The sequence below is a fragment of the Shouchella oshimensis genome (assembly GCF_004375095.1).
In the GTDB taxonomy this organism is placed as follows: Bacteria; Bacillota; Bacilli; order Bacillales; family Bacillaceae_D; genus Shouchella; species Shouchella oshimensis.
Genome location: NZ_SNUX01000002.1, coordinates 76,464 through 191,806 on the forward strand (window position 1 = coordinate 76,464; position 115,343 = coordinate 191,806).

117 protein-coding genes, 8 tRNA genes, 2 rRNA genes, 2 pseudogenes and 2 other annotated features (1 of these 131 only partly in view) are annotated in these 115,343 nt (G+C 38.4%); of the genes and pseudogenes, 90 read left to right on the forward strand and 39 right to left on the reverse strand.

Going from position 1 to position 115,343, the window contains the following annotated elements:
* The first annotated feature begins 334 nt into the window (after positions 1 to 334).
* The 3 genes from rrf (E2L03_RS06485) (at position 335) to E2L03_RS06495 (ending at position 623) form a co-directional block, all read left to right on the forward strand.
* Positions 335 to 450 (forward strand): 5S ribosomal RNA (gene rrf / locus E2L03_RS06485).
* Between the two features lie 18 nt (positions 451 to 468).
* Positions 469 to 543: transfer RNA gene (locus E2L03_RS06490), tRNA-Asn, on the forward strand.
* A 7-nt stretch (positions 544 to 550) separates the two neighbouring features.
* Positions 551 to 623, forward strand: a tRNA-Thr gene (locus E2L03_RS06495).
* Positions 624 to 762: 139 nt separating this feature from the next.
* Here the strand turns inward: E2L03_RS06495 and E2L03_RS06500 are convergent.
* The 6 genes from E2L03_RS06500 to E2L03_RS06525 form a co-directional block, all read right to left on the reverse strand.
* Entirely contained in the window at positions 763 to 2,289 is a 1,527-nt protein-coding gene (locus E2L03_RS06500; protein WP_134258744.1) for a TerB N-terminal domain-containing protein, read from the reverse strand.
* 133 nt (positions 2,290 to 2,422) lie between these two features.
* Entirely contained in the window at positions 2,423 to 3,529 is a 1,107-nt protein-coding gene (locus E2L03_RS06505) for a tyrosine-type recombinase/integrase (RefSeq protein ID WP_134258745.1), read from the reverse strand.
* Positions 3,530 to 3,553: 24 nt separating this feature from the next.
* Positions 3,554 to 3,898 carry a hypothetical protein gene (locus tag E2L03_RS06510; protein ID WP_134258746.1) on the reverse strand — a complete coding sequence of 115 codons (345 nt, stop codon included), beginning with the start codon at positions 3,896 to 3,898 and terminating at the stop codon, positions 3,554 to 3,556.
* The gene (locus E2L03_RS06515) at positions 3,895 to 4,518 is read right to left on the reverse strand and encodes an ImmA/IrrE family metallo-endopeptidase (RefSeq protein ID WP_166740203.1); all 624 of its coding nucleotides are present in this window, start codon (positions 4,516 to 4,518) and stop codon (positions 3,895 to 3,897) included. Before E2L03_RS06515 ends, E2L03_RS06510 begins: the two co-directional genes overlap by 4 nt.
* Before the next feature lie 110 nt (positions 4,519 to 4,628).
* Positions 4,629 to 6,038, reverse strand: a complete 1,410-nt coding sequence (locus E2L03_RS06520) for a DUF8370 family protein (protein WP_134258748.1) — start codon at positions 6,036 to 6,038, stop codon at positions 4,629 to 4,631.
* A gap of 161 nt (positions 6,039 to 6,199) precedes the next feature.
* Positions 6,200 to 6,565 (reverse strand): helix-turn-helix domain-containing protein, encoded by a 366-nt coding sequence (locus E2L03_RS06525; RefSeq protein ID WP_134258749.1) that lies wholly within the window; start codon positions 6,563 to 6,565, stop codon positions 6,200 to 6,202.
* A gap of 156 nt (positions 6,566 to 6,721) precedes the next feature.
* Between E2L03_RS06525 and E2L03_RS06530 the strand changes: the two genes are divergently transcribed.
* The 21 genes and pseudogenes from E2L03_RS06530 (at position 6,722) to E2L03_RS06620 (ending at position 23,152) form a co-directional block, all read left to right on the forward strand.
* Positions 6,722 to 6,949 (forward strand): helix-turn-helix transcriptional regulator, encoded by a 228-nt coding sequence (locus E2L03_RS06530; RefSeq protein WP_134258750.1) that lies wholly within the window; start codon positions 6,722 to 6,724, stop codon positions 6,947 to 6,949.
* Positions 6,950 to 6,964: 15 nt separating this feature from the next.
* Positions 6,965 to 7,249 carry a helix-turn-helix domain-containing protein gene (locus tag E2L03_RS06535; RefSeq protein ID WP_134258751.1) on the forward strand — a complete coding sequence of 95 codons (285 nt, stop codon included), beginning with the start codon at positions 6,965 to 6,967 and terminating at the stop codon, positions 7,247 to 7,249.
* A 13-nt stretch (positions 7,250 to 7,262) separates the two neighbouring features.
* Entirely contained in the window at positions 7,263 to 7,505 is a 243-nt protein-coding gene (locus E2L03_RS06540) for a hypothetical protein (RefSeq protein ID WP_134258752.1), read from the forward strand.
* A 419-nt stretch (positions 7,506 to 7,924) separates the two neighbouring features.
* Entirely contained in the window at positions 7,925 to 8,329 is a 405-nt protein-coding gene (locus tag E2L03_RS06545; protein ID WP_134258753.1) for a DUF961 family protein, read from the forward strand.
* Between the two features lie 600 nt (positions 8,330 to 8,929).
* Positions 8,930 to 9,064, forward strand: coding sequence for a hypothetical protein (locus E2L03_RS20825; RefSeq protein WP_276338635.1), 135 nt, complete (start codon positions 8,930 to 8,932; stop codon positions 9,062 to 9,064).
* A 44-nt stretch (positions 9,065 to 9,108) separates the two neighbouring features.
* Positions 9,109 to 10,548, forward strand: coding sequence for an FtsK/SpoIIIE domain-containing protein (locus E2L03_RS06550; protein WP_302466773.1), 1,440 nt, complete (start codon positions 9,109 to 9,111; stop codon positions 10,546 to 10,548).
* A 9-nt stretch (positions 10,549 to 10,557) separates the two neighbouring features.
* A complete protein-coding gene (gene nicK / locus E2L03_RS06555) occupies positions 10,558 to 11,619 on the forward strand; it encodes a DNA relaxase NicK (protein WP_134258754.1) in 1,062 nt (353 codons plus the stop codon).
* A gap of 278 nt (positions 11,620 to 11,897) precedes the next feature.
* The gene (locus E2L03_RS06560; RefSeq protein ID WP_134258755.1) at positions 11,898 to 12,152 is read left to right on the forward strand and encodes a hypothetical protein; all 255 of its coding nucleotides are present in this window, start codon (positions 11,898 to 11,900) and stop codon (positions 12,150 to 12,152) included.
* Positions 12,152 to 12,445: a hypothetical protein gene (locus tag E2L03_RS06565; protein WP_134258756.1), complete on the forward strand. Its 294-nt coding sequence runs from the start codon at positions 12,152 to 12,154 to the stop codon at positions 12,443 to 12,445. The genes E2L03_RS06560 and E2L03_RS06565 overlap by 1 nt, the downstream gene beginning before the upstream one ends.
* Before the next feature lie 9 nt (positions 12,446 to 12,454).
* On the forward strand, positions 12,455 to 12,757 hold the full coding sequence (locus E2L03_RS06570) for a hypothetical protein (protein ID WP_134258757.1): 303 nt from the start codon (positions 12,455 to 12,457) through the stop codon (positions 12,755 to 12,757).
* The gene (locus E2L03_RS06575) at positions 12,750 to 13,796 is read left to right on the forward strand and encodes a conjugal transfer protein (protein WP_134258758.1); all 1,047 of its coding nucleotides are present in this window, start codon (positions 12,750 to 12,752) and stop codon (positions 13,794 to 13,796) included. The genes E2L03_RS06570 and E2L03_RS06575 overlap by 8 nt, the downstream gene beginning before the upstream one ends.
* Before the next feature lie 15 nt (positions 13,797 to 13,811).
* The gene (locus E2L03_RS06580; protein WP_134258759.1) at positions 13,812 to 14,069 is read left to right on the forward strand and encodes a hypothetical protein; all 258 of its coding nucleotides are present in this window, start codon (positions 13,812 to 13,814) and stop codon (positions 14,067 to 14,069) included.
* A gap of 13 nt (positions 14,070 to 14,082) precedes the next feature.
* Positions 14,083 to 14,607 carry a conjugal transfer protein gene (locus E2L03_RS06585; RefSeq protein ID WP_134258760.1) on the forward strand — a complete coding sequence of 175 codons (525 nt, stop codon included), beginning with the start codon at positions 14,083 to 14,085 and terminating at the stop codon, positions 14,605 to 14,607.
* Positions 14,522 to 16,990, forward strand: coding sequence for an ATP-binding protein (locus tag E2L03_RS06590; protein ID WP_496196926.1), 2,469 nt, complete (start codon positions 14,522 to 14,524; stop codon positions 16,988 to 16,990). The genes E2L03_RS06585 and E2L03_RS06590 overlap by 86 nt, the downstream gene beginning before the upstream one ends.
* Positions 16,991 to 17,004: 14 nt before the next feature.
* Entirely contained in the window at positions 17,005 to 17,331 is a 327-nt protein-coding gene (locus E2L03_RS06595) for an STIV orfB116 family protein (RefSeq protein WP_134258761.1), read from the forward strand.
* A 14-nt stretch (positions 17,332 to 17,345) separates the two neighbouring features.
* Positions 17,346 to 19,502, forward strand: a complete 2,157-nt coding sequence (locus E2L03_RS06600) for a CD3337/EF1877 family mobilome membrane protein (protein WP_134258762.1) — start codon at positions 17,346 to 17,348, stop codon at positions 19,500 to 19,502.
* A 31-nt stretch (positions 19,503 to 19,533) separates the two neighbouring features.
* The gene (locus tag E2L03_RS06605) at positions 19,534 to 20,568 is read left to right on the forward strand and encodes a lysozyme family protein (RefSeq protein WP_134258763.1); all 1,035 of its coding nucleotides are present in this window, start codon (positions 19,534 to 19,536) and stop codon (positions 20,566 to 20,568) included.
* 18 nt (positions 20,569 to 20,586) lie between these two features.
* Positions 20,587 to 21,102 carry a YddI family membrane protein gene (locus E2L03_RS06610; RefSeq protein WP_134258764.1) on the forward strand — a complete coding sequence of 172 codons (516 nt, stop codon included), beginning with the start codon at positions 20,587 to 20,589 and terminating at the stop codon, positions 21,100 to 21,102.
* A gap of 86 nt (positions 21,103 to 21,188) precedes the next feature.
* Positions 21,189 to 21,554 (forward strand): cystatin-like fold lipoprotein, encoded by a 366-nt coding sequence (locus E2L03_RS06615; RefSeq protein WP_166740204.1) that lies wholly within the window; start codon positions 21,189 to 21,191, stop codon positions 21,552 to 21,554.
* Positions 21,555 to 21,847: 293 nt separating this feature from the next.
* Positions 21,848 to 22,048, forward strand: a pseudogene (locus tag E2L03_RS20900) (helix-turn-helix domain-containing protein); the annotation flags it as partial.
* 21 nt (positions 22,049 to 22,069) lie between these two features.
* Positions 22,070 to 23,152 (forward strand): DNA cytosine methyltransferase, encoded by a 1,083-nt coding sequence (locus E2L03_RS06620; RefSeq protein ID WP_243839507.1) that lies wholly within the window; start codon positions 22,070 to 22,072, stop codon positions 23,150 to 23,152.
* Positions 23,153 to 23,180: 28 nt separating this feature from the next.
* Here E2L03_RS06620 and E2L03_RS06625 read toward each other — a convergent pair whose 3' ends face one another.
* The 3 genes from E2L03_RS06625 to E2L03_RS06635 form a co-directional block, all read right to left on the reverse strand.
* The gene (locus tag E2L03_RS06625; protein ID WP_134258767.1) at positions 23,181 to 24,404 is read right to left on the reverse strand and encodes a 5-methylcytosine restriction system specificity protein McrC; all 1,224 of its coding nucleotides are present in this window, start codon (positions 24,402 to 24,404) and stop codon (positions 23,181 to 23,183) included.
* Entirely contained in the window at positions 24,404 to 26,011 is a 1,608-nt protein-coding gene (locus tag E2L03_RS06630) for an McrB family protein (protein ID WP_134258768.1), read from the reverse strand. Before E2L03_RS06630 ends, E2L03_RS06625 begins: the two co-directional genes overlap by 1 nt.
* A gap of 949 nt (positions 26,012 to 26,960) precedes the next feature.
* Positions 26,961 to 27,950 (reverse strand): NADPH:quinone oxidoreductase family protein, encoded by a 990-nt coding sequence (locus tag E2L03_RS06635; protein WP_134258769.1) that lies wholly within the window; start codon positions 27,948 to 27,950, stop codon positions 26,961 to 26,963.
* A 107-nt stretch (positions 27,951 to 28,057) separates the two neighbouring features.
* On the opposite strand from E2L03_RS06635, the gene E2L03_RS06640 reads away from it, so the two are divergent.
* From E2L03_RS06640 to E2L03_RS06650, 3 genes are all read left to right on the forward strand, one after another.
* Complete coding sequence (locus tag E2L03_RS06640; RefSeq protein WP_134258770.1) at positions 28,058 to 28,648, forward strand: TetR/AcrR family transcriptional regulator; 591 nt, start codon at positions 28,058 to 28,060, stop codon at positions 28,646 to 28,648.
* 171 nt (positions 28,649 to 28,819) lie between these two features.
* Positions 28,820 to 29,353, forward strand: a complete 534-nt coding sequence (locus E2L03_RS06645) for a GNAT family N-acetyltransferase (RefSeq protein WP_134258771.1) — start codon at positions 28,820 to 28,822, stop codon at positions 29,351 to 29,353.
* Positions 29,354 to 30,164: 811 nt separating this feature from the next.
* Positions 30,165 to 30,983, forward strand: a complete 819-nt coding sequence (locus tag E2L03_RS06650) for an aminopeptidase (protein ID WP_241741837.1) — start codon at positions 30,165 to 30,167, stop codon at positions 30,981 to 30,983.
* A gap of 498 nt (positions 30,984 to 31,481) precedes the next feature.
* Here E2L03_RS06650 and E2L03_RS06655 read toward each other — a convergent pair whose 3' ends face one another.
* Positions 31,482 to 31,958, reverse strand: a complete 477-nt coding sequence (locus E2L03_RS06655) for a DinB family protein (protein WP_134258772.1) — start codon at positions 31,956 to 31,958, stop codon at positions 31,482 to 31,484.
* Positions 31,959 to 32,056: 98 nt separating this feature from the next.
* On the opposite strand from E2L03_RS06655, the gene E2L03_RS06660 reads away from it, so the two are divergent.
* Positions 32,057 to 32,731 (forward strand): ArsR/SmtB family transcription factor, encoded by a 675-nt coding sequence (locus tag E2L03_RS06660; protein WP_166740205.1) that lies wholly within the window; start codon positions 32,057 to 32,059, stop codon positions 32,729 to 32,731.
* Between the two features lie 434 nt (positions 32,732 to 33,165).
* On the opposite strand, the gene E2L03_RS06665 is transcribed toward E2L03_RS06660, so the two are convergent.
* From E2L03_RS06665 to E2L03_RS06690, 7 genes and pseudogenes are all read right to left on the reverse strand, one after another.
* A complete protein-coding gene (locus E2L03_RS06665; RefSeq protein ID WP_134258774.1) occupies positions 33,166 to 33,522 on the reverse strand; it encodes a hypothetical protein in 357 nt (118 codons plus the stop codon).
* Between the two features lie 13 nt (positions 33,523 to 33,535).
* Positions 33,536 to 35,152 (reverse strand): DUF6792 domain-containing protein, encoded by a 1,617-nt coding sequence (locus tag E2L03_RS06670; RefSeq protein ID WP_134258775.1) that lies wholly within the window; start codon positions 35,150 to 35,152, stop codon positions 33,536 to 33,538.
* Between the two features lie 12 nt (positions 35,153 to 35,164).
* Positions 35,165 to 35,764: a YvcA-related protein gene (locus tag E2L03_RS06675; protein ID WP_134258776.1), complete on the reverse strand. Its 600-nt coding sequence runs from the start codon at positions 35,762 to 35,764 to the stop codon at positions 35,165 to 35,167.
* A gap of 109 nt (positions 35,765 to 35,873) precedes the next feature.
* Positions 35,874 to 36,302: a YvcA-related protein gene (locus E2L03_RS06680; RefSeq protein ID WP_496196928.1), complete on the reverse strand. Its 429-nt coding sequence runs from the start codon at positions 36,300 to 36,302 to the stop codon at positions 35,874 to 35,876.
* A complete protein-coding gene (locus E2L03_RS20975; RefSeq protein ID WP_496196927.1) occupies positions 36,298 to 36,540 on the reverse strand; it encodes a YvcA-related protein in 243 nt (80 codons plus the stop codon). The genes E2L03_RS06680 and E2L03_RS20975 overlap by 5 nt, the downstream gene beginning before the upstream one ends.
* 901 nt (positions 36,541 to 37,441) lie before the next feature.
* Positions 37,442 to 37,969 (reverse strand): annotated as a pseudogene (locus tag E2L03_RS06685) (YvcA-related protein); the annotation flags it as partial.
* Between the two features lie 233 nt (positions 37,970 to 38,202).
* Positions 38,203 to 38,778 (reverse strand): PhzF family protein, encoded by a 576-nt coding sequence (locus E2L03_RS06690; protein ID WP_166740207.1) that lies wholly within the window; start codon positions 38,776 to 38,778, stop codon positions 38,203 to 38,205.
* Positions 38,779 to 39,068: 290 nt separating this feature from the next.
* On the opposite strand from E2L03_RS06690, the gene E2L03_RS06695 reads away from it, so the two are divergent.
* On the forward strand, positions 39,069 to 39,410 hold the full coding sequence (locus E2L03_RS06695) for a cupin domain-containing protein (RefSeq protein WP_124741095.1): 342 nt from the start codon (positions 39,069 to 39,071) through the stop codon (positions 39,408 to 39,410).
* A 182-nt stretch (positions 39,411 to 39,592) separates the two neighbouring features.
* On the opposite strand, the gene E2L03_RS06700 is transcribed toward E2L03_RS06695, so the two are convergent.
* Positions 39,593 to 39,949: a GNAT family N-acetyltransferase gene (locus E2L03_RS06700; protein ID WP_208394335.1), complete on the reverse strand. Its 357-nt coding sequence runs from the start codon at positions 39,947 to 39,949 to the stop codon at positions 39,593 to 39,595.
* Positions 39,950 to 40,313: 364 nt separating this feature from the next.
* On the opposite strand from E2L03_RS06700, the gene E2L03_RS06705 reads away from it, so the two are divergent.
* Both E2L03_RS06705 and E2L03_RS06710 read left to right on the forward strand, forming a co-directional pair.
* Positions 40,314 to 40,895 (forward strand): LysE family translocator, encoded by a 582-nt coding sequence (locus E2L03_RS06705; RefSeq protein ID WP_124741097.1) that lies wholly within the window; start codon positions 40,314 to 40,316, stop codon positions 40,893 to 40,895.
* A gap of 36 nt (positions 40,896 to 40,931) precedes the next feature.
* Positions 40,932 to 41,699 carry an AraC family transcriptional regulator gene (locus E2L03_RS06710; protein WP_124741098.1) on the forward strand — a complete coding sequence of 256 codons (768 nt, stop codon included), beginning with the start codon at positions 40,932 to 40,934 and terminating at the stop codon, positions 41,697 to 41,699.
* Positions 41,700 to 42,077: 378 nt separating this feature from the next.
* Here E2L03_RS06710 and E2L03_RS06715 read toward each other — a convergent pair whose 3' ends face one another.
* The 3 genes from E2L03_RS06715 to E2L03_RS06725 form a co-directional block, all read right to left on the reverse strand.
* The gene (locus tag E2L03_RS06715) at positions 42,078 to 42,509 is read right to left on the reverse strand and encodes a hypothetical protein (RefSeq protein WP_134258780.1); all 432 of its coding nucleotides are present in this window, start codon (positions 42,507 to 42,509) and stop codon (positions 42,078 to 42,080) included.
* Between the two features lie 3 nt (positions 42,510 to 42,512).
* Positions 42,513 to 43,304: a MerR family transcriptional regulator gene (locus E2L03_RS06720; RefSeq protein ID WP_124741100.1), complete on the reverse strand. Its 792-nt coding sequence runs from the start codon at positions 43,302 to 43,304 to the stop codon at positions 42,513 to 42,515.
* Between the two features lie 75 nt (positions 43,305 to 43,379).
* Positions 43,380 to 43,679, reverse strand: a complete 300-nt coding sequence (locus tag E2L03_RS06725) for a hypothetical protein (protein WP_038475917.1) — start codon at positions 43,677 to 43,679, stop codon at positions 43,380 to 43,382.
* A gap of 156 nt (positions 43,680 to 43,835) precedes the next feature.
* Between E2L03_RS06725 and E2L03_RS06730 the strand changes: the two genes are divergently transcribed.
* Complete coding sequence (locus E2L03_RS06730; protein ID WP_166740209.1) at positions 43,836 to 44,627, forward strand: MerR family transcriptional regulator; 792 nt, start codon at positions 43,836 to 43,838, stop codon at positions 44,625 to 44,627.
* Between the two features lie 523 nt (positions 44,628 to 45,150).
* Positions 45,151 to 46,629: an Lsa family ABC-F type ribosomal protection protein gene (locus tag E2L03_RS06740; protein ID WP_134258783.1), complete on the forward strand. Its 1,479-nt coding sequence runs from the start codon at positions 45,151 to 45,153 to the stop codon at positions 46,627 to 46,629.
* A 280-nt stretch (positions 46,630 to 46,909) separates the two neighbouring features.
* Here the strand turns inward: E2L03_RS06740 and E2L03_RS06750 are convergent, their stop codons facing one another.
* Positions 46,910 to 47,686, reverse strand: coding sequence for a nucleotidyltransferase domain-containing protein (locus E2L03_RS06750; RefSeq protein WP_134258784.1), 777 nt, complete (start codon positions 47,684 to 47,686; stop codon positions 46,910 to 46,912).
* 229 nt (positions 47,687 to 47,915) lie between these two features.
* On the opposite strand from E2L03_RS06750, the gene E2L03_RS06755 reads away from it, so the two are divergent.
* From E2L03_RS06755 to E2L03_RS06775, 5 genes are all read left to right on the forward strand, one after another.
* The gene (locus tag E2L03_RS06755; protein WP_134258785.1) at positions 47,916 to 48,572 is read left to right on the forward strand and encodes a DUF4352 domain-containing protein; all 657 of its coding nucleotides are present in this window, start codon (positions 47,916 to 47,918) and stop codon (positions 48,570 to 48,572) included.
* 613 nt (positions 48,573 to 49,185) lie between these two features.
* Positions 49,186 to 56,688 (forward strand): SpaA isopeptide-forming pilin-related protein, encoded by a 7,503-nt coding sequence (locus E2L03_RS06760; RefSeq protein ID WP_134258786.1) that lies wholly within the window; start codon positions 49,186 to 49,188, stop codon positions 56,686 to 56,688.
* Between the two features lie 19 nt (positions 56,689 to 56,707).
* The gene (locus E2L03_RS06765; RefSeq protein ID WP_134258787.1) at positions 56,708 to 57,271 is read left to right on the forward strand and encodes a class D sortase; all 564 of its coding nucleotides are present in this window, start codon (positions 56,708 to 56,710) and stop codon (positions 57,269 to 57,271) included.
* Positions 57,272 to 57,720: 449 nt separating this feature from the next.
* A complete protein-coding gene (locus E2L03_RS06770; RefSeq protein WP_038475941.1) occupies positions 57,721 to 58,035 on the forward strand; it encodes a YxeA family protein in 315 nt (104 codons plus the stop codon).
* A 152-nt stretch (positions 58,036 to 58,187) separates the two neighbouring features.
* Entirely contained in the window at positions 58,188 to 58,457 is a 270-nt protein-coding gene (locus E2L03_RS06775; protein WP_134258788.1) for a cytoplasmic protein, read from the forward strand.
* Positions 58,458 to 58,496: 39 nt separating this feature from the next.
* Here the strand turns inward: E2L03_RS06775 and E2L03_RS06780 are convergent, their stop codons facing one another.
* A complete protein-coding gene (locus E2L03_RS06780) occupies positions 58,497 to 58,763 on the reverse strand; it encodes a hypothetical protein (protein WP_134258789.1) in 267 nt (88 codons plus the stop codon).
* Between the two features lie 70 nt (positions 58,764 to 58,833).
* On the reverse strand, positions 58,834 to 59,361 hold the full coding sequence (locus tag E2L03_RS06785; RefSeq protein ID WP_134258790.1) for an AAA family ATPase: 528 nt from the start codon (positions 59,359 to 59,361) through the stop codon (positions 58,834 to 58,836).
* A 161-nt stretch (positions 59,362 to 59,522) separates the two neighbouring features.
* Here E2L03_RS06785 and E2L03_RS06790 point away from each other — a divergent pair, with 161 nt between their 5' ends.
* Both E2L03_RS06790 and E2L03_RS06795 read left to right on the forward strand, forming a co-directional pair.
* Positions 59,523 to 60,023 carry a MepB family protein gene (locus E2L03_RS06790; protein WP_134258791.1) on the forward strand — a complete coding sequence of 167 codons (501 nt, stop codon included), beginning with the start codon at positions 59,523 to 59,525 and terminating at the stop codon, positions 60,021 to 60,023.
* 319 nt (positions 60,024 to 60,342) lie between these two features.
* Positions 60,343 to 60,738, forward strand: coding sequence for a RidA family protein (locus E2L03_RS06795; protein ID WP_134258792.1), 396 nt, complete (start codon positions 60,343 to 60,345; stop codon positions 60,736 to 60,738).
* A 43-nt stretch (positions 60,739 to 60,781) separates the two neighbouring features.
* On the opposite strand, the gene E2L03_RS06800 is transcribed toward E2L03_RS06795, so the two are convergent.
* The 3 genes from E2L03_RS06800 to E2L03_RS06810 all read right to left on the reverse strand — a co-directional run bounded on the left by E2L03_RS06800 (position 60,782) and on the right by E2L03_RS06810 (position 62,257).
* Positions 60,782 to 61,504, reverse strand: a complete 723-nt coding sequence (locus E2L03_RS06800) for a DUF2812 domain-containing protein (protein WP_134258793.1) — start codon at positions 61,502 to 61,504, stop codon at positions 60,782 to 60,784.
* A complete protein-coding gene (locus E2L03_RS06805) occupies positions 61,501 to 61,818 on the reverse strand; it encodes a PadR family transcriptional regulator (protein ID WP_134258794.1) in 318 nt (105 codons plus the stop codon). The genes E2L03_RS06800 and E2L03_RS06805 overlap by 4 nt, the downstream gene beginning before the upstream one ends.
* A 94-nt stretch (positions 61,819 to 61,912) precedes the next feature.
* The gene (locus E2L03_RS06810) at positions 61,913 to 62,257 is read right to left on the reverse strand and encodes a hypothetical protein (protein WP_134258795.1); all 345 of its coding nucleotides are present in this window, start codon (positions 62,255 to 62,257) and stop codon (positions 61,913 to 61,915) included.
* A gap of 324 nt (positions 62,258 to 62,581) precedes the next feature.
* Between E2L03_RS06810 and E2L03_RS06815 the strand changes: the two genes are divergently transcribed.
* Entirely contained in the window at positions 62,582 to 63,322 is a 741-nt protein-coding gene (locus E2L03_RS06815) for a polysaccharide deacetylase family protein (RefSeq protein ID WP_241741833.1), read from the forward strand.
* A 148-nt stretch (positions 63,323 to 63,470) separates the two neighbouring features.
* Here the strand turns inward: E2L03_RS06815 and E2L03_RS06820 are convergent, their stop codons facing one another.
* Positions 63,471 to 63,629: a YjcZ family sporulation protein gene (locus E2L03_RS06820; protein WP_078440272.1), complete on the reverse strand. Its 159-nt coding sequence runs from the start codon at positions 63,627 to 63,629 to the stop codon at positions 63,471 to 63,473.
* 198 nt (positions 63,630 to 63,827) lie between these two features.
* On the opposite strand from E2L03_RS06820, the gene E2L03_RS06825 reads away from it, so the two are divergent.
* From E2L03_RS06825 to E2L03_RS06855, 7 genes are all read left to right on the forward strand, one after another.
* Positions 63,828 to 63,899: transfer RNA gene (locus E2L03_RS06825), tRNA-Glu, on the forward strand.
* Positions 63,900 to 63,949: 50 nt separating this feature from the next.
* Positions 63,950 to 64,065 (forward strand): 5S ribosomal RNA (gene rrf, locus E2L03_RS06830).
* 61 nt (positions 64,066 to 64,126) lie between these two features.
* A tRNA-Val gene (locus tag E2L03_RS06835) sits at positions 64,127 to 64,202 on the forward strand.
* Positions 64,203 to 64,216: 14 nt separating this feature from the next.
* Positions 64,217 to 64,301: transfer RNA gene (locus tag E2L03_RS06840), tRNA-Tyr, on the forward strand.
* Positions 64,302 to 64,312: 11 nt separating this feature from the next.
* Positions 64,313 to 64,387: transfer RNA gene (locus tag E2L03_RS06845), tRNA-Gln, on the forward strand.
* 2 nt (positions 64,388 to 64,389) lie between these two features.
* Positions 64,390 to 64,462 (forward strand) — tRNA-Lys (locus tag E2L03_RS06850).
* Positions 64,463 to 64,497: 35 nt separating this feature from the next.
* A tRNA-Ala gene (locus E2L03_RS06855) sits at positions 64,498 to 64,570 on the forward strand.
* A gap of 62 nt (positions 64,571 to 64,632) precedes the next feature.
* On the opposite strand, the gene E2L03_RS06860 is transcribed toward E2L03_RS06855, so the two are convergent.
* Positions 64,633 to 64,809, reverse strand: coding sequence for an aspartyl-phosphate phosphatase Spo0E family protein (locus E2L03_RS06860; protein WP_134258796.1), 177 nt, complete (start codon positions 64,807 to 64,809; stop codon positions 64,633 to 64,635).
* 153 nt (positions 64,810 to 64,962) lie between these two features.
* On the opposite strand from E2L03_RS06860, the gene sigW reads away from it, so the two are divergent.
* The 18 genes from sigW (at position 64,963) to E2L03_RS06950 (ending at position 82,834) form a co-directional block, all read left to right on the forward strand.
* A complete protein-coding gene (gene sigW, locus E2L03_RS06865; protein WP_134258797.1) occupies positions 64,963 to 65,526 on the forward strand; it encodes an RNA polymerase sigma factor SigW in 564 nt (187 codons plus the stop codon).
* 10 nt (positions 65,527 to 65,536) lie between these two features.
* Positions 65,537 to 66,202 (forward strand): zf-HC2 domain-containing protein, encoded by a 666-nt coding sequence (locus E2L03_RS06870; protein WP_243839508.1) that lies wholly within the window; start codon positions 65,537 to 65,539, stop codon positions 66,200 to 66,202.
* A 159-nt stretch (positions 66,203 to 66,361) separates the two neighbouring features.
* Entirely contained in the window at positions 66,362 to 67,189 is an 828-nt protein-coding gene (cdaA, locus tag E2L03_RS06875; protein ID WP_035394450.1) for a diadenylate cyclase CdaA, read from the forward strand.
* A complete protein-coding gene (locus E2L03_RS06880) occupies positions 67,182 to 68,408 on the forward strand; it encodes a CdaR family protein (RefSeq protein ID WP_134258798.1) in 1,227 nt (408 codons plus the stop codon). Before cdaA ends, E2L03_RS06880 begins: the two co-directional genes overlap by 8 nt.
* Before the next feature lie 33 nt (positions 68,409 to 68,441).
* Positions 68,442 to 69,782, forward strand: coding sequence for a phosphoglucosamine mutase (gene glmM, locus E2L03_RS06885; protein ID WP_055736613.1), 1,341 nt, complete (start codon positions 68,442 to 68,444; stop codon positions 69,780 to 69,782).
* Between the two features lie 567 nt (positions 69,783 to 70,349).
* Positions 70,350 to 72,152, forward strand: a complete 1,803-nt coding sequence (gene glmS, locus E2L03_RS06890) for a glutamine--fructose-6-phosphate transaminase (isomerizing) (RefSeq protein ID WP_038475982.1) — start codon at positions 70,350 to 70,352, stop codon at positions 72,150 to 72,152.
* Positions 72,153 to 72,458: 306 nt separating this feature from the next.
* Positions 72,459 to 73,301, forward strand: coding sequence for a GAF domain-containing protein (locus tag E2L03_RS06895; RefSeq protein WP_367613687.1), 843 nt, complete (start codon positions 72,459 to 72,461; stop codon positions 73,299 to 73,301).
* A 365-nt stretch (positions 73,302 to 73,666) separates the two neighbouring features.
* Entirely contained in the window at positions 73,667 to 74,683 is a 1,017-nt protein-coding gene (locus E2L03_RS06900) for an LCP family glycopolymer transferase (RefSeq protein ID WP_038475991.1), read from the forward strand.
* A gap of 55 nt (positions 74,684 to 74,738) precedes the next feature.
* Positions 74,739 to 75,251, forward strand: a complete 513-nt coding sequence (locus tag E2L03_RS06905; RefSeq protein WP_134258799.1) for a GrpB family protein — start codon at positions 74,739 to 74,741, stop codon at positions 75,249 to 75,251.
* A gap of 65 nt (positions 75,252 to 75,316) precedes the next feature.
* On the forward strand, positions 75,317 to 76,273 hold the full coding sequence (locus E2L03_RS06910) for a TraB/GumN family protein (RefSeq protein WP_134258800.1): 957 nt from the start codon (positions 75,317 to 75,319) through the stop codon (positions 76,271 to 76,273).
* A gap of 137 nt (positions 76,274 to 76,410) precedes the next feature.
* Positions 76,411 to 76,647: a DUF6366 family protein gene (locus E2L03_RS06915; protein WP_243839509.1), complete on the forward strand. Its 237-nt coding sequence runs from the start codon at positions 76,411 to 76,413 to the stop codon at positions 76,645 to 76,647.
* Positions 76,648 to 76,674: 27 nt separating this feature from the next.
* On the forward strand, positions 76,675 to 76,941 hold the full coding sequence (locus E2L03_RS06920) for a DUF4190 domain-containing protein (protein WP_134258801.1): 267 nt from the start codon (positions 76,675 to 76,677) through the stop codon (positions 76,939 to 76,941).
* Positions 76,942 to 77,169 (forward strand) — a binding site (T-box leader). It begins immediately after the preceding gene.
* Between the two features lie 40 nt (positions 77,170 to 77,209).
* Positions 77,210 to 77,752 (forward strand): GNAT family N-acetyltransferase, encoded by a 543-nt coding sequence (locus E2L03_RS06925; protein WP_134258802.1) that lies wholly within the window; start codon positions 77,210 to 77,212, stop codon positions 77,750 to 77,752.
* 208 nt (positions 77,753 to 77,960) lie between these two features.
* Positions 77,961 to 79,010, forward strand: a complete 1,050-nt coding sequence (locus tag E2L03_RS06930) for an ArsR/SmtB family transcription factor (RefSeq protein ID WP_134258803.1) — start codon at positions 77,961 to 77,963, stop codon at positions 79,008 to 79,010.
* 9 nt (positions 79,011 to 79,019) lie between these two features.
* Positions 79,020 to 80,231, forward strand: coding sequence for an MFS transporter (locus E2L03_RS06935; RefSeq protein ID WP_134258804.1), 1,212 nt, complete (start codon positions 79,020 to 79,022; stop codon positions 80,229 to 80,231).
* A gap of 178 nt (positions 80,232 to 80,409) precedes the next feature.
* A complete protein-coding gene (locus tag E2L03_RS06940) occupies positions 80,410 to 81,426 on the forward strand; it encodes a S66 family peptidase (RefSeq protein ID WP_134258805.1) in 1,017 nt (338 codons plus the stop codon).
* A 70-nt stretch (positions 81,427 to 81,496) separates the two neighbouring features.
* Entirely contained in the window at positions 81,497 to 82,273 is a 777-nt protein-coding gene (locus tag E2L03_RS06945; RefSeq protein ID WP_038476009.1) for a DeoR/GlpR family DNA-binding transcription regulator, read from the forward strand.
* A gap of 12 nt (positions 82,274 to 82,285) precedes the next feature.
* A complete protein-coding gene (locus E2L03_RS06950) occupies positions 82,286 to 82,834 on the forward strand; it encodes a maltose acetyltransferase domain-containing protein (protein ID WP_124741129.1) in 549 nt (182 codons plus the stop codon).
* A gap of 63 nt (positions 82,835 to 82,897) precedes the next feature.
* On the opposite strand, the gene E2L03_RS06955 is transcribed toward E2L03_RS06950, so the two are convergent.
* Positions 82,898 to 83,734 carry an HAD family hydrolase gene (locus tag E2L03_RS06955; RefSeq protein ID WP_124741130.1) on the reverse strand — a complete coding sequence of 279 codons (837 nt, stop codon included), beginning with the start codon at positions 83,732 to 83,734 and terminating at the stop codon, positions 82,898 to 82,900.
* A 147-nt stretch (positions 83,735 to 83,881) separates the two neighbouring features.
* On the opposite strand from E2L03_RS06955, the gene E2L03_RS06960 reads away from it, so the two are divergent.
* Both E2L03_RS06960 and E2L03_RS06965 read left to right on the forward strand, forming a co-directional pair.
* Complete coding sequence (locus E2L03_RS06960) at positions 83,882 to 84,439, forward strand: isochorismatase family protein (RefSeq protein ID WP_134258806.1); 558 nt, start codon at positions 83,882 to 83,884, stop codon at positions 84,437 to 84,439.
* Between the two features lie 15 nt (positions 84,440 to 84,454).
* Positions 84,455 to 85,399, forward strand: a complete 945-nt coding sequence (locus E2L03_RS06965; protein ID WP_124741132.1) for an HD domain-containing protein — start codon at positions 84,455 to 84,457, stop codon at positions 85,397 to 85,399.
* Positions 85,400 to 85,575: 176 nt separating this feature from the next.
* Here the strand turns inward: E2L03_RS06965 and E2L03_RS06975 are convergent, their stop codons facing one another.
* Positions 85,576 to 87,042: a UDP-N-acetylmuramoyl-L-alanyl-D-glutamate--2,6-diaminopimelate ligase gene (locus E2L03_RS06975; protein WP_124741133.1), complete on the reverse strand. Its 1,467-nt coding sequence runs from the start codon at positions 87,040 to 87,042 to the stop codon at positions 85,576 to 85,578.
* 126 nt (positions 87,043 to 87,168) lie between these two features.
* Here E2L03_RS06975 and E2L03_RS06980 point away from each other — a divergent pair, with 126 nt between their 5' ends.
* Entirely contained in the window at positions 87,169 to 87,786 is a 618-nt protein-coding gene (locus E2L03_RS06980) for an HAD family hydrolase (protein ID WP_124741134.1), read from the forward strand.
* Positions 87,787 to 87,814: 28 nt separating this feature from the next.
* On the opposite strand, the gene aldA is transcribed toward E2L03_RS06980, so the two are convergent.
* A complete protein-coding gene (gene aldA / locus E2L03_RS06985; protein ID WP_134258807.1) occupies positions 87,815 to 89,260 on the reverse strand; it encodes an aldehyde dehydrogenase in 1,446 nt (481 codons plus the stop codon).
* Between the two features lie 200 nt (positions 89,261 to 89,460).
* Between aldA and E2L03_RS06990 the strand changes: the two genes are divergently transcribed.
* Together E2L03_RS06990 and E2L03_RS06995 are read left to right on the forward strand one after the other, a co-directional pair.
* The gene (locus tag E2L03_RS06990; protein WP_124741136.1) at positions 89,461 to 89,850 is read left to right on the forward strand and encodes a MerR family transcriptional regulator; all 390 of its coding nucleotides are present in this window, start codon (positions 89,461 to 89,463) and stop codon (positions 89,848 to 89,850) included.
* Positions 89,851 to 89,967: 117 nt separating this feature from the next.
* Positions 89,968 to 90,222, forward strand: a complete 255-nt coding sequence (locus E2L03_RS06995) for a hypothetical protein (RefSeq protein WP_148305124.1) — start codon at positions 89,968 to 89,970, stop codon at positions 90,220 to 90,222.
* 80 nt (positions 90,223 to 90,302) lie between these two features.
* On the opposite strand, the gene E2L03_RS07000 is transcribed toward E2L03_RS06995, so the two are convergent.
* On the reverse strand, positions 90,303 to 90,911 hold the full coding sequence (locus E2L03_RS07000; protein WP_035394409.1) for an NAD(P)H-dependent oxidoreductase: 609 nt from the start codon (positions 90,909 to 90,911) through the stop codon (positions 90,303 to 90,305).
* Positions 90,912 to 91,028: 117 nt separating this feature from the next.
* Complete coding sequence (locus E2L03_RS07005) at positions 91,029 to 91,877, reverse strand: hypothetical protein (protein WP_035394407.1); 849 nt, start codon at positions 91,875 to 91,877, stop codon at positions 91,029 to 91,031.
* A 90-nt stretch (positions 91,878 to 91,967) separates the two neighbouring features.
* Positions 91,968 to 92,213 (forward strand) — a binding site (T-box leader).
* A gap of 44 nt (positions 92,214 to 92,257) precedes the next feature.
* Here E2L03_RS07005 and E2L03_RS07010 point away from each other — a divergent pair.
* Both E2L03_RS07010 and E2L03_RS07015 read left to right on the forward strand, forming a co-directional pair.
* Positions 92,258 to 93,244, forward strand: a complete 987-nt coding sequence (locus E2L03_RS07010) for a tryptophan--tRNA ligase (protein WP_038476035.1) — start codon at positions 92,258 to 92,260, stop codon at positions 93,242 to 93,244.
* Positions 93,245 to 93,264: 20 nt separating this feature from the next.
* Complete coding sequence (locus tag E2L03_RS07015; RefSeq protein WP_084167276.1) at positions 93,265 to 93,621, forward strand: SLAP domain-containing protein; 357 nt, start codon at positions 93,265 to 93,267, stop codon at positions 93,619 to 93,621.
* A 193-nt stretch (positions 93,622 to 93,814) separates the two neighbouring features.
* Here E2L03_RS07015 and E2L03_RS07020 read toward each other — a convergent pair whose 3' ends face one another.
* A complete protein-coding gene (locus E2L03_RS07020; protein WP_134258808.1) occupies positions 93,815 to 94,258 on the reverse strand; it encodes a YndM family protein in 444 nt (147 codons plus the stop codon).
* A 140-nt stretch (positions 94,259 to 94,398) separates the two neighbouring features.
* On the opposite strand from E2L03_RS07020, the gene E2L03_RS07025 reads away from it, so the two are divergent.
* The gene (locus E2L03_RS07025) at positions 94,399 to 94,821 is read left to right on the forward strand and encodes a GNAT family N-acetyltransferase (RefSeq protein ID WP_208394339.1); all 423 of its coding nucleotides are present in this window, start codon (positions 94,399 to 94,401) and stop codon (positions 94,819 to 94,821) included.
* Positions 94,822 to 95,142: 321 nt separating this feature from the next.
* Here E2L03_RS07025 and E2L03_RS07030 read toward each other — a convergent pair whose 3' ends face one another.
* On the reverse strand, positions 95,143 to 97,041 hold the full coding sequence (locus E2L03_RS07030; RefSeq protein WP_134258809.1) for a BCCT family transporter: 1,899 nt from the start codon (positions 97,039 to 97,041) through the stop codon (positions 95,143 to 95,145).
* A gap of 325 nt (positions 97,042 to 97,366) precedes the next feature.
* Between E2L03_RS07030 and E2L03_RS07035 the strand changes: the two genes are divergently transcribed.
* The 4 genes from E2L03_RS07035 (at position 97,367) to E2L03_RS07050 (ending at position 100,875) form a co-directional block, all read left to right on the forward strand.
* Positions 97,367 to 98,230: an alpha/beta fold hydrolase gene (locus tag E2L03_RS07035; RefSeq protein WP_038476047.1), complete on the forward strand. Its 864-nt coding sequence runs from the start codon at positions 97,367 to 97,369 to the stop codon at positions 98,228 to 98,230.
* 353 nt (positions 98,231 to 98,583) lie between these two features.
* On the forward strand, positions 98,584 to 99,807 hold the full coding sequence (locus E2L03_RS07040; protein ID WP_038476050.1) for a NupC/NupG family nucleoside CNT transporter: 1,224 nt from the start codon (positions 98,584 to 98,586) through the stop codon (positions 99,805 to 99,807).
* A 56-nt stretch (positions 99,808 to 99,863) separates the two neighbouring features.
* Positions 99,864 to 100,325 carry a GNAT family N-acetyltransferase gene (locus E2L03_RS07045; protein WP_038476053.1) on the forward strand — a complete coding sequence of 154 codons (462 nt, stop codon included), beginning with the start codon at positions 99,864 to 99,866 and terminating at the stop codon, positions 100,323 to 100,325.
* Positions 100,326 to 100,389: 64 nt separating this feature from the next.
* On the forward strand, positions 100,390 to 100,875 hold the full coding sequence (locus E2L03_RS07050) for a ribonuclease H-like YkuK family protein (RefSeq protein WP_038476056.1): 486 nt from the start codon (positions 100,390 to 100,392) through the stop codon (positions 100,873 to 100,875).
* Positions 100,876 to 100,885: 10 nt separating this feature from the next.
* On the opposite strand, the gene E2L03_RS07055 is transcribed toward E2L03_RS07050, so the two are convergent.
* Together E2L03_RS07055 and E2L03_RS07060 are read right to left on the reverse strand one after the other, a co-directional pair.
* Positions 100,886 to 101,089 (reverse strand): CotD family spore coat protein, encoded by a 204-nt coding sequence (locus E2L03_RS07055; protein ID WP_035394394.1) that lies wholly within the window; start codon positions 101,087 to 101,089, stop codon positions 100,886 to 100,888.
* Positions 101,090 to 101,366: 277 nt separating this feature from the next.
* Positions 101,367 to 102,458: an AI-2E family transporter gene (locus E2L03_RS07060; protein WP_367613688.1), complete on the reverse strand. Its 1,092-nt coding sequence runs from the start codon at positions 102,456 to 102,458 to the stop codon at positions 101,367 to 101,369.
* A gap of 170 nt (positions 102,459 to 102,628) precedes the next feature.
* Between E2L03_RS07060 and E2L03_RS07065 the strand changes: the two genes are divergently transcribed.
* The 6 genes from E2L03_RS07065 to E2L03_RS07090 all read left to right on the forward strand — a co-directional run bounded on the left by E2L03_RS07065 (position 102,629) and on the right by E2L03_RS07090 (position 108,690).
* Entirely contained in the window at positions 102,629 to 104,170 is a 1,542-nt protein-coding gene (locus E2L03_RS07065; RefSeq protein WP_124741138.1) for an NAD(P)H-hydrate dehydratase, read from the forward strand.
* A gap of 52 nt (positions 104,171 to 104,222) precedes the next feature.
* Positions 104,223 to 104,810, forward strand: a complete 588-nt coding sequence (locus E2L03_RS07070; protein ID WP_124741139.1) for a PepSY domain-containing protein — start codon at positions 104,223 to 104,225, stop codon at positions 104,808 to 104,810.
* Positions 104,811 to 104,909: 99 nt separating this feature from the next.
* A complete protein-coding gene (locus tag E2L03_RS07075) occupies positions 104,910 to 105,563 on the forward strand; it encodes a Type 1 glutamine amidotransferase-like domain-containing protein (protein WP_134258811.1) in 654 nt (217 codons plus the stop codon).
* Between the two features lie 3 nt (positions 105,564 to 105,566).
* Entirely contained in the window at positions 105,567 to 106,073 is a 507-nt protein-coding gene (locus tag E2L03_RS07080) for a GNAT family N-acetyltransferase (protein WP_124741141.1), read from the forward strand.
* 116 nt (positions 106,074 to 106,189) lie between these two features.
* Positions 106,190 to 106,942 (forward strand): MerR family transcriptional regulator, encoded by a 753-nt coding sequence (locus E2L03_RS07085; RefSeq protein WP_095149425.1) that lies wholly within the window; start codon positions 106,190 to 106,192, stop codon positions 106,940 to 106,942.
* Between the two features lie 5 nt (positions 106,943 to 106,947).
* On the forward strand, positions 106,948 to 108,690 hold the full coding sequence (locus tag E2L03_RS07090; protein WP_095149426.1) for an ABC transporter ATP-binding protein: 1,743 nt from the start codon (positions 106,948 to 106,950) through the stop codon (positions 108,688 to 108,690).
* 44 nt (positions 108,691 to 108,734) lie between these two features.
* Here the strand turns inward: E2L03_RS07090 and E2L03_RS07095 are convergent, their stop codons facing one another.
* Positions 108,735 to 109,235 carry a DinB family protein gene (locus E2L03_RS07095; protein ID WP_051667226.1) on the reverse strand — a complete coding sequence of 167 codons (501 nt, stop codon included), beginning with the start codon at positions 109,233 to 109,235 and terminating at the stop codon, positions 108,735 to 108,737.
* 222 nt (positions 109,236 to 109,457) lie between these two features.
* On the opposite strand from E2L03_RS07095, the gene catA reads away from it, so the two are divergent.
* From catA to E2L03_RS07125, 6 genes are all read left to right on the forward strand, one after another.
* A complete protein-coding gene (gene catA, locus E2L03_RS07100; protein WP_134258812.1) occupies positions 109,458 to 110,108 on the forward strand; it encodes a type A chloramphenicol O-acetyltransferase in 651 nt (216 codons plus the stop codon).
* Positions 110,109 to 110,449: 341 nt separating this feature from the next.
* Positions 110,450 to 111,385 (forward strand): NADP-dependent oxidoreductase, encoded by a 936-nt coding sequence (locus E2L03_RS07105; protein WP_134258813.1) that lies wholly within the window; start codon positions 110,450 to 110,452, stop codon positions 111,383 to 111,385.
* A gap of 229 nt (positions 111,386 to 111,614) precedes the next feature.
* Positions 111,615 to 112,505 carry an N-acetylmuramic acid 6-phosphate etherase gene (murQ, locus tag E2L03_RS07110; protein WP_134259168.1) on the forward strand — a complete coding sequence of 297 codons (891 nt, stop codon included), beginning with the start codon at positions 111,615 to 111,617 and terminating at the stop codon, positions 112,503 to 112,505.
* 16 nt (positions 112,506 to 112,521) lie between these two features.
* On the forward strand, positions 112,522 to 113,877 hold the full coding sequence (locus tag E2L03_RS07115) for a PTS transporter subunit EIIC (RefSeq protein ID WP_095149428.1): 1,356 nt from the start codon (positions 112,522 to 112,524) through the stop codon (positions 113,875 to 113,877).
* Positions 113,878 to 113,891: 14 nt separating this feature from the next.
* A complete protein-coding gene (locus tag E2L03_RS07120) occupies positions 113,892 to 114,947 on the forward strand; it encodes a DUF871 domain-containing protein (RefSeq protein ID WP_134258814.1) in 1,056 nt (351 codons plus the stop codon).
* Positions 114,948 to 115,062: 115 nt separating this feature from the next.
* On the forward strand, positions 115,063 to 115,343 hold the 5' portion of the coding sequence (locus tag E2L03_RS07125) for a coiled-coil domain-containing protein (RefSeq protein ID WP_134258815.1). The gene runs 2,131 nt beyond the window's last position; only the first 281 of its 2,412 coding nucleotides appear in the window; it begins with the start codon at positions 115,063 to 115,065; its stop codon lies beyond the right edge, outside the window.

Here is a 115,343-nt window from a genome sequence, read left to right on the forward strand (position 1 = left end):
CCATGGCGTAAGCCAGTAAGACCCCTTAGAGATGATGAGGTTGATAGGTCAGAAGTGGAAGTGTGGCGACACATGGAGCGGACTGATACTAATCGGTCGAGGGCTTATCCTAAATTTCTTGAGTTTGAGTATGATGATTGGATTTAGTTTTGAAAGAATCACCGATTCTTTTTAACAAGAAGGGACTATTCCCTTTTAGAATGAGTTTTACAAAGAGCAACAAGAAGATCGAGGACTAGAAGTGCTTGAAGGAAGGAGCGTACTTGCGTACGTGACTGACAGAAAGACACAAATAGGACGAAGAGATTCACCGTTGATCTGACGTCAAAATAAGTCTGGTGGCAATAGCAAAGAGGTCACACCCGTTCCCATGCCGAACACGGTCGTTAAGCTCTTTTGCGCCGATGGTAGTTGGGGGCTTCCCCCTGTGAGAGTAGGACGTTGCCAGGCTTACATATTTTTTTGCGTTCCACAGTAGCTCAGTGGTAGAGCTATCGGCTGTTAACCGATCGGTCGCAGGTTCGAATCCTGCCTGTGGAGCCATTTTTTTGCTTCCATAGCTCAGCCGGTAGAGCACCACCATGGTAAGGTGGGGGTCAGCGGTTCAAGTCCGCTTGGAAGCTTTCGTATAAGTACTGGTACATTAAGGTTTCTCCGATGATGGAGGGGCTTGTTTTTTTGCGTAAAAAGAGGTTTGCAAACAAATTGCAAACCTTTATTAATTTAGAGCGCTAAAACTACGCTGTTTAATGATTTTCCGAATTAAACTTTCAACTTCTTGTTTAGCCTTTCAATACGTTTTTCAAAATCACTAGTATCTATATTACGAGCTTTATAATAATTAATTGCTTTTTTTGATATATCTATAGCATATGGAAATTGTTTTTTCTTTTCGTAAATAATTGCTAGCCTATTGAATGCTGGTATTCTGCCCTGAAACTTTTCTGCTTTAATTCTTTCTAAGTCATTATCAATATCTTTTTTAGTCCTGAAAGAACTTAAATGTTTAGTTCTCTTCATTTCCTCATTGACAAACGCCGTATTTAAATCTTCAAGTATTTCTAGGTCTTCGTAACAATATTTAATACATTCATGGAGGTATTTCTCATCTAGAATTCTATATTTATAATAAAAATCTTGAAGGTAGATATACGTAAAATGTTTACTTACTGGATCTGAATAATTTCCCTTCAACTCTTTAATTAAACGTTGCTCCTCATTAAAATCAAACTTCAATTCTTTAATTGGCTTTTTCTTTTCATGCTTCTTTGGCATCATATTAGTCTTTCTCATATTAGCTAATTGTTTCTTTACAGATTCATGAGCGTCACTAAGAAAATTATAAATTTCTTTGTTAAGAGATGGTGAAGATATTAAATTTGCTATGCTAAGTTTTTCTTCAGATAATGATATATTCGCAAAAAGGGATAAATCTGTTTGATCTAATTCGCCTATATGGGGAACTAACTCTTTGAGAATTAAATGATTTTTTGAATGTTTTTTAACAATCAGCTCTTCAAGTGTCCTTTTAAATATATCTGGGTAACTTTTTATGTAATTATCGTTTCTAAAACCAAATACTTTTGAAAGTCTCATAATGTCTTCCGATAACAATGGTCTGTCAAAGCTATGTAAAGCTAACAAATATAGGTGCTCAGAGAAATTTCTTTTGTAATCTGTGTTTAAAGATTCAATAAAGATATTCATCATATCTGCTTTCTGGTGAAGTAAACAGGATAACGCTATTGCGTTTCCAGAATAAGTTAGAAAAGATTTATTTTGATGAATCTCTCTAAGTTTAATAATCACTTTAAATGCCATCTCAAAATTATTGTTTAAAAAGAGGTGTCTCTCTAAACCATAATAAAGAATAAATATATAACTAATGTCAATTGATGCTTGGTAAGGATTTGAAAGACTCTGCCAATATTTATATCTTTGTTCAGAACTCAAGGTTCTATAACTCGGATAGTAACCTGGAATAGGAACTTCTTTTTCAATAGATTCTTTAATGTCGAGGTTCATGTTAATAAGGCTAGGCTCTTCTTTATTAACTTGTATAAATAGTTTTACACCATCAATTTCATATATTTTTTCTGCTGAACTAATTGAAATGAAATTTTTTTGAGGACCGTTTTCAATCCATAATAACCCCTTGATATCTGAATGCACAAAGAAGTTTTTAATTGGATCAATAGCTTGGGCATCGTTTACAGATAATAAATTTCTTGAATCTGATTTCTTTTGCTTGTATTTTCTTTTCTTTTTAAATATATCGAAAATACCCATCCCTTTAGCCTCCTCTAGAACTAATTAATATTAGTCTCAATTTGATCTAGTAATTGTTTATTAAGCCGTAATTATAACAATTAATTAGTTGAAAAAGTCTTAGAAGCATGAAATTATCCATGCTTCTGCATAATCAATTATATAAATTCTTACTAAACATCGCAATTGCTTCCCTCTGAATGGAAGGCAGTAAGTGGTTGTAAGTATCTAATGTCGTCGTAATACTTGAATGTCCTAATCTTTCAGCTACTACTTTAACCGGAATACCTTGCAAGAGCATCAATGTAGCGTGCGTATGCCTAAGATCATGAAAACGTATAGAGGGGACGTTTGCATCTTCTTTAAGCTGATACCACTTTCGGTTAAGGTTGCGAGGGGTTACATGTGTACCTAAGCTAGTACAAACAACTAAATCATTATCCTTATATGCTCTCCCAGCTCGTTCTTTTTCATAATCTACTCGTTCTTTCCGCTTTTTTAATTCAGTAATAGTTACTTCGTCTAAATCAATTGTACGATTAAAACTAGCTTTAGTTTTACCATCTGAAGCCCCGTATGGTGTGTGGGTGACAACCGTGCGTAGTAAACTATTTTTAAAGTCAACGTCCTTCCAACGAAGACCAAGCACCTCACTACGGCGCATGCCTGTCATAGCTGCTAAATGAAAAGCAATATAAAGAGGATCGTTTTTGCTAGAATTGAGAAACTGTAAAAGCTGTTTTTCATCCCACACGTGAATTTCTTTTCGTTCGATACGTGCAGTTTTTAAACCAGCTGCGACATTCTTCCCAACGATTCCATCTTCTACAGCCTCTGACAAAGCGGAACTAATAACTGTATGGACTTTTTTAATAGTAGCGGGAGCTAATCCAAGATCATTCTCTAAATAAGAAAAAAATGTCTTTAGATGGAGTCTATTAAGCTTTTCTAACTTGTAATTCCCCAGCTTAGGTATGATATGGATACGAAGATGGGTTTTATAAACTTGGAAGGTAGAGGCTTTTAATCTACTTCGTTTGTTTAAGATCCACTTTTCTAAATAAGCAGCAAAAGACTCTTTAGAGGGTTCAATAAAATTTCCTGTGTTGATCTCATTAAGTATGCGGGGCATGTCTTTTTGTGCTGCTTTCTTCGTATCGTAGCCTGAAAACCATTTTTGACGTCTCTCGTTATTATGATCTCTTTCCAAATCTACAACGATTACATATTTATTTCCTCGTTTACGTATATGTCCTTTCATCTTAAGACCTCCGTTATCTGGTATTTACAGAGTTATGTGCAGTACATCTTCTAAATCTGCAACTTGAATGACGAAATTATCAACCTCTGTTGGATCAACGCCGTGTAAATTCAAGCGATGTTCTACGTGAGTTAAGTTAATTCCAAATACATTCTCAGAGGTCGTTAAAAGTAAATCATCTATTAAAATGGTCACATTCATAGCATCTGGATCAAACTCTTCTGCTGGATGCATGTTAAAAGGAGCTTGTACAGTTATTATAAGAGTTTGCTTTTCCCAATCGATAAATTGATCACGCACATTTAGAACGAGCCATATAGGGGCTTTCTTCCCTTCATGATAGTCATAGTATACTTTGTATGAAATCATTGTCTAGTCATCTCCTTCTTCTGTTTTTGGAAAAGTGCTTTTTCTACTAATGACTTTGCATGATGAGGAACGACTTTTTTAGCAACGGTTTTATAAGAATTGGGAACAGGTTGTTCTTGTATAACGTCATTAAATCTTTGTACAGACTCGGCACCTTGGATTCTTGCTTCAATTTGTTTTAAACGAGTTTCGGCCAACTCAATAGAAACATGAAATTCATTGGCTAAAATGGCGGCAAGATGATCAATTTGGTGACAGTATTCCGAGACCATAAAGAATGGCATTGATGCATAAAGCTGAAACTGCTCTGCTTGTACTTCTTGCATCATTAAGAACTCCTCACTATACATATTTTCTTGAGATCCACAGTGTCGGAGAGGGTGACAAAGTTCATGAAAGAAAATTTCTCTTTTTTGAATATGTGAATGATCGTTATGTAAAAAAATAATGGCAATTTTATGTTCATCATCCCATATGGAACGGTCAGGTCCTGAACTTTTTTCAATAACGATATTAAGACTTTCCGCTATTTTATAAATATCCAGATCGTTTGGAGAAAGAATGTGATGTTCTTTATAAAATTCTTCTAACCATTGTTCTATAGGAGTTTTTGAATACAAACTTAGCATAAAATCACCTCTATAGGAATGTATGTTCTTATTAATCTTAAAAGAAAAACGTCCAGCTATGGTATTAGTGAACGTTTACTATTTTGTATTGGTAGCTACTTTTATTTTTTGGGTTTAAACTTACTTGCACTCTCTTTTGGGGTCGCATCAACAATTATAAGTTCGGGGCAACCTTCCTTACCTTTATTATTGGAATAAAAGGTATTTAGCTGTTCGAGCTTTTTTTCATTATTTCCTAGATTGACAACTAAATAAATTGAGTTTAAGGTTTTTTCTGCTTTTTTATATTCTTCTAGTTGAACTTGCATTCCATGGACTAAGTTTTGACTTGAAGCTAATTTAATTTCAACCAGTGTTCTATCAGTATAACTAGTTTCAAATTTGAAATCAACAGGACCTCTGCCGCTGTCTGTCTCTGGACTAATTCCAATGTTAAATGCGTTGCAATAACTGTCAGCTACACAGAGGAAAGCTTTTTGAACTGCTTTTTCATTTCTTGGTTTTTTTTCGTAATACAATAAATCACTTACGTTGTTGTTCTCAATCAAATCTTTAAATTTTTCACAAATAGTTTTTGTTATATTATAAGTACTTTTTTTTGTTGATTCTCCCAAGGTTATAGGATAAGTAGAGGGTAAATTATCCGCAACTTTTGCAATGATAAAATCTCCAGTTTTATCTTTAATAAAATCATATTGATCGATACTGATTCCTCTATATACATTTAATGTACTTGTAAGTATACCTGGGTTTTCTATAAAAAGAGTACTTAGCACATCTTTTTTATTTCCCACAGACATGTCTTTCCATTTGTCACCGATTATATCATTAATCTCCGCTTTTAAGATGTTTACTTGATTACAGACTCTATCAATGTCATCCCAATCCTTAGCGATAGGTAGTTCATGAAGGATATCTATAGGCAGAAGCAATAATGGAGTTTTCTTATATGGATTAATTAATAGTCCATCCTCAAAAGAAAATTCAGGATAATTTTCAGCATTGATTTCTAGAATAGTATTTATCCTCTTTGTATAAGCGATTATATCTTCCTTAATTATATGAGCAATCATATCACTAATTCGGTCTGGTCCGATATTCCTTTCAAAAAGACCTACTAAATGAAAAATCTCTGGCGAATCTTCACCTGCAGCAATTATTTGTTTTGCATCACTAATAACTTTTTGACGAAGTTTTTTTCCTAAACCAGAACCATGCTTACCATCAGCGTATCCCAAACCTAAACCATTTACTTCTGGAAAATAGAATAAATCCAAAGCTGCTTTATAAAATCTATCTTTATCATTTTTGGATTTCTTTAATAATAAAGCTATCTTTTCAAATATTTTGTTAATTTTATGATAGGAATCTTTAAACTCTGCAATTGTTGTGGTTTCTAATCTCTTTATATTAATAAAATAGTATGAGTCTATATCTAAAAGAGAATCAAATACACCTAATTCTTCCAATCTATTATTGAGATTAAAGGTACTTGATACAAAGTTCAACATACTCTCTCATCACTCCTGCTCTGTATAGTATTAACCAGACTAAATTTCGACATAAGTTACAGTTTATCCTTTTTAGTGTATCTTACTGATAGTAAATTTTATGTAATACAACGAGAGCAATTTTTGGCGAAAGAAAAACGCCCATTTATAGTAAGTGGACGTTATTTTTTGTTTTCCCTATTTTCCCTATCAATTTTATTTTGCCTTATTCTCCTAAATACTTCAAGTTGTTCATCTAAGAATTCAATCTCTTCATCATCAAGATCTTTGTATTTATAAAAAGCAGAATTTACATCTGAATCAGGAGATGTGTAGTTTCTCTTCTCGTCTGTTTCTCCAGTAAGGTAACTTACGGATACGTTATATTTTTTCGCGAGCATTTTAATTCTCTGAACGGAAGGCTCATTTCTACCTTGCTCATAAAAACCATATGCGCTTTCTGTGATATCGAGAAATTTGGCAACTTCTTGTTGGGTGAAATTATTTTCTTTCCTTAGTTCGCGCAACCGATCTTTAAGTTCTGCCATATCAATATCCTTTCATAGCTCTATAGTATGTAATTATACAACTTTTAGTTGGGTGAATAAAGATTTTTTCAAAAAACCCATCAAAAAATCTGGTTAAAGTATTGAAACCCAAGTTATTGTTGGGTAAACTAACACTACAAAACGTTGGGGGTGATGATGATTCAAAAAAGAGATGATCTAATAATATTACGTAATAAGAAAAACTGGTCACAAAAGGATGTAACTGACTTATTGAATATTAGATTTAGTGTCAGTATCACTGAAAGTTATTACGGAATGATTGAACAAGGTTCGAGAATTCCGAGTTTGAATGTGGCAATGGCAATAGCTAAATTGTTTAAAGTTAGTCCAGATTCTCTATTTAATAAGAAATCTAAAAGTTAAAGGGAGTGAATAGGAATGTCCTTTGAAGACACTATAAGGCAAATTGTTCGAGAAGAAAATGAAGAATTCCTGCAAAAGATCAAAGACGAACTAAATTATTCTGCTCATGATTCAATGCCGAACGTTCTAACTGTACAAGAAGCAGCTGAGTACTTACGAATGGGCAAATCTAAAATGTACGAATTATCGCAGCATCATGATTTTCCATCTTGGCGAGAAGGGCGTAGAGTTCTTATATCTAAAAAAGGTTTAGATCAATACCAGCGTGCGAAGCTTAACGAAAAAGAAGTGATCATGTAATGGGGAATCAATCATGACTTTTCAAGTAATGAGCGATTTGATGAAAGAAGCTGTGCCCCTAGCGAAGAAGATGGAAGGCGATTGGCAAGCAAGAATGAAACTGGCAATAAGGTCTGCAAAGATCAATTACTTCATGAACCAACCAATTTCAAAAGCGATCATTGAAGAGTTGCTAAAACATGGTGTATCGTACCGTCGCATTTCTCGAAATTACAAGGTTGGACGAAGCGATATTACTGCAATAGAGAAGCAATAGATAGTGTGAGTATAGACCACTATTAAAGTTTCTATAAGCGAATGGAAAGAGTGAGTACATTGATAATTACATATAGAAAGAAAGCGCACCTGACAGAAGCCAGATACGCCAGTAAAACCTAGGAAATTTTATTGTAGCGTACTTTCTTCGTCATGTCACTAGCGTGAGTATTAAGTGGACACAGCCAACACTTGTTTAAATGCTGTAGCAGGTAAGAAGATACGTGCGCCATAGCTGTATACAGCTTGATGGTTATACAATAACCTACTAACGTTGCCATGATAGACAAAAAGTTCTGGAGCGACTGATAAGCGCCATGATGGATACAGAACCTGAGCGAATTTTACTAAATTGGTGTAATGAAAATGGATGAGAAGTCTTTGGAAAATAAAACTATTAAACGAAAAGAGGAAACTATAATGAACTTAAAAAATGGAATTAAGCCAGAACCACAAGAGACATTTGGAAATATGATTTTTATGGGATTAAACCGAGAGAAAATGTACTTTGATCGTGAAAAGGGAGAACGAACGGATAAATTGGAAGCACGCATTTATAATGTAGCCTCAAGTGTTCAGCAAGGACAAATAGAAGTAACACTGCCTGACTATGTTGACTTAAAAGAAATTGATTTTAATAAGCCAGTTGAGCTAGTAAATCCGCGAATTACAGCAAGAGCTCAAGCGAATGGCAATTTTGCTAATATCGTTTATACGTTAATGGCAGAAGATATCGTGGAAGCTGGTCATAAATCTAACTCTAACTTTGAACCGAAAGCAAAAGAACAAAAAGAACCTGTAACAGCTGGTTCAGATAAGAAATAGTTGAAAAACGCGCCTGAATAATATAAGGCGCGTTTAGTTATTCTGATTTATTTATAATGGCAAGTACACCTAGAAAAAGAAATAATAACAAGAAAAAAGAAGCAAAAATCATGAAGAAATTATTAAAAGAAAATGGAAGCAAATAATTTTTTACTATAACTTGGTATTGGGGATTTAATAGTAATGTTAAGGAAATGACTAGTGAAAAAATTAAAGTGAATTCCAAGAAAAATCCATGGATACTATCCATATATAAACGAGGGTTTTTAACCGTGAACTCTTCAGCACGCCAATGCTTAAAAAACCAATGGTAGAAGAAATGCCAAAAGGTAGTAACCCCGGTTATCGTAGCTAAAACAGCATAGAAGGTTATTAGATCTGAAAATCCGATATGGTTTTTGTGTATATAATTTATAACACTGGATGGTATCAGTTTATAAATTAAAGAGAAAAAATCGAGTAATAAGTTAGCGTTAATGAAGGTAATAAAGTTCAATATAATCAAAAGGAGTAAAAAATAAGGTGTCTTTTTGGGGAGAAATCTAAGCCATTGAGTATACAAAAGTCATCGCACCTCTTTCTATATAGGAGATGGTTAAATTGGAAGAACGTTGGTTAGCTTTTGAAATTTTTATTTCAGTGTTTCTTTTTCTTTGTATTTTTGGTCTATTTGGTGGTGATGATCTTATTAATTATCTAGTAAAGAAAGTTAAAAAATGGCGAAAAGATAATTAACAATTATTTTATCATGGGCTTTCATAGATTCAAAGGAGGTCAAAATGAATGTAGAAGCAATTAAACGTCGCCTTTGGAAATACCGCGGTCATCGAATCACCCCTCATATGAGACATGCAGTTTGGACAGCCGGATTGGGCGTATTTGTACCTGTTTTCCTAGCTGTCCTTTTTTATTGCTTTAAAGATGGTTTTCCAATCTCTCAATGGAATGATTGGGAGCAGTATAAAGTATTTATTGCGTTTGATAGCTGGAATTGGTCATTCTTGTTATCAAGACTGGCTGTAGCACTTTTAATTGCAGCAGCCGTTGTAGGCATCGTCTACCTTATTGCATTTGATCAGTTTAAACAGTTGCTGCACAAACAGAAAATTGCACGAATGTTTTTTTCAAATCGTTTTTACGAACAAGAAAACATCCAAACAGAGTCGGGGTGGACAAATAAGACTGTTACAAAAAGAAAGATTACCTATTTTCCTCGTGCTTATTATCAAGTGAAGAATGGTCATATCTATGTCCGTGTTGCTCTTGATTTAAGTCGATTTCAAGCGCGATATTTAGAACTAGGTACAGACTTAGAGAATGGCTTATTTTGTGATTTAGTTGATCGTGAAGTCGAAGAAGGATTTGTAGTTTTTAAGCTTCTGTACGATGTGAAAAAGAATCGTATTCCGATTCAAGAAGTACAAGTGAAAAACGGTTCGATGAGCTTAATGAAAAACGTGTATTGGGAATTTGATAAGCTGCCACATATGTTGATTGCTGGTGGTACAGGTGGAGGGAAAACGTACTTCATCTTAACAATCATCCAAGCTGTGCTTAAATCGAATGCTGAGATTCGTATACTTGATCCAAAAAATGCGGACTTGGCAGATTTAGAAGCGGTTCTTCCAAAAGGAGTGGTGTATTCAAAGAAAAACGGCATTATGATGTGTTTGCGTAAATCGGTTGAGGGCATGATGAATCGATCAGAAGAAATGAAACAGATGCCGAATTATAAAACAGGTGAGAACTATGCCTACCTTGGATTGCCTCCCATGTTTATCTTCTTTGATGAGTATGTAGCGTTTATGGATTTATTGGAACCACAAGAACGAATGGAAGCGTTAGGCTATATGAAACAGCTCGTCATGCTCGGAAGGCAGATGGGCTATTTTTTGGTTCTTGGAGCGCAACGACCAGATGCCAAGTACTTAGCTGATGGTATCCGTGACCAATTTAATTTTCGCGTGGCGTTAGGGAAGATGTCTGAATCTGGTTACGGCATGATGTTTGGTGATGTCGATAAAACCTTTTTAAATAAAAGTATAAAGGGTCGTGGCTATGCCGACACAGGAACATCAACCATATCAGAATTTTATAGCCCACTTGTCACAAAAGACTATGACTTCATGGAAGAAATCAAGCGAGCACAAGTGGGAGTGTATGGAGCGTCGGCGACGGCAGTCGCCAGCGGCAGAAATGGGAACGAGTGGGAGGAGTGAGCGAAGCGAATGACGACCTCAAAACACCAACCCCCCCTAGCTAACAGGGGGGTAGTAATCGTAGAAAAAGAACCGAAAGAAGTCCAAAACCCTTTAACAGCAATGGTTGACTACTTGCGAGTATCTTTTAAAACACATGATGTTGATTTCATCCTAGAACATATCGTTCATTTGAAGAAAGCATACATGCAAGAAAAGGAGTCAGGCTTTTATGGTTACATCGGTACCTATCAGCTTGATCATATTAAAGTCTTTTATTCAAAAGAAGGTGACAATCGAGGCGTATTGGTTGAGATGTCTGGTCAAGGATGCCGACAGTTCGAAAGCTTCTTAGATGCGCGCAAGAAAACGTGGTTTGATTTCTTTAAAGACTGCATTAACCATGGTGGCAAGTTCAGTCGCTTTGACTTAGCGATAGATGATCGAGAAACGTATTTTGAAATCCCCATGCTGCTAGAAAAAGTGAAGAAGGGCGAAGCTATTTCACGTTTTCGTAAGTCGGATTTTAACGGCTCGCTCGATATTGCAGACGGATCGAATGGAGGAACGACACTATACTTTGGGTCGAAAAAATCAGAAGCTTATCTTTGCTTCTATGAGAAGAACCACGAACAAGCTGACAAATATAATATTTCTCTTGAAGATATTGGCGACTGGAACCGCTACGAATTAAGGCTTAAAAATGATCGAGCGCAAGGAGCTGTTCAATCATTGATTCAGTCACAAGATTTACTTGATATCGCTATGCAGATTATTAACAACTACATTCGATTTGTTGATGCCGATGAAGATGCTTCAAGAGAAAAATGGAAAACAAGCAGGTTTTGGAAAGTGTTCATAGGTGATGTTGGCAAGCTAAGCTTGTTTATGCAGCCTGAAGATGATTTTTACGAGAAATCTAGGAGGTGGTTGCAAAATTCATGTGCACCAACAATGAAAATGGTACTTGAAGCAGATCAGGTCTTAGGCAGACAAGATTTATCAGATATGGTTGTCAACGCTGAGCTGTCAGATAAACAGGAAAAGATGCTTGATGTACTACTAGCAAGTCCACAAGACATGGTTTGTTAAACATGGGATTGCTCTTATTGGAGAAAAAGTGCTAAAAATGGCATCTGTCAACGGTAAATGGCTGACTGGAATGGAATGAAAGGAATTTAAGGAGTTGATAGATTCTCAGAACCAAGACCCTCTTGGCATTGAAGAAAAACCCATTTTTCTTCGTGCCTACCGGCGAGGGAGCCCCCGAATGAAACCGGGGGTTGGGGGATTAAGTAATCACGGTCAAGCTAGTTTAGCTTGCAGGTTTGGACAGCGTCCAAGGTTTAATAAAACAAGGAGGTGATTACTTGGAGGTTGTGCCTGAGGGCGTTCGGTCTTGTTTGCACACTGGTATAGGAAACAATATTGATTTCTTAATTGCACGAGCAACAGAGATCATTGAGTCAAAGCAACGCTTTATGAAAAGTTACGACTTAAAAATGTATGAAGAAGTAAAGGAGGCTTTAGACTGGTACTCAAAACATTGTCTTGAATCAGACTTAGAGAAGGACTTACAGGAGTTTGAACGGCTACATCAAAAAATAAAGGAGGAAGAATCATAATGAAACATGTTGAATTACTAAACAGAGGTCAACTAGAAACAGGGCTAGAGAATCAAGGTATTTTAGATCTTGCTGATCAATTAATTGAACGCATGAAAGAACATGTTCGTTATATGAGCAAACATGTATTTGAACAAGTGGTTATCGATGCAAAGATGGTTGTAAATAATGCTGTGAAAACGATTATTGCTCGATTTGCTGTATACGACTATGAAGACGCATCAGAAGATGGTGGGACTGATCAAATTAAATATGTTGAATTTGAATCACTAAGCCCAATAAAAGAGGTTTAGTGATTTTTTATGTTAGCTCAATACAAGACGTTGGATGAACGGTTTAAGTTGTTAGGGTTTACGGTTGGCATTGGTTCGCAAGTATATGTAATGGATTTAAGTAAACGTTCTATGCTTGTGGTTGAAGGCGTGAGAAAAACGGGCTATTCCACCTATCGATATACGTTCTATAAAATGACGTGCTTGCCCGGAGGTGGTCAAAGGCGTTTAAAAGTATACGAGAAAGATGTTTCAGCAAAAAAGGTGTTACGACGAGTAGCATCTTTTTTAGCTTATATAGAACAAGATCAAGGAGGGTCAAAGGATGGCTAAATCCGATGGACGTTCGATCATCGAACGACTTAAACACCGTTTCAAACGAATCAAGAAACCAGCCAAGCAAAGAAGTATGATCCGTAAAGATCATTCAAAGAGAACAGCAATGGCTGTGTGGTCATTATTAGGGAGCATTGTTGTCCTCTCACTATTAACTATTTTGCTTTCAGTTAATACAAGGTCTGCTTTAAATGAAACCAACGCGCATCTTTCAAATGAAGCAAATGAGGAAGAATCACCATCTATTTCATTACCTGCTGCTGAACAATATCTTTCAGGGTTTATTGATGTGTTCATTAATGTTGAGAACACTCAAGAAGCATTAGAAGAAAGAAAACAAACGCTGAAAAATTATATGGTTCAATCAGCTACTTTCCAAGATGACAAACATTCGCTTTATCAACTTTCAGATTTAAAAGGTAATAGGATTTTAGAAAGCCATTCTTTGTTTAACATGATAGAGAATGAAGAAGAAACCTTATTCCAATATAAAGTCACGTTCATGAACCAAGTTCCAAAAGAAAAAGAGGTAGAGATCGAGCCGGAAGATGATGACGATGAACCAGAGACTGAAACTGTTATTGAAAATGAAGAGACGAAGCAAACGTTACTGTTGAACATTCCAGTGATTGCAGAAGAAAGTACTTTTGCCATTGCAGGTACGCCATATTTTTCAGAAGTGTATTCCTTAAATGGAACGATAGAAATAGAGGAAGAGCAATCACACATTGATCCTTATGTCGGGGACGAACAATCAGCAGTTCAGGAGTTTTTACATTCTTTCTTTGAACGATATGCTGCTGAGCCAAAAGAAGAATTGGCTTACATGATGAAGGAGCCGAAAAGTTTAAACGGTGCTTTTTCCTTTGAAGAGATTCAAGATGTAAAACTGATTGAAGTGGAAAATGGATTTAAAGCAGAGGTAGCTGTGATGTTCAGAGGAAAAGGAACGAACATTCCACAGCCCGCTTTTATGGAATTAGAAATTAATCGACATGAAGGAAATTATTACATTGAATCAATGGATTATCAGTAGAAGGAGGAAAAGAATATGAATCTATTAAATAAATTAATAGTAGGGTCAGTCCCTAGTGGATTACCGACACTAGATGGCGTAGAGAACTGGGGGCTTGTTGTTGTAGCTCAAGTGATAGGGTTGTTTGTTTTCTTCTTGATTGCAAAACACTTAGCTCGATTTAAGATAGGTGGAATTATCATGACATGCATTGTCGGTGGAATCGCCACATTTGTTGTTCAAAATTGGTCTCAAGTGAGCGGATGGATTGAAGCATTCATTGATACGTTCTAAGGAGGTGTAGAAGTTGCGAACGGTTTTTAACTACCGGAAAGCATTAAGAGAACCTAAAAAAGTACAGCAACTAACGGCATCATATAGTTTACCAATCCCATTTGAGTTGATCCCAGTAATCAACTTTTTTATTTTTATGGCGATGACATTTCTTGTAGGACAGATCATTCGTATGGGGTTTCCTCATGCGTTTGAACGAACCTTCGTGATGTGGTTAATCGGTTTACCCTTAGCGTTAACCATACTCGTAACGAAAATTAAGCCTGAAGGTAAGAACATTTATTTATATTTCTTGGATGTAGCCAAATACTATGTTCAAATAAAACTTCCAAAAAAGCGTTTTTGTAATGATCGAGAAGTCGAATGGATGAGTGATTCAACAATCCAGTTTAAACGCTGTGTAAAGGTGGTGGCGAAAAAACGTGAGTACATTGAAAACACCAATGAAAACGATGAGAAACAATCTATTGTTAACAAGAACGGGAGACGTGTGGGCGTATTACCGTATCAAGAGTCAGTCCATTCCCATGCAAAATAAGAAAGTAGTGAACAGCTATAAGCGGAACTGGAAAGCCTTTTTTGAAGAACTTACCACGCATAAAGATTTTCATTTAATGATGTACCCACAAGAATATCGATTAGAAGAACGATTTGCTGACTTGGAACAAGACCTTGCAGAAGACGCAAAGCAAATGGCAGAGTACTATACAGAAGAAACGGTACGATTGCTTAACCAACGCCTAGGAAAAGTCACAAAGAATGATTTTATATTAGGGGTGAAATTAAAGCAGAACTTAGTCAATAGTGATGCTGAACTTAAGGAAAACATGATGTCGATGTTTTCAACGGCTACAGATACAATTGTAAATCTATTAGGGTGGGAACAAAGTGTTTCCACCTCTTTCTTTCAACAATACGAAGAAGCAGAAGAAACAACCGCCAGTTTATGTGCAATGGTGAATGGAATTCGTTTAAGAGAAGACGAATTAATCTATGTAAATCGCTATAACTTCTTACGAGGCTTAGACCACCAAGTAGGGGAAGAGATTGAAAATGCCTCTGTAGATGCGATAACTAACACGTTAATTGATTCAACCTCTTCTGGAGTGTTGAAGTTAACAAGCGATGAATCGGAAGGCTACATGTCATTTGTGGTAATCGACGAGTTTCGACACAATATGGCGGAGAGTGAACTGTTCTATGAGGCACAAACGCTCCCTTTTCCAGTAGAGATTGAGATGAAAGTGCAAGTCGAAGGCAAGTCTAAAACGAAGATGGATTTGAATTTAAAGAAGCAGCAGCTAAAAGAATCAACGCTAGAACAAAACCGTGTTGGCGATCAAGAAGATTCTTCAGTAAGTGCAAGTGCTTATCTAGTGAGACACTTACAAAACGAGATTAAAAAAGATGATGTAGATATGTTGAACTGGTTAGCTGTCATTGTCGTACAAGGTGAAACAAAGAAGGAATGTAAAAATCGGGCAAAGCTTGTGACAAGACATATGAAGTCAGCAGGCATAACGTGTCGTATCCCAGTCGCGGATCAATTGCCTTTGTTCTATAAGTTTCTTCCCGGTGAACGATTAGATGTAACAAACCGAAATTGGCTGCAAAAGACTACTCAAGATGGTTTAGCAGAAGGACTATTTGGCGTATCAGCTGATGTTGGTTCAAAGATTGGCTTTTTTATTGGTTGGATTGATCCTTTTGTTAAACATGCTGATTTACAAGGAGCCATTTCAGCGAGTCGATTTCCTGTTTTGTACCATATGTTCTTGGCCAACCAACAGCTCAAAGGGTCAAAGACACGATCTCCCCATGTTCTAATTACGGGTGATACAGGCACAGGTAAATCCTTTTTAGCAAAGCTATTGTTTATCTATGTCAGCATGCTAAACGTGAAATCTTTGTACATTGATCCCAAGAAAGAATTACGGAAATGGATTGATAAGGTAAAGCAAAACCCAAGAGTGCAGCAAGAGTATCCGCTATTCACACAGCATCTTGAGAAGTTCCATTTTACAACGCTGGATGCAGCGGATGAAGACAATTGGGGAGCGCTTGATCCAGTTGTATTTCTTCCACCAATGCAAGCAAAGGAAATGGTGCAAGTCATCTTTGCTCAAGTGTACGACTTTAAGGGCAAAGACGACGTGCATACGGCTTTTCTACGTGCCATTACCAACGTATTGGAGCAAAAGCAAAACGGGGAGCAAGTTGGCTCACTGACAATTATTGAACGGATGAGAAATCATGAAGATTCCGCAGTCCAAAAGGCTGGGGATTTTTTATATGAAGTCGTAGCCGATTCGATTATGAAACTATGTGTTCATGATGGCTCCAATCAAGCACTTTCGTTAGACAAGCGTATTAGTATCGTTGAAATCGAAAACCTTGATCTCCCAGAAGCGACCGATCAAATCGAAAGCTATACAAACTCACAACTGAAATCAAGTGCCGTTATGTTTGCGCTTGGAAAGTTTTGCGAGCTATTTGGTATGAACAAGGAAGAACGGACAATGGAATTCATGGACGAAGCATGGGTTATCACATCTAGCCAACAAGGAAGGAAAGTAGAGAAGCAAATGCGTCGTGTAGGGCGTAGTTACAACAACGCTCTTGTCTTTATTTCACAAAGCACGAAAGACGCATTGCGTGAAGAAGAATCAGGGAACTTTGGTGTAGCATTTGCGTTTGATGAACCGACAGAACGAAAAGAAGTGCTTAAGTGGATGAACATGGAGCCTAGCGAAGAGAACGAAGACATGATGGAAAACATGTTTCAAGGGCAATGCCTTTTTAAAGATTATTATGGGCGAACAGCAAAAATGAGTATTGAGTGCTTATTTGACGAATGGTATGGAGCGCTAGAAACCGTTGAAACGTCTTCAGTGGCAACGGCAGAAGAAAAGTATTTATAGAAGGGAGGTAGAGGATGAAGTTAGCGATATTAAATTCACTTGTGATTACGAACCAAGGTGTGTACAAAGCAGAAAAGATTACCTTAATGGAAGCTCGGAAAATGATGTTTGCCCATGAAACCAACTATGAAAGCTATGTCGGGCATGAGTCCTCATCACTCGTCTTAGAAGAACTACTAGGTTTTCCTGTCCCAGTTAACCGTATCCGATTTAGACAAGAGAAATACCAGAAAGCCCTTTGTTTCAAGTTGTATGATCGCTACATGGAATACAAGAAGCTGACAGAAAAAGAACTACAAAGCGTCAATTATGATTTCTTTCTTCTAACAAGAATGGACTAGAAAGGAGGGAGAGGATGAACTTGAAACAAAAAGCGATCTGGATAAGTATTGGAGCAGCGCTCATTGCCCTGCTCTTTTTTGGTTCTCATACAATCGTTTTTGCGGATGACCAAGAGAATATGACAGAACCAAAGATAGAAGAAAAAGGAGGTGTTGAGCTTTCCATTAAACGCTTTCCCATATCAAGATACGTAGCCAACAATGAAGATGCTGACGGTCGAATTAAAGGGGCGTTCGTAGGCTTTACGAATGTCATGTTTTCTTTAGCTGGGAACGTTGTTCTAGTCGTTGATACCGCAATGGATAAGTTGTATTCATTAGAGCCAATTGATGAATTTGCAGATACATTAACAATAATTTCAACTACCGTATATGATACGTTGAAAGAACACTTCGGCGAGTTACTGTTTATATTTGCTGTCGGGTACATCGTCTACCTATTTATTGCAAAGGGAAGTGTTCAAGAAGCTTTGAGAAGATCCGTTTTATTCTTCTTGGTGCTTGTTGTAGGTGGCTACTGGATGCTTAATGCTGGCTACTTTATGAAGTCATTGAATGCATTGTCTGTTGAAGCACAAGGCTACATGCTTGAAGCAGGGAATGGATTAATTAATGTGGCTGAAGGTGAAGGGGTTTATGCCGATACGAGTCAAATTGATCCTGAAAACAAAATGGATGGTACCATCTCAATCATGAGAAATGTCTACTTTGATTTGACAATGAAAAAGCCTTATCTCATTGTAAATTATGGCACGACAAGTGAGAACACAATTAATGAGAATGACCATGCTGATCCAGAAGATTTTCCGGGCGGAAGCAATTTCAACAGAGTAGATCGCATGTTGGCGTTTCAGTTAACGAGTGATGGCGAAAAAGACAGGCAAAGCTATGTAGATGGTGAAATAGACGAGTACAACAACGAAAACATGGGTGGAGGAAATGTTTTTCAACAAATGGGGCAGTCCCTGATCGCTTTATTTGGTTCAATTCTGCTCGGCATACCCTTCTTGCTACTAGCATTACTAAACTTCCTTTTGCAGCTTATCGCGTTGGCACTTGCCTTTTTCATCCCATTTTCGTTCATCATGTCGTACATTCCTCAATTGGCTTATTCAGGCTTTGTAAGTATTGGCAAGCTATTGAGTGTGTTTGTTTTAAAAGCAATGCTTGGTATCCTTGTGTTGTTTGTCTATGTGCTCTGCTTCATCGTTGATGCAGTATTGCCACCAGAAGGGTTTGCGATGTATTTAGTCAATCTGACTGTGTTAATTACTGTCTTGCTTTTAATGATCTGGAAACGCGATGCGTTAATTAAAATGGTAACAGCTGGGAAAGTTACGTCGGTTGATAACAACATGCTTAATCAAGTACGGAATGAAATGGTCAATCCGGCTGTTAACGCAATAAAACCACGTCAAGCAGGTTTACGTGAATCTCCTATTCAACAAACCGAGCATCAAGCGCCACCTAAAAGTGATCGTACGAGTGTGAAAGAAGGTCGAAACGATGCGCAACTAGCAGAAGCACGAACACCACAAACAGATGGGAAACAAGAAAGTCCGTCTTCGGTTGTCGCACACAATGACCAAATGAAGCGTGCTGAACGGACACCTCAACAAGAACGTGAAGAAAAGAAAGCAGAGAAGCGGAAGAAGAAAGCGGAAAAACAAACGTCAAAACAAGAGCAAAAAGAACAGAAGCAAATAAGAGAAGATTTAAGCCCAGTTGCGGTTCATCAAAAAGAAGAGCGCCATGCCCCAAGACAAGAAAATAATCAAAGAGAACACGAACGAACGAAACAACCACAGCCACGTGAACATCAGGAACCATCGTATCGTCCGTCTATCAAACAAGGTGATGTGACGTACTTAGATGATCATCGAGCGTTGCGTTCGGTAGATAAATCAGAGAGAGACAATCAATTACGTCAAACAAAAGGTATAAATTCCGCTAATAATCGAATGGAACAAAAACCTTCTCAAAACGAATCTCAATGGATTCAAAACAAAGAAAAACAAGTAGTTCAACCAAGTAAAAGGCTTAATGAACGCCTTGATCAACCAAAGACAGAATCTATCAGAACCGCACAGCACAATGAAAAGAGAGATTTAGAAGCGATTGAAAAAGAAGAAGATCGACACACACGTAGAGCAAAGGGAGCGTCTAAATAGACGTTCCTTTTTGTCGTGAAGGGAGGACGACATGAAAAAGCTAGGATGTGGTTTATTTCTAATTGCCATTCCTTTTATGTTTGTGGCAATGATTCTCATGGGCGTAGTTATGGTTATTACAGGAGAAAGCAACACAACAGGAAGCGATGCCCATTCTGAGATCGAGAGTGATATCGATTCCGACTATACGTTTAATGGAGTAAGTCCAGAGATTGAGCGGTACCGCAGTTACTTTGAACGTTATGCGAAAGAAAACGGCATTGAAGATCATATTGAAATTTTAATGGCAATGACTATGCAAGAAAGTGGTGGTCTTCTAGCCGATGTCATGCAGTCATCTGAATCATTAGGACTTCCTGTCAATACAATCACCGATCCAGAGCTATCGATTAAACAAGGTGTAAGCTATTTTGCTAATGTTTTGGAAAGTGCTGGTGGGGATACAGAATTAGCCTTACAAAGTTATAACATGGGACATGGTTTCATTGATTATGCAAATGAACATAACAATGGCAACTATAGTAAAGAACTAGCACAACGGTTTTCCAACCATATGAAAGAGCGTTTAGGATGGAGTGTCTATGGAGACCCTAATTACGTTGATAATGTCATGCGTTATTTAGATAAAACTGAACCCGAATTCGCAGCAGGAGATACAGATTGGGCACTGCCACTAAAAAATATACGCATCACAAGCGAATTTGGATGGCGAACACACCCCGTTACAGGAGAAAAAAATACGTTCCATGGAGGGCTCGACTTTGGCTGTACACCAGCAGATTCTATTTTAAGCGTGGCAAATGGTAGAGTTGTTGAAGCGAAGCATAGCAACGTAGGCTATGGCAATTATGTGACTGTGCAACATGGTCAAAACGAATATTCCCGTTATGCGCACTTATCTTCTATAGGTGTTTCAAACGGTCAGGAAGTTGATCAAGGGGATTCCCTAGGTAAATGTGGCACAACAGGTTCAAGTACAGGCAACCATCTCCACTTGGAACACATGACGGAGCTTGGTCAAGAGCACCCAGATAAAATTGATCCGAAAAAGACATTGGGACTTTAGCCAGAAAGGACAGTTTACATGCAAAAGAAGATGATAGCGATAATTGTGTTGTTGCTTGGAATGATGCTATTTTTTATCTTTCAAAACAGCAGCTTAAAAAACGAGAATCTAACATTGGCGGAGCAAAACGAACAGCTTAAAAACGAAGACGTTCATGAAGATACAAACAAAAAGGCGAAGGAGGTAGCTAATGATTTTATCAATGGCTATTTTAACTATCAAGACAAACCAGTGAAGCAAGAAGTAGAAAGCTATGCCACAAATGAAGTCTTGGAACAGTTACGGTTTGACGATGCAGAGGGATTAGAAGAAGTTTACGGTGACACCGCTATAGAAAAAGTTCAATCCAGCGTGGAAAGCCTAAGTCTTTATGAAGGGCAATCTTTAGATGATCGAGTAGAAATAGTTGCTTTATTTGATAACCGAATTGAAGTCAATGACACATCAAGTGTAGCAATGACCATACTAACGTTAGAAATGGTAATAGAAGAGGATCAGTGGAAGGTTGCAAACTTGACTTATACACAGCAATAGAAAGTTGGTTGGGAAAATCTATGAACCTCTTAGAATTTAAGTGGATAGATGTTAGGATGAACCAAAATTAAAAGGAGATGAGGAAGTTGAAAAAGAGTTTGATAACTGTTGTTGTTTCATTAGGAGTGTTATTAGGGGCGTGTGCTGGAAGTGAATATGACGCTGAAATTGAAGAGGTTATTGAATTATATAAGAATGACGAGAGCGCAATGATGTGGATGGATGAAGAACAGATAACCCGTGACAATGCAGATATTAATGTGTATGAGGGCGGTCGGTATATAAAAATTGGCTTTTTTGATTTAGAAGATGAGGATAAGACCGTTCGTTATGAATTTTATGAGAAAAAAGGGAATAATTATGAATGGTTGCCTAGGATGAATCAAACGGATGATCGATTGGGTTTGGTAGACATGGAACCCGAGCATTATGAAGTTAAAGGGAAATACTAAATATAAGTCGATTTAAATAAAAAACAAGTTGACGTATGGAGTAGATGTTGAACGAAAGAAAAGCTTTAGTGAATAAAACTTTGAGCTACTGAAAGGAAATGGGTGAAGAGATTTAAAGAGTTGGGATTCTTATTCCAACTCTCTTTTTCTGGAATTAAAAGTGAATAAAATAAGAAGTTACATTAAATAGCTCTATAATAAGGGCTATATATTTATTTACGAACGTTCTTTCGTATGATAAAATCTAACTTATATAATTCCATGTACATAGAATTATTAAACCACCGTTAGAAATGAGGCTTAACGTGGCTTTTTCTTATAATAGATTATGGAAATTAACCAGAGAAATAGGTATAAATAAAACAAAACTACGCGATGAATCAGGAATAACATCATCGTCATTGGCTAGGTTAAGCCAAAATAAAAATGTGAGATTAGAAGTGTTAGAGAGACTATGTAATTACCTAGATTGTAGAATAGAGGACATAGTGGAGTACGTACCGGAGAGGAAAAAAATGAATAACCAAGACAAACTGAAATTTGTAGATCTGTTTGCAGGAATTGGTGGATTTAGACTTGCAGGAGAAGAAAATGGTATGGAATGTGTATTCTCTTCTGAGATAGATAAATTTGCATGTGATGTATATAAAGAAAACTTTGGAGAGACTCCAGAGGGCGACATAACAAAAATAGAAGAATCTAAAATTCCGGATTTTGATGTCTTATTTGCTGGCTTTCCATGTCAGCCATTTAGTTATGCAGGTCAGTTACAAGGTTTTGAAGATGAAATTAGAGGAACATTGTTTTTTGATATTATAAGGATATTAAAAGAAAAAAAACCTAAGATGTTTTTATTGGAGAACGTTAAGGGTATAAAATCACATGATAAAGGTAAAACATTTAATACAATCTTAGAACATTTGAATCAATTGGACTATCATATACATTGGACTATCTTAAATAGTTTAGATTTTGGAGTCCCGCAATCGAGGGAAAGATGGTACTGTGTTGGTTTTAAAAAAGATGTAGAATTTGAATTTCCTAATCCAATAAATAGTAAAAGTACACTTCGCGAGATAATTGATTGGCATGAGAATGACAATTTAACATTAAAATTAAGTGATTTTGAAATGAATAGAATTAATCACCATTTTATGATATGTAATTATGACTCACCTGAACAAGTGAGAGTTGAACATGATAATTCAAAGTACAATCCTAATACAAAAAAAGGTAAGTATGGTGTGTTTTCATATTTGAAGCCTGATAAATCTTTAAGGTTTCATGTAGGTGATTTCGCAAAAACTCAAATTCAAGAAGCTTATTATTGTAATTTGGACAGTTTTTCGCCTTCAATAATTGCAGCTAGAGCTCCAAAACTATGGGACATTGGTCGTCACCTTTCGGTAAGGGAATGTGCAAGATTACAAGGATTTCCTGAAGACTTCAGATTATCCTCTTCTCAGGTTCAAGCAAAAAAACAACTTGGAAATTCAGTAACCGTACCTGTAATTAGTGAGATAGTTAAGAATATGCTAGTAGCTTATAAATTAAATAAAACACCTTCAGAACAATTATTATTAAGCGAGGTAAGATAAAAAAGACAGCTTTCTGTCTTTTTTATCTTTAGTTTAGTATGTTTAACGTTTCTTTGATTGACCTTGAAAACGTTAGATTACGATCCTTTATATGTTTTGAAAAATCAATTGAAAAAGCAAACAAGTTTGTCTCTTTGAAGCTCTCTATATTTATTCTTACAGGATCCAATTTACCGTAATATGGGTATACTAATCCCCCATAGTTGGAATTTAGTGAGTAGCAATAGAAAAGTAATTGGTACAAGTCAGAAATACTTCCAATTTTATTGTGATTAGAAATATCTTTGTTTTTAGCATCTAGGACTGCAAAAGCAGAGTTAGAATCGTTATGAAAATCAATCATAATATCTGGAGAATAAGATTTTATAAACTCCGTAGAGTCGACTTTTAATTTTCCCATTCTTTTAGGTTTATCCCATTTTGTGATTTTAAGTTTTAGATGATTTGTGAGTACAGTCCGTACGTACTTTTCAAATAAATTATTCGAATTAACTAAATATGAAGAACTAGTAATCTTGTTATTTGTCAAATTGATTTTTAAGTCCTTTAGAATCTTTTTCGCCAAGCCCAAAACTATAGGGTATTTCTCATTGGAAAAGTATAGTTTCTCATCCTCTGTTTGTAAAAGTTCGTTTAAATTGTGTATATCGGCATCTATCTCATCAAAAAAAGAATTAGTTAGCGCTAGTAGTTTTATATGGTTCTTTTTCTTGGTTAGTATCTTTGATCTTTCCAATGCAAGTTTGATTAACTTATTATAAGAGGTATTTAAGGTGTGCATTTCATACTCTATAGGAATCTTATCCTGTAATAGATTAATGGGAGATATCTTATCAACTAATATTCTTCCGTGAATTTGGTTAGTTTCTTCTTGAATTTTTATAAAGCTCCCTTCCAACCCCCTAGATACCAATTCAAAGGTTTCTTCTAAAAAAAGGTTAATAAGATTATCCTGTATACCATAACTAGCGCTTTCGCCTAAAAGACTAACAATTTTTTCATCTAACAAACCTTCATTATATAATTGCATTTCCAAATAGTGATTATTTGTTACTTTAGGGGTACGAGGTAAAATGTTAATGATTAAATCTTTGATCTGAATACTTCCAATCGTGTATGAATCAAAAAAAAGTGTCTCTTCTTTTAATCTTACTGGTAGTTTTTTGTTATCTTTTAATAACTGAACGAATTCATAGATATATTTACTATCCAACGTATAAGAAGAATTCTCATAAATATTAATGATTTTCATCAGCTTAAAAATTCCTTTATTGCTAGTGAAAATTCATTCCCTGTTAATTGAGAATACAATCTCTCCCCAATTATATTAGTAATAAGATCTGGATTTCCATTACAATAGTCTTCAATTAAAGGCAATACTACATAATTAAATAAATTTTCAAAGTCATCTAAAGACCAAATAAATTTTTGGGCAGTCTCTGAGTACACGAAATCCTTAAGGAAAATAGCATGACCTAATACCATTTCTTTATTACTTAAATTTTCGTAAAGGTTTTGATTTATTTTTGAAAGTAGATCAGATATTGAGAATTCATTGCCTTCGATCTGAGTTTTATCTACTAAAATTTCAATATCGGGTTTGCAGTAAATTTGATAAAAACGACGTTTAAGAGCATAATCAATTCTTCCAACAGTTCTGTCGGTTGTATTCATAGTACCAATAATTTTTAAGTTTTCAGGCAAAGTATATTCTTTCATTTCATCATTAAACGTTAAGTTTAGAGATTCATTTCTATCTAATAGTTGTATCATTTCTCCAAATACTTGACTAACATTTGCTCTATTAATCTCTTCTATTACTAACAAGAATTCTTTATTAATATTACTACTTAACATAGCGTCTTCGATAAGTAAAATTAGTTCTCCTTTCTTATCAATTAAAGTACCGTTCTCCAAAATTTTACCACCGATAAAATTTTGATATGAGTATTGTGGATGAAATTGAATTCTTTTAACAAAATCAAACTTTAAGGAAGCTTTTTTTGCTAAATAAGATTTTGATGTACCTGGAGGACCAGTTAGTATAACCTGTTTAGCTTTTTCAACTATATTTAGAAAAGAGTCAAGATCCAAGCTATTACCACCTAAATTTACATTATCCCCATTAAAAGTTTCTAAGTCCTTGTCACTTTGTTGGGTTTCGATATCTAAAGTTTCATTCTCTGTTATCCAATTAGGGTTGTTAGAGGGATTCCCAATTAGCGATCTAATAAAATGAGAACTCACCATCTCTTCAGAGAAAGTCAATGGTATATTGGGAGATGCAGTAAAGAAAAACGTTTTTTCATCGCTTTTAACATTGAAATATTCATAAAAATTTCTAATTAAGTGAGAAGTGGGAGCTTCTTTGTCGAATGCTGTAAACCTTACTAACCATATACTAATAGCTTCTAAATTTAATTTTTGCTTCATATCTTTAAAATAATCAAGATAGTTATGTTTAAGTTTAATAGAATTGGAATTTTCCGGGTCTGTTATAACTATTCTCTTCCACAGACGTCCACCACCCGTTACATTATTAATTAATCTTTGAGTTGACCATTGTTTAACTGTTTCACTAGGGTTATTTCTCCATCCATTCATTGAAAAGGGATTAATAAAGTTATTTTTCACTTTTTCAAATTCATCTGATATAAAAAGGTAAGCCAATTTACTAGTTGCATTGAACAAATCTCTCTTAACCTCCTCTTCTGATAAATCTAGGAAATCATGTTGAGATAAGCCCGCATGTTTTAAAATTAACAAAGTAAAGAATTCTCCAGGGTATTGAAATTCATTATTCGTAAGTAAATTATAGCTTTCTGTTAATGAACTTTCACTTATGTAATACTTAGTCATTTGATACACTCCTATTTAGTTTAAATATAACACTATGAATTATTCGTCAATACGTAACAGAAATAGATGTATTTAATTGGATTTTAACACGAAAATAGGAAATTAGTAATGGTATCGAGGCATTTATATTTAATAGTCAAGTTCAATTTCTCTAATGAGTATTGTTTGTAGTAATTAAAAATATAAATACGGAAATTTTGTAAATCGTAAAGAAAATATTAATTTACCAGACAGTATTACCATATTTATTTTATGGGTTATTAACCATGTATATCTTGAAGCAAAGATTTACACTAAAAGTGTTAGTCTTTATCTATACTAAAATGTAATTTAAAGCAGTATTTACTATATCAGTTCCACTCGAAGACGCTCTGCCCATCCCATTATTGATTGGCGACTCACTAGAAAATTGAGTTTCTTCTATAATATAGAGTAGCAATCCAGCAATCCTTTCTGCAAACCAAAATGCTAACAAATTCATAATAAACAGGTGGAATAAATAAGATCTAATAGGGGAGAGGAAGATCAAAAATCCTATACTCATGGGCTATACGGAAAAATAGAGCCCGTGCAAAACCCCTGATACAGAAATGGTAAGGTATCGGGTGGTGGTGCTCAGGGATTTGGTATTTTTTAACACGTTCGTAAATGCTGCTGCATTAGGCTTTTTAACAGTTAAAAGGCTCCATGTTTTTAATCAGAATTGAAATGCAAACCTTTATCACTTTAAAGTATGGAAGTTTTAGGGGGGAACCCTAGGTTGTGATACAGAAAAAACACCCCGCATGCTAGATTTTCACTCTAACATTTGGGGTGTATCACCAATTAACTAGACCTTAAGTGCAATTGTATAATCGTTACTCATTCTGTTTATCTGTTTCAGTTTTTAAAGAAAATAACTGTATTTACCCTTTTACTCTAAGCCTCGTTAATTAGTTAGATACAGATTTCACATTTCTATGATCACTCGACCTCTAATCTCTCCTTTTAAAATGGCTGAGACTGTTTCTTTTAATTGATCTAGCTTTATTTCCTTAGCGATCATTTGATTTAGGTTTGTCGGTTTTAAATCCGATGATAGCATGTTCCAAATTTGTACTCGCTCGTTCATTGGACAGTACACAGAATCAATTCCAATTAATGAGACACCCCTTAAAATAAAAGGGAAAACAGAAGTTGGCACATTTCCACCGGCTGTTAAACCGCTAACAGCAACACTTCCTCTATATTTTATTTGGCTTAATAGGGATGCTAGGGGTTCTCCACCTACGGGGTCAATGGCACCTGCCCATTTCTGTTGTTTTAAAGCCTTTAATTTTCCATCATATATATCTTCTCTACCGATGATGCTATTCGCTCCTAATTGGGACAAATACTGATGCTCGTCTGCTTTTCCTGTACTCGCAACAACTGTGTAGCCCTTCTTCTTCAACATCGAAACAGCCATACTTCCAACGCCCCCTGTCGCTCCTGTGACAAGGATTTCACCGTTTTCGGGTTGTAAACCATTTTCTTCTAAGCGTTTAATAGACAGTGCGGCTGTAAATCCTGCTGTTCCAAAAATCATAGCTTCCTTTAAAGATAGTCCCTTAGGGAGAGGCACAATCCAATCAGCAGGAACCCTTGCATACTCACTAAAACCACCAAAATGTGATACACCTAATTCATAACTTGTTACAATCACTTGATCACCTTTTTTAAATCGATCATCACTTGATTGTGCTACCTCTCCTGCCAAATCAATACCAGGTATGAATGGATATTCTTTCACAATTTTTCCATCTGCCTGCGTTGCTAGTCCATCTTTATAGTTAATGCTGCTAAACTTTACCTTTATTAAAACATCACCCTTAGGTAAAAAAGTCTCGTTAAGTTCTTTAATTGAGAGTTCTGTTTGATCATCAATCTTCTCCACAACGAATGCTTTGAATGTTGTCATACTAACCACCTCCGATAATATACGTTTATCCTACTATAAATTATTCTGACCGGTCAATTTTTTAAGACTTGCTTTATTTGCTATAATAACTTGAGGAGGGAATTGATTTGAACAAAACGGAAGAAAGAAAAATTCAAGTATTAAAAGGTGCTTTTAAAGCAATTCAATCAAGTGGTTATCACAATCTTACGTTAAATGATATAGCGAATGCAGCAGGCTTTAGCAAAGGGGTTGTTTCCTACTATTTTGATAATAAAGAGACCATATTAGCGGAATTATTGAGTTGGCTAACAGAAAAAATATACCAAAATGAAAAAGATGCAATAAATGGAGAACAGACATCTGAAGAAATGTTACATTCATATATAAATGCCGTATTCTTTTCCCCTAATAAAAATAAAGCGTTCTATAAGGTGTATTTAGAATTTCTCTCGAATGCTTTGCATAATGAAAGATTTAGGGAAATTAACTATCAATTTCACCGTAATTGTTGGGAATTGATTTCTTCTATAATAGAAAAAGGCAAGGAAGAAGGAAGATGGAATGGGGAGAATAACACATTGTTGGTAAAAGGGGTGCGTTCAATTATAGATGGATGTATTCTACAATGGTTAATGGATAATGATAAAGAAAGCTATAAAGAATATAGAGATATCTGTTTTAAAAGTATTAGGGCATTATTAACTAGAGGGATATAAGTGTAATGAGAAAAAATTAGAGGTCTAATCATACCAATTGTTTTCATTGCAACTTGATTGTTTTGTGTTGAGAGTTGGACATATGAAGGCTTTTTCTTAATGCTTATTTTGAGTATGGAGAGTGCTTTACTAGTTGAGGAAGAAATGACTTAAGAGAACAGGAGACAATAATTGGATATTATTATTCGACCAGAGCTTAATACAGATTATGAAAAAACTGAAGAGATGATTAGAAAAGCATTCTTAAATGAAGAGTACAGTGATAAAAGAGAACATTTACTTGTAAATAGAATTAGAAAGTCTGATGCATTTATTCCTGAACTTTCATTAGTTGCTTTAAATCAAAAAGAAGACATTGTAGGTCATATTCTTCTATCAAAAATAAAAATTGGTGATCATCAGGATGAAGTCAATTCATTGGCACTTGCGCCGGTGTCAGTTACCCCTCCATATCAGAAAAGAGGAATTGGCAGCAAACTAATTCGTTCAGCGCTAGAAAAGGCATCGGATTTAGGGCATCATTCAGTTATTGTATTAGGTCATGAAGACTATTATCCGAAATTTGGTTTTAAACAAGCTAGCTTATGGAATATAGTTGCACCATTTGAAGTACCAAAAGAGCAATTTATGGCTTTAGAGTTAACCGATAATTCACTTGAAGATGTGAAAGGTATTGTTCACTATTCAAAAGCCTTTTTCGATTAAGGGGGAATAGGGAGGCTATCTGAAACTGGTTTTAAACCATTCTAAGGACAGTCCTCTTTTTAATTCTAAATTCTGTTTTCAAATAAAAGATCTTCTTCACAGAAAGATGATAGTTTCTACTATTAAGCAGTGCTAACTAATCTGCAAACCAAATTGCTAACAAACTAATTACAAACACATGGAATTAACGAGATCAAACAGGGGAGAGGGACACCACTAACCCTGTATTCATGGGCTTTACGGAAAAGTGAAGTCCGCATAAAATCCCAGATACAGAAATGGTAAGGTGGGGGTCAGCGGTTCAAGTCCGCTTGGAAGCTTAGTTAAAAAACGTTGATGTGAAGCACCTTCCGGCGAATGGATGGTGTATTTTTTATGTCTTAAAAAAGTGAAAAGGTGGAGAATGAGTGTCGAATTAATTTTACTACCCTCTTTTTCGCTAAAATAATCCACCGAAGGTATCCTCTGTAGCTGCTTTATCTGCAGCTTCGAAAGCATGTCCATATCTGTTTAATGTTACTTTCACAGCTGAGTGTCTCAAGCGTGCTGAAATTGTTTTTGTATGAACGTTTTTGGCAATCATCATAGTTGCCGATGTGTGGCGGATCCACCGTTAGGTTTCTAGAAAATTAATCGGAAGCAGATTACCTATTCTACTGTTTATTCTTGACTTCATTTTAGTTGGTATAATGAGAATATGACTAAATAATCATTATATATACGAGCTAGGAGCTGAGTGTGCAATGATGCAAGGGATATATGAGTTTGTTTGTGAAGAACAGTTGAAAAAATATGCAATCTTGCTGTAAGAATGGGTGTAAATGTGCAAAAAAATCAACTAGTAATTATTCATAGTGACATAGAAAATGTTACGTTTGCACGTTTAATACAAAAAGCAGCATATGGTGCGGGTGCTTCAAATGTAATTATTGATTGGACAGATGAACAGTCTACCAAAGAATTCTATTTACATGCAGCAGAAGATGCCATTGATTACTTTCCCAATTGGCAGTCTGCCCGCTCTGAGGAATGGGACAAGGCGGGTGCTGCTTATATCCATATTATTTCTGAAAATATAAATTTGTTTAGCGGGATCTCTCCAAAACGAGTGGATCGCTTCCAAACGACATCTCGCACCAAGTTAAAGGCTCATTACGCAAAGGTTAGATCCCACGAGGTACGTTGGTGTATTCTAGCTGTCCCATGTTTTAGCTGGGCATCTCAAGTATTTCCCTATTTAAGTAAAGAGGAGGCTATGAAATCATTATGGCAATTAATATTAAAAGGTGCTCGAGCAGATGGAGAAAATCCTATAGATGACTGGAAAATCCATGACAGAGCCTTCGAAGCTCGGAAGAAATTTTTAAATGATAGCCAGTTTGAAGCCTTGCATTTTACGAATAGCCGAGGAACAGATTTATTAGTCGGTATGCCTAAAAAACATCTCTATATAGGTGGGGGTGTTTTAGATAAAAAGGGAGTACAGTTCTTCCCGAACATTCCCACGGAAGAAATATTTTCCGCTCCCCATAAAAGTAAAGTGAAGGGCACGTTAGTAGCAACTAAACCAGATCAAACAGGGGGGAAGAACACCATTATTCTTATACTAATGGGCTTTACGGAAAAGTGAAGCTTGCTCAAAACCCCAGCTACAGGAATGGTAAGGTATAAAATAGTGGTGCCCATTCTTAGTAGTTTCTGACATACTAGGTTTTTCAGAGAATGCTAAGTTCTTATACGATCAAAAAATACAATCTTTTCCTATTCGATCAAACTTTACACATTTACTGATTAACTTATAGATGCCAGTCGGTTACCCATGTTTCAGGCAATTGAATTCCTTTTGTCTTGAGTGCGATGGAAAATTGCCCTTGATGTATCCCCTCATGTTGTACAGACATACTATAAACCTCATCAATAGTTAATCTACTTCCATTAAACGTTATGTGTTTGTAGGTGCACGTTTTGAAATTGTCTAATAAGATTGCACAACTATTTCTAATTTTTCCACTTAGTTATGTTGTTCTATTTAAGTCTAAAGACACCTGCTTTACAAAACAGTAGCACAAAAAAACTTTCCTCCAAGGAAAGCTTGGAAGAGAATTAACTCATCCCTACATAAAAAAAGTTAATCCCAAATATTTGGTCTATCTATTTCCATTCTTCTCATATAGTCCAACAATTGGCCTGTATGGACGGATTCGTGGTAAGCAATTCTTAATACCATATCTCCTAGCGTGCGAGTGTAACCCACATCATCGCGAACGATCTTCTGTGCATCTAAATCCTGTTTAGGAAGCGTGCCAATATATTTTAAAAAATCTTTTCTAAAAGGTTCGGTGAAAGTTAATTCATCTTTTACGGAAATAAACTCTTTGTTATCAAAAGGATTACTTACATCATCAATTCCTCTAGAACCTCCTAAAATCAACATCTTATGATATAGAAATTCACTTTCGAGTATATGTCTAATCATTTCAGAACAGGATAGTGCATCCTCATCTGGTCTCCAACTAAGCTTCTGATTTGGAATAGCATTCCAAACCATTATGCTTCTTCTTCTAATCTCATGAAAATTAAATAGTATCATATCTTGTCTACTCATAATCGTCCTCCTATCGTTCATTTACTATAATGATGTTAACATTTAAATAGTTAGACTATAATCGAACTATGATAAAAATATTTAGGGGAGTGAAGGTAATGAAGTACGTTCCTGACATTTCATATAGCGCTAAATTGATTGCTGATCCTTCGCGTGCCACTATTCTACAAAGTCTTATGGAAGTAGATGGGTTGCCAGCTTCTGATTTAGCCGTTAAAGCAGGAATAACGTTGCAAACAGCTAGCAGCCACTTAAGTAAGCTTATAGATGGAGGATTATTAACTGTTGAGAGACATGGAAGGCATAAATATTATAGAATTGCTAGCATAGAAGTGGCCGAGATCATTGAATCTTTAAGTGTGCTAGCACCTATACCAAAGGTAAACTCTTTAAAAAGTCATCAGGCGAAACAACGATTACGAGTGGCTAGAAGCTGTTATGATCACCTTGCTGGATTAGTGGGTGTACAACTTACTGAAGGCTTAATAAATGGGGGTTATTTATTGGATAGACCGAACGAGAAGGAATTTATTATTACTGATAAGGGAGTCGAATTCTTTAGGGAGTGGAATATTGATATTGAGGAGCTTCAGAAACTGAATAGATTTTTGGCAAAGAAATGCCTAGATTGGAGTGAAAGAAAATACCATATAGCAGGATCTTTGGGAAGCGCAATAATGAGACATTTAATGGATGAAAAGTGGATCAAAAAATTACCAGAACGTCAAATTCTGGTTACTGCTATTGGAGAAAAAAACTTCAAGAAAAACTAGGCGTTAAATGGAAACAGCTACTATAGTGCTAAAAAATAGAAAAAAGGGCGTATCTCGGTAATGCTAATTACAATTTTTAAACTGACGGCAATACTCAAATATAATTATGGGGAATCGAAATAGTCTATTAAATCTCTAATAACTTAATTGAGTTGTTTATCTTAAAATTATGCTAACAATTATTAATAACATGCGGTTTTTATATCGATCAGATGACGCCAGTAGGTATAGTTAATAATTGTTTTTCTACATGTCATTTTTCCAGTATATCGATCCATTTGTTAATTACTATATATCATTATCCCTCTTGAAAATTTCGAGAAGTCTCTAATTTCATCTAAAAATGAGCTGACATTCGTGGTGTAAAAGGAGATTGCTTCATTCAGCAACTAAAAAAAGATACAAGCTCAAGAAGCTTGTATACGAATCGATTGTTATTTCAAGGTAAGCTTTAATGCCTCTTGATCCAACTCTGTGTGAATATCATATTTTTGCTTATGGTAATCGGCAATGTTGTCTGTAAAAGTTGCTGAATGCAACAGGCTTGCTGTGTTTATACTTACATTCTTCACTTCACTTGCAGTTACTAAATCATTTAGACGCTCTAGCAAACTTTTAACAAATTCGCCATCTTGGTCTGAAAGTATGGTTTCCGTATGTTTTAATCGAGCTGAAGTGGTATCCATCTTATCTCGAATACGGCTAAGTTTAGTATGGACGTTTTCTTCAAAACTGGATTCATCAAAAGAGAATGTATGTGTACCTACATTAGGATTTAGCCAGTCGAGCATCATGTATACCTCCTTATCGAATTCTTGCAGCTAATGCAACATCAGTATCAAATAACACATCTATTGTTGCTTTATAGGATTCTATTATGCTTTCAAGTTCTCTACTATCTTGTTGATATAGTTCAATCATATGATCTAAGTTTTCATTTACTTGATGACTTAAAGGGTCAAATTCACGCCTAAACGTTACACCAGTTGGTTTATAGAGTGCATTTTTGCTATAACTATGCCCAGCTTCACTGAGGAAAGCTGCCCAATTGGCTTCTTTGTTGCTCATGAAGCCGTTCAATTTTTCACGGTATTCAAAAGCAAGTTCTGGTACTTCCCATTCACGATAAGAAAGAAGCTCCTGCACAGCTTCGCGCTTTTCCTCTAAAGCCGTTTCTAACGAAAGAAGGGCACTATACAAGATATCTTGGTTAACAAGAATATGTGTACTTGTTCCTGGTTCAAGATGATAAGTAGTTATTTCACCCGTCTTGTACTGTTCAATAAGAGTAGAAATGCTGTGCAAATCGAATTGCTCTCTAGCCGAATAAATGTCCCAAGCCTTGTTAACGAATGCACTATTGGAAAGTACTCCGAAGCCACCGACGACCATGGCCGCACCTGTACCGATACCTAACTGGATTCGTTGATTTGGAGGTAAGCCATTATAAATACCAACTGCTTGACTTTTTGATTCGACAAGCTTGTTATGAACGTCGCCTACCGAATTATTTTTGCCAACGTATCCAAGAAAATTCATTGCGGCGTTTAAAGATTGATTATAGACAAACTTGTCAAAGATGGGTTTGCCAGGCATGAACAGGTTGTGGAAAATCCCTCGATTTCCACTATCAGCCTCAAAAAGGTTTGGGAATTCTGGTGTATTCATATCTCCCACATATTGAATCTTGTTTCCTGCGTAAAATGTATTAGGAATTAGTTGAGGGTAGAGCGGTTCTCCTTTGACGCGAACATGTGTGATGTTCTGAGCCTCGTCGGCGTAAAACTCACGGGCGTGAAGTTCTAGTTGATCATCTGGTAATTTTTCGATATTAGATGTTTCAGCTTGAGAAATTAGAAATCTGTTAAAATCCGCATCAATATTTGCCATTTGTTTCAGGTTAACTGGTGCATCATTTAATCCTCTAACATTACTGAATTCTTTGTTGATTAGAGCCAGGCTTACAATGATATGTCCCCCCAGAGAGTGTCCATCTCCAAACCGTTCTAACGTAGATCTTTCTTCATTTGGAAGCTTTTCCGATATTTTTTTTTCGACATGTTCATAGAATCTCGTTGCATCTAAAATTTGGTCATTAGAGGCACCGGCAGTTACGCCAATTGCATTATAAATAATGTCTTCTGTCTGACTAAGCTCAGTTCCACGAGCTATGTAGTAGATTTCATTGATTTTATCTTCTTTGTTATAAACATGAATAGCGGCGCCGTCAAAACCAGAAGGACTGCCTTGTTCACCAAAGAAATCTTTGCTATTACTATTATAAATGCTTATGTCCTCTGGATTGATGTCGGTAATCTCATGTTTAAAAAGCAATTCTTGTACGGTATCTTTAGAGAATATTTCTCCATTTTCATATTGTAACCTTGTCAAGTCATTTCGTAGTTCTAGTGTAAACTCCATCTTCTTCACCTTCTAACGGAATTTAATCTGATTAATAAGTGTCTCGAAGAAAGTTTTCTCTTTTTCAGCTACTATTTCACATGTCGTTTGACCGATGCAATTTAATCGGTAAGAGACGGTCACAGATTTTGTTTCTTCTTTATTTACGACTAACGCAAAATGTTGGTTTGCTTCATATTCAGATGGGGAAGATGTAATAACTTTTGTACCATCCAATTCTTTATGAGATGAACCGTAATAGATTTTATTTGAGTCGTAATTTATTTCAGTATATTCGTCGTTGAAAGCAAATTCATCAAGAAGCAAATTTAAATCAGTATCTATTAATTGAGGATTTAGTTTCCCAGAATATCTCATTTGTATGTGGCGTTCAATGCCGTTCGAATCTGCGCCGTCTTCATAAAAGTTCAATAGCTCATAGTGGTCTTTTGTTATATACGAGGTGGGTTCACTTTCAAGATAAAAGTTTTCTGGATACCACATGGAATAGTGCCCGTTTTGTGATTCAAAGAAATGAAATCCTTCATCTGTTTTGATATCTTCTTGTAAGAAGCTACTTGTAAAGCGGTCACTTAAAGCGATATCATTTGGTTGATTCATTGCTCGTGTCATAAGTATTCCTCCTACTACAAGTAAAAGCGCTACGGCGGAGATAACGATGACTTTTTTCAAAATGACTCCCACCTTTATAATCTGTAATAATTCTAGAATAACGTACAGTCTAATTAAATGAGATGTGTTTAATAAATGTTTCAAAAAAACTTCTTTCTTCTGAATCATTTATTTCGCAACTTCCTCTAGATTCATCTATACAGTTAATGCGAAATATAACGGACAAGAACTGTGTGCCCTCTTTATTTTGTACAAGGGCAAAGTATCGATTAGCATGACTTTCATCTGGATTAGAGATAACAGCTTCTTTTCCATCCATTGTAATATTGGAAGGACCGAAAAATATATTTGTATTTTCTGTGATCAATTCTTCATAGTTTCTTTCAAAAGCAAAATCATCTAATAATCTTTTTAGTGTGATATCAGATGATTCTTGATCACTCATGCCTTGATACCTTATTTGGAAGGATCTTTCCAATCCACTATCAGTATAGCTGGATTCAAAAAAATTCATCAACTCATGGTTGTCCTTACTAATGTAAAGGGGGGGGTTCTTTTTCTAGATAAAAGTTTTTTGGAAACGATAATGTATACTGTCCGTTTCCAGACCTAAAAAAATGAAAGCCTTCACCTGTATCGATGTCCTCTTGGATGAAGCTGCTTGTGAAATTGTCTTTTAATGCTATATCGCCTTGTTGCCCTATACCTCTAACCAAAAATATCCCTCCTAAAATGATGAGGAGTGCTAAAGCGGATATAATAAATGCCTTCTTCATTGCTTTATCAACCCTTGTGATTAATTCTTTGTTACGAAATTAGGTAAAGTGTTAGTATTCAATATACAAAAGTCACTTTCGTGATACAAATAAACAAAATTCGTTATCGGTTTCAATATCGCTCAAATTTTCCATCTCTCTTCAACTTAGAAGAAGAGTTAGTGTTAGTCTTCAATTATATAGGAAAATTTGGAATTAGACCATAATTAATGAGTGGAAAATGGAGTGGAATTGGGATTTTTATAATTATTGAGTCAATATAAGAGCACCGCATGTTTTAATGGCAAAAAGGATCTAAAACCTTCTTGGCTTCTCTACTTTAAATGAATCTACATGTCCGCAATTACCACAGAATGTGGCGATAAGGTTGGAACTAGCTAGAAACCGAGTGATTCTGGCGTAACCAGAGAGTTTTCCTGTTTTTTCTTTCGTACTACCGCATTCGTTACATTTGAAATCAGACATTCATACCACCTCACTTTTAACAGTATTTACGTTAAAAACGAGCAAAGGTTCCAAATCAAATAAGCGAATGACTACTTACAGCGCCTGCATAGCTACATCATCTTCGGCAAAAGCACGTTCATAAATAACTGATAACCTAAGATGCCAATGGATAAGCCTACTGCAAAAATGATGAGTGCTTTTCGTTTTGTGGACATTTTTAAATCACCTCCTGCACAAAGGTATGATCAAATCTACGACTGCTTATCCACCTGGTAAGAGTTAGAAGGTCAATAAGACCAAAAGAAAAAAGCCTTAAAAAAAGCTTTATTTTTTCTCGAGTTCAGCTACTCTTTTTTGTAGGTTTTCAATGTTTTGATCTCGCTTTGCAATGCTCCCCATTCTATTGCAACTTTGCGTAGTTCTAGTATGGATTTCATTTTTCACCCATTAACCATTAACGGAATTCAATGTTATTAATAAATGTTTCAAAAAAACTTTCTTCTTTTTTTGTATCAATTTTACAAGTCGCTTGTTCAAGACAGTTTAAGCGATAAGTAATAGATATTAATCTAGTCTCATCATGATTAACCACCAATGCAAAGTAACGATTAGCTTCGTGTTCAGATGGAGATAAAGTGACAACGTCTGTTCCCTCCACTTTTTTATATGACGAGCCATAGAAGATTTGGTTGGTATCGTTAGTTAGTTCAGTATGCTCTCCTTCATAAGAAGAATCATCAAGAAGGAGATTTAAATGGGTTTGTGCTGCGCCTGAGGTTCTTTCTCCTATATATCTGATTTGAAAGTGCCTCTCAATCCCATTTGCATCTGATTCGTTTTCAAAAAAATTAAGTTTTTCGTAATGCTCTTTACTTAAATAAGAAGAAGACTCATCTTGAAGATAAAAACCCTCTGGATACCACATAGAATAGTGCCCGTTTTGTGATTCAAAGAAGTGGAATCCTTCATCTGTTTTGATATCTTCTTGTAAGAAGCGCTACTTGTAAACCGGTCACTTAAAGCGATATCATTTGACTTATGGTCTAGTTATCGTTCGAGGCTTGTATCACTAACAATCCTTATTATTGCTTTTCTTATACTATTTTTTATTAAGAATAAATTGAAACTGCTTCGTTAACGTCCTATATAAAAATTTTTATTGTTAAGTCTTATATAGTTATTCAACGAATACTATAGGGGAAGATAAATAATAGGTTACGTGTTATTTAAAAACCATTCTCCTTTGGGCACTTTTTTTATTTTTCCTCCGACATACATATCCTTATCTATCGAGCGTAAATACAGTGTAGAAGGTCTTTTAATTTCATAGCCTTGTTCTGAAATCAGATTTAAATTCTTAGATTGAAATACTTTATATCGCTTTAAATAAGCAAGGATACTTCCATTAGAACTCCCAGTAGTGGCATCTTCATCGATCCCATAGTACGGGGCAAAGTCTCTAACATTAATATCTGCTCTCTTAGAATAGGTCTCTGTGCTGAATACGCAAATCCCTTTTGCTTCTAGCTCTTCAATTAATTCGTAGTATATTCCATGGTCAATTTTGACTTTCTTTAGGGCACTTAGTTTTTTTATAGGCACAATAATTACTGGTAAGCCAGTAGAAACGACTTGTATCGGGTATCTTTCATCAATTTCGCATGCATCAATTGAAAGTAAATCTGCAATGATAGCACCTTCAAGTATTGAAGAAAATGATGGTTGCTTTTGTTTGATCCAATATACGTCATCCTGGTCACAATCTATAGTAACTAATCCAGAGTCAGTCAAAATCTCAATAGGGAATTGATAAAAAATGGTACGTTAACTGTAGAGCTACCATAGCAAATACTGAGTGGCTCTCTACAATTTTTGAATTTTACTTTATCTACCTTGAAAACTTTATATTCAAATGTTCCTAATGTTATAATTATTTCCAGAATAACTTTAAGTTTGATTATCAATTATGAATCATTTTTCTGGTACATATATTCTTTTTCAATCTATGCCTTATGGCGTATCTTTTTTGGCTGCTTGTTTACATCGAAAAAAGTACTGAAAATAATTAGGAGGTGCTTGATATGAAATCAGAAATTATAAATATTAAAAATCTTACAGACAAGATTGAAAAGCGATACGAAAACTTTATATTATCAAAAGTAAACGATCACTGTGTTCGAGTTGCTGTATTTGAAGGAACATATGAATGGCATTTTCATCCGGATTCTGAAGAAAGCTTCTTAGTACTGGAGGGGGAGCTAATTATTGAAGTAGAAGACCTATCAAAGCCTATAGTGTTGCAACCCAATGATTTTTATACTGTACCCGCTGGAGTTACGCATAGAACACTTTCTAAGTGTAGAACGGTTAATCTGTGTTTTGAGAAAACTGAAACCATAACAACTTTTATAAAGGAAAAGTAGAATGCAGAGCACTTCTATTAACTAAGTGCTCTTCTTGAAAGACCTTCCAGATTATACTGAAGGAGAACGAACTACCAGTCTTTTTAAATATGAAAATGACTATTAAAACAATGTCTTGAGAAGCTTAAAGTATTGATTTTCCTGAATGGTCTCTGTCATAACGATAAGGAATAAATTAATGATTAGATACCTAATTTAACTACTATGTCCTCATCTTCGTCAGTTTCACCTGTCCCTTTAAATCCATATTGTGAATATAACTGACTGGCTACTGTGTTTGCAGGGTCGTATGAAATATATATGGCTTGAGCCTCGCCCTGTAAGTAAGTCTTAATGTAATCTAAAGCTTTTTGGAATGCTTTTTTACCTAGCCCTTTACCTTGGTATCTTTTATCAATCATAAATCTTAGAATTCCGTAACAATCTTCATCCCCATACTCATTTTCTTCGGCAGTATCATGGTACATCATAATAAATCCAATCATTGTCACATCATCATAGATTGCATATGTCATAGCTGGTAATTTATCGTTTAACAAAGCGACTTAAGATTGAGCAAGACTATACGTATTATTAGCAACGAACTGTTTTTGTTCATCACTGACCTCTAAGTTAAGGCATTCTTCAAAATTACTCCAATCTAACTGTTTAAAGTTAATCAAGTAAGTTACCCCCAAAAAATTATTTAAACCCTTTCCATGGTCATCTAATCAATTGACGTAATTATAACAAACGCGAGATGGTAAAGGGGAGGTTTAGCAAGGACTTCACTTTTCTCTATCGCTCATGGATGCAGCATTCTTTTCTCTGTGAGTTTAAGGAGAAATGTTCAATAATGTACTATAGAATCATCACTCTTTGTTATATTTTTTAAGTAGTTATTAACAAGGAGTGTAGTGGAAGATGAGTGTTTTCTCTTTTATCATGTATTGTTTTATAGTTACTGTAACACCAGGAACTACAAATGTATGTATACTCTCAACAGTGCAAAATGATGGAATTAAAGCTGCAATGAAATTTACTTACGGATCATTAGTAGGTTTTTTCTTATTACTTTCTTGTTCAGCTATGCTAAACGCTTATTTTGTACAAATCATCCCAACTATTATTTTTTATATAAAAATTATTGGTACAGGGTATTTGTTGTATGTAACCTATCAAATTTATAAAATGGATGTTTCAAAAAGCAAAGAGTCATCAAATGGTAAAGGTTCATTCAAACGTGGGTTATTTATACAATTATTAAATCCAAAACCGGTAATATTCACATTAACTTTGTTTCCTAGTTTTGTGTTACCATACTACAACGGTTTTTTTCCTCTTAGCATGACTGTTCTAGCTGTGAGTTCAATTTGTTTTACCTCTTTTACACTATGGGTTCTTTTTGGAGCCGTTTTTAAGGAGTTTTTGAGAAAGTATAATAAACAAGCAAATATCGTTATGGCGACATTTTTACTCTATGCTACTGGGATGATATGGTTTTAACGTGTTCTTCAATTACGCTTGATTAGAGGTGAGTAAATGAATCAGTTTTCGTATAAGAAAAGAAATAGATTAAAAGCACTTTCAGCAAAAATCACTGATTTTTCCTATAAGAAGCATGCTCACGCTGAATATGCCCTCGGCGTCACAAGAAAAGGGATACAACATTATCATCTTGAAGGAAGTTTACAGCTCTCACACGAGAATGGCATTATGTTTTTTAATCCAGAACAAATACACGATGGCTCAGCTCACGATGAACAAGGTCTTGATTACATTATGCTTTATCTCGAACCGAGTCTACTTTTAGAAGCAATGGAGAGAAAAGAGTACATTCAATTTAATAAACCAGTTATTTATAACCGTATCATCCAGCAGCATGTTTTGAATCTGTCAGACGCAGTATTTGAAGAAGCCGATGAGTTAGTATGTGATGATTTGCTTTTTAAACTAGCAAACGCTCTTTCATTTAATTCTACTAAACTGGTAAAACGTGATAGTCTTATTGAGAAAATGAAACAAGATATTAAACAAAACGTTAAGCATTTTTATATAGAAGCGCTTTCGAATAAATACGGAATGAATAAGTTTCAATTTATTCGTTTCTTTAATCTTCACGCTGGAATAACACCATATCAGTATTATCTGAATCATAAAGTGAATTGCGCTAGGAGGTTTATGGAACAAGAACGAGATCCTTATCTGGCTGTTATGGAATTTGATTTTGCTGACTTAACCCACCTCAATCGTCAATTTAAACGTATTTATGGCTCGACTGCTACAAATTACATTAAACAACTGGTGTAACCTAGACAACTACACGGTCTGGGTTTTTTGTATAGCAACAGCGTGATAAAACACCTGTAGGATCACTTGAAGAGGAATGTGTTTGGTAATAAAAAAGTATGAGGGTTTGATACTCATCATAACTATGCTACGTTTTTAAGTATTTTCGTAAAGCTTTAATGCTGAGAAAAAGAAAGTAGAAGCCAAAACCAAGTCCCACAAAAGCAATAACTTGCAACATCATCGTACCGAAATTAAAGATGATAAGCACCTCCTTGAATCTTCAATGGATACAGTGAGATAAACTAATTTAGTGGTTTTGATTAAATTTATTATCATTGAATTCTCCTTTTAAAATTCGTTTTCATTGAGAAGAGTCTTCAAAGGAGCGAAGTCCTTTTACTGATAGGACAATATATTATCAATGAACTTGTTCTCACAAGCAGCTGTTGCTGATGTTCCTTCGCTATGGTGAGTAGCCACTTCTTTTCCATCGTATAAAATTTTACAGGATATCCAATCGCCATCTTCTCCAGCGGTAGCTTTAACGGTGGTTGAACTGATTGGAAATGCTGTGTCAGTGGAGATGACAAACGTTTTTGAATAAGGAATCTCGATAGATGCTTCGGTAACGGTTTGAGGGTCATTTCGACTATTAATGTCTACCTCCAATTCAGAGGCATACGAAGCGTCACTTTCAATGAGCACTTCTATGATTAATCCCTCATTTTCAATCGGTTGGCTACTATCCTCCTCCTGTTCAGCTACTTTACATGAAGCAAGAGTAATACTTACACTTATTAGTAAAAAGGAAAGAAGCTTAGACTTCATTCATTATGTCTCCTTTCGTTCTTTATTTTTGAGTCTTGTCTTTTCATAGTAGTGAAACATTTTATCCATATAAGCGGTTACTTCTGTATTCATCCCAAGTACCAGTTCATTATCGCTAGAAGGGTCTAATAGTTCCCAATAAAAATTCATAAGTTCCTCATCGCCTTCAAACAATTCTAGTGATTGTGTATAAAGAGAGTGAGCTATTTGTTGGACCTCATTCGATCTCGGGTCTTTGTGCAAAATGGTTCGAACATCGTTGAAACTAGAGAGTAGGTCCTCTAGTCTAGGATCGTCACTACCGATAACAGGTAGTCTATCAAGGATCCCCTTTTGTTCTTCTGTAATAGCTAATGCTTCATCAAATTGAGCTGGGATAACCCCATTAACCAAAGTTCTTCTATTTAAATCTTCTATAACGTCAAGCATTTCTTGTGGTTCCAGATGTCCTTTTAATTTAATAACGTGTATCGTTGCATTTAAATAGTATTGTAATCGGCTTAATCTCTCTTTTTCGGCTTCAATCAATGTAACTTGCTCTGATAAAGAATGAATCCACGTTTGATTTTCTGTAGCCTGACTGTCAGAATCGAAAAGGCTCTTTATTTGCTCTAACGTATACCCAATTGATTTTAATAACAAAATTCTTTGTAATTGCGAAATGGCTTTTTCATCATAATATCTATACCCATTATCTTTTATTAAAGAAGGCTTTAAGATACCTACATCTTCGTAATGATAGAGTGTTTTCTTACTGACACCCATTCTTTTAGCTAATTGTCCAATTTTTATCATGTTGCCATCCTCCATACTGTGATTATAAACAATGACCTTAAGGGGAGGGTCAATAATGTTTTTTTCATTCAAGCTTTAAGGTGCAAAATCAATCGTTCCAGTGAACAATAAAATGATCCAAAGTGCAATAAAAATGGGAAAGGATAGAGAAAGAATGAGGGAAACGATTGGGATGAGTTTTTTATCAGACTTAATAAGGGAAATGAGTGAAAGCGTAACACCAATGGCAGTAAGGGCAAAGACAATGTAGTCACCGTACGTGCCAATCATGACGATTCTTGTAGGCGCTACAAAAGTGAAACACATACAAGCTATACCAATGATGAATGCGGTATACGTTAGGTTTTCTAGAGTAAAAATAGTTTTTGATTTCATACAATAGAACCTCCCTCAGGATAGTATGTCTAGAATAGCATTAATTGAATGAAAATAAACGGTTTTATCCAGCTAAAATGGTCTCAAATGAATACTTGCTATTGACGTAACGTCAGGTGTTAGAGTTTAAATAGAAAGGGAGTGAAGGTAGTGACAATGGAAAGAAAATACTCGATTGGGGAATTTGCAAAACTGACGGGAATGACTGAGCGAACGCTGCGACACTATGATCAAACAGGGATATTGAAACCTGCTGAATTGACGGAATATGGGCATCGCGTTTATAACAACCGTTCCATTATCCAGCTGCAGAAAATACTGGTGTTAAAGTTTTTAGATTTATCACTAGGAGAAATTTTGGCGTATGTGGAAAGTCCAGAACAAGATTTAGCACAGACAATGGTCGAACAGAAAAAAATGCTGTTAGAAAAACAAAAGCAGATTGATACGGTTATACAAACCATGACTCGTGTGCAAGAAACCGTTTCTGGGGCAGATTCTGTCGATCAAGAATTATTGCTTGTCCTTATTCATGCCTTGAAAAATGAAGAGGTACGACAACGCTGGTTAAGTGAACATGAGTCTGATTCAGTGTATAATAGGCTCCACTCTCATACAGCGGAACTTGAGTTGGGTAAAGAAATGACAGTCTGGGCTAGCAAAATGAAACAATTTATTCACGCAGGTAAAGAGCCTAGTGATCCTGACGTTTTAGCACACACTAAAGCCTTGTTATCAACTTTAAAGCCAGAAGTTGAGCCACTTTTAAACAAAGAGACAAGTGAGGAACTCAAGAAGGGAGAAGGTTCTTTATTTAAATCTAATCCCTATTTATTTCCAAGTGCGTTTAACAAGGAGGAGGAACGGTTTATAGAAAAGGTTATTCATGAACTGATCCTCAGTAACGTGCCCGGTAATCAGAAAGATGATAAGAACGGATCTCTTTAGTTGAATGAGAAGCATATCTTTTCGTTAGGTATGCTTTTTTGATCGTTCTATTGGGTTCAATGATTGACGATGGCAATACATAATTCGTACCCTGTAAAGTGCATTAAAAAAAGTACCTTTACATGACCGATGTAACATGTTATGTTTCGTACTACTGAATAGTCGTGAAGTGGAGGTGAAAGCAATGTTAACTGTTTTTAGGATTTTATATGGAATTAATGTAAAAATTGGAAAAGGTATAGCGGTAAACGGGAGAAGTCTGCCTTTTTTTACATCATATTTCTTACAAAACAGTTATCGGCGCTTCATTTCTAAACCAACTACATTTTCCTTTCACGACTCAATTTTTGCTCACGCAGGTTGGGTCAGTCATAGGTAAATGGAGTTGTAAGGTAAGACACCGATGATTGGATCGGTGTCTTTTTATGTGGGAAATAAATGATAAGGTTTGGCTATCTCCTTTTTAAGGCATGCGCACTTTGAGTGTCGGAAGTAAAAAATGTAAGTAAAAGGGATGATAAATATGTCAGTTATACACGTACAAAATGTAACGTTTTCTTATCCAAGTCATTTTGATCCGATCTTTGACAATGTCAGCTTTCAAATTAATACAGATTGGAAGCTTGGATTTATCGGGAGAAACGGTAGGGGGAAAACAACGTTCTTCCACTTATTGCAGGGTAAGTTTGAATACAGTGGGAGAATTGATGCGTCCGTTGAGTTTAACTATTTTCCTTATGAAGTACAAGATAAAAGTAAATGGACACACGTCGTTTTAGAGGAAATCTGTCCCCAAGCAGAGGATTGGGAATTCCTTCGCGAAATAGCGTATTTAGGTGTTGATGCAGAAGTAATGTATCGACCATTTGAAACGCTATCGAATGGGGAACAAACAAAGGTATTACTTGCGGCACTTTTTTTGAATGAGGGTCAATTTTTACTAATTGACGAACCGACAAATCATTTAGACACAGAAGCCCGTAAACTTGTTTCGACTTACTTGAAGAAGAAAAAAGGGTTCATATTGATCTCTCATGATCGGCATTTTTTAGATGGTTGCGTGGACCATATCTTATCTATAAATCGATCTGATATCGAGGTGCAAAGTGGGAACTACTCTTCTTGGAAATTAAATTTCGATCGACAACAGGAACATGAACAGGCCACTAACGACAGATTGCAAAAAGATATAGGGAGATTAAAACAATCCTCCAAACGATCTGCTGGATGGTCTAACCAAGTAGAGGCTTCAAAAAATGGAACGACGAACGCTGGCTCTAAATTAGATAAAGGCTTTGTTGGACACAAGGCAGCTAAGATGATGAAACGAGCAAAGAATATAGAGGCGAGGCAGCAAAAAGCCATTAACGAAAAGTCGAAGCTCTTAAAAAACATTGAAACAGTCGATTCTTTAAAGTTAGAGCCATTAGCATACAAGAATAAAGACGTCATTCAAGTAACAGATGTGTCGGTTCTATATGACCACCAAGTTGTAAATGAACCGATTAGTTTTACGATTCAACAAGGGGATCGTATTTTACTGGATGGAAAGAATGGAAGTGGAAAAAGTAGTGTGTTAAAGCTGATTTTAGGTGAAGCCATACAGTATAAAGGAACTGTAACAAAAGGGTCTAACTTACGGATTTCATACGTTCAGCAAGACACTTCTGGTTTAAAGGGAATGCTTTCTGACTTTATTGAAAAGCATCGTCTTGATGAAACCTTATTCAAATCGATTTTACGGAAAATGGATTTTGAACGGGGTCAGTTTGAGAAGGAGATCAGTAACTATTCAGGTGGACAAAAAAAGAAACTGTTAATCGCTAAAAGTTTATGTGAAAAAGCACATCTATACATTTGGGATGAACCATTGAACTTTATTGACATCTATTCACGAATGCAAATTGAAGCGTTACTAGAGGAATTTTGTCCTACAATGTTGTTTGTTGAACATGATAAGTCTTTTCAGCAGTCCATTGCGACAAAAGTTATCACCATGTAAGTGAAAAGTCAGCACAGGAGGGGAAGAAAAGAACCCCTCCTTTCTTCCTTCTCTGTTAGTCGTTTATAGGTTAACTGCTTTTATTTTATTCCCTGTTGAACCATCTGTATTTTTAGTGAAATCAGGATGATCACCCTTTTTTATGTATTCATAAAGGTAGACTCATTGAAACCGTTCGTATGGTAAATCCCATTTTCTCATAAAGCTTTATAGCATCATTTCCTAAAAAGGCACTTAAATAAGAGAGTTTCCCTTGTTTAGTAAGGTAAGCTCTTTTATCTTAAGAAGTGTGACGTTTTTCGTACCATAGCTTATAGGCTTGAAGTAATGAAAGGAGTGCAGAGGAATCGACTGTTTTCATTTTATATACATAGTGAAGTTCTTGAATGACGAAATCATTGGGAAAATAGGCTTCCAAAATTCTTAGTTGATCTTGTATGGTGGTTGCCCAACTTTGATCCTCCACATTTATTGTTAAATAGGCACCGCGTATCATTTTCTTAATCATGCTTTGCTTAACTAATGCTGAAGTTACAGTCCCGCTTTTTAATGTATCCATAAACTGATTGACTTGCGGTATAAGATCTTTATTTAACGAGTAGCTGATTTGCTTAGTAGGTTTCATCATAGGGAATTGAAGGGAGGGGTCTTCTCCATGTATACAACAACAGACGTGTTTTAGCCAAAATCCCCACTCATGGTAGTGATCGGAGTGCAGGGCTTCTTTTACCAATCCCATATCGTAATCAACTTTTGTTAGTTGCTTATGTTTTTTTACTAGTTCGCGTGTTTCTGCATAAAGTCTATTTTTGGTGTTTGAACTAATAGGAGAATACAAGATAACGGTTAAGTCTAAATCTGATTTAAAAAGGATGGCTTCTCCTCGTGCAACACTTCCGTATACATAAATGCTATGTACGTTTTCCCCTAAACAATTTTGTAGTAATTGCAGCACGGTGTGTAGTAGAGGCTTGATATGGTGCTGTAATTTATTTATATGAGTCGGGTTCAGGATATACCCGTTTTGGTCAGTACCTATTCTAGTTGGCAATTTCATACGCTTACCCCTTTGTAATTAGCAGTACATTCTCTACTTACTATTACAACGTTTTACTTTATTATAAGCCATATGTAAACCGTAATATCCGAAAAGTGGCGTGGTGCTTCAGCTAACATGACATTTTTCTGTCGTTAGTTGGTGGAAAAGATTATTTATCTTGTGACAGGTGTACTTTGATGATTGAACGATAATGAAGTTTTAAAAATCGAAAAAAGGCTATGTTCTAATGGATAATTACTTTTTGAAAGGTTTGGTATTTATGAAGAAAACAACAACGTTAATGGCTACCTCTATTTTTATGGGCTCACTTTTATTTACGGCTTGCAGTGATTCAGATATGAACGAAGAACCTACTGAAGAAGGTACTACTAGTCAAGAGAGCACAAATGATAATGCTCAAACCAATGATCAAGAGGAAGAAACGATTGGTGAAAACGCTGGAGAAGACCAAATGGATTTAAAGGTTGGAGATACTGCAATTATGCACAGTAACATCTCATCATTTGAATTTACGTTGAACAGTGTTGAAATAGTTGATGAGGTAGACGGTGAAATGTCTGATTTAGACGCGTTTGTTGCGGCCTCCATTACGATCAAAAATATAGGTGACGAACCTATTGATGCAAAAGAAAATGCTGGTTTATTTGAATATACGGCAAACCTTGACGGGTCCGGATTCGGTGATCAAGCTGAATATACTGAAGAATATCAGGGTGATGCCATTGAAGGGGAATTAGCTCCTGGAGAAGAGGTTACAGGCACTGCTTTGTATACGAGCTACATAGAAGATGAGAATTACATTCGTGTAAAAGCTGGCACGGCTGGGACTGGATTAATTAATAACGCTGTCTTTACTTTAAGTGAAGATGAGTTAATCAAGTAAAATATTCCGATTAAGCCCTTGAATGTAAGGGCTTTTTTTGCGTGAGTTTCCTCGAAAGATGGGGAAGGTAGTTAAGAACTTTAGGTTTGTGGTCTTTTTTCGATGAAACATTCTATTCTGAAGGGTTACTTCAAAAAGGCGCTCACATGTTAGTGTTAATAATTTATCCCTTTCCAATGGATTGCCATCAACAGAGGTCGCGTTCTTAATTGGATAAAAGGATATAAAGTTAATAGGTCTAAAGGTTCTATTAATTTACTTATATTATTTCAGTTTGCAAATAATAAACAATTCCCAATAAATAAGTCTTTTTATCAAAATCATATAATGACTGAGTTGAATGTGTAATCAATAACAAAATGATTGATCTGTTGTAAAGTCTTGCGTACTAGTAAATTATTCTTATTCTTCTAGAAATAAAACTTTAGATCTATTTAAAATCCTTGTTATTACAATCGTTTTAGTATAATACATTGATTTATCATTCTATAATTTGACAGAATGTTTAACGATGCTATGATTTGTGTAAATATATGGACTAAAAATGCACCTTTTGACGTTTAATCGTATTTATTGTCCTATATATTACTAATTTAATTTTGGGGAGGGTTATATGAGAAGACAGAAAGGGGTCAAAAAAAGTTTTATTGTTATTCTTATTTTTCTCATTCTTTTTTCGCCTTATGGACAAATTGGTTTAACACAGGCTTCAGAAAGAGAATTTAATGAAGAAGTTGATATCTCTGTTAAGGGGGTACCAACAGAAGAACAGGTTATTCTTAACGTCGAAACAACCTATTCTAATTTGGTTAATTTGGAGTTTATTCTTCCAGATGGTATCAAATATGATGAAGAGAGTACAAAAGCGTTAAAGTCTGATAGTACGATGATCTATAGTAACGAGGAGAATAGTTTAAATATTCATAAAGAAGAATCGTCTCCTCTATCTGCGACTATCATTCTAACTGGCTTTCATGTAGGTGAGAATAGTCTAGAAGTTAGAGGCCATCTTAATGACGGCAGTACGAAGAGCCTTGACTACTTTGTCACAGTGGAATCAGATCGTTCCGATGCAGATGAAGGCTTAAATGAATCTGGTACAGAAGAGAATGAGGAAAACCATTCTGGTCAATCAGACGCAAATCGTTCTGGTGACGATGAAGGTGTAGAAGAAGCTAACCCTGAAAGTGACAAGTCCGAAGAATCAAGCGATGTGACTTCAGAGGACTCCTCTTCAGAAGAAGAGGAAGAAGATTCTAAGCAACAAGAAGAAACAAATCAAGGTGAAGATGGGAATGATGATCAGGACGAGCCTATTTTTAAACCAATGGTGGGAGATTTAAACGTAGATATTGATATCTCGCCGTTAAATGCTAATGTTCTTGCAGGAAACGATGCAGCATATAAGCTGGTTTTTAAAACAACAGGTTCTGTCACAGAATACACAAACGCCATCATAACAGTTGATCTACCACTTTCAAGTGAAGTGAATTTTAATCAATCATTGTCAGAATTAAGAATAGCTGGTGTGGAGCCAACTTTTAATTCAGAATCAAGCCAATTAATCTATCAATTTGATACGTTACAAGCCGGGCAAACCTTTGAAAATGTTATTAAATTGCAAACAACGAATGGATTGATAGCAAGTGGTACAGAGTTAGATGTGCAAGCATCTTTTGAAGCAGATCAATTTGAACCAGTACAAGATAGAGCGACTGTGGTTATTGATGCTTCAACCACGATCTCTGCGTCTAAGCGATATACGGAAGCTAGGGGAAATGATCGGAATATACCAATTCCTAATTCGCAAACAGTCTGGGAAATGAACGTAGACATCCCTAAGAATAATATTGGCCAAAATTATTTGGAGCCGGGCTCCCAGATTACCGTAGTCGATACGCTACCAAATGGTCTATCCTATCAATCTACCATTACAGGTCCTGAGCCTGAACAAAATGGTAATACTTTAGTATGGACATTTGAAGCGCCAAGTGTTGAAGAGCAAGAAGCGGCAGAAGGTACACTATTTAACACGGAGTTAGAGGTTGTCTTAACGGTAGGTGGGAATACAGTTGATCAAACATTAACGAATAATGTTGATGTAAGCGCTACATTTATTGGAGAAGATAATGAAAACTCGGTAAATGCCAACCACAGTGTCACAATTGCTGATTCTGATAAGGCGACGGGTGAGATAAGAGGAAGTGTGTTTATTCCTGGACATATCGGCCCTATCGATGATAGAGGAAATATTGGTTCAAATACGAATAGAGATCCGAATCCTCTTGTTTATGACGATGCGCTCTTAGCTTTTTATCATAATATATCTCCTTTACATGAAAGTAATGAAGGGGATTTTAGAGCATATACAACGGTCATGAACATTGATGAAAATTTAGTTTTCAAAGAAATGAGAACTGGGGGAACGGCGGCTAGATTTATATATAGACCTACAAACCAATTCCCAGATGGTGTTCCGTTTGTAGATCCTCCTCGCTTTAATATTGAGGCGGACGTGAATGGAGAACGACTAGTTTTAATTGAAAATGCTGATATTGGGAGAATTTACAGTAGAAGTGACTTAGGAATTGATGCAGATGCAAGAGTCAGTGCAATATATCTAAATTTCACGCATGCTCCTAGTGGCATGGGTGGGGCTCATCCAACATACTATTTTGAGGTTGAACCAGGCTATGTTGGAAGTGTAACAAACGAATTTGATGTATTTGGTATCGGGGGAGAAGGCACTCGTTTTGGCGAAGGTACTGGTGGTAGGCATTACGGTTCAAATACAATTGCCACTCCACGTTCTGCTCAAATCGCTCCACGACCAACAGATCAACCGCCAATTGCTACAGTGGATGTAGAATTAACAAATCATCAAGGATCCTATGTAGATTTTGGTGATAACCGTATGCGTGTAAATTTAAATACGGAAAATAGTTCGACATTAGCGATGAGTGAGCCATTAGAGGCAATGGTGCTGTTACCACCTGGTATCACCATATCTGATGATCCAGACGCTGAATTTATTGATGCGGATGGAAGAGCTTCAGGTGGATCTCATGACATTGTAACTGATAATTACAATGATACAGGGCGACAACTTGTTAAGTTTAATTGGACAGATCGTCTACTTAGACCAGGTAATAATGTAGCCTCTGAGATTAATGTTCAGATCAATGAAGGGGCAGCAAATGTCCTTACCTTTGATGTTTATGGTTTCTCAGGAGATGAGGCATTAACGGTCCCATCTGTTGATAATCCAGGACATACAGATACCGTTTTACAGACGGATTCAGAGGATTTAAATGAGAATGGAAACACAGACCAACCCCGATTGAAATCAGGCAACGAATATTATATAAGTGGTCAGTATAATATCCAGACAGAGAAGCTTGTCAGAGGAGAATTAGATGACGAATTTACGACGTTTGGAAGAACGGTTCCTGGTGGGGTCATTGATTATCAATTAACCCTAACGAACACAACGGGAAGTACAATTTCTACGATGACATTGATGGATGTATTGCCATCTATTGGTGACTTAGGGATTACGGATAATATTGACCGTGGTAGTCAATTCACACCGCAGCTGACAGAAGCGATTCAGCTTCCGTCACAATGGGCAGATCGAGTGGATGTGTATTATAGTACAGCACTCACTCCAGAACGAAATGACTTAATTAGACATACCAACTACCCTGACACAACAGAGCAACTATCTAATCCTGAAGGGGCACAGGCACCGAATTGGGTCCTAGCATCTGAGGTCGATGATTGGTCTTCTATTCATTCCTTTAAGATTGAGCTTAGTGAGGGAGTAGAATGGATTGATGGAGAAGATATCGCTATTGCTTTCTCGATGATGGCTCCAGAAGCAGCAGACGTTGACTCGAGTGTATTGGATAAAACGGTTAACCCTACGCAAAGAGCCGCATGGAACTCTTTTGCCATCGCGACAGATCAAGGACAACCTGTTGAACCAGCAAGGGTTGGCGTGTACATGGATTTAGATAACTCTGTTCAACTAACTAAACAGAGTGAGGATGGAGAGCTCCTTGAGGGAGCCGTGTTTACGCTATTTAATGAGGCTGGTGAAGAGGTAGCTACCGGCTTAACAACCGATGAAAATGGTATTCTTTTCATTGAGGATCTTTTGCCTGGAAACTACGAATTAGTTGAAACACAGGCGCCAGTGGGTTATGTGTTAGATGCTACACCGATTCCTTTTACCATTGATTTGGCGGTTCAAGAATTAATTGAACTGATAAAGGAGAATCGTCCCGTACCAGGATCTGTAGAACTTAGTAAAGTCGGAGAGGATGGCGAAACGCTTGAAGGAGCTGTTTTCAGCCTATTCGATTCCGATGACAATGAACTCCAGACAGGTCTAACCACAAATGAAGAAGGTTTACTAGTCGTAGAAGACTTAGTACCAGGCAGCTACTATTTTGTAGAGACGGAAGCACCATTTGGTTATGTGTTAGACGATACACCATTACCATTTGACATCGTCTTTAACCAAGAAGCACAGGTAGAAGTAACGAAAGAAAACACGTTAATACCAGGTGCGGTTGAACTGACGAAGGAAGATGAGGATGGAACGATTCTTGAAGGCGTAGAGTTTGAACTTCAGGATCGTGATGGCAATACAATACGAGAAGGTTTGCTTACGGATGAAGAAGGTAAACTTTTCATTAATGATTTAACACCGGGAAGTTATCAATTGGTTGAAACAGCAACACTTCCAGGTTATCAGTTGGATCCAACACCGATCCCATTTGAGATTGGCTTAGGTCAAACAACCGTAACGGAAGTAAGCTTTGTGAATGAGTTTACATCAGGGTCTGTCGGTTTAACGAAAGTCGGCGAAAGTGGAGATACACTTGAAGGAGCTGTTTTCAGCCTTTTCGACTCTGAAGATAACGAATTACAAACAGGTCTAACGACTAATGAAGAAGGTCGATTGGTTGTAGAAGATCTAGCACCAGGCAGCTACTACTTTGTTGAGACGGAAGCACCGTTTGGTTATGTGCTGGATGATACGCCATTAGCATTTGACATCGACTTTAATCAAGAAGCGCAACTGGAACTAACAAGAGAAAATCTCTTGATTCCTGGAGCAGTTGAATTAACGAAAGTGGATGAAGAAGGAGTCCTTCTTGAAGGTGTAGAGTTTGAGCTTCAAGATGCTGACGGAAATGTGTTACGTGAAGGATTACTTACAGATGAAGAAGGTACACTCTTTATTGATGATTTAACTCCAGGAAGCTATCAGTTGGTGGAAACAGCAACGCTCCCAGGATATGAACTGAATCCAACACCGATTCCTTTCGAAATTGGTTTAGGGGAGACGACAGTAGGAGAACTTAGCTTCATTAATGAGTTTACGCCAGGGTCTGTTAGCTTAACAAAAGTTGGGCAAGACGAGGTATTGCTTGAAGGAGCGGTCTTCAGCTTGTTTGATAGTGAAGACAATGAATTACAAACAGGTTTAACAACAAACGAAGACGGACAATTAGTTGTAGAAGATTTGGTGCCGGGTACCTACTATTTTGTAGAAACAGAAGCGCCATTCGGCTATGAGTTAGATGACACTCCGTTAGAGTTTGAGATCCTCTTTAATCAAGAGTCGCAGCTAGAATTAACCAAAGAAAACACGGTCATTCCAGGCGCTGTTGAATTGACGAAAGAAGATGAAGAAGGAACTCTTTTAGAAGGTGTAGAGTTTGCCCTCCAGGATCGTGAAGGGAATGTGTTACAAGAAGGCTTGCTAACGGATGAAGAAGGTACGTTGTTTATTGATGATCTAGTACCAGGAAACTATCAGCTAGTCGAAACAGCCACGATTCCGGGATATGTATTGGATTCAACACCAATCCCATTTGAGATTACACTTGGTCAAACAGAAACCGTAGAACGAAGCTTTGTAAATGAGTTTAGCCCAGGATCTGTCGGCTTAACAAAGGTTGGAGAGACCGGAGAAACACTTGAAGGAGCGGTTTTCAGCCTATTTGATGCAGAAGACAATGAACTTCAAACGGGACTCACTACGGATGAAGATGGAAGAATTTTGGTTGAAAATCTTGAACCAGGCAATTACTACTTTGTAGAGACGGAAGCACCGTTTGGCTATGAGCTGGATGATACGCCGTTAGAGTTCGAAATCGTCTTTAATCAAGAAGCGCAATTGGAACTAACGAAGGAAAACACCTTGATTCCAGGAGCGATTGAACTGACGAAAGAGGACGAAGATGGCACCGTTCTTGAAGGGGTAGAATTTGAACTTCAAGACAGCGAAGGAAACACATTGCGTGAAGGATTGCTTACAAACGAAGAAGGCAAGCTGTTGATTGATGATTTAGCACCAGGAAATTATCAACTCATTGAAACAGCAACGCTTCCTGGTTATGAGCTAGATCCAACACCGATAGTGTTTGAAATTGGCTTAGGAGAAACAACGGTAGGAGAACTTCGTTTTGTTAATGAATTCACGCCAGGCTCTGTCGGACTGACTAAGGTCGATCAAGAAGAAGAAACCCTTGAAGGAGCGGTCTTCAGCTTATTCGATGCAGAAGACAATGAACTTCAAACGGGTCTGACAACAGATGAAGAAGGACGCTTAGTCGTAGAAGAGTTAGCACCAGGGGCGTACTACTTTGTGGAAACAGAAGCACCATTTGGGTACGAGCTAGACTCTACACCACTCGAGTTTGAGATTGTCTTTAATCAAGAAGCACAGCTAGAAGTAACAAAGGAAAATGTATTGATCTTAGGTTCCGTTGCGTTAACAAAAGTGAACGAAAATGGAACCATTCTTGAAGGGGTAGAATTTGAACTTCAGGACACGGAAGGAAATACATTGCGTGAAGGGCTACTCACAGACGAGAATGGTGTGCTGTTGTTAGATGATTTAGCACCAGGCAGCTATCAATTCGTTGAGACAGCTACTCTTCCGGGATATGTGGTAGATCCAACGCCGATTTCCTTTGAAATTGAACTAGGTCCAACGGATATCATTGAATTGAACTTCATCAATGAATTTACACTAGGATCTGTCGGACTGACTAAGGTCGATGAAGAGGGAGAAACGCTTGAAGGAGCGGTCTTCAGTTTATTCGATGCAGAAGACAATGAACTTCAAACGGGTCTGACAACAGATGAAGAAGGACGCTTAGTCGTAGAAGAGTTAGCGCCAGGAATTTACTACTTTGTCGAAACAGAAGCACCGGAAGGGTATGAACTTGATAACACGCCGCTTGAATTCGAGATTGCCTTTAACCAAGAAGCGCAACTGGAAGTTATAAAGGAAAACTCTGCAAGCCTGGGCGCTGTTGAACTGACAAAAGTGGATGAAAAGGGAGAGACGCTTGAAGGAGCGGTCTTCACTCTATATGACTCTGAAGATAACGAACTCCAAACCGGTCTAACCACAAACGGAGAAGGCAAACTGGTGGTCAATGATTTATCCCCAGGTAGCTACTACTTTGTCGAAACGGAAGCACCGTTTGGATACGAGATTGATGAGACTCCACGATTATTTGAAGTAGAGTTTAATCAGCAGGAAGTTGTCATGATTGAGGTAGTCAATGAATTGATTCTAGGTCATGTCACCATCATTAAAGTGGATGCGGAAACCGATGTCACCTTACAGGGTGCGGAATTTGAAATCCGAGATGGAAATGATCAAGTAGTTAAGACAGTGACGACAAATGATCTTGGCTTAGTAAATGTACAGGATTTAACGCCAGGTGACTATCAATTGATTGAAACGAAAGCGCCTGAAGGGTATCAACAGTTAGTTGAAGCAATTGAGTTTACGGTGCAGGTTGGAATGGAAGAAATTCTAGAGCTAATCGTGCAAAACACGAAGCTGCCACCTGAAGAATCAACTCCTCCACCACCAACTGAAACACCAGATCCACCGACAACACCAGCGCCACCAGAACTATCCGATGCACCTCCAACGAGTGGATCATCAGAGGATGTTCCTAAAACATTGCCTCAGACAGGGGAAGAATGGTTTAGATATCTACTGATTGCAGGCTCATTTTTGATCATCGTTGGAAGTTTACTCATCGTATTTAATCGAAGGAAAGTGACCATGGCTTAAACAAGAGGAGGTGAGTTCAATGAGAAAGGCAAAAATAATAGCAGGAATGGTCTCCATACTCATTGGACTCATTCTTGTCTCTATTCCGTTTTATCATGAGTGGCAGACAGGAAAAGAGATTGACCAATTAACGCAGGCTGTAAATCTTATCTCGAATGAAGCAAGTGCTGCGGAGGTAGATGAGGAATTTGAGTATGCGAAGGATGTAATCTGGTTAGAAATTCCTGATATCGACCTTAACCAAATGATCTTGCCAGAAACCACGGAAGAAACCTTGAATCTAGGGTTGACCCAGATTAAACCTAATCAAATCCCCGGAGAAGGGAATTTTACCGTTGCAGGTCATAGAGGTTACAGGGGAGATCGTTTTTTTCGCAATCTACCAGACGTACCGATTGGGGCTACAGTGAATCTAATCGTAGAAAACAAAACATATACTTATGAAATTACCTCATCAGAGATTATTGAGCCTACGCAAACAGATATTTTGCTAGATGAAGAAGGAAAAAATGAAATTACGTTAATTACATGCACCGTTGATGGGAAACAACGTATTGCTCTTAAAGGGCTCCTGTTAACTTGACAGGAGAAAACTGTTAAGTTAACAGCATTAATAAAAAAAGCAGAACTTGATCCAATAAAAAGAGGCCATAAAGGCCTTTTTTTATTTGGAGCAAGGAATCATTATATGCGTATGAATGTGCCATCTAACCATTTTCAGTAGTCAGACCAACTGCTTTTTTTCAGAAATGACGAAAATGTCACATAAATCTTTAGTTTGTCATCTGAATCGCACGACCTAGAGTAAAGAAAGGCTTACAGTATAAATACCAACTTGCTTAGAATGTACGAAATTATACTTCTGAAAACAAATGAACTATAGCTAGAGAAGGGGGTTCAACAGTCACAGAAAGAAGACCATCGTAGAACTTGGCGCCATGCGTTACATCGTTATCGAGGTCATGTTAGCGGGGTTTATCAGTAGTACAAAAGCACTCGTGGAGGTGCTTTAATAGAGAGGATGAAAAAATGATGAAAAAAATAATTAGTGTGTTTCTCGTTTTACTTATCGCCATTGGAAGCCTATACTTCTTTTCCCGTGAGACCTTTGATCGCTTTAACCCACTACTAACGGAAGAGTATGTTTTTGCAGAGGTTCAAGGAGAGCCTAGTGATGATAACGGGCGGTACAAATATGATTTGGAAGGAATAAATGAAAGTAAAGAGACGAAACGAGTTGTGTTCAGCGCTAGTACGAGGCTCGAACCAGGCACATTTGTCAGAGTGCTCGCTAAAGGGACGTATTCAAAGCAATATGAGATGATCAATGAAAGTGAAATGCCTTAGGAGCACGTTCGGTGAAACAACTTATGTAAAAATTTTTCGTGATGCTAGAAGAAGCGTGTATTATACATTACGCTTCTTTTTTTATTTGATAAAATAGAACTGTACAGATCCAAGAACAAGAGAATGTCGAACAAATTAGGGTGGGAATCTAAATGAGTGATCAAGCAAAGAAACAGCCTAAATTCAATGAAAAAGATGCACATCGCTTTAGTCATCATCATAGAGAAGCGTTGGAAAGGGATAGGGCGTGTGGATGCTTCTTTTGCATCAAGGTATTTAACCCAAAAGAGATTCGTGAGTGGACGGATGAGAATCAAACAGCGATTTGCCCTTATTGTGGTGTGGATTCTCTTATAGGTGAGAGTTCTGGATTTCCTATGACAGTACCATTTCTAAAAAAAATGAAAGAAGACTGGTTTTAATAGTGGGTATTATGATGAGCCAAGAGTATGATGGGCTTCTCATGAAACGAATAAAAGATAAATGTAAATGGTCACAAAAGACAAATACATGATTGGAACAGAAACGACAATACGTCTGGTCACGAGACCGATAAGTAGCCCAAGGAACCATGTAACAAGAATAATAAAAGCTTGAGGGAAGACAAACGCATGGTCTGTATCATTTTCAGTAATGGTACCCGATGCCAGAAACATAGAGACAGCGAAAGCAATAATGAAACTAGGAATAGCATTGATCAGAATGATTTTATGCTCTCGTGATTTCATAGATAAATTCCTCCGTTTATTTTCGTTCTACTATCTTATGAATGTATGGGTGCACATCCCCGAACGGCTTTTAATAGATGAATCTTGAATGGTTTCGTATCGTTAAAAGGACTTCATTTAAGTCTGATGGGTGAATAGTAGTTGTATCGTAGACAAAGCGTTGGTCGATTTTTTTCCTTGCAAACATTTCAGCTAATTCTAAACACCTTGCACCCATTTGATGATCTTTTTCTCTTGAAGCGTCTCTTCTAATTAGCTCCTCAGGCTTGACCCGTAAGACTACATATTTTATTTCAACATGTTTAACTTGGGAATGAATTTTTTGGGAAAACGTTTCTACTTCTTCTGGAAAGGCGACGTAATCAATAATGACATGTTTACGTGCTTGAACGAAATTAATACTTAAATCAGCGATATTTTCCCATGTTAGTGTTAACGATGCCTCGCTTTCCCACGGTGGGAGATAGCCGCCAACAACCATATGATGAAGGAGATCTCCTTCAATATAAGCACTTTGTTTAAATTGTTTTGCGAGTTGGATGGAAGTGGTCGATTTGCCAACGCCTGCTGGTCCAGAAATAATATAGATGTTAGTCATTCGGTTGTCACCTGCTCCTTAATTTGTCATTAAATGTGAGACTAAGTCCGTGTCCATTTTTAGTATCCATTTCTCTCTTAATTATGTATTTCAGTTATTTTCCGTGTACGATGATTGTAAAAGGGATGTGTAATGTACGACTAAATAAAGAGGTGCGAAGGATGAAAGATTTTTATGAAACTCTTTCTTTTATGAATGAAACAATCTATAGACCCATTGGCTTAATAATTGGAAATATACAAGTGGAAGAGCAGAATGCTAAATATGGAGCGGGTGCATTTCAATTATCGCATAAATCGGTCCGATTTAGAGTTGCGAATAACACGCCAAACAAAATTGGTCAGTTCGTCGCTGTTTGGAAAAAAGATGATGAAAATAAAAATAGACCGTATACGTATGATGAAGCACTCGATTTATTGATTGTTACAGTGTTTAAAAATCGTTTTGAATTTGGTCAGTTTATTTTTCCAAAAGACATTCTTGTGAAGAACAATCTTTTAAAAACAGATTCAACAGAAGGAAAGATGGGATTTCGAGTATATCCTGAATGGGACAGACCTGAAAGTAGCCAAGGGTTGAAAACACAAAAATGGCAGCTGCCCTATTTTATAGATATGAAGGAAAAGAAAAGAACCGAATTACTAAAATGGTTTGGCCAATAAGCAATGTGCGGCATCCTCATTATTTAAGATGACTCCTACTAAAGCTTGGTAAGGGGAAATAAGGCTACTCTTCAAGCATTCATGTTTAAAATGGTTCGGAATGGTTGCTATTACAGAATGGACTTGGTACAGTTATCATTATCTAGTACCGACACTATAAAGAAAAGGAGTGATCATACCATGAAAAAGAAAATACTATGCTTTTTATCGATGGGTTATGGTTACTCGACTGCTGTTTTTTATTAAGTTGATGGATTTTGGTGAAGTCTGTCTAATGGATAAAAATACGCAGAAAATTTATAGTGAATGAGGTCATGATATGAAGAAAATTAGTCGAAATAATCCTGAATCGATGCCTAAACCAGTGGGAAATTATAGTCATGTTACGAGGGTACCGAAAGGTGCTGGATTGATTGTAACATCGGGGCAAGTGGGCACGGATATGAATGGAGAAGTACCTGAACAGTTAAACGATCAAGTAACAAATACATTTGACAATATGAAAAAGCTTCTCGAATCTGAGGGGTTGTCACACGATAGCGTTATAAAAGTCAACATTTGGGCGACAGAAGAGATTGATTGGGACTATTTTGACACGAAATGGGATGAATGGTTTCAAGGTGAATATCCTTCTATGACCATTGCCTATATCTCCGCATTAGGGTTGCCTGAATTAAAGATCGAAATCGAATTATGGTGTGCAGAGATTGAATAGTATGTAAAGAAAAGGAGCAGCCTCTGGCTGTTCCTTTTATGGCTTACGCTTTTTTTCCTTTTCGATTTTGTAAGAGGGATTGAATAATCCAAATAGTGGTAGGTACGATAATAGCACCAGCGACCATAGAGAACAAAATGCCCATTGGATTGTTTAAGTTAGTAGAATAAAAGATAAAGAGGAGGCATCCTACTAAAAACAAAGGGACGATGGCACTTGTCATAGTGACAAGTCGGTATTTCTCTTCAACCACCCATTTATTCTTGAATATGGTTAAGACCGTCCAAAGTATTGGAATGGTTATTGCACTTAAAGAAATTGCCGCAATGGCAAATGAAATCATTGGTACTCCTGAGCTTAAAGAGGATCCAGTCCAAGTAATCGCTGTTAAAACAAGTAGTGATAGAGCTATCCATTTAAGTGGATTTCCTAAGTGTTGATGTTTTTCAACAACGGTTTCACGATCGCTATAGATCGGTTTAGTCCCAGGAAGTGCTCTAAACAGGTGAATATCGCTATTAGAAGAAACAAGCGTCCAACCTGAAGATGCAAGTAAATCAACATATTCCTCACGCTCTTCTTCTTTTAGGGTGCGGTAGTCCACGCTATAAATATAGTCATCGCTTTGACCTTTTTCTAGCAAGTAGCCCATGAATGCAAACGACTTAACATGCCATCCCTTTAATGAATAGCGACGTAATTTCTCCATGTCCCGCTCCTCAGCAAATGCTAAGCCACCTGATGTAATGTATTTTGTTTGACTCATTTTTCGACCTCCTCCAATCCAGTTTCGGCTAATTGAACCATCAATTTTCTGAGCTTGATTTCTTCCTTTAAAACTTCTTTTCCATTCTCAGTAAGCAAGTAGGTTTTGCGCCTCGAATCTGTACCATCATGTAAATAAATCCACTCTAGTTTTAATAGCTTTTTAATGATGGTGTACATTGAAGCAGGACCTATTGTAATCATCCCCTTAGTGGTTTCTTCTATTAAATTCATAATGGCATACCCATGACGTGGTCTCGTTAATGAGGCCATAATGTAGAACATCGAATCGGTTAGTTGCTCGTTTGTTTTCATTTATTCACCTGCTAATTTGTATCGTAATGTGATATATCTATAATAAATATATCGTAATGTGATATGTGTGTCAATAAAAACATAAGAAGAGGTGCTACAGCTGTAACTGCAGTACCTCTTCTACGTCTGCTACCAGAAGAATGAAGGAGTCGATGTCTTCTAAAAGCACGCCATATTCGTCTAATCGTTTTTTAACATTGCTTAGCGAAATCCCAAATGAGTGTGGTATTGAGGTGAGAAGTAAATCGTTCATGGTAATGGTGACGTTCATAGCATTGGGATCAAACGCATCTCGCTCTTGTTTTTTGAAGGGGGCATGAATTGAAATAGTGACAGTATCTTGTTCGTAGTCAAGTAAGTTCAGGCTTTTTACAGGAATGACAAACCAAATTGGTACTTCTTTGCCATCATAATAATCATAGTAGACAGTATAGGTCATCACACAGCATCCTTTATCACTTTATTTTCTACTTATATTACTCTTTTTCCGATTGACAGTCCTGTGTTTCATTAGCGTTTTAAACGGGAAAGGAAAATCGAGGTGACGAGATGGGTGAATTGGTAATCATCAAATACTGTGGTTTTTGCGATGCGCCGCTACGAAAAAATGGGCGTTGCAAAAGTTGTGGGCGAGATCGTGGTCAGTTTTTACATAGAAAAACGTAGAGCGTCGTATTAGCGGCAGCTCTTTTTTTATGGACAGAACATAAAAAAGAATGAAGTGGCAAAAACTAAAGCATATTTCTAAAAAGGAGTCTTTCTTATGATGAAGAAGCGAATGGCTGCCGTCGTGTTCCTATTAACATTGTTCGGCATTTGTTTAACTGATAGTGAACAGGCTTATGCTCAAATTGTTCCAATTCCCACCTTGCAAGATGAGTTTCCTGGGTCTGTATTCGCGCATGGAGATCGAGAAAGTAAGAGAATTGCGTTAACGTTCGACGATGGTCCTGACCCTCGTTTTTCTGGACAGGTATTAGACAAGCTTGAGCAGTACGATGTTCCTGCAACGTTTTTTGTGTTGGGCATGCGAGCGAATGAAGACCCTGATTTGCTTAGTCGAATTCAAGCGGGAGGGCATGAAATTGCCAATCATACTTACTCGCACCCGAATTTAACAGATAAGAGTGTGGCTGAGCTTGAGCAGGAAATCAATCAAACAAACGATGCGATTGAAAGTATAACAGGGAATACACCGAAGTTATTTCGTCCTCCCTATGGATTTATTACAAGGGAACAAGCGGAGCGTCTGGTCACTTTAGGCTATTCTATTATTGGGTGGGATGTAGATACACTTGATTGGTCCGGGATTCCTGCAAGCGAAGTGACGGATACAGTGCTACAGGATACGCAAGCTGGTAGTATTATTTTAATGCATGATGGTGGAGATGTTGATACAGCGAATCCGGAAATTTACTCAGCTGATGCTCTTGATGCCATCATCCCAACATTGCAAGAGCAAGGATATACATTTGTGACCGTTTCTGAATTAATAGGGCAGTAAGAAAAACCACGTTGTACGAGCGCAACGTGGTTTTTAGTTTATTGGTAAGTAGATGAAAGATAACAAAGATGGGGAATCAAAAACAACCGGCTCTTTGAAGAACCGGTTGTTTTGGCAAACGTATCAACGCTTGCGTGGGGTGCACGAGTTATTTTACGTAAGCCGCTCCAATGATAATTAAAAGAATGAATAAAACAACGATTAGCGCGAATCCGCCACCGTAACTGCCGCCACCGCCACAAGCACCGCCTACTGGTCCGTAGCCGTAACCTTCGTAGCCGCCGTAACCTCCGCCGTAGTAACCCATGTGTGTACACCACCTTTGTGTTAGGATACTATACCCTATGCGAAAATTGTTTTTTGGCGACAAAACTGGGCGGCGATTTTACGATTGTATAAGGATAAAGAAAGTAGCCTATACTAGCAAAGGAATTGATTAAAAAAAATATAAAAAAACAGTTGCACAGAGAGAATCCATTTGTTATTATATAACTTGTCAGTAAGCGGCCCGTTGGTCAAGCGGTTAAGACACCGCCCTTTCACGGCGGTAACACGGGTTCGAATCCCGTACGGGTCATTGTGAATTTTTTAGTTTACAAACGACTTACTGAGGGTATAATCTATAGGTCTGGTGGCAATAGCAAAGAGGTCACACCCGTTCCCATGCCGAACACGGTCGTTAAGCTCTTTTGCGCCGATGGTAGTTGGGGGCTTCCCCCTGTGAGAGTAGGACGTTGCCAGGCTTACATAGTTTTATAAATTGGTGAATAGAAGCAGATAAGTTGCTTACTTGCAGTCAAATTTGGAGGATTAGCTCAGCTGGGAGAGCACCTGCCTTACAAGCAGGGGGTCGGCGGTTCGATCCCGTCATCCTCCACCATACTTTCCATATGTGGAGGGGTAGCGAAGTGGCTAAACGCGGCGGACTGTAAATCCGCTCCCTCCGGGTTCGGCGGTTCGAATCCGTCCCCCTCCACCATTTTCTATGATTGGGCTATAGCCAAGCGGTAAGGCAACGGATTTTGATTCCGTCATTCCCTGGTTCGATCCCAGGTAGCCCAGCCATCGAGCCATTAGCTCAGTTGGTAGAGCATCTGACTTTTAATCAGAGGGTCGAAGGTTCGAATCCTTCATGGCTCATCCTAAAACGACTTGTATAAGTCGTTTTTTGTTAAGGGGCCTTAGCTCAGCTGGGAGAGCGCCTGCTTTGCACGCAGGAGGTCAGCGGTTCGATCCCGCTAGGCTCCATTTTCATAAAGAAAAGCGACCAGCATACTGGTCGCTTTTTTGTTTATAATAGGTTCAATCATTTAATCACAAGGCGTATTGGAAAGGTTTTCGTATTGATTGAGTAGGCTATCAAGTTTCCGACTCAATTGTAGCATATGTGGTGAATTTAGTGAGTACGTTAATGCGGAATCATTTAGTTCCATTCGTACGTCTTCTATTGAACGCGATAATGGATCAACAAGGTGCACATTTGACATAGCCATACCTCCCTTTCTTATATTAAGAAACAATTCGGTACTAAAATAGAAAAATCCTTCCAAATTTAAGAAAAAAGTTAATTTTTCTGTTATTATAAAAAACGAAACTTTATTCTAGAGTGTTCCGTAAGTTAAATGTAGGTAGGGGATGTCATGGATTCGTTAACAAAGCGCTTAATTTCGGAAATAAAACAGGGTGATGACCAAGCATTCGCAGAATTAGTTGACCTTTACAAGGACAAAGTCTATCAAGTGGCCTATCGAATGGTCGGTCATCCTCAAGAAGCGCAGGACGTTGCACAAGAAGCATTTTTAAGAGTATATACAAATTTAGAGAAGTATGATGTGAATCGAAAGTTTTCTACTTGGCTTTTCAGGATTGCTACGAATGTAGCGATCGATCGATTAAGAAAGCGAAAACCAGACTTTTATTTACAGGACAAGGTTAAAGGAACAGAAGACATTACGTATGAATCTCAGCTGGCAGTAACCGATGATTTACCAGAGGATCAAGTTGTCCAATTCGAATTACAAGATTGGATTCAAGCAGAAATTAATCATTTACCACCTAAATATCGTACAGCTATTATATTAAAGTACTTAGAAGATTTATCTTTAAAGGAAATTAGCGACATTATGGATTTACCAGTCGCAACTGTAAAAACAAGAATTCATCGAGGGCGTGAAGCGTTACGTAAACGCATGCGCCATGTTTAAATAAGGAGGAGTGGCACATATTATGGATTGTCATTCTTACAATGAACTGATACACATTTATCTAGACGGCGATGCAACACCTGAACAAAAAGCGGAGTTGTATGCCCATATGGATGTGTGTCCAGAATGTAAAGCACATGTAAACGAGCTGAAAAAAGCTATTGCCTTTATTCAAAGCTCGTCTCACATAGAAGCGCCTGCTGATTTCACGACAAGTGTCATGAATCAAATACCTAAAAAGAAAAAGCGCGTTCCTAAAGTGAAACGGTTATTTAAAAAGCACCCGATTCTTGTTGCTGCTGCCGTGTTTTTCTTAATGATGTCAACGGCTGTGTTCTCGACTTGGACTCAAAACGACAGTATTGTTGTTTCGGGGAATGGGCCGTTTGTTATTGATAAAGTAAATGGTGTCGTCACTGTTCCAGAAGGTGCTGTAATTGATGGGGATCTTATGGTCAGAAACGGTACGCTACAGTTAGATGGTGAAGTGCGTGGAGACATACTGTTATTAAACAGTTCTTTTGATAAAGATTCGCTTTATGCATCGCCTAACCAAGTGACAGGGGATATTGAAGAAGTTGATCAGTTCCTACACTGGATTTGGTTCAATACAAAGGATTTCTTTACCGATGTTTTTTCTTTCTTCAACGATAATGGTTCAAAAGAGTCATTGTAGGGAAAAATAAAAGAACATGGAGTTTCTGTGTAAAACGGGAACTCCATTAGTTTTTTATAAAACTAATGGTATAATGATAACGTTTGACACTATGCCGTTTAGTTTCGTAAAGATTTGTCAAAGGTGTAAAGAAGAGTTTGTTTATGTGGAGGGGCGGATATGTTTTCTGCTAATCTTGAAAATTTTCCCTGGCTCGTATATATCGGACAAATTGTCGATATTTTACTTGTTACATACGTTGTCTATAAATTAATTATGATTATACGTGGCACCCGCGCCGTTCAATTGGTTAAAGGGATTGTTGCCATTTTTATTGTGTGGTTCATTAGTAATTTTTTAGGTTTGAGTACATTAGAGTTTATTACGAGGCAGACGGCGACGTTTGGTTTGTTAGCGATTATTATTATTTTTCAACCAGAACTTCGTAGAGGTCTTGAGCAACTTGGTCGGAGTCGACTGTTTAATAGTCGGTCGGCCCAAAAGGATGATGCGCTTAAACCCACTATTGAAGCGCTTGTAAAAGCAACGGTCTATATGGGGAAGCGTAGAATTGGTGCACTCATTTCCATTGAGCGTGAGACTGGGTTAAATGATTATGCTGAAACCGGTATACCGCTAAACGCCCATGTATCATCGGAGCTATTAATTAACTTGTTTATTCCCAATACGCCTCTGCATGATGGAGCCATTGTATTAAAAAATGACAAGATTCTTGCTGCAGGTTGTTATTTGCCGTTATCTGAGGATAGCTCGATTTCGAAAGAACTAGGTACGAGGCACAGAGCAGCGCTTGGCGTGAGCGAAGTAACCGATGCTTTAACGATTATCGTATCAGAGGAGACAGGTGCCATTTCAATATCGAAGCGAGGTACGCTTTATCGAGATTTAACAAAGGAACAATTGCAAGATTTGTTAGAGCAAAATTTATTAAAGCCTTCAACAGCTACCGACAATCGTTGGCAGTGGGGAGGTAAAAAAGATGGATAAAATGCTAAATAGTATTTGGTTTGTGAGAATATTAGCGTTTTTTATTGCCTTGATGCTGTTTTTTATGGTGAATCAAAATACGATTGGGTCGCCATCCTTATTACCGGATGCCCCAAATGCGCCTTATGTATTAGAAGATGAACCGCTAGTAGTCATATACGATGAAGAGCGTTTTGAGCTCGTTGAGGAACCTGGAACTGTGGATGTAGAACTTCGGGGTTCTCAAGTTTCATTATCGCTTTTCCAAATTACAAGTAATCGATCAACTGAAGTTTTTGTGGATGCATCTGAAATAGAAGAAGAGGGAAGGCATCAACTTGCCGTAAGTCATCGAAATTTCCCAAGTGATTTGTCTGTTACGGTTGAACCGCAAGTCGTTTCCATTACATTAAGGGAGCGGCAAACGGCTTCGTTTCCAGTCGAAGTCCAGTTAGAAAATGAAGATGATATTGGTGAAGACCGCTCTCTAGGGACGCCAATTGTTAGTCCTCTGAATGTGAATGTCACCGCCAATCGAGAAACCATTCAGGCAATAGAAGATGTGCTCGTATATGTGGATTTAACTGATGCAACTGAATCGATAGAAGACGAATACCCTGTTCATTTTTATAATGAAAATGGTCACCAGCTAGATGTCCAATCAGAACCGCAGTTCGTTACGGTAACCGTTCCTTTAACGAGCCCTAATAAGCTCGTCCCCATCAAAATCATTCGAGAAGGAGAGCTGCCTGATGGGTTGAGTTTTGAGGATGTGACCGTATATCCAAATGAAGTAACAGTCTATGGTTCATCTGATGACATTGAGGCAGTTGATTTTGTTGAGAGTGAGCCAATTGATTTAAATGAACTGAATGAAAGCGGAGAATTAACGATTGCTTTAGAGGTACCTGACGATGTAGAGAGAATTGACCCTGAAGAAGTGACGGTAGCGTTTACGTTAGCGGAAGAAGAAGAGATGGCGTTTGAGTCCCTTCCAATCGTTATCACAGGAAATGATTCGAATGTTACTTTCGACACAGAAGCAGAGACGACTGTTAATGTGACAGCCTTTGGTTCTCAATCTAGACTTGAGGAGTTAATGGAGAATGATATCCGAGTAAGTGTGGATGCGTCAGGTTCTTATGAAGGGGAACAAACCCTTCCTTTAAGTGTTACAGGTCCATCCTATATCCGCTTTGAGCTAGATAACGATGAAACCGTGTTGCGCTTTAATGAATAGTGTGTAACAGTGTGTAGAAGAAGGAGCGATACAATGGGTAAATATTTTGGAACAGACGGCGTACGAGGTGTAGCGAATACAGAATTAACACCTGAGCTAGCATTTAAGCTTGGCCGCGCTGGAGGATATGTCTTAACAAAAAAAGCAACGCAACCAAAAGTATTAATTGGTAGAGATACACGGATTTCTGGAGAAATGCTGGAAGCTGCCTTAGTATCGGGTTTAGTTTCCATCGGTGTGGAAGTGATGCGTATTGGTGTGATATCAACACCAGGAGTAGCGTTTCTAACGAAGCAACTGAGTGCAACAGCGGGTGTGATGATTTCTGCTTCTCACAATCCAGTTGAAGACAATGGAATTAAATTCTTTGGATCAGATGGATTCAAGCTTTTAGATGCACAGGAAGAAGAAATTGAGGCACTTATCGATAGTGAAGATACAATGCCAAGACCAATTGGAGCGGCATTGGGACAGATTAATGATTACTTTGAAGGTGCCCAGAAATATATGCAATTCTTAAAACAAACCGTCCAGGGGGATTTTGAAGGCATTCATGTCGCGATTGACTGTGCAAATGGATCGGCTTCATCTTTGGCGACGCACGTCCTAGCTGATTTAGAAGCTGATATTTCTTCAATGGGGGCATCTCCTGATGGAACAAATATTAACAACTGCTGTGGCTCAACCCATCCAGAAGAATTGGCAAAGCTCGTTGTGGAAAAGCAAGCGGATATTGGGCTCGCTTTTGATGGTGACGCGGATCGATTAATTGCAGTTGATGAAAAGGGAACGATCGTTGATGGCGATCAAATTATGTTCATCGTTGCGAAGCATTTTAGTGAGCAAGGAAAATTAAACAATAATACGGTTGTTGCAACTGTTATGAGTAATCTCGGTTTTCATAAAGGGTTAGAAGCGAGAGGTATTCAAACCAAGCAAACGGCTGTAGGTGATCGTTACGTTATGGAAGAGATGCGTAAAGGGAACTATAACTTAGGCGGCGAACAGTCCGGCCACATTATCTTTCTTGAGCACAACACAACAGGAGATGGCTTGTTATCAGGTGTCCAGCTCATTCAAATTATGAAGCAAACAGGCAAACCGTTATCCGAGCTTGCTGGAGAGATGGAAACGTTTCCTCAATGTCTCATTAACGTGCGCGTAACAGATCGTGATGCGGTAAAAGAAAATGAGCGGGTAAAAGAAATCATAGCTGAAGTAGAAGCTGAAATGGACGGAGAAGGGCGTGTACTCGTTCGTCCGTCTGGTACAGAGCCTCTTGTGCGGGTTATGGTGGAAGCGAAAACCGATGAATTGTGCGAGAACTATGTGAATCGCATTGTCGATGTAGTAAAAGAAGAACTTGGTGAGTAAAGAAAAGATAAAGAGCATTCTCTGAAATACAGAGGATGCTCTTTTTTAAATAAAAACGGCTTAATCGTAGATCAGGCTAGTCACAGTGGTTTCTGTACCTGCCATTAGCTCCGGTAATAGGTGTTCTTATGCGACACAGTCGTTAGGCATCGTCCCATAGTGAAGTAGAAAGCGTGAAAGGGCATCAATTCATGTCATCAGCGCCTTTACTGTTATGATTATAGCAATCCTAAAGCACCTTTTGAAGACACACGCATAAAGTAAAATTGTGAAGAACCATTGAACATAATTGACGACGGTTCTTTCATCCTTTATGATGAATCTTGTATGGTTGGATAAGACTCATACAAAAAGCGCCAGGACTGACATGAGGTCAGTTGACGAGGAGAGGGCTAATCGATAATCGGCGGGTTCCCTCCGGCTGCGTGTGACAGCCGTAAGCTTTTGTAAAAAACAGTAAGGTGACTTAGTGTACAAAAACAAAAGCCGCACACACATACAAAAACAAAGAGTGGGGGTAAGTCTGCCCCTGCGGTGATTTACTCCCACGTCGGGAGGATATTTACTATGTGTGGAATTGTTGGTTACATCGGAAATGAAGATGCAAAAGAGATCTTGTTGAACGGACTCGAAAAGCTGGAGTATCGTGGTTATGACTCGGCTGGTATTGCAGTTCGTACAGAAGACGGCATGCATGTCTTTAAAGAAAAAGGACGGATTGCGACATTGCGTGACGCTGTTGATATGGATGTTGAGACGACTGTTGGGATTGGTCACACACGTTGGGCGACCCATGGTGTACCAAGTCAGTTAAATGCCCATCCTCATCAAAGCTCTACTGAACGCTTTACCCTGGTTCACAATGGTGTCATTGAGAACTATCAACAAATGAAGCGTGAGTATCTTCAAGATGTACAGTTACAAAGTGACACGGACACGGAAGTAATTGTTCAGTTCATTGAACAGCTTTCTAAAGATGGCTTAACAACAGAAGCTGCAGTAAGTAAAGCACTCTCTATGATGAAGGGTTCTTATGCGATTGCGCTTCTTGATAAAGAAGAGCCAGAGACTATTTTTGTAGGAAAAAATAAAAGCCCTCTGCTTATTGGTGTTGGAGACGGTGTAAACGTTATTGCATCTGATGCTATGGCGATGCTAAATGTGACCGATCAGTTTGTTGAAATTATGGATGAAGAGCTTGTGCTTGTTAAGCGTGATAGCATTGAAATTAAGACTCTTTCTGGAGAAGTTCAAAGCCGTAAACCTTATACAGCAGAGCTAGATGCAAGCGACATCGAAAAAGGCACGTACGATCATTTTATGTTAAAAGAAATTGACGAGCAGCCTATTGTGATTCGTAACATTATCCAAAAATATCAACATGAAGATGGTTCTACACGTTTAGATGCAGATATCCGTGCAGCGATGCAACAGGCAGATCGTATCTACGTCATTGCGGCAGGAACAAGCTACCACGCTGGTCTAGTCGGAAAGCAATTGCTTGAGCAAGTGGCGAATAAGCCTACAGAAGTGCATATTGCAAGTGAATTTTTGTACAATATGCCGTTATTATCTCAAAATCCACTCTTTGTGTTTATTTCTCAAAGTGGTGAAACAGCAGACTCTCGCGGTGTGCTTGTAGATGTGAAGAAAAAAGGGCACCGTACGTTAACGATTACGAACGTGCCAGGCTCAACGCTATCGCGAGAAGCCGACTTCACGCTTCACACATTTGCAGGACCAGAAATTGCTGTCGCATCAACAAAAGCTTATACAGCGCAAATGGCTGTTCTAACACTTCTTGCTGTAGACACTGCATATGCAGCAGGTCGTACGCTTGATTTTGATCCTATTCAAGAACTTGGAATAGCGGCAAACGCGATGGAAGCTCTTTGTAACCAAAAAGACGAGTTCGAAAAAATCGCCCGTGATTATTTATCTGTGACGCGTAATGCTTTCTTTATCGGACGTGCGTCTGATTATTACGTAGCACTAGAAGGTGCGTTAAAGCTTAAGGAAATCTCCTATATCCAAGCAGAAGGCTTTGCTGGTGGAGAGCTTAAGCATGGTACGATTGCGTTAATTGAAGATGGAACACCGGTTATTGCTCTTGCCACAAATGAGCATGTAAATTTAAGTATCCGTGGAAATGTACAGGAAGTGGTTAGCCGAGGCGCTGCTGCTGTAATCATTTCAATGGAAGGACTTGACCAAGAAGGTGATGCAGTCGTGTTACCACGTGTGCATGAGAGCATTGCACCTCTGGTATCCGTTATACCAACACAATTGATTGCGTACTATGCAGCGTTGCACAGAGGGTGTGACGTGGATAAGCCAAGAAACTTAGCGAAAAGTGTTACAGTTGAATAGGATTGCATGTGTGAACCCCTTTAGATACGATGGTCTAAAGGGGTTTTTCGTTATCATGGATTAAGTGAACATTCAAATATACGTAAAGTGGTGTTTTAACAATAATGAATGAAAGCGGTTATTTAAGCGTTGAAGAAGATGTTGACCCACTATTAAATCCTTACACAGTAGCTGCCTCATTAAAGTGTGGTCTCTTTCATTATAAGGTTAAACGTGGGATGAGGTTAAATTTTCGTAATTAGATTAAGACTATAGTAAACTTTATGTAAGCTAGAATAGAGGAAGGGGGACGTTGCGTTGCAGGAAGTGAATACTCATTACCAATCTCATGATTCGCTTATTGAAGTATCGAATAAGTTGTTTAAATGTTTGACAGAGCAGCTAAATGTCAATACAGCGTATATTGCCAAGAAAGAGCCGGGCTACATGGATGTTGTGAACGCCTATAATAAAGATAGGGAAATCGTTACAAATGATATGTCGGTTGAATACAAAGAGTCGAATTGTAAGTATGTGTTAGAAAATGAAGCGGGTATTCAATACTTTACTAATCTAATGTCAAATGTAAAAACAGCGGAAAGACCGATAACAGAAAAATTACAGGTAAAAGCGTTTTTAGGTGTTTCGATATACGGATCGTCAGGTAAACCATTTGGTACGCTATGCGTAATGGATGAAGAAGAACGTCATTTTACCAGCGAAGACGTAACGTATATACGCACCATTGCAGATGTCCTGTCATTTATTATTGAACTTGATGAAACGCACGAAGATATTGATTTATTGAGCGTACCAATTATTCCTATCTCAGCAGACATTGCCATCCTTGCGTTGCAAGGAAAAGTTAGTCCATCTAGAGCTGTGAAAATTATGGAAGATACAATGGGCTATGCTGTCGCTGAGCAAATAAAAACTATTATTATCGATATTTCGGAAATTGTTGTGAAAGGCGATGAATTTATTGATCACTTAAATCGTCTTGTAGCAGCTTTAAATCTGATGGGGGTATCTGTCATGCTATCAGGCGTACCCATTCATTTAGCGGCGAACGAAGCGATTTCTAACGCATTGTCTACGTTAGATCTTCAATATGTGAAGAGCATTGAAGATGCACTAGGTTTGCTTGGTTATGCGCTATCTGAACAGTAAGATTGAAGAAAAGCAAGTTTTTAGGAAAGGCTTGCTTTTCTACTTTTACTAGAGAGTGAATGAATTCTTAATACCATTTATAAAATAGTTACTGAATGTTATCTATGCCCTTTACACTAAATAACAAAATGCCGTAATACTCATTAGAGGGTTTGTTAAGGAAGATAAAGAAGTTGACGACTACTCCTTTCGATTTTGGAAACAGTTCCCTTTTTGTTAATTATGAGAAAAAAGAAAGTGATCGTTCAATCTTGCATAAAATGTTGTAAGAACTGCGAAACGTATTTAGTGTCCCAAATGTCGTGTGATAAGATTATGAATCTAGATTGAAAATTACTGTCTAGCGTTAGGGGACTTGAAAATTAATGGATTCTCGTCAAAAGAAAAGAAAAGTAAATCGTAAAAGAAGAGTATTAAAAATAACATTACTCATATCTACAGTATTGCTACTAGCATTAGGTGCTGGTTTTTGGTTTATCTATAGTCAAGTAAGCAACACGGCTTCTAACTCTTATGAACAATTAGAACGAGGCGATAAGTCGAATTTAAGAGTCGAGCCTGTTGATGTAGGAAAAGACAATTTTTCAATGTTGTTGCTCGGTAGTGACTATCGCGAAGGGGACGACTTTGAGCGGACAGACACATTAATGGTGGCAACGTTTAATAAATCAGATCGTTCGATTATTCTAACGAGTATCCCGCGTGATACGTATACAGAAATTATTGGTTATCATGGTGGTGGGATTTACGATAAGATTAACCATGCCCACGCCTTTGGTGGAATGAGCATGGCGGTGGATACAGTTGAGAACCTATTAGATATTCCAATCGATCATTATGCGTTAATTCGTTTTGATGGGTTTGTTGACGTGATAGATGCCCTTGGTGGTGTGGAAGTAGACGTTACCTATGAGTTTGATTTTAAAGAAGCGTCGACAAACGCAGATTATTCCTTTACAAAAGGGCCAACACAAATGGATGGTTCAAAGGCATTAGCTTATGCGAGAGAGCGTAAATCCGTTGAAGGTGGCGGTGACAAAGGAAGAGGAATTCGTCAACAACAAATCATTGAATCTGTTATTAATGAATCAACATCTCTATCCAATATAACGAATTTTGATGATGTGCTTGAAGCAGTAGGTCATAACCTTAGAATGGATTTAACAATGGGAAACATTGTCTCGTTAAGCGGTTATGCAGGATCAATTAATGATATTGAAAGCATGCAGCTGCAAACGGAAGGATTTCGTCAAGCCAATGCGCAAGGACAAAGCATTTGGTATGAACGAATTGATCCGACGAGTTTACAAGAAATTCAAACAACATTAAAGGATCATCTTGAAATTGACGACACGCTTCAAGCTGATTCAACGACGCAATAAAGAAGCAGGTGTAATCTGCTTCTTTTTTCATGATTATCGAAAATGGAGGGCTAGGATGAGGAAGTTAGAGTTCAAACCTTATTGTAAGGATTGGAAACAACAATATGAAAGTGAAAAGAAAAAAATCGAGAATGTATTAGGCGATCGTATCTTGGCCATCCATCATATTGGCAGTACGTCTATACCTGGGATGTTCGCTAAACCGACGATTGATTTACTAGTAGAGGTAAAGTCTATTCAATCGATCGGTGAAGAGTTGTGTATTCTCGGCTATAAATCACTGGGGGAAAACGGTATAAAGGGAAGGAGATTCTTTCTTAAAAGCGAAGAAGGTAAAAGGACTCATCATGTACATATCTTTGAAAACGCTTCAGATGAAGTTCAAGGACACTTATCATTTAGAGATTATCTTATTGCTCATAAGGAAGAGGCGGTTCGCTATGCGGTGGTAAAGAAAGAGTCAGTGGCATTGGGGTTAAGTGTTGAGGAATATCAAAGAAAGAAAGCACCTCTTGTAGAAGAATGGACAAAACAAGCATTGAGATGGGTAGAATCTCGTGAAAATTGAAACAAAAGTAGACGATTGCACGTAAATAGCGTAATGACAGTCACAACGTGTTGGAGGCATACATAATGAAGAAAAAGTGGACGATGGTAACAGTAGCTGCTTTAAGTTTTCTGGCGGCTTGTAATGGAGTCGATGATGAGAATGAGGCAACCCAAACAGATGAAAATGACGAGGCGGTTGAAACAGCAGGCGTAACAGACGGAAACGGCGGCTTTTTATGGAAAATCGAACATGAAGATACAGATGTTTATTTACAAGGAACGATACATGTAGGTCGTGAAGATTTTTATCCCCTTAATGAGCAAACAGAAGCGGCTTATGAAGAGGCGGATGTGGTCTTACCAGAAGTGGACTTAGTTGATGTGGACCAGAATGAAGTTGAGACAATGATGACGGGTCTATCCTTATTGGAAGAAGGTCAAACCTTGGATGAACTGATCTCAGATGAAGCATTTGAGAAGCTTGAGGCCATTTTTGCTGAATATGGTATGCCAGTTGAGCTCGTTCAGGGGTTTGAGCCATGGTTCGTTGAGAATATGTTGCTGACCTTTTCGATTGCTGATAGTGATGTGGATGAAGGAGCTGGTGTAGACGACTATTTTCTAAGACGAGCTGTTGATGATGGAAAAGAAATTAGAGAACTTGAGAGCATCGAATCGCAATTTAATGTCCTGTCAGGGTTTTCGATGGAGACCCAAGTGCAATTATTAGAACATAGACTTCAGAACATGGATGAAGCAGGTGAAGAGCTTGAAACTATGGCTGATAATTGGGTTAAAGGAGACATTGAAGGATTAATAGAGACTTGGGAAGATCTAGAGGATTCTAACATAGATGACGAGTATGCTTATGAGTTAAATGAAGTCCGCAATTACGATATGGCCAACACGATTTCTGATATTCTCCAAGAAAACAGTGGCCAAACGTACTTTGTCATTGTAGGTTCTTTGCATTTAGTAGCCGAGCCGAGTATCGTATCCATTCTGGAAGATGAAGGGTACACAGTTGAGTTTGTTTATTAGCTAAAACCTTTTTTCAAAAGGAATGTCAGGTGCAGGCACCTCATATGAATAAGCAAAACCAGTATTATGCTTCCCTTGAGTAGAGATTCTCTAGCCGTTTTGCCTATAAAAGAAGGGGATTGAGTAAGCGAAAGCGAATGGCTAAACAAATCTTGTGGGGGAGTGAAAGCAGTATGTCGGATGGAAATCCAGGCCCTGAAGAGAGACGAGAGTGGTTACGGCAGGAAGAGCGTAAGAGAAACCCTCTTGGAAATATGAATGATGCCCATAACGGTGGCGGGCTAACAGATTTAATAGGAATGCTAGGGTGGAAAACGACAGGGGTTCTTTTTAGCATTATGATTGTTATCCTTCTTGGACTTCTATTCATTTAATGGTCTTTACGTAAAGGAGGCTGTCTTATGTCAACGTCTACAACGAAAACAAACACGAATGCTGTTATAAGCTTATGCCTGGGCATTGTGTCACTAATCTTACCATTTGTCGGTTTACTAGTTGGCGTTATTGGTATTTTTTTAGCAAAATCGGCCCTTACGCAAATCGAACAGTCAAGTGAAGCAGGGAAAGGGATCGCTAGTGCTGGTCTTGTCTGCAGTGTTATAGGGATTGTTTTACAGTTGTTGTTAATTATTGGTGGACTGTCTCTTGTCTTTTTTTCAATTGCATAGTGAAACGCTTAGAATGAGAGGAGTAGGAAGCAAACATTGCTAAGAGCTGCCGGTTGCTGGGAAGGCAGACAATGAATCTTCTGAAGTCGCTTATGAGTGGCTAAGCTGAAAGAAAAGTAAGCTTAGACGGATGGTGATGCCAATCGTTAAAAAAATGAGGTTTGTATACGGTTTATACAAATAAAAAAGAGTGGTACCACGTTAGGAGAAACCCCTATCGTCTCTAAAGAGACAATAGGGGTTTCTTTATTAGAAGGGAGCAAACTAGATGAGCGTAATTGAATTGACTACGAACCGGCTCAAACTACGGTTATTTCAAGAGGAGGAGGCTGAACATGTTGCGGCACTTTGTAACAACTATGCCATCTATCGATCGACGTTGACGATGCCATATCCGTATACAGTAGATGATGCACTGCTTTGGATGAAGAATCATCAGGAAAATATCGAGCAGGATAAACGTTATGAGCTGGCGGTTACGTGTCGAAAAAGTGGCATGCTTTATGGTGCGATTATGTTAAATCCGAACTATCAGCACAAGCATGGGGAGATTGCATATTGGATTGGTGAACCGTATTGGGGAAAAGGATACGGAACAGAAGCATTGCGAGCGATGATCGATTTTGCTTTCACTGAGAAGGCATTACACCGAGTGTATGCTCGTTATTTTAAATCAAATCCCGCATCAGGGAGGGTTATGGAAAAGGCTGGAATGACAAAAGAAGGTGTCTTAAAAGATCATGTGTATAAGGAAGGTGCGTTTGAAGATCTTGTTTATTACGGAATGGTTAATCCAACGTGTACTGTGTGAGAAAATGGTCAAATCAAACCTATGGGCGACAAAGTAAGGTATGACAGATAAGGGTGTATTCTCCACTGTCCTACCTTTCTTTACGTTTAGTTTTTTAGGATAGTGAAATGCGATATTCTAATTATATAGAATATTATATTCTAAAATTATTGAATTGAGTGGACCTCTCTATTATGATAAAAGACATAGAGTCATTTAGGAGGCGCTTATGGACGTTATACATTCAACGGTTCGCAAAAGAAAGACCTATGAAGTGGTGATACACCGGTCCATTTTGTGGGAATGTGCGTTAGGGATTGCTGCAGTGACAAACAATCGGTTGCTCCACACGTTGGACAAGCCAACATCGTATTGGACGAAATTAAGGTCTAGCTTATCACAGGAGTTACGGGACAACCTCGATTTGGTTCAAAAAAATAACTCTTGGAAAGCATTGCTACAACTTCTTCATCGGAAGAACTATACCGATATGAAGGAATTTGTGGGCGATCTCCAGACATTATCAGAAGTAGAACTAAAATATACATGTCTGCCGTTTATTGGGGAAGAGTACCAAGCGGTTCGAAAGCTGGCATCCTATGGTGACAAAAAGGCATGTAGTCAACTACGAGAGGCGTCGGCTGGAAATCCATTTTTCCCCGACTATATTACATTTATAGTCAATGGTGATGCTTTGCAACTGAAGCAACATCTCATTGTCGTGCTTTCGCAATGGTATGAACAGGTGATGAAAGAGGATGAAGAGGAAGTTGAACAAATACTAAAAACCGATTATGAGGCAAAGGTGAAAATGAAAGAGCAACTATCACCAGAGACATTTGTTCAATGGGCAACAGGAGGAATTCAATATAAGCCGGAGCCTCATGTTTTTACAGTCTTGTTAATCCCCCAAACCTGTTACCGTCCTTGGAATATTGAAGCAGATTTAGAAGGCATTAAGGTGTTTTACTACCCGGTTGCCAATGCAAGTATGTTGCCGGCAGATCCATATATGCTTCCTGATTTTCTCGTACAGAAATATAAAGCGTTAGGCGACGATGCACGTATGAAAATGGTCAAAATACTTTATGATAAAGATCGCAGCTTGCAGGAGATAACGGAATTACTTGAGTTGGGAAAATCAACTGTCCATCATCATTTAAAAATGCTACGTTCTGCAAAATTAGTGACGGTAAAGGAATCAAAGTATACGTTAGAAAAAGAAGCATTTCCATTAATGGAAAAAGACTTAGAAGCTTTTTTACAACGACCTGTATAGGTGAAACAAATGAGCAAACAGCAGTCTGTTTTTACACATAAATCATTTGTTTCGTCTTGGAGTGGGAATGCTGTTTCAGAACTTGGAGGTGCATTTGGAACCTTTTGTAACGCCATTATTGTTTTTCAACTAACGGATTCAACACTTGCATTAGGAAGTATGTGGCTACTCTATTTTATTCCTTCATTAATATTGCAACTGTTTATAGGACCATTTATCGATCGGTGGAGTAAAAAATGGGTCATGGTTAGTTGTCAGTGGGTAAGAGCTAGTGTCTTTTGTGTGCCGCTTCTAGCGATGGCATCAGGAGAGGTGGCCATTTGGCACATCTATGTAGTCCAATTGATTGTAGGTTTAGTGACCCCGCTTTATGTTCCGGCAAATCAAGCACTTTTACCAACACTCGTAAACCGTGAATTATTAAAACAAGCAAATGCTTATATAGATGGTACGGCGAGAATGATGATGTTTCTCTCTCCATTAGTTGCTGGGCTTGTAATTGAAGTAGTTGGTGTACCGGTAACGTTACTGGTTGTTTGTAGTCTTCTGATTTTAAGTGGAGTCGCATTGCTCTTTATTGAAGAAAAACCTTCCATACAAATAGAGAGAAGACAGCCGTGGCTAGCTGAACTTAAAGAGGGCTATCATTTTTTCTTCAAACAAAAAACGATGCTATGGCTAGGTGTTTTTCTTACTGTTGTCCAATTCGGAGTAGGTGTCACAATGGTTACGACACTTCCATACGTCATCGACAATCTTTCAGGTACCTATGCACACTATGGGTATTTTATGGCAGGGTTTCCAATTGGTTATATGCTAGGGTCTATCATTGTTGCAAAAGTAAATCGAATCCGTGGTAGGCGCGTGCTGTTTGGTGCCCTTGTCGTAGGTGGGATGACGTTTACTGTCTTGGCGTTAAACCAAAGTATTGCACTTGCCATCCTAACGGAAGTTATTGGCGGCATGGCAATGGCGGTTTTTAGTATCCACCACTTAACGATTTGTCAGAAAATCACGCCTACACACCTTATGGGGAATGTTTTTTCTATACGGCTGTTGTTAATAAGGGCAAGCATGCCATTTGGTATCTTATTGGGTGGTACATTAGGTGATCTAATGGGTGTTCGCCCATTATATTTATTCATTGGTTTTGTGATAAGTGGAACAGCTAGTATTGGTATGTTGCTTCCTTATTTTAAATTTATTGATGATTCTGCTTAAATTGACGATGAACAATCCTTTGTGGATCGTACGTTTATGTGTAAGAGAGAAGCGCCCGTCCCGAAATGGATGGTTTATTTCTTCTTTAAGTGGACAGAAAATACTTGCAATGGCACGTTGAATACGTATATGATGGCGTAATATCTTTTTTTAAGGAATAGTAAGGGAGACTAGAGACATGATACGTTATCCTATTTTTGAAAAAGGGGCTGAAATTGGTATTACAGCGCCCTCTTCTGGAGTGCCAGAATCGTTACATCACCTCTTGCACGCTGCGATTGAGCGTATGCAGCAAAGAGGGTATAACGTGAAAACGTGCCCCTCTGCGTGGAGACAAAGCCTTGTTAGGTCAGCTAGTGATGGCACACGTGGACAAGAATTTAATGACTTAATGAGTGATCCAGACGTGACATTAATTTTTCCGCCATGGGGTGGAGAACTGTTAATTGAAATGCTGGAGTACGTTGATTTTGAAAAGGTTCAAGAAAAGTGGGTTCTTGGCTATTCTGATGTAAGCTCACTCCTTCTTGCCATTACACTTAGAACAGGGGTAGCGACCGCTCATGGTACTAACTTTATTGATTTAAGAGGCAGTAAAACAGATCCAACTACGGCGATGTGGGAGACTGTACTGCAAACGAACGTGCATGAAACAATCGTGCAACATTCATCTACTTCATTCCAGCAACATTGGGAGCATGATAACCCAACCGAATGGGTGTTTCATTTAACTGAAAAAACAGAGTGGAAATCAATAAATAAGAACGATCAGGAAATAAGTGGGCGTCTTGTCGGTGGGTGTATGGATACGATTCGTCATTTAATAGGGACGCCTTATGGGGATGTCTCTACTTTTCAGAAAGATACGGTTGGAGGTGATCCGCTTCTATGGTATTTTGAAAATGTTTCGCTCTCACCAACAGACATGAAACGGACGCTAATGCAAATGAAGTATGCTGGCTGGTTTGACCATTGTAGCGGAATTGTTTTTGGAAGAAGTTCGGCTGAGGACAGTGGGAATGGCTACAAGTATACGGATGTCTATCAAGAATTAAGCGATGCGCTACAAGTACCTCTATTGTACGACCTTGATTGTGGGCATTTACCTCCCCAAGTGACACTTGTGAATGGTGCATATGGAACCATTGTACTGAAAGAGGGAAACGGTAAGGTTGTCCAACGCTTTATGCCGTAAAACAAGAATTTATTGACTTATTACTTGGTAATGCTTAAAATTGCTTATATATACTTATTGGGGTGATAGCATGTATCAAGAGGAGCGCCTCGTTAAAATTGTGTCAGAGCTTAAGAAAAGAGGCAAGCTGTCTAATCAAGACGTTTGTCAGCTGTTGGATGTATCCCGTGATACAGCACGACGGGATATTATACGACTTGTGGAGGAAGGGAATGCTGTCCGAACCCATGGTGGAATTGCTTCGACATTCTTAATGAGCGAGCTAGAGAAGTACAAAGAATCTGGCTTTAATGAACGAAAAGAACGTGCATCGAGAGAAAAAAGAATGATAGCGAAAAAAGCCGCATCTCTTTTGAAAGATAAGGATTTATGTTTTTTTGATGTGTCGACAACAATTGCCAGTTTAAGTACATTGGTTACAAAAAAAATAGCTGTCTACACCCATTCCCTTGATAATGCTGAAATATTAGCAAAAAAAGAGTTTGTAGATTTTCATTTGTTAGGCGGTCGCTTTAACCAAGAAAACCGCTTTTTTTATGACTTGTTTACGATTAAAAGCCAGCTTGAGGATGTGTATTTTGATTATGCGTTTATTGGGGCCGCGGGTTTAACGGAAGATGGTGTCTATTTTGTTGATAAAGAGGATGCGCGGATTAAGAAAGAAGCAATTAAGCGAGCAAAGCGGGTGTATGTGCTGACTGATTATGAAAAGTTTAATAAAACAAGCTACTATAAATCAGCTGGATTAGCAGATATTGATGTCGTGATTACGAACGAATTTCCCCCAGAAAATTTACGAGAGTGTTTTTTAAGCAACCATATTCAAGTGGAATTAACAGAATCCTAGGAGTGTCAGCCATTGATAACAGAAAAACAAAAGATGCTACAGGGAGTGTTATATAATCCTGCAGACGAAGAACTCAGTGAAGAGCGCAAGAAGGCACGAGCATTAATGCATGCGTATAATCAGACGAATGACCAAAGAAAAAGAGAAGAAACAATCATTAAACTTATTGGTAAGGCCGATGGTCAACCTGTATTTGAGGGCACGTTTAAATGTGATTATGGTTACAATATTCAAGTAGGTAAAAATTTCTTTGCAAACTATGACGCTGTATTTTTAGATGTATGTGCCATTACGTTTGGCGATCATTGCATGCTAGGGCCAGGGGTGCATGTTTATACTGCAACGCATCCAATTGATCCGTATGAACGAGCGAGTGGTCTTGAATATGGAAAGCCGGTCCAATTTGGTAACCATGTTTGGATAGGAGGAAGAGCTGTGATCAATCCAGGTGTTACCGTCGGAAACAATGTCGTTATTGCTTCTGGTGCTGTTGTAACAAAAGATGTTCCAGATAACGTTGTTGTAGGTGGGAATCCTGCGAGAGTGATTAAACCAGTTTAGAATAAGTTGAGATAATAGAAAACAAGCACCACCGTTCACGGCAGTGCTTGTTTTGCTGTGTTTTTACGCTTCTTTCATTTGTTCAATGAGGTTGGAGATGCTTCGAACCTTTACATCGCCGAAAGTCATTGCTCCTTCTTCTAAATCGATATAGATTGATTTCATTCCGAGTGTTTGAGCAGGAATGATTTCATTTAAATAATTGTCACCAATAGAGAGGGTTTTCTCAGGTGATGTGTTGTAACGGGCGATAATCTCTTCGAATCGTTGCTTCGTATATTGTGGTTTTCGAGCTGAAGTAATGACTTCGTGGAACACACCCTCTAACTGTAACAGGTGGAGCAGCCGTTCAACATCATCCTCGGTACTATTTGTCAAAAGAACAACCGATTTTTTCTCTTTTAAGGAAAGAAGTCCTTCGCGTAAACCTTCTATAACCGTGAGAGAAAAGTGTTCAGTTGCCATGTATTCTTTTGTTGCATCATAGGCTGGCTGTGGATCGGAAATACCATAATGACGAGCAGCGACATTAGGGAGCCACCAGCCGTCACCAATTGCAATAAGCTGATCAAAATCGTAGCTGACAGGTGATGGATAAAGGTTTTCCCATTCGGTAGCTGGAACTTCTTCTCCATTCCATCGATGTACTTTTTCCACATGTCCTTTAAATGGATCTACTTCAATGACATAGTCGTTCTTAACATCGTAAGCCTTCCCAATTGAGACAATATGATTGCCTTTTTTCATTTCTTTATAATCAGTAAAGAAACGTTCTTGTGTCTCTTCTGAAAGTTCTTTTGCAAGTGTGTCAGCGTAGTAATCAAAATGATCCGTATCTTCATAGAGTGTACCATCCAAATCAAAAATGACTAAATCTACGTTCTTAAAAAGGTTATTCATCTTTTCTATCCCCCTGAATGAAATCCATTACGTATGCTTACTCTTTATTTTACCTTATTCGTCAAATCTCGTTTTGAAAACGTATATGAAGGAATTAATCGGTTGCTTAGCGAATCCTTCTTATTCCGAAAAAATGGGGGGATTAACGTGAAACAAGGTTTACTCATTATTGATACGCAAAAAGATTTAGTAGATGGAAGCGAAGTAGAGGAAGGGGTTGTTGATAAACAACGATTGCTTGGGAATATAAACCACCTTATTAAAAAAGCGCGTGAACTGGGAGTTCCTGTTCTTTTCATTCGAGATAAAGATGTTGCAAATGGGGAGGGGGATGGGTTTGAGGTTCATCCTTCTTTATGGAGAGAACAGAGCGATATTGTGTTTGATAAAGAAGCAACAAATGCGTTTTATCAGACAGGGTTACTTCAGCATATTAAGGAAAATGACATGCAGCATCTTGTTATTGCCGGTTGTAAAACAGAACATTGCATTGATACGGCAGTACGTACAGCTACAGTGAATGGTCTTGACGTAACATTGGTTGGCGATGCTCATTCTACCTCAAATACGAAATACTTAGCGGCACAACAAATTGTTGATCATCATAACCATGCACTCCATGGACATTATAATGTTGACCATTTTTCTATTGTACGCGAAACACAGGAAGAGGTATTTACACCAAATCACCATATGTATCGATAGAAGGGAGGAGAGAAAATGATCATAAACGAGCCGTTGTATCCCGACATATGCATGCTTCCTTGGGAAAAAGCGCTCTTTCAAACGAGGTCCGTTAAACGACTAAAATATTTAGCGCACTATGGCGCAGGTTCATTGGTTTCTCCTGTTACTCACTCTAGGTTCGAGCACACCGTAGGAGTTTGGAAGCTGACAGCATGGTTTTTTCATGAGGATCGTGCATTACGTGCCGCAGCCATTTTGCATGATATTGGACATCTCCCTTTTTCACATGCTGTTGAGCGAACACTTGGATATAACCATCATGAATTAACAGAAAAGCTCATTCAATCAGAAGAGATCTGTACCATCTTGAGGGACAATAAGATTAGGGTTGAAGATGTAGTAGCTTGCTTAAATCAAGAGAATGGTTTAACGGGTACGAGGGACATTATCGGTCTCGATCATGTAGACAGCTTCCTTCGTGATATGTATATGATGGGCGGTTTGGATCGATTGCCTAAGGAAGTTCTTCCGTTTATGAAGTGCACAAAAGCAGGGGTAGAGGCAGATGAAACGACGTGCTCGTTTATAATGGACTGCATGGTGAACGATCATCGATTGTTTCTCTCGCCTTTGTTACTGGCAGCAGATCAACTGTTAGCAAAAGCTGTTCATCGTTATTGCGAAACCTATAATGATGCAAGCATTTACCTGTTAACAGATGATGAATTGCTAAGCGTTCTAAAGCAATCTCAAATTAAGGAAGTGGAAGAGCTACTCGATGTGCTTCTTTATCGAACAGAAACACTTTCATTTAGTGAAACGCTCACAGGTGAGGGATTGCTATTGAACGTTAAAAAAATCTACAATAAAGCCCCACTCTATAATGGGAAATCATACGTTGAGACGAAGGACGGCACAATGAAAATTAGACAGTTACAGAAACTCGAAAAGACCTATACTGTTAAATGGAAGCGATGACTTTGATCAAAGAATGTATGCCATTGTAGGCTATATTGGCTTTATGAAGAGAGTGCACCAGACGGTACAATCATTAATCACTATTTTCTTTGGTATCACGTGCTTGAAGATGAAATCAATCACCGTGGTCGAATCCGCTTAATAAAGGCTCAGCTTAGCTGAACCTTTGGTGTATGTTAAGATGTTTTTGTGACGTTTCGAGGCTTAAGCGTACCGTTTTGTAATTGTTCCAACATGTCTTTATCAGAGTGAACGTCATAGTGAAAAGGTTGTTTATATCGTTCGTGGCCTTTTCCTGTAATTAAGACCCAATCTCCTTTTTTAGCATGTTGCCATGCTTTTAGGATAGCGACTGTTCGATCAGGTATCACTTTTCCGTGGGCCAAAGGAATAGCATGCAAAGTGCGGCGCATTTCTTCCGGTGTCATCTGGTTTAGATCATCAAATGTTAATATGATCGATTGACTCCATTTCTCAGTTGCTTGAATCATCGCTTTGCGTTTTCCTGTGTCGCGTCCACCTCTAAAGCCGAATATGTGGGTAATATGTGTAGCGCCTAACTGATTAATGGCTTGCAAACAATAGGAAAAAGCGTCTTCAGTGTGGGCATAGTCTATCACAAACACGGCGCCACTTGGATGCTGAAATGTTTCAAATCGTCCTGGTGCTCCTTTGAAGGTATGGAAGGCACTACATATGGCTTCTTGTTTTATATTCATTAGTCTTGCTGTTAAAAAAGCCATAGCCGCGTTATACATATTATGCTCACCACTTAATGGGACATTTAATGATACAGGTTCCCCATTGTGGATCAGAGTTGTTTTCATCGGCAAGTCATGAGTAATGGATGCTATTTCCAACTCTTGCCCGCTGCCGATTGTGTGTAAAGAAAGAGGTTCATTTTCTAATTCTGCAACCAATTTTTTTCCCCAGTTGTCGTACGTATTAATAATCGCTTTTCCATCGACATGGAGGAGTGAAAAAAGGGTTTTTTTTGCGTGAAAATAATTTGTCATCGTCTGATGGTAATCAAGATGATCGTGACTTAGATTGGTAAAAAGGGCAAAATCAAAGGATAAACCAGCAACCCGATGTTGTGCTAATGCATGAGAAGAGACTTCCATAATGACAATATCGTCTGTGCTTTTAGCTAGGTGTTTATGAAGTTCAATTGGACCTAATGTTGTATTTTTGTCGGAAGTCCTTTCTGACCCATTAATAATCGTAACGACTGTCCCGAACAAGGCACATGAATATCCAGCCGTTTCGACTAAATGTTTAAGCATAAACGAGGTAGTTGTTTTTCCGTTTGTACCAGTAATACCGATCATAATAGGCTTCTTTTTGGTATTTTCATAAAAACGGCTCGCTAATTTAGCCAGTATAAGTCGGCTATTCGTAACTTGTACGTAAGGAACAGGCAAGTCTGTTAACGTTTCTTCTCCAACAATAATGGTAGCTCCTTTTCGAATGGCGTCATGGATGTAAGCATGACCATCGGAGGCGTATCCTTTCACCGCTATAAAAATGTATCCAGGTCGAACGTCTAATGAACGGTCTGTCACACCTTGAATAAGTTGAGCGGGATTAACAGTCGCAGGTAATGGAGAGATGGATTGAAATAATAGATGAATGGGTTTCATGTGTTTACCCCCTTTCCAACAATTACGTATAATTAAGTTTAGAATTTGCTAAAAAGCAAATCCGAACCAAAGCAATTTTTAACAAATCATACCGATAGAGTGAAAGTGTAGGGAGTGGTGAAGAGAATGGACAGTATAATTTTTGATTTGGATGGTACGCTTTGGGATTCAAGGGAACAAGTTGTTGAAGCCTGGAACAAAGCCATTGGAAAAAGCGAGTTTCCAATTGAAAAGGTGGAAAAAGCAGATTTAACCCGTACAATGGGATTGGTAATTCCAGAAATTGCAAGGGTGTTATTCCCCCAGTTGACAGAAAGGGAACAAAAGCAGTTGATGGATGCTTGTGGTGTTGAAGAATTAGCGCTTTTAAAGGAAAAGGGGGCTGTTCTTTACGATGGGTTAGAAGAGGTGTTGCTTGCCTTATCGAATACATACAAGCTCTTTATTGTAAGTAATTGTCGGGACGGTTACATTGAGGCATTTTTTCATTCTCACGGTCTTAGTCATTATTTTACTGACTATGAAAACCCTGGCCGCACTGGTTTACCTAAGGGGGAGAATATTAAGCTTATTGTTGAGCGGAATGGTCTGCAAGCACCACTCTATGTAGGAGACACAATAGGGGATCAAAAGGCTGCTCATCATGCAGGTGTCCGGTTTGCTTATGCTTCTTATGGGTTTGGCCAATCGGATCACCATGATTATAAGCTAACCACCTTTAAAGACTTGCTTCAATTTGCATAAAAAAGAAGGGGGGCTTACGCCACCCTTCTTAGTTTTCGTCTTTAAAGGCAAGATACATCACATGGGTTGATAAAAAGTCATTTAACCCATGCTTTCCATCTGTGCCACCAATTCCAGACTGGCGCATACCGGCATGATAACCTTGAATGGCTTCACCTGTCTCCCGGTTAACAAACGTTTCTCCGTAATGTAAATCTCGTGCTGCTTGCATCATTTCATTGTAATCATTTGTGTAGAGTGCTGATGCCAAGCCATAAATGGAGTCATTGGCATAGTCAATGGCTTCTGAAAATGTCTTGTACGTGGTAATCGGTAGAACGGGACCGAAAACTTCCGTTGTCATAATCTCATCGTCATGATTTACATTGGTTAATACAGTTGGGGCGTAGAAAAAGCCTCTGTCTTTATCCATTCGTTCTCCGCCAAGTTCAACATGAGCGCCAGCTTTCTTCGCATGATTCACGAGCTGTTCGACTTTTTCTAAATGATGGGAACTTGCTAATGGTCCCATATCAATCTGATCTTCACTCAGAGAATAGCCAACCTTCGTATCTGCCATAGCTGCCACCATTTTCTTTGTGAAGGTTTCGGCAACCTCTTCTTGGACATAAACACGTTCTGCTGAAATGCAAGCTTGTCCAGCATTTTCAATTCGAGACGCTTTAATATGTTTGACGGCTAAATCGAGGTCAGCGTGCTTCGATACAATGATAGGTGCTTTTCCGCCGAGCTCCAGATTTACTTTTGTAATATTTTGAGCGGCCGCTTCCATTACCTTCGTACCTGCAGGCACACTACCTGTCATGCTAATAAGTGCTACTTTCGGATGGCTGGCAAGGCGGTTTCCTACTGTATCTCCTTTACCAGTTACTAAATTAAATACGCCTTTAGGTAAGCCTGCTTTATCGATGACTTTTGCAAAAGCAATTGCAGTATTCGGTGTTTCTTCAGACGGTTTAATGACGACTGAACAACCAGTAATAAGAGCTGTAGCGACTTTTCGAGCAAAAATAAAAACAGGGTAGTTCCATGGAATAATACCAGCTACAACGCCTATAGGTTTCTTTTGAATGAGAATTTTTTCATTTGGATCATCACTTGGAACGATTTCACCGCCAATTTTTCGATTCCATTCTGACATATAGTGGAAGAATTCGACAGCCGTATCCACTTCACCCCTGGCCTCTTCAAGAGGTTTTCCTTGTTCTTCGCTTAACAGTCTAGCGTACGTTTCTTTATCAGCCGCAATCGCGTCGCCAATTTGACGAACGATGCGACCTCGCTCTACTTGTGGAACCTTTTCCCACTCTTTCTGACCAGTCCAAGCCGATTCAATTGCATGATTGGTTTCTTCTTCAGTAGCATCTGCAACTTGAGATAGCACTTCCTCTGTAGCAGGATTAAGTACATCAATGAGATCATGTGATTGTGAAGTCACAAATTCGCCGTTCATATATAAAGGTTGTACGCTCATTTTTCCACTCCTTGATCATTTGATTTCTCACTGTATTCCCATATGAATGGGAATTAAACATGGGCAATATGATCGTACATGGCGTAAGCGTTTTTTTGTTTTAGGGGAGAAAAGGACGTTTCCATGACAAAAATGTCTCTAGATCTTCTTGCCTTAAAGTGAACTCCAAGTGTTACGATTAGTGAAAAGGAGGGCATCGGATGTTAATTTCAGAAGTCAGTGAAAAAATAGGTTTATCGCAAGATACGCTTCGCTATTATGAACGAATTGGTCTAATTCCTCCGGTAAAACGTAGTAAAAGTGGAATTCGTGAATACACTGAATTAGACTGTCGTAGAATTGAGTTTGCAAAATGTATGCGCAGAGCAGGACTACCAATAGAAGTGCTAATTGAATATGTAGCACTTTATCAACAAGGCGAGGAAACTGCCAACCCAAGAAAAAAACTATTAATTGAGCAGCGAGAGCAACTAAAAGAACGATTAAAAGAAATGACAGACACACTTGATCGATTGGATCAAAAGATTGCTCAATATGAATCCATCAGTAAGGATAAACAAGTTGAAACAACTGCAGGTCAAATGGCGTAAGACTTATTTGTTGGCAAAGTCGTTCAATGTCTATATGATACAACATGAAGCTGTGTCATATAGAAACAAATAGGAAAGCACCGGAAACGATGGAGAGGAACGATACGCATGTGTTGTGTGGAAGATACGGTTACGTCACAGTGCGAGGATAATATCGACGTACAATGTGTGGATGTAAGAGATTACCATCTTGCATATAAGGACGATTTAGTAAACACGATAAACATTCCTTTGCCTTATTTAAAGCGTTATTATAAAGAGATAAACAGAAAGACCGTTCACTTAATTGGAAGAGATGAGCAAGAAATTAGTCGATCTGCACATTTCCTAAAGCGGAAAGGCTATCGCATTAGTGGATCAACCATACAATAAAATGAATTATAGAGAGTGGGGAGCTGTTGTCCATTCTTTTTTTTATAAAAAAAAGAGCACATCATGTGCTCTTTCTTTTCTTATTGACCTGCTTTTACCCAGCTCGTAACAGATACTGTACGTCTAGCTTGGTGTTTAACAGCTTCTTCAACGTCTTCAACCATATTGCCTTCTTGGTCAACGGTTACGCTTGTTCCATAAGGGTTTCCGCCAGAAGAAAACGCGACTGGATCAGTGTAACCAGGACCTGCAATGATTGCACCCCAGTGGAACATTGTTGTGTAAAGGGAAAGAACGGTTTGTTCTTGACCGCCATGGGCGTTTGCTGCAGAAGACATACCGCTAACTACTTTGTTAGCAAGCTTACCGCCTGCCCATAAACCGCCTAAAGTATCGAAAAATTGTTTTGCTTGACCAGGAACGTTACCAAAACGAGACGGTACAGAGAAAATAAAGCCGTCTGCCCATTCCATATCTTCAGGTGTTACTTCTGGAACGTCTTTTGTTTCTTCAACATGGGCACGCCATGCTGGATTAGAATCAATTGCTGCATCTGGAGCTAATTCTGGGAATTTTAGTACTTTAACATCAGCACCAGCTGCTGTAGCCGCTTCTTCTGCCCATTTTGCAAGCTGATAGTTTGTACCAGTAGAACTGTAATAGACAATCGCAATCTTTTCGTTACTCATAATCGTCTCCTTTTGGATCTCTTTGATCCGCAATATTTGTATACCCCTAGTGTAGTTTGATTCAAACCTATACACAAGTATGCACATAATTGTAACTTGGTATCATTTTTGAAACTGTCACTCTAGAAGCTGCATCCATGCATGTATTTCAGACAAATAATTGGGATGGCGCCATGCTAGGATAGCTGTTTTATCGCCTTTTATTTTTCGTTCATGTTGAAAAAAAAGGTCACCTAAGAAGTAAGCGAGCCGTGGATAACCAAACCGCTCTCCACCATTAATGGAATACCACTCACGATATAACTGTTTCTCTGAAAGCTCGTTAAAATCCTTTAAAAAAGCGCGTTTTATGTCTATCTGATTTTCTTGAGCGAATAAAATCCACTCTTTTCCACCTAACGACCCGTAGGTATAGTAAAGTTCTTCTGCTACATTCGGGACAATTCGTCTCGAGAAATGCGTTGCTACTCCTTCTCGATACATGCCGAGCAATAGACTTTCCCAGCGAATCTGTTCCCAGTCGATCCCTTCTAAATCGGTCCACTGATTGTGAATGGCGTGCCCTATTTCATGAGCAATTAACACTCGTAAACCATCGCTGTTTTTAGGCATTCGTTCTAAAGAGAATGTAATATCAGGCAGAATCTGCCGGTGTGTATAGGCATTTGAACCATAAGCGCCAACAATGAGGTGAATCGTTTGCTTATAGGATATATAGAAGCGTTCTTCATAAAGGTGCACGATGTCATGTATGAGTGACGGGAGCTGTTCACGGAGATTGTTTATATGGAGTAAATCAGTGGGGTAGCGTGCGAGGGCACTCTGTAAACGAGAATCCGTCTGTGTACAATGGTAGGAGAAGTATTCTTCAAAGACAGAAGGAAAGGTTGCATAATACTGGCGAAGTGTAGAAAGGCTGTGAGCACTTGTTGTTAGAAAAGCTGGCGTTGTATCGACAATTTTCAAAAGAGACTCCTCCTTTAACTGATCCTCTTTATTTTATCATTTTCACTGAGATGCGTTGATTTTTATAGGAAAATCTTATAAAGTTTAGTTAGATAAGCGTAGATGGAGAGTAAGTACATTGGTGGCGGTTACTGAAGAGAGCTAGTGGTTGGTGTAAACTAGTGTAGCGTGCGAATGGAATGGACTTCGGAGCTTCCTTGCTGAACGTATAGTAGGCGAGGCGGACGTCTTACCGTTAAAAAAGACAACGTATGAGAGCTAGACTCCCGTACGTATTCGAGTGCGTTTCAATGATGAAGCGAACAAAGGTGGCACCACGGGTTATCCGTCCTTTTTGGATGGGTAACCCTTTTTATATTGTCAAAAAAGGAGGAGACAAGATGAAGCGAAGTTTAACAGGTATAAAGCCAACGGGAGATATTCACCTTGGAAATTATATTGGCGCTATTAAGCCAGCTTTAAAGTTAGCAGCGAACCATGAATCTTATTATTTTGTTGCCAATGGTCATGGTCTAACGAAGCCTCACCAAAAAGAAGAGTTGCATGCTTTAACGAAAGGGGTTGTAGCGAGTTGGCTTGCTTTAGGGCTTGATCCGAATCAAACAACCTTGTATCGGCAATCTGATATCCCTGAGGTATTTGAGTTAAGTTGGATTCTTGCTACTCTTTCTCCAAAAGGATTAATGAACAGAGCCCATGCGTATAAAGCAATGGTTGATGAAAACGAAGCGAACAGCAGAGAATTAGATGCAGGTATCAATATGGGACTCTTTACTTATCCTATTCTAATGGCTGCTGATATTCTTTTAGTAGAACCTGATGTCGTCCCAGTTGGAAAAGATCAAATGCAGCATATTGAAATAGCGCGCGATCTAGGTCTGGCACTACGTAATCAGCATAAGGTAACAGTGAAGCTTCCAGAGCCTTACATTATGGAGGATGTTGCAGTGCTTCCTGGTTTAGATGGGAGGAAAATGAGCAAGAGTTACGGAAATACGATCCCATTATTTGTGGAGAAAAACGAGCTTAAGAAGCGTATTTATAAAATTAAAACGGACTCGTTGCCTCCGTCTGCTCCAAAAGATCCTGCAACATCGACGATTTACATGCTATATAAACAGTTCGCAACCACTGAAGAGGTGAAAGGGTTGGAAGGCGCCTTTCAGGAAGGAATCGGCTGGGGCGATGCAAAAGGGGAACTATTCCGTGTCGCAAACCGGGAGCTTGAGGAGCCAAGAGAGCTCTATAAAGAATGGCTAGCAAACCCTGAGAAGATGGAACGAGTCTTAGAAGATGGGGCAGATAGAGTTCGACAGGTGAGTGTACCTTTTTTACAAACGATAAAAAAAGAGCTAGGATTGACTTAAAAGGATAGTAGGTGTTCGTCATGATGCAAACCATTCACTTGCAATCAGCTTGGAAAAAGACGATTGCTGAAGGTGACTTAAACGAATTAAAAGCGCTATTAGTAGTCGGTAAGACAGAGCGATTTATTCCGTACCGTCAAGCCTTTAATCATCAAGGTGATTTACTTGTTACCGTCCTAATTCAAAACCTGTCATCTGTGGGGGATGTATGGGATACCAAGCTTGTTGCCTATGTTGAAGAAGGTAAAACGATTGCAGAGTGTTCGTTTTCCATCGACACAGTGCCTCCTAACACAAGTATGCCGTGGACCTTTATTTTTCCAAAAGATCGTTTTATCCAAACACCTATGAAGACGGGGAAATTGGAAGAACGTTAAATGAAAATGGGTGTAGCCGTTGCGATCGAGCGCAACGGCTTTTTGTAGACAATTAAAAATGTGACGAAATGGCAAACTCGATACGTGCAGTTTTTGTCGGTTGTGGTACACTATAGGAGCAGTATCGACGATGGAATGGAAGCGATTCTCGTAGAAAAAGAAGAAACTTGTCGATTGGTTCGACAAGTTGACTTTATTCGCGATCTTTTTTTATGGATGAAGTTGGGTCTTCCTCTTTTGCGAACTCCGTATCAAAAGCGAAGCGTGCTTTATGCTGACGATGGCTTTCTTTCGTATACACATGCTTCACAAGGTAGCTATGAACAAAGACTTCGCAAAAGGTAATGATGCCTGTTGCTAAAATACTACCCCATGCTATAAGCATGTAGTTCGTAAATAAAACTGATCCAAATACCCACACAATAAAGTAAGTGAGGATAAAGTCACTCACTAGCGCAACCCGGTTACCAAACTGAGGCAGGATGATTAAATCGACAGCAATATAGGATACCGTGGTTGTTAACAAAGCAAAGGTTAGTACATCAACATAGGTTGCTTCTGTAAAAAAAAGAAAGCCGATACTAAAAGCAAATAAGGCAATGAGTAACTTGGTTAGAAAGATACTAATATGTTTCAAATATATACCTCCTTTTTATTCAGTTTTTCTGTTTTAGGGAAGCAATATACCTGTCATTTTGTATGAAGAGAAATTCTAAACAATAAAAAAAGAGAAGATGTAAATTCGATTGGGGGAGAGATCGTATGCGCTTTGTGGCTATGACTGAAGATCAAGCAAAGTGGATTGCGTATCAATGGCAGTATAAGGGAGCTTATTCTTTTTTTCATGATGAAAAAAATTCTCGGACAACGTCTTTTTTAGAGTTTGGAAAGAAAAACACTTGGCAATACGCGGTTTACCGTGAGAATGAAATCATCGGGTTTATTGGCGTGAAGCGAATAAATGGCATGATTGAGATCGCTCCTGGATTAAATCCTGAGGAAACTGGTAAGGGCAAGGGGAGAGCGTTTGTTCAGAAATGTGTGGATTTCTTAAAGGCAGAAACAAATCCAGAGAAAATATGTGTGTTAATGGGTGCCGATAATACAAAAGCAAAACATGTTTTTGAAGAAGTTGGATTTGAGGAAAAAAGTGAGGAAGACAGTAGCATGATTCGCATGATTTATTCGTTGAACGATTAAAAGGTTATGCGAGATTGAACCTTACAAGAAAGAGGCTGGGACAAAAGTAGATAGACAGACCAAAAGGACGAACATTCCTGAAAATAGGAACGTTCGTCGTTTGTTTTATATGAACATTAGCGGAAGGAGATTCCGAAGACTCCTGGGGGATCAGCACGTGTCTGAAGACTCTGGAGTGTTGGTTTTCCACGGAGGAGGCTGAGGCCGTGTCCCCGGAAAGCGAAGGATTCTCCTGTAGCGGTGCTACTCAGCATATTTTAGACTATTCGTCTTTTCAAATACTACTTTTCGTTATGTCCCAGCCTCTTTTTTTACATGTCATTAAATGGTTTTGCGCAAAATGTCTTGAACGGTTTCTTTTTGCTCTATTTCTACAAGGATGTACAAGTAGTCTCCAGCTTGAATCATCGTACTCCCTGTTGGGGAAAGCATGGAATCACCACGTTCAATCGCGCTGACATTTACATGAGCAGGAAATTTAATTTCCGCGAGTGTCTTTCCAGTAATCCATGAGTCTTCAGTTGTTTGAAAATGAACCATTTCTGCTGTTGCTCGACCGTTGGCTAATAACTCTCGTTTTAATTCCTCGCGCCATTCAGACGTCAGTTCTTTCTTTAAGTCTTCGTACGCTTCTTCTTTCATTGCTTTCTTTAATTCGTCATCATGGGCATGTTGCTTTCGGCGCTGTTCGGTCTTCCAATCCCGTGTAAGCATTGTACCCATTGCAATCAACATAAAGACGAGAATAAAAGCGAATGGAAGCGCGGCTGTGAGTGCCGCCGTTTGTAAGGCATCCAGTCCACCATCACCACTTACAAGAAGAACAGAAGCGGTACCGGCAATGAGAACGCCCCATAAAATTTTTAATTTAAAGCTCGGGTTTAACGAACCGTTTGAAGTCATTGACCCAAGGACGAAAGCGGCGGAATCAGCCGATGTGACAAAGAAGATTCCTACAACCAAAACAGCTAGTATGCTTGAAATCATTGTTAATGGAAGCTGATCAAGCAGATAAAATAATGTCAATTCGACTTCGTTTGTTGCGACAGATGCCATATCATAGACACCACTTAGCTGAATATCAAGGGCTGTACCTCCAAAGACAGAGAACCAAATAATAGCCATAACCGTTGGAACGAGAAGAACTCCGGCAATAAACTCTCGTATTGTACGACCTTTTGAAATGCGGGCAATAAATAAACCAACAAATGGTGACCAAGACATATGCCAAGCCCAAAAGAAAATCGTATTTGCCCCTAACCAACCGTCATCACTATACGGGTCCATTGAGAAAGACATGGAAACAACATTTGCAGCATAACTTCCTAGGGTCGTTACCATACTTTCTAAAAGTGTAATGGTTTGACCAGCAAATAAAACAAAAAACATCAATATTCCTGCTAGGATAAGATTTAAGTTGGTTAATCGTTTTATTCCTTTATTAATCCCACGAACTGCTGAGAAGAGAAATAAAAATGTAATAATCGCAATAATACTTAATTGTAATGGAATGCCATTTTCAAGTGGTGATAGAAAGGATATGCCGCCTGATATTTGTAGTGCGCTTATACCGAATGTTGTTGCCACACCAGCACAAGTTGAAATAACAGCTAGTAAATCAATTCCCTTGCCCATCCAACCGTCTGTCTTGTTTCCGAGTAATGGGTAGAAAGCAGAACTGATTAGAGCGGGGCGATTTTTTCGAAACTGTACATAAGCAAGGGTTAAACCAACTACTGAGAACGCTCCCCAAGCGTGCAGTCCCCAATGAAATACCCCGTAACGAAGACCGACTTCTGCTGCATCTCCACCTTGTTCAGGTAAACTAAATGAATATCCTGGTGGCTGTTCAGCGTAATAAAGAATTGGTTCAGCTACTCCAAAGAATACAAAACCAACGCCTAGTCCGGCAGCAAATAACATGCCAACCCAAGAAATAAACGAATGTTCTGGGCGGTCATTGTCTTTTCCTAACCTTAGTTTTCCGAATGGTGATATCGCCACAACAAGCCCGAACAAAATAAACAAGCTAGCAATGGTCATGTAAAACCAACCGAAGTTTTCAATAATCCAATCAAGTGCTGACTCAGCCGTTGTCCCTAAGTGACTTGGACTAATAATCCCCCACAATACAAACAGAACGATGAGAATCGTCGAGGTAATTAAGACAAACGGCGAAGCTTGTTCTTTCAGGCTTTCTTTTTTAGATGTACTGGCCATAAGCAACAACTCCTTTTTTATGTTTTTACTATGTAAAAAGATTTCTCTATCCGATATTCATACCCTAACAGAAGCAACTTACAACATCAATTTTAAAAATACATACTATTCCGTTTTGTTTAATTTTTTTGCTGGAATAAGGGAAGTGTGTCGGCTTTTGTTTCCTTTGTCACACGGTTTACTCTTGCTACGTATTCTATGTAGAAATTGGTATGAATTTGTAGATAAAAAATAGTCAAATGCCCGTTGACTTTCCTTCTGAAGGGGAGTAATATTCATCTTAGATTTTTTTTACAAACTACTATAGAAAAAGGAGATAGTCATCATGGAGAGAGGCGTTGCTTCTTTTACGTATGAGGATTTGACTTTAGAGTATTCGATTACGGGAGAAGGAGAACCGATATTATATTTACATGGTGGTCATTCCAATTGTTTAGAACAACTTGGTTTAGAAGAGCTTGTTGAACAAGGATATTCGGTTATTATTCCTTCTAGAGCAGGTTACGGTCATACATCAAAGAGAATCGGAAAATCATTGGAAACAGCATGCAGCTTTTATATTGAGCTTTTAAATGAATTGCACATTGAACGCGTGCACGTTATTGCCGCTTCCACAGGCGGTCCTTCAGGTATTTATCTAGCGAGTCATTATCCCGAACGTGTCAAAACGTTTACACTACAAGGGGCTGTAACAAAGCCGTGGAAAGAATCGAGAAAGCGTGATGCACTCATTAGTCGTTTCTTATTCTATCCGTATGTGGAGAAGTTTGTATGGAAAGGTGTGTCGAGTTTAGCGCGCTTTTCACCAGACATCGCTTTCAAAACAATCGCGCCGATTTATAGTAAATTGCCTTACGAGGAAATTAAGGCTCGGACCTTATCAAGAGATTGGTACTTGTTTGATCGAATGACGGAATTTCAGCGCTCTAGACATGGATTTTTAATTGATATGAATCAAATAAGACGGTCATTAGAAGAAGAACTTGATTCCATTCAAGCACCAACACTTATTGTGCATAGCGTTAATGATGCCATTGTTCCTTTAGAGCATGCAGAGTATGCAAAAGGTCATATTCAAACAGCGAGACTATGCTGTTTAAATACGTGGGGGCATTTACTTTCGTTAGGGAAAGGTTCTGAAGAGCATAATAATGAAGTGATTGGCTTTTTAAATCAACATTCTGCATAAGCTGTACTAGACGATAAATGAAGAGATATATGAATAAAGCGCGCCGATTGCACACGCCAGCTAGTTCTATAGGATTCTAGCTAGGGGAGCAGTCGACGCGCTTTTTGTTTTAAAAGAGGACCTTGAATACAGTACTGCATGTAAGTGGTTGTTTCTATACATTTCTTCCTATATTTATGTATTGTAGAAATGATTCTTAGTATTGTAACTTTTTATGAACGCATTGACTTCCTTACTCGCATTTCATAAGCTGAATCTTGTTAGTTATAAATTTTTTGAAGAAACGTGCAAGAATCTCATATTTAAGGGAATAGTAAGGCGCAATAAAGGAAAATTGCGTCGGGGAGGCTAATATGAACGTACTATGGGGTATTATGGGCATTGTCATTTTACTTGCCTTTGCTTTTTTACTTTCTACAAATAAGAAAGCGATTAACTGGCGAACGGTTTTGACTGCTCTAGCTTTACAAATTGTTTTTGCATTTATTGTACTATGGACGGATATAGGAAGCTACGTGCTGGAGCAAGTAACAAGAGGTGTACAAGCTGCCATTGATACTTCAGGTGCAGGGATTGATATGCTCTTTGGAGGAATCTTTGCAGTTGAAGGAGTCGGAATGATTTTTGCATTCCAAGTATTACCTGTTATTATCTTTTTCTCTGCTGTTATTAGTGTCTTGTACCACTACGGTATTATGCAATTTATTGTGCGTTATCTTGGTGGGGGGATTTCTCGTTTACTACAAACGAGCCGCGCTGAATCTGTTTCTGCAACGGGAAATATTTTCGTAGGACAAACAGAAGCACCGTTAATGATTAAACCTTATTTAAATAAAATGACTGCATCGGAGTTATTTGCTGTTATGACAGGTGGTATGGCAACTGTAGCCGGGTCTGTTATGGCAGGGATCTCGTTAATGGGGATTCCATTAGAATACTTAATTGCTGCAACGTTTATGGCTGCGCCAGGTGGGCTACTAATGGCCAAAATGATTGTACCGGAAACAGAAGTAAGTGAAACAAAAGATACGATTAATTTAAAAGTGAAAAGTGAGTCTCGTAACTTTATTGATGCAGCATCAAACGGTGCGTTAGACGGTTTGAAACTAGCATTAAATGTTGGGGCAATGCTAATTGCTTTTGTATCATTAATTGCACTAATTAACTTATTGTTATCTTTTGTAGGAAACGATATTTTTGGAATAGGTGTTATTACGTTAGAAGAAATCCTTGGCTTTGTTTTTGCACCGGTTGCGTGGATCATTGGCGTTCCTTGGGGTGAAGCACTACAAGCTGGTTCTTTCATCGGTCAAAAAACGATTGTAAATGAATTCATTGGTTTTGAAGCATTAACAAGTGCTGCTGGTGATTTATCTGAACGTACTTTCATTATTACATCGTTTGCTCTTTGTGGTTTTGCGAACATCTCTTCCATTGCTATTTTACTTGGAGGACTTGGTGGCATGATTCCAGAGCGTCGTCCGCTTATTGCAAAATATGGTGTGAAAGCTCTAATTGCTGCGACACTTGTTAACTTAATGAACGCAACGATTGCAGGAATGTTAATTGGTGGGTAGTATTAAAGACAGTCTTAGGACTGTCTTTTTTTATTATTTAAGGAGTGTGAGATGATATGCAGATAGTTAAAGCGACTTTAGAGGATGCAGAAACCATTTTAGCCTTACAAAAAGTAGCTTACCAAAGTGAAGCAGCTCTTTATAATGACTATACCATTTTACCTTTGCACGAAAAAATTGAGCATACACAGGAAGCTTTCTCAAATCATCTAGTCTTAAAAGCATTAGATGACGAAGGCAAGATTCTTGGATCTGTAAGAGGGAAAATAGAAAAAGGGGTCACAAAGATTGGAAAGCTTATGGTTCACCCATCAGCACAAAATAAAGGTGTCGGTAGAGCCCTTATGGAGGCTATTGAAAAAGAGCTTCCCTCTCAAACATATGCATTATTTACAGGATCCAAAAGCGAAAAAAACCTATTTCTTTATCAAACATTAGGGTATACGATTGTGTCTTACAGTACATTACCTGGCGAAGCGACTGTGTTTGCTTTTTTAGAAAAGCATAGCAAGCTCTAGGCTTATTTTCTTGCTCACTTGCATACAATGAACAAGGTCATAGTGTAAGTGAGGTTTTACATACATGCCTGAATATCGTACAGAGACTCGTTTAGAAAGACAAACGTTACTTCGTGATATCTTTACACGTGTTGCAGCTCATTTAAATGCTTGTAACTTTGAACCTTGCCACATTATTGTAGGGACGGACTCTCAAGTTCACGGTCAAACCACTCGTTTCGTTATTGGTGTCGTTGTTATTTCAAACATGAAGGAAATGTGGACAGGTACACAACGATTAACAAAGCCTTATAAAATACACTCCATTTACGAACGATTGCTTTATGAAACCTTGTTAACAGAAGACGTGTTAACGGCATTACGAGTGAGCCTCAGGAACAAAGAAAGCATTACCTTCGAAGCGCATTTAGATATCAGTGAAGAAAGTCAGTTTTATTCAGCACGTTATGCAGAAGAGTTAAGTGAGCGACTTATACGAATTGGGTTTCCAGCGAGACTAAAGCCATTTGCTTATGTAGCTAGTCATTATGCCAACCGGTATACAAAATAAACCGCCACGATTAGCGAGGCGGTTGTCTCCAGGGCTGCTGTATGTTGATAGGTGGTGGTGGTAGTTCTCTGTTCACAAATGATTCTGTATGAGGGTATTGATGAACATGTCGGTACACTTTGTTTGTGACATAGTGCGTAACGACTGGTTGAATTTCACGGACAACGTATTCTTCTACATGTGGTCGTTGTAGGTGCTTAGGTCGATGAAACATCTACACATACCTCCTTTGCTCTACTAGTCTATGTAGAAAAAGAAAAAGCGGTATAGGCGTAAACGCATCTAAACAGCATGGTTACTAAACGAAGAGGCTGGGGCAAAAGTAGATAGACAGACCAAAATGACGAACATTCCTGAAAATAGGAACGTTCGTCGTTTGTTTTATATGAAAATTAGCGGAAGGATTCTCCTGTAGCGATGCTACTTAGCATATTTTAGACTATTCGTCTTTTCAAATACGACTTTTCGTTATGTCCCAGCCTCTTTTTTCTTTAAACTTTCTTTGGGGTGGATCGCATTCGAATCCGTATTAATCGATACGTATGCTGCACAATGACCTTACCAACGGCATAAGTCGGAACAGCAAGTAGAATGCCAATAAAACCTGCTAGTTGGCTCGCGACAAGTAAGACGAAAATAATGGTCAGAGGGTGAACCGCAAGTTGGCGTCCCATAATTTGTGGAGAGAATACATTGCTTTCAATTTGCTGAATTATTACGACGCCACCAATAACGAGTAGTGCTGTGAAAGGTGAATCAAACAATGCAACAACAACTGCTGGAGCTGTCCCGATCCAAGGACCAATAAAGGGAATGACGTTTGTAAATAAGGCAACCAGTGCTAAGATTAACGCGTAATCTAAGCCTAGAATTAAATACCAAATCAAACAAAGTACGCCAACACAGGCACTAACAAGGAGTTGTCCTTGAATATAACTACTTAACGCATTATCTAAGTCACTCAATACGCGCTTACCTTCTTCTTGTTCTCTTGCTGGGAACTGATTAATCACCATCATTGGTGCTTTATTACCTTCTTTAAGCATGTAGAACAGAACAAACGGTATAATGACAACCACTATAACAAAGTTTGCTACTGCACCTATAAATGATCCGATGCTATCAACGGCAGACTCTAAATACCCTTGCAAGTTCTCTGATAAGGTATTGGATATATTCTCTAGAGAAAAATCCATGGAATCGAGCACATTTTGAAAGGCTGGCTGCTCTTGTAAGCCTTCAAAAAATTCTTGTACCATGTTTGCGTACCTTGGGATGTTGTTAACAAACGACATAATTTGGTTCTGAATAATTGGTCCAATATATAAAACGGCGCTTGTTAAGAGACCGATTAATACAAGGAATACAATTAAAATAGATACGCCACGATGTATTTTTTTACTGAGTATATTCACAAATGGTCTCAGTAAGTAATAAATAATGAGCGCAATGACGATTGGAGCAAACAATGTCTGGAATAAAACCGCTATCGGTCTGAAAATGAAATTTACGAGTGATCCTAAATAGATAATCAGAAAAATAATGATAATCCAACAAGCGAATCGAAACGCTTTACTCTCCATCAAGGTATGTATGCCTCCTTCCATTTCCTTTTCATGTGTAGTTAAAAGAGATTGGTAAAAACACTATATCATAAAATACTTAAAATCCAATGAAATTTCCATTGCTGCAGTTTGAAGTCGCTAGAATAGGGAATACCTCAAGTACTACGATCCACTAAAGGGTGAGCGCAATGCGAATAGTAACCGGAGAAGAAATGGCAAGCGTTGAAGCGATTACCATGAACAAAATTGGTTTACCTGGTGTTGTATTAATGGAAAATGCAGGCAGGGAGATTGCCCGTAAGTTGATAGAGCAGTACGGTGATAAACGCTATTTGTTGTTAATAGGTGCAGGGAATAATGGCGGAGATGGTTTCGCAGTTGCACGAATGCTAATGGAACAAGGAATTACGGTTATGACATGTATTATACCTGATGAAAGTCGATTTGTTGGTGATGCAAAGCAACACAAGCGAATTTATGAGCAGAGTGGTTACAGATGGAAGTACTGGCATGACATCGAGCCGGAATGGTTGGAAATGCTTTGTGACATAGATATTATTGTGGACGCAATGATTGGAACTGGAATAAAAGGTGCGCTTAAAGATCCTTATCCGGCTATTATAAAAAAACTAAACCGGTCACAGAAGGAGATTGTTTCCATTGATTTACCGACTGGTGTACCGGCAGATGAAACAGCAATTTCTCATGAAGCGGTGTATGCAGCCAAGACCTATTCCTTACAGCTCATGAAACTAAGTTATTTTCTAGAAGCGACAAAACCATTTTACGGGAAAATGGAAGTGTTGCCAATTGGTGTGCCACCAGCTACGTTTAAGCACCTTGAAAAGCAACGTTGCGTATGGGGAGAAGAAGAAGTTTTTCATAGCTGGTTCACTTCGAGTTCGTTTGCGCATAAAGGGAATAATGGTCGGGTTGGTATTATTGCTGGCAATGATAATATGCCGGGAGCAGCGAGCCTTGTTACAACTGCAGCAGTCCAAAGTGGTGCGGGCTTGCTAACCGTGGGAACAACACGTCCTGTTATCCAAGCCATTGCCACTCATGTGAAAGAAGCCATGTTTACTACGTTATCTTCAAATGAAGACGGCTTGTTGGCACCTACAGAAAAAGAACTGTTTGCATTTTATGAGAATAAAACTGTAGTAACTATTGGTCCGGGTATTGGAAGGGGGGAGCATGTAAAAGACATGGTTTCACATGCCATTACGCACTTTAAAGGACCCTTAATATTAGATGCAGACGCTTTGGGAGTCGTTGCAGACTGCCTTGATTCCATACGTAAGCGCAAAGAACCTTTAATTATAACCCCTCATCCTGGTGAGATGGGGATGCTAACAGGCTATGAAGTCGAGCAAATAAAGCAACGGCGATTTGAAATAGCAGAAGCGTTTGCACGAGAAAATGGAATTTATGTGGTCTTAAAAGGCCCTCATACCATTGTAGCAATGCCAGATGGATTTCTAACAGTTAACATGTCTGGAAATGAAGGGCTAGCTAAAGGAGGGTCCGGTGACGTATTAACTGGAATGATAACAGCACTGGTTACGAGGCAAAAGACGCAAGTCGCTTTATCCACTTCCGTTTATCTACACGGTTATGCAGCTGATTTGTATAAAAAGGAAGGATGGAGTACAGAGAGCATCACACCAAGTCATTTAATTGCAAAATTACCTGATGCATTTAAAGTTGTAACATCTACATCATATTAGTGGATAAAAATGGGCATACTGATACGATCATAGGAAAAGGAGTATAGACACAATGAAAAAAACACCATTTATGTATCTAACGGTATTCACCGCTCTATCACTACTAGCAGCTTGTAATCAAGATGAAGGCCCTGGGGAAATGAACCCTAACCCGGCACCTGGAACTGTAGAAGAAGACAACGTCGAACAAGAGAATGAAACAATGAATTCCTATATTCGTTTAGAAGATGCGGCCCAACATTTCAACAATGCGTTTCCAGATGCATCACTTACATCGGTTACGTACGATGCTCAAAACTTACATTATGAACTAGATGGTATAGATGACGATTCTGAGTATGAACTAGTCATACATGCAGAAACGGAAGAAGAAATAAATCAAAAAACAGAGCCTCTCGATGCTGAAGATGCCGGAGGTGCTGAACGTGAAAGAGAAGCTATTGAGATAGATGAATTAATTGAACCAACCGATGCTGTTGGAACAGCTCAAGGCGAGGTTCCAGGAGCATTGAGAAGCTGGGAACTCGAACGAGAAGGAAACCGAATCTACTATGAGGTAAAGATTGAAGTAGACCAAGAAGAACATGAAGTAACGGTTGACGCAGAAACCGGAGAGATTATTGAAATTGACCGAGACTAAAAAAAGAGTAAGGTGCTTATATAAGATATAGGCGCCTTATTTTTTATGGTTCTTACGATAAATGCTATGATTGGAAAAAGACAATAGGAGGGATGGTCAATGAGCACCCATCTTTTTTTATTTGGAAGCGGGCCACCGTTCACTGAAACGTTAGGAAAGCGTTTCGTCGAGGTTATGAGAAAGAAAACATGTATCATTCTTGTTATCGATCGACCAGGAATTGAGGATTACCGGAAAACGTATGAGGGGTCGTTGAAATCGTTGGGAGTACGTTGTTTGTTTCGTCCACTTCCAGCAGTATCAGAACAGGAGATTTGCAATGAATTGAACGATTGTGGTGGGATTGTAATCGGTGGTGGTCATACGGAAAGATACATAGATGAAGTAGTTGAAAAAACGATTGGTCTAACGATTAGAGAACAATTTTATAAAGGTATCCCTGTTGCAGGTTTTTCTGCAGGCGCCATCATTAGCATGGAAACGAGTATGATATCTGCTAAAGACCATTCAAGTAAACGGTTACGTGTACGAAAAGGATTAGGTTTGCAAAAACATACACAAGTGGCCGTTCATTTTAGTGAATGGGAGGAAGAGGAGCATTTGCGTAGAATAACGAAAGACGATGCGATTGAAGGTTTTGGTATCAATGAAAAATCAGGTATATATTTCGAAGATGGCATAAGAGACATGAGTGAGGGATCAGGTGTTTACAGCATTGAAGCAGGGGTTTTACGTAAGTTGGAGGGAAATTAACAGATGAATATCGTTTATCGTGAAGCTAGAAAAGAAGACGCACAAAGAATGATTGATCATATGAAGTTTGTTTTCACAGAAAACCCTACTTTTTACGGGACGCGAGCAGATGAATTTCAACTGACCGTTGAACAGGAAAAACAATGGATCGAAAAACATCAAAAGCATGGCTTTCTTTATTTGGCAGAACAAGATGGTGTACTAGCAGGAATGATTCATTTCCTTCCTTCTGAAAGCAAACGTTTTTCTCACCAAGGTATGGTGGGTATTAGTATGAAGGAGCATTATGCAGGAAAAGGAATAGGAACTGAATTACTAACACGTCTTCTGAGCTGGGCAAAAGCGCAACCGAGTATTGAGAAAGTCTCACTAGAAGTATTCTCAAATAATGAGCGTGGTCTTTATTTGTATAAAAAGTTAGGTTTCGAAGAGGAAGGACGATTAAAAAGAAATGCACGTCTCGATGATGGAACATACGTCGATGATGTTCGTATGGCGCAGTTTGTTTAAGTGACATACGCTCTTAGAATGAACGTGTTAAGAGTGTTCTTCTAAGCTTCTTCATAAGATTTAGATTGACTGTTACGTTACGTCTTAGGGTACGATGGTTTGAAGGGGGGGATTTGATGGAGCTAACAATTGGATCATTTGCAAAACAAGTAGGTACAACCGTTCGAACTTTACGGTATTACGATCAGATTGGCTTGCTTGTTCCACTTCGTTTAAATGAAAAAGGTCAAAAGCTTTATACAAGTACAGAATGGAAAACGTATCAACAGATTGCTGTATGCAAATATTTAGGGATGACACTTGAAGAAATTAAAGCTCAGCTGAAAGATCGTGTTATGAGTGGTGAAGAATTACTTTCCTTTCAAAAAGAAGTGATTGAAAAAAAACAGACTGAATTAAATGAAACAATGAAACTTATTACTAGGGTGCAACGTTTATATGAAGAAGAATCTACAAAGGGTCAAGTGACGGATGAGTTAACATTTAGTTTGTTAGATGCGTTTAGACGTGAAAAAGATCAAATTCAAGCGTTCAAACAGTATTTTTCAAGTGACAAATCGATTGTTTCACAACTAAATAAATATGATGAACCAGAGGTACAGCAACTAATGGATAAAGAAGGGTTGCAGTTCTGTCTTAATATTCACTTGGCTATGCAAAAAGGAGAGACACCAGATAGCCTCTACACAAAAGAATTGGTACAATGCTTAGTTAAGCGAAACCCTGAGTTGAAAAAGATGCTAGGGATTGTAAAAGATGATGCATTTATTCAGAGACACAGCAATTTATTTAATACGTATTTTCCAGAGGAGTTAGGCGACTTTATGTATACTGCCCTTACGAATTATTTACATGGGGAAGAGGAGTAATAAAAATGGAAGAGAAACAGCATCAATCCATTAATATCAAAGCTTTTATAGCCATGATCCGTCCATTCTTACCAAGAAAGCTATTGCTTTTGCTTGCAGTGGTACTTGTTGTTTTTGAGACGGCGCTTGCTCTTATCGTACCGTTATTAACGATGAATTTTATTGATGAGATGACGGTGATCGGGTTTGAATGGTCAACCATTGCCTTATTAGGAGTAGTGTTTCTAGCGCAGTTAATCATGTCAGGAATCGCCATCTATACCATGGTCTACATCGGGCAAAAAGTCGTTTATTCATTAAGAGAAACGGCTTGGAAGCGGATCTTACACTTACCTGTTTCATTTTTCGACCGTCATTCATCAGGAGAAATGATGAGTCGTATGACGAATGATACCCTTGTTATTAAAGACTTTATGACGATGCAATTGATACCCTTTATTTCGGGTTTAATCTCCATTATTGGTTCGATTATTATTCTATTTGTTTTAGATTGGAAAATTACTCTAATGATGCTGGCAGTTGTTCCTGCATCATTACTGGTCATGATGCCACTTGGTAGAAAGATGTATCGAGTCTCCCGCTCCTTGCAAGATGAAACGGCATCATTCCAAGGTGATTTAGGGCGCGTACTCGCTGATATTCGTCTTGTTAAGGCGTCTCTAGCTGAAGATCAAGAGAAACAAGTAGGGATTAAGCGAATGGCAAATCTATTTGGTTTTGGTTTACGTGAAGGAAAGATTATGGCTGTGATCCAGCCGATTATGATGAGTTTAATGCTTATTATGCTCGTTGTTATTTTTGGATATGGTGGGATGCGTGTTGCAGCTAATACGTTAACAGCAGGGGCGCTAGTTGCCATTATCTTTTATTTATTTCAAATATCGGTTCCATTTACTCAGATGGCGAACTTCTTTACGCAATTGCAGAAAGCACTCGGAGCAAGCGAGCGGATGGAAACGATTTTGCATGCTGAAGTGGAACAAGATTCGTTAGAGACTATGAACACAGTGAACAAACTTGATGCGTTAGCCTTTCAAGATGTGTCGTTCCAGTATGCAGAGGATAAGAAGATTCTTCAACATGTTGACTTTACAGCGAGGGTTGGTGAAATGACAGCTTTTGTAGGTCCGAGTGGAGCTGGAAAAACGACGTTGTTCTCACTGATTGAACGATTTTACTTACCGACAAGCGGAACCATACAGTACCGAGGTGTACCAACGGCATCTATACCGCTTAATAAATGGAGAGAGAAGATTGCCTACGTCTCCCAAGACTCTCCCATCATGTCAGGAACCATACGAAGCAATTTAACGTATGGGTTAGAAAATGTCCCCAATGAGACGGTGGAAGAGGCTGTGCATGCTGCTAATTTAAAGCAGTTTTTAGATGGTTTGTCTGATGGACTTGAAACAGAGGTAGGAGAGAGAGGCGTTCGCTTATCGGGTGGACAAAAACAGCGTCTCGCTATTGCAAGGGCAATGATACGAAATCCAGAAATTTTGCTTCTCGATGAAGCAACTGCACACTTGGATAGCGCGTCAGAAAAGCTTGTTCAAGAAGCGCTTGAGCGATTAATGTCTGGACGTACAACGTTAGTCATTGCCCACCGACTTGCGACTGTCCGTAACGCTGATCAATTAATTGTACTAGAAGGCGGAAGAGTGACAGGTTCAGGAACTCATCAAGAATTGTTAGAGAATCATGGTTTGTATCAAGAACTGGTTAAACAGCAGCTCCATGTAGATTGAAGAAGCGATCGCGGCCTATGATGAAAGAGGCGCGATCGTTCTTTTTAAGTAGTTGGAAAAGAAGGAGTTGATTTTAACTCATGGATTTGATCAATATGGCGTTGTTCGTGATACGTTCGTAAGTCAATCCATTGTTGTAGAGATAAACGACCGAAAACAGGATGCTTTGCTGATAGTTTAGTAAGGCGATCTTGTTCAATAGAAGCAATTTCTTCGTCAAGTAGATGTTTCTCTTGTTGTAACCGTTCAAGCAAAATCGATTTTGAAAACGGACCGGGGTTAGGGGCAACGATATCTGGGGCTTCAAGCTTTATTGACCGGTCCAATGCTCGCTCAATCGGTTTTAGCGGTGCTTCCTCTTCTTTATTTTTCGTTAGTGTATATTGCAACATTAACAAGACTTGATGGTCCATTTTAATTAGGTGATCACACACTTCACCAATGGTCCAGTTCGATTGAATGCGGAAGTTAAGCTGTTCATTGGTCAAAGCTTCTAGCTCTTGTACGAGTTGATTCCGAACCTCGATTGTATTTAGGTTAGGCATAGAGCATGTCTCCTTTTTTAATAGGTATAGCTTGTTTTCGCTATGAAACATGAAAGTCCTTTCCCCTTCTAGTTGAAAAATAATCATTTTGGTGTAAAATACGAGACAATATAGGATAAACAGTTGTTCAAAGAGAGTCGTGTAAAGGAATGATGAAAAGATGGTTAAAACAGATAAGCTAGCCTCCTAAACTAGAAACGATTACATTTAGGAGGCATAATCATGACATTTACAGTTATTAATCGAAGAACATGGAAGCGCGAAGAGGTGTTTTCGCATTATATAAAGCAAAAGACTTCATTTAGTCTTACCACTGAGCTTGAAGTAGACGTGCTGTATAAAAGAGTGAAGCAAAAAGGGTATACATTTTACCCTGCCTTTCTCTATCTGGTAACATCCGTTGTTAATAAACATGTCGCCTTTCGGATGAGCTTTAACCAAGAAGGAGAGCTTGGCTATTGGTCTCAACTTGAACCGGTCTATACGATTTTTCACGAAAAGACAAAGCTTTTTTCAGGTATTTGGACGTCAATGAACAGAGACTTTAATCACTTCCATACATCTTACTTACAGGATGTTATGACTTATCAAGGGAGTAAGGCGCTTTTTCCAAAAAAACACATGCCTGAAAATACAGTTTCTGTCTCAATGATACCTTGGACTTCTTTTACAGGGTTTCACTTAATGATTCAACAAGACACCAATTACCTTCTTCCTATTGTTACGGCTGGTAAACTGATAGAAAAAAATCAAACACTTTATTTACCAGTATCATTGCAAGTCCATCATGCTGTTTGCGACGGGTATCATGCAAGTATGTTTATGAATGACTGCCAACAATTGGCGAATCAAGCACATGAGTGGATAAAATAATGTTGTAGAGGCTGGGACAAAAGTAGATAGACAGACCAAAATGACGAACATTCCTGAAAATAGGAACGTTCGTCATTTATTTTATATGAAAATGAACGGAAGGAGAATCTGAAGACTCCTGGGGGATCAGCACGTGTCTGAAGACTCTGGAGTGGCGGTTTTCAACGGAGGAGGCTGAGGCCGTGTCCCCGGAAAGCGAAGGATTCCCTGTAGCGGTGCTACCCAGCATATTTTAGACTATTCGTCTTTTCAAATACTACTTTTAATTATGTCCCAGCCTCTTTTCGTTCGATTGAAATCTTATTTTAAGGGAATGAATAAACGAGGAAAGGAGTGTTTCGATGCGTGCAGTAGCAATTAAACAGTATGGTGGTATCGAACAATTGAAAGAAATAGAATTGGAAAGACCGACGATAGAATCGGGACAGGTGCTCGTGCGTTTAGAGGCGACATCAGTGAATCCAATTGATTGGAAGCTTCGTGAAGGGTACTTACGGCAAATGCTCGATTGGTCATTCCCTATCGTATTAGGTTGGGATGCGGCTGGTGTGATTGAAGAAGTAGGAGCAAATGTAACGGAGTGGAAGGTAGGAGATCGGGTCTTTGCCCGTCCGGAAACAACTCGCCATGGTACGTATGCGGAGTTTGTCGCTGTAGATGCTCATTTATTGTCTTTCATACCTGATAATATGACCTCTGTGGAGGCGGCTGCGGTTCCTCTTGCAGGGCTAACGGCTTGGCAGGCACTCTTTACCCATGGCAATGTAGCAGAAGGAGAACGTGTGTTGATCCATGCTGGTGCAGGTGGTGTCGGTCACCTTGCGATTCAACTAGCTAAACATGCAGGGGCATACGTATATACAACAGCTAGTAAGAAAAACCATGAGCTCGTTAAACAATTAGGTGCTGATGAAGTGATTGATTACAAAACGGAATCGTTTGAAAATCGCTTATCTGAACTAGATCTTGTTTTCGATACGGTTGGAGGAGATGTCCAGTCGAATAGCTACAAAGTATTGAAAAAGGAAACTGGTCGACTGGTTACAATTGTAGGTATACAAGACGAAAAAAAAGCTGCTGTATACGACGTTAAAGCCTACGGTGTATGGTTAGAACCTGACGGTGAACAATTAAAACGACTCGCGGCTCTTGTTGAAGAAAGTCAGCTAAAGGTTGTCATTCATGCGTCTTATCCTTTCAGCGAGAAAGGAATAAAGGACGCCCATTCTCTAAGTGAAACTGGTCATGTGTCAGGGAAAATTGTCATTACGTTTTAATGGAAGTGCTTCTTTCTCGCAAAGAAGCACTTTTTTTTTATTTGTGGTATCAATGACCTATTTTCTTTTTGAAATAAAATTTTATTTATATTGATTTAATAATTGACATATAATTTCAATGGAATGATAATAAGATTAGGTAACAAGCTTTTAATGAATCTCTTTCATCTGTTCTTATAGATAGGGAGTGTTCCAGCTTATTTAACTAGAGTAAAGGACGTGAGAAGTGTTGTTAGACAAATTGCAAACAGAACGACGAAACAATCGTTCCATGCAACTCGACGAAATGAATCGCTACGATATTCTTAAATTAATGAATGAAGAAGATGCGACAGTACCAAAAGCCATTGAACATGTACTTGATGAAATTGAAGCAGCGACAACCTGTGTTATCGATTCCCTTTCTTCTGGTGGCAGGCTCATTTATGCGGGTGCAGGAACATCAGGGCGTCTAGGCGTGCTAGATGCTGTTGAGTGCACGCCAACATTTGATATGCCGGCAGAGCGGGTTTTAGGCCTTATAGCAGGAGGAGAGGGGGCTTTTTTTAAAGCTGTTGAAGGAGCAGAAGACCAGCGTATTCTTGGCGTGAATGAATGTAAGCGCATTAATGTGTCCGAGAAAGATACGGTTATTGCGTTAGCCGCAAGTGGACGCACTCCTTATGCGATTGGGGTATTAGAGGAAGCCAACGAAAGGGGGGCTCATACGGTAGCGATTAGTTGTAATCGTCAAGCTGAAATGAGTTCCTATGCGGATGTGGCGATTGAGTTGGAAACGGGTCCAGAAATATTGACTGGCTCAACGCGATTAAAAGCAGGAACGGCACAGAAACTTGTATTAAATATGATTTCGACGGTTTCCATGATTGGGATTGGCAAAGTGTATCAGAATTTAATGGTAGACGTGCAGCCGACGAATGCAAAGCTTGTCGAACGCTCAAAACGAATTGTTATGGAAGCAACCGATAGGAAAGGAGCAGATGTTGAACGTGCTTTGCAAGAAGCTGATGGTCATGTAAAAACGGCGATCGTCATGCTATTGTTAGACTGCCCAGCAAATGAAGCAAAAGCGAAATTGGAAATGGCAAATGGATTTATTCGAAAAGCAGTGAATTCATAAGAGGAAGGTGAAGCGCATGAACAAAGACCAACAAATGGCTGCGGCTATTTTAAAGCATGTTGGTGGAAAAGAGAATGTTGATAACCTCACGAACTGCATGACAAGAGTACGTATTAGAGCAAAAGACGACACAGCAGTGGATAAGGAAGCGTTAAAAAACATTGATGGGGTTATGGGCGTAGTAGAAGACGATACATGGCAAATTGTTGTCGGTCCAGGAACGGTGAATGTCGTCACTGCTGAAATACAAAAGCTTATAGGTGAAAATCACGAGCTGTCGTTTGAAGAAAAAAATGCTAGAGATGCTGCAGCTCGTAAAGAACGAAATAAAACACCGTTTAAGCAGTTTTTAAGGCGACTCGGGAATATTTTTATTCCGCTTATTCCTGGTTTAGTTGCGTCAGGTATTATAAATGGAGTGGCGCAATTCTTAATTAACTACGGGTTGAAAACGGAAGATCACACTTGGCTCCTGTTAATGACAATTCTTGGCGGCGGCTTGTTTATGTATCTAGCTATATTAGTAGGTTGGAATACAGCAAAAGAATTTGGCGGAACACCGGTTTTAGGGGCAATCGCCGGTATGTTTATTTTTAATCCGGCTCTTGAACAAGTAACGATTTTTGGGGAGCAGCTGCAGCCTGGACGTGGTGGACTGTTTGGCGTAATCTTTGCAGCTTGGCTAATGGTTTTCTTTGAGCGGAACATTCGTAAGGTGATGCCACGATCCATTGATATTATTTTCACATCACTATTCACTGTATTAATCGTTGGAGCACTTTCTATTTACGCTGTCATGCCAGTAGCAGGTGTATTAGCAGAAGGCATTACATCTGGAATTAATTCGGTCTTATCAATTGGTGGACCACTTGCAGGAGCAGTAATGGCAGGTTTCTTCTTACCACTTGTCATGGTTGGTCTTCATCATGGCTTAACGCCTATTCATTTAGAACTCATTAACACGTTTAATTTTACAACATTACTACCTATATTAGCGATGGCAGGAGCAGGTCAAGTTGGTGCTGCTATTGCGATCTTTATGAAAACGAAAAATCAACGTTTACGTACAATTATTAAAGGCGGCTTGCCTGTAGGATTTTTAGGAATAGGTGAACCGTTATTATATGGCGTAACCCTTCCTTTAGGGCGACCGTTTATAACAGCAAGTATGGGAGCTGCGGTTGGAGGAGCTATACAAGCATCGTTTGGAACAGGGGCGCTAGGGATTGGTGTTTCAGGTCTATCCCTGACTCCGCTCATTGCGGAAGGGAATTATGTGCAATACTTAATTGGAATTGCTGTAGCGTATTCGTTAGGCTTTCTATTTACGTACTTGTTTGGCTTCAAAGAAGAGATGGCAAAGGGAATCTAGGAGTGTGAGCAATCATGAAACTCGGTGCATCGGTTTATCTTCATGTACCAATTGAAGAACAGTTATCCTATTTAGAAAAAATCAATCTGTATGGTTTTCAAACACTCTTTACATCCCTTCACATTCCAGAAGACGATGTCAGTCTATACGCAGACCGCTTGCAACGGCTAGGTCGTTTTGCTGAAAAGAAAGGGATGGCGCTTGTTTGTGATGTATCCCCTCAATCAATGGCTCATCTGCAACTAACGTGGGAAAAGGCTAGTCTTTTACGTGATTGGGGTGTTACAGGATTGCGAATTGATTATGGAATTGATGCCGAGACAGTTGCTCGTATTTCCAGATCTTTAGAGATTGTTGTGAACGCCAGCACAGTAAGGACGGAAGACATTGCAGCATTAAAGCATGCAGGCGTGGCGTTTGACCACATTGAAGGATGGCATAATTTTTACCCTCGTCCGGAAACCGGCTTAGGTCGAGAAAATTTCAACAAGATTAATGAGCGCTTACGAGAGGCAGGATTTAAGCGAATGTCGTTTATACCTGGTGATGTTAAGCGAGGACCACTCTATGAGGGGTTGCCGACGTTAGAAGCCCATCGCCATTGGAGTCCATTTGCGGCTTGGCTAGATTTATATAGCCAAAAAGCAGTAGATACGGTAATCGTTGGTGACCCTCAATTAAGTGAAGAAAGTTTACAGCAGTTAGCGCTTTTTCAACAACAAGGAGTCATTTTATTACGAGCGAAAGCATGTGTGGAAGATCCTCCTATTATAGATAAACAGTGTAATCGACCGGACGAAGCAAGAGATGTTATTCGTTCCGTCCAGTCACGAGAAATAGCTCAACAAATGAAACAAAAGGTTAAACCAAATCAAACCACTGAGCGTTTGCTAGGGACCATAACCATGGACAACGAACGGTACGGACGCTATCAAGGAGAAATACAATTAACGAAGCGAGATTTACAAGCTGACGATAAAGTGAATGTTATTGGTAGAGTGATTGAAGAAGATCGTCCTTTGTTGGAACACCTCAAGGCCAATCAACTATTTTCTATTAAATGGAGCTAGCATGTGTTTAAACCGGGCATAGAAAGAAGTATGCTCGGTTTATTTTTTATGATCAATTGCAACTTTTCAACTCATTGCACCGTATAATAGAATAGAAGAAAAGGGGGAGCGAATAATGAATGGAAGGAAACAACGTACTATCGTAATCTTTGTTGTACTCTGTCTCGTATGGATGGTTCCGATGCAGGCGTTTGCGAGTGTTACAATTGAGGATGAAGCAAATTTCTTTTCTGCTGAGGAAGTTGCTGCTATTGAAGCAGCCGCAAACGATACATACTTTAATTATTATGTCAGCACAGTAGAGGGTGTTGATGGGCAATCGTCTTCAAACGCGGCACTAGAGGTCATTGACCGTGTTGGTAGTGAAGGCTATCATTATTCTATTTTCATTGATGC

Coding starts and splice junctions, on each gene's coding strand:
- E2L03_RS07120 (WP_134258814.1), top strand. CDS start 113,892: ATGAAACTCGGTGCATCGGTTTATCTTCATGTACCAATTGAAGAACAG.
- E2L03_RS06900 (WP_038475991.1), top strand. CDS start 73,667: ATGGATTCTCGTCAAAAGAAAAGAAAAGTAAATCGTAAAAGAAGAGTA.
- E2L03_RS06955 (WP_124741130.1), bottom strand. CDS start 83,734: ATGAATAACCTTTTTAAGAACGTAGATTTAGTCATTTTTGATTTGGAT.
- E2L03_RS06605 (WP_134258763.1), top strand. CDS start 19,534: ATGAAAAAGCTAGGATGTGGTTTATTTCTAATTGCCATTCCTTTTATG.
- E2L03_RS06820 (WP_078440272.1), bottom strand. CDS start 63,629: ATGGGTTACTACGGCGGAGGTTACGGCGGCTACGAAGGTTACGGCTAC.
- E2L03_RS07055 (WP_035394394.1), bottom strand. CDS start 101,089: ATGTTTCATCGACCTAAGCACCTACAACGACCACATGTAGAAGAATAC.
- E2L03_RS06505 (WP_134258745.1), bottom strand. CDS start 3,529: ATGAAAGGACATATACGTAAACGAGGAAATAAATATGTAATCGTTGTA.
- E2L03_RS06925 (WP_134258802.1), top strand. CDS start 77,210: ATGAGCGTAATTGAATTGACTACGAACCGGCTCAAACTACGGTTATTT.
- E2L03_RS06740 (WP_134258783.1), top strand. CDS start 45,151: ATGTCAGTTATACACGTACAAAATGTAACGTTTTCTTATCCAAGTCAT.
- E2L03_RS06795 (WP_134258792.1), top strand. CDS start 60,343: ATGAAGAAAATTAGTCGAAATAATCCTGAATCGATGCCTAAACCAGTG.
- E2L03_RS07040 (WP_038476050.1), top strand. CDS start 98,584: ATGAACGTACTATGGGGTATTATGGGCATTGTCATTTTACTTGCCTTT.
- E2L03_RS06860 (WP_134258796.1), bottom strand. CDS start 64,809: ATGTCAAATGTGCACCTTGTTGATCCATTATCGCGTTCAATAGAAGAC.
- glmS (WP_038475982.1), top strand. CDS start 70,350: ATGTGTGGAATTGTTGGTTACATCGGAAATGAAGATGCAAAAGAGATC.
- E2L03_RS06920 (WP_134258801.1), top strand. CDS start 76,675: ATGTCAACGTCTACAACGAAAACAAACACGAATGCTGTTATAAGCTTA.
- E2L03_RS07090 (WP_095149426.1), top strand. CDS start 106,948: ATGGAAGAGAAACAGCATCAATCCATTAATATCAAAGCTTTTATAGCC.
- E2L03_RS06575 (WP_134258758.1), top strand. CDS start 12,750: ATGGCTAAATCCGATGGACGTTCGATCATCGAACGACTTAAACACCGT.
- E2L03_RS06905 (WP_134258799.1), top strand. CDS start 74,739: ATGAGGAAGTTAGAGTTCAAACCTTATTGTAAGGATTGGAAACAACAA.
- E2L03_RS06760 (WP_134258786.1), top strand. CDS start 49,186: ATGAGAAGACAGAAAGGGGTCAAAAAAAGTTTTATTGTTATTCTTATT.
- E2L03_RS06790 (WP_134258791.1), top strand. CDS start 59,523: ATGAAAGATTTTTATGAAACTCTTTCTTTTATGAATGAAACAATCTAT.
- E2L03_RS06655 (WP_134258772.1), bottom strand. CDS start 31,958: ATGAGTAGACAAGATATGATACTATTTAATTTTCATGAGATTAGAAGA.
- E2L03_RS06530 (WP_134258750.1), top strand. CDS start 6,722: ATGATTCAAAAAAGAGATGATCTAATAATATTACGTAATAAGAAAAAC.
- E2L03_RS06695 (WP_124741095.1), top strand. CDS start 39,069: ATGAAATCAGAAATTATAAATATTAAAAATCTTACAGACAAGATTGAA.
- E2L03_RS06590 (WP_496196926.1), top strand. CDS start 14,522: ATGAGAAACAATCTATTGTTAACAAGAACGGGAGACGTGTGGGCGTAT.
- E2L03_RS06705 (WP_124741097.1), top strand. CDS start 40,314: ATGAGTGTTTTCTCTTTTATCATGTATTGTTTTATAGTTACTGTAACA.
- E2L03_RS06715 (WP_134258780.1), bottom strand. CDS start 42,509: ATGAAGTCTAAGCTTCTTTCCTTTTTACTAATAAGTGTAAGTATTACT.
- E2L03_RS06725 (WP_038475917.1), bottom strand. CDS start 43,679: ATGAAATCAAAAACTATTTTTACTCTAGAAAACCTAACGTATACCGCA.
- cdaA (WP_035394450.1), top strand. CDS start 66,362: ATGTTTTCTGCTAATCTTGAAAATTTTCCCTGGCTCGTATATATCGGA.
- E2L03_RS06750 (WP_134258784.1), bottom strand. CDS start 47,686: ATGAAATTGCCAACTAGAATAGGTACTGACCAAAACGGGTATATCCTG.
- E2L03_RS06580 (WP_134258759.1), top strand. CDS start 13,812: ATGAATCTATTAAATAAATTAATAGTAGGGTCAGTCCCTAGTGGATTA.
- E2L03_RS06550 (WP_302466773.1), top strand. CDS start 9,109: ATGAATGTAGAAGCAATTAAACGTCGCCTTTGGAAATACCGCGGTCAT.
- catA (WP_134258812.1), top strand. CDS start 109,458: ATGACATTTACAGTTATTAATCGAAGAACATGGAAGCGCGAAGAGGTG.
- E2L03_RS06625 (WP_134258767.1), bottom strand. CDS start 24,404: ATGAAAATCATTAATATTTATGAGAATTCTTCTTATACGTTGGATAGT.
- E2L03_RS06940 (WP_134258805.1), top strand. CDS start 80,410: ATGATACGTTATCCTATTTTTGAAAAAGGGGCTGAAATTGGTATTACA.
- E2L03_RS06675 (WP_134258776.1), bottom strand. CDS start 35,764: ATGACACGAGCAATGAATCAACCAAATGATATCGCTTTAAGTGACCGC.
- E2L03_RS06520 (WP_134258748.1), bottom strand. CDS start 6,038: ATGTTGAACTTTGTATCAAGTACCTTTAATCTCAATAATAGATTGGAA.
- E2L03_RS06635 (WP_134258769.1), bottom strand. CDS start 27,950: ATGACAACATTCAAAGCATTCGTTGTGGAGAAGATTGATGATCAAACA.
- E2L03_RS06805 (WP_134258794.1), bottom strand. CDS start 61,818: ATGAAAACAAACGAGCAACTAACCGATTCGATGTTCTACATTATGGCC.
- E2L03_RS07035 (WP_038476047.1), top strand. CDS start 97,367: ATGGAGAGAGGCGTTGCTTCTTTTACGTATGAGGATTTGACTTTAGAG.
- E2L03_RS07050 (WP_038476056.1), top strand. CDS start 100,390: ATGCCTGAATATCGTACAGAGACTCGTTTAGAAAGACAAACGTTACTT.
- E2L03_RS20975 (WP_496196927.1), bottom strand. CDS start 36,540: ATGAAGAAGGCATTTATTATATCCGCTTTAGCACTCCTCATCATTTTA.
- E2L03_RS06630 (WP_134258768.1), bottom strand. CDS start 26,011: ATGACTAAGTATTACATAAGTGAAAGTTCATTAACAGAAAGCTATAAT.
- E2L03_RS06930 (WP_134258803.1), top strand. CDS start 77,961: ATGGACGTTATACATTCAACGGTTCGCAAAAGAAAGACCTATGAAGTG.
- E2L03_RS06775 (WP_134258788.1), top strand. CDS start 58,188: ATGAGTGATCAAGCAAAGAAACAGCCTAAATTCAATGAAAAAGATGCA.
- sigW (WP_134258797.1), top strand. CDS start 64,963: ATGGATTCGTTAACAAAGCGCTTAATTTCGGAAATAAAACAGGGTGAT.
- E2L03_RS06990 (WP_124741136.1), top strand. CDS start 89,461: ATGTTAATTTCAGAAGTCAGTGAAAAAATAGGTTTATCGCAAGATACG.
- E2L03_RS06660 (WP_166740205.1), top strand. CDS start 32,057: ATGAAGTACGTTCCTGACATTTCATATAGCGCTAAATTGATTGCTGAT.
- E2L03_RS06610 (WP_134258764.1), top strand. CDS start 20,587: ATGCAAAAGAAGATGATAGCGATAATTGTGTTGTTGCTTGGAATGATG.
- E2L03_RS06815 (WP_241741833.1), top strand. CDS start 62,582: ATGATGAAGAAGCGAATGGCTGCCGTCGTGTTCCTATTAACATTGTTC.
- E2L03_RS06800 (WP_134258793.1), bottom strand. CDS start 61,504: ATGAGTCAAACAAAATACATTACATCAGGTGGCTTAGCATTTGCTGAG.
- E2L03_RS06980 (WP_124741134.1), top strand. CDS start 87,169: ATGGACAGTATAATTTTTGATTTGGATGGTACGCTTTGGGATTCAAGG.
- E2L03_RS07000 (WP_035394409.1), bottom strand. CDS start 90,911: ATGAGTAACGAAAAGATTGCGATTGTCTATTACAGTTCTACTGGTACA.
- E2L03_RS06770 (WP_038475941.1), top strand. CDS start 57,721: ATGAAAAAAATAATTAGTGTGTTTCTCGTTTTACTTATCGCCATTGGA.
- E2L03_RS06720 (WP_124741100.1), bottom strand. CDS start 43,304: ATGATAAAAATTGGACAATTAGCTAAAAGAATGGGTGTCAGTAAGAAA.
- E2L03_RS06525 (WP_134258749.1), bottom strand. CDS start 6,565: ATGGCAGAACTTAAAGATCGGTTGCGCGAACTAAGGAAAGAAAATAAT.
- E2L03_RS06620 (WP_243839507.1), top strand. CDS start 22,070: ATGAATAACCAAGACAAACTGAAATTTGTAGATCTGTTTGCAGGAATT.
- E2L03_RS07010 (WP_038476035.1), top strand. CDS start 92,258: ATGAAGCGAAGTTTAACAGGTATAAAGCCAACGGGAGATATTCACCTT.
- aldA (WP_134258807.1), bottom strand. CDS start 89,260: ATGAGCGTACAACCTTTATATATGAACGGCGAATTTGTGACTTCACAA.
- E2L03_RS06650 (WP_241741837.1), top strand. CDS start 30,165: ATGGGTGTAAATGTGCAAAAAAATCAACTAGTAATTATTCATAGTGAC.
- E2L03_RS06755 (WP_134258785.1), top strand. CDS start 47,916: ATGGATAATTACTTTTTGAAAGGTTTGGTATTTATGAAGAAAACAACA.
- E2L03_RS06785 (WP_134258790.1), bottom strand. CDS start 59,361: ATGACTAACATCTATATTATTTCTGGACCAGCAGGCGTTGGCAAATCG.
- E2L03_RS07115 (WP_095149428.1), top strand. CDS start 112,522: ATGAACAAAGACCAACAAATGGCTGCGGCTATTTTAAAGCATGTTGGT.
- nicK (WP_134258754.1), top strand. CDS start 10,558: ATGACGACCTCAAAACACCAACCCCCCCTAGCTAACAGGGGGGTAGTA.
- E2L03_RS06765 (WP_134258787.1), top strand. CDS start 56,708: ATGAGAAAGGCAAAAATAATAGCAGGAATGGTCTCCATACTCATTGGA.
- E2L03_RS06600 (WP_134258762.1), top strand. CDS start 17,346: ATGAACTTGAAACAAAAAGCGATCTGGATAAGTATTGGAGCAGCGCTC.
- E2L03_RS07070 (WP_124741139.1), top strand. CDS start 104,223: ATGAAAAAAACACCATTTATGTATCTAACGGTATTCACCGCTCTATCA.
- E2L03_RS06510 (WP_134258746.1), bottom strand. CDS start 3,898: ATGATTTCATACAAAGTATACTATGACTATCATGAAGGGAAGAAAGCC.
- E2L03_RS07095 (WP_051667226.1), bottom strand. CDS start 109,235: ATGCCTAACCTAAATACAATCGAGGTTCGGAATCAACTCGTACAAGAG.
- E2L03_RS06545 (WP_134258753.1), top strand. CDS start 7,925: ATGAACTTAAAAAATGGAATTAAGCCAGAACCACAAGAGACATTTGGA.
- E2L03_RS06570 (WP_134258757.1), top strand. CDS start 12,455: ATGTTAGCTCAATACAAGACGTTGGATGAACGGTTTAAGTTGTTAGGG.
- E2L03_RS07105 (WP_134258813.1), top strand. CDS start 110,450: ATGCGTGCAGTAGCAATTAAACAGTATGGTGGTATCGAACAATTGAAA.
- E2L03_RS06595 (WP_134258761.1), top strand. CDS start 17,005: ATGAAGTTAGCGATATTAAATTCACTTGTGATTACGAACCAAGGTGTG.
- glmM (WP_055736613.1), top strand. CDS start 68,442: ATGGGTAAATATTTTGGAACAGACGGCGTACGAGGTGTAGCGAATACA.
- E2L03_RS07085 (WP_095149425.1), top strand. CDS start 106,190: ATGGAGCTAACAATTGGATCATTTGCAAAACAAGTAGGTACAACCGTT.
- E2L03_RS06910 (WP_134258800.1), top strand. CDS start 75,317: ATGAAGAAAAAGTGGACGATGGTAACAGTAGCTGCTTTAAGTTTTCTG.
- E2L03_RS06915 (WP_243839509.1), top strand. CDS start 76,411: ATGGCTAAACAAATCTTGTGGGGGAGTGAAAGCAGTATGTCGGATGGA.
- E2L03_RS07030 (WP_134258809.1), bottom strand. CDS start 97,041: ATGGCCAGTACATCTAAAAAAGAAAGCCTGAAAGAACAAGCTTCGCCG.
- E2L03_RS06935 (WP_134258804.1), top strand. CDS start 79,020: ATGAGCAAACAGCAGTCTGTTTTTACACATAAATCATTTGTTTCGTCT.
- E2L03_RS06810 (WP_134258795.1), bottom strand. CDS start 62,257: ATGACCTATACTGTCTACTATGATTATTATGATGGCAAAGAAGTACCA.
- E2L03_RS06535 (WP_134258751.1), top strand. CDS start 6,965: ATGTCCTTTGAAGACACTATAAGGCAAATTGTTCGAGAAGAAAATGAA.
- E2L03_RS07075 (WP_134258811.1), top strand. CDS start 104,910: ATGAGCACCCATCTTTTTTTATTTGGAAGCGGGCCACCGTTCACTGAA.
- E2L03_RS06780 (WP_134258789.1), bottom strand. CDS start 58,763: ATGAAATCACGAGAGCATAAAATCATTCTGATCAATGCTATTCCTAGT.
- E2L03_RS06730 (WP_166740209.1), top strand. CDS start 43,836: ATGGAAAGAAAATACTCGATTGGGGAATTTGCAAAACTGACGGGAATG.
- E2L03_RS06880 (WP_134258798.1), top strand. CDS start 67,182: ATGGATAAAATGCTAAATAGTATTTGGTTTGTGAGAATATTAGCGTTT.
- E2L03_RS07080 (WP_124741141.1), top strand. CDS start 105,567: ATGAATATCGTTTATCGTGAAGCTAGAAAAGAAGACGCACAAAGAATG.
- E2L03_RS06565 (WP_134258756.1), top strand. CDS start 12,152: ATGAAACATGTTGAATTACTAAACAGAGGTCAACTAGAAACAGGGCTA.
- E2L03_RS06670 (WP_134258775.1), bottom strand. CDS start 35,152: ATGGAGTTTACACTAGAACTACGAAATGACTTGACAAGGTTACAATAT.
- E2L03_RS06710 (WP_124741098.1), top strand. CDS start 40,932: ATGAATCAGTTTTCGTATAAGAAAAGAAATAGATTAAAAGCACTTTCA.
- E2L03_RS07060 (WP_367613688.1), bottom strand. CDS start 102,458: ATGGAGAGTAAAGCGTTTCGATTCGCTTGTTGGATTATCATTATTTTT.
- E2L03_RS07065 (WP_124741138.1), top strand. CDS start 102,629: ATGCGAATAGTAACCGGAGAAGAAATGGCAAGCGTTGAAGCGATTACC.
- E2L03_RS06665 (WP_134258774.1), bottom strand. CDS start 33,522: ATGCTCGACTGGCTAAATCCTAATGTAGGTACACATACATTCTCTTTT.
- E2L03_RS07025 (WP_208394339.1), top strand. CDS start 94,399: ATGACTGAAGATCAAGCAAAGTGGATTGCGTATCAATGGCAGTATAAG.
- E2L03_RS06975 (WP_124741133.1), bottom strand. CDS start 87,042: ATGAAACCCATTCATCTATTATTTCAATCCATCTCTCCATTACCTGCG.
- E2L03_RS06965 (WP_124741132.1), top strand. CDS start 84,455: ATGATCATAAACGAGCCGTTGTATCCCGACATATGCATGCTTCCTTGG.
- E2L03_RS06945 (WP_038476009.1), top strand. CDS start 81,497: ATGTATCAAGAGGAGCGCCTCGTTAAAATTGTGTCAGAGCTTAAGAAA.
- E2L03_RS07015 (WP_084167276.1), top strand. CDS start 93,265: ATGATGCAAACCATTCACTTGCAATCAGCTTGGAAAAAGACGATTGCT.
- E2L03_RS06500 (WP_134258744.1), bottom strand. CDS start 2,289: ATGGGTATTTTCGATATATTTAAAAAGAAAAGAAAATACAAGCAAAAG.
- E2L03_RS07045 (WP_038476053.1), top strand. CDS start 99,864: ATGCAGATAGTTAAAGCGACTTTAGAGGATGCAGAAACCATTTTAGCC.
- E2L03_RS06540 (WP_134258752.1), top strand. CDS start 7,263: ATGACTTTTCAAGTAATGAGCGATTTGATGAAAGAAGCTGTGCCCCTA.